The organism is Mammaliicoccus sp. P-M58, assembly GCF_022386165.1.
In the GTDB taxonomy this organism is placed as follows: Bacteria; Bacillota; Bacilli; order Staphylococcales; family Staphylococcaceae; genus Mammaliicoccus; species Mammaliicoccus sciuri.
The window spans coordinates 1-115,343 of sequence record NZ_JAJNJI010000005.1 but is presented as its reverse complement, the minus strand read 5'-3'; the positions used below and the strand labels follow the sequence as shown (position 1 = coordinate 115,343).

The following is a 115,343-nucleotide window of genomic DNA, read 5'->3' as shown; positions in this document are numbered from 1 at the left end:
ACAAATATTCATCTTGCGATTAAACTTACGTTGAGGTGAGCATTATGTGGGAAAAATTTAATAAACGTTTTTTACTCGGTATTGGATTTACGTTTTTAGTTGCTATTGTCAGTATACTTTTATCGTATTTACCGGTATTTAACAAAGTCGGGGCACTCGCAATCGCGATTATTACAGCTATTTTATATAGACATTTCAGGGGATACCCAACGCAAATCGAATCGGGAATTGCATTTTCATCAAAAAAATTATTAAGATTTGCGATTATTTTATACGGACTTAAGTTAAATTTATGGACAATTATACACCAAGGTAGCACATTATTATTACTAGATGTTGGTGTAGTCGCTTTTGCGATATTGTTTATTTTATTTTTAAATAAAATCATTAAAGGAGATAACAATTTAGTCTTGTTATTAGGTGTTGGAACTGGTGTTTGTGGTGCAGCTGCGATTGCCGCGATATCACCTATACTTAAATCTAAAGACAGTGATGTTGGAATTAGTGTAGGTTTAGTGGCCATAATGGGTACAATATTCTCTTTAGCTTACACATTATTATTCGCTATTTTTCCAATGAACGCTGAATTTTATGGTGTTTGGTCAGGTGCAAGCTTACATGAAATAGCACACGTTATTTTAGCAGCAGATGCTGGTGGACAGTCCTCACTAGGCATTGGTTTATTAACTAAGCTGGGTAGGGTATTTCTATTAATACCATTAAGCATTATTTTCTTAATTATCGTTAATAGAAAGAGATCACATAAAGTTTCACAAAAAATAGACTTTCCGTACTTTTTAATTGGATTTTTAATCATGAGCGCTGTGAATACGTTCATTCCTATTCCTGAATCAATAATAAATGTAATCAGTACATTTACAACACTCATATTAATTATGGCAATGGTCGGTATCGGTTTAAATGTATCTTTCAGTGACTTAAGAACAAAAGCATTCAAACCAATGATTGCAATGCTTATAACATCAATCGTGTTGTCAGTAATCACGTTTATTGTTGTTGGATTTTTATAATTGAAATATAAGGGTATAACATAGTTATGATTCAATTTTGAGAAAGATTGTGATTAAATGCTGTTATACCTTAAATTATATTTAATAATTATAATTTCGACGTTCAATTATTTATTTATACCACCTGATGTCCCTGCGTCTTATAAAGATACATTTACAAAAGCAACGCATCATGATTATCAAGAAGCTTTTAAATTAGGTTCACAAATTCCAAATGATCATCTTAAAATTAAACCATTTCATTCAAAAGATAAACGTATCAGTCAAGCAGTTGGTAAAGTCACATCTGATGAAACTGGCAAGTCAGGAAATGGCGCGACAGGATTTGTCATCGATGATCATACAGTTATCACAACTTCACATGTCGCAAGTGATGATGACGGAAACAAAGAAAAGAAACAATTTTATTTCTTTCCCGCTAAATCTAACCAATACACACCGATGAAATTCAAAATTAAGCAATTTTATAAATCAAACGAAAGAGACGTCGCAGTACTCATTACTGAAAAATCATTAACACCTAAAATTAAACCTTTAACCATAGCATCCGAACGTGAAATTCATCATTTGAAATCTAAATCAACACTATCTATGACAGGCTATCCAAATGAAGAACCATTTGATGGTCAATATATGTACCAATCAAAAGGATTCTATCTCAAACCAACTCAAGACTATATCGAATATATCGGACACATGCATCGAACAATAGGATTTTCGGGATCTCCTGTATTCAATCAAGACAACCATGTCATCGGTATACATGCACATGGCATTCAACCAGCAGAAAAAGTCAAAAACCCATCAACTAGAGATGTTTACACAGGTGGACCACTTATAACAGGTGAAACACGAAACTTTGTAAATAAATACCGTAAATAATTTATACACTACACAATTGTATCCGTTTTATAAATTAAATAAGTGGTATTCAATAAGTGTGTGTATATTATGAAAGGATGATGAAACATGCCATGGACTATGGACGACTATCCTCAAACTTGGAAAAACTTTGATCAACTTGAAAGAAAGAAAGCTATTGATATTGGCAACGCAATGTTAACCAACGGGTACAAAGAAGAAGATGCTATTCCAATTGCAACGAAACAAGCAGAAGATTGGTACAAGAACGCAACTAAAGAAGAATTAAATGAATTGAAAGATAAGAAAATTACACAACATAAACAAGACAAATCTGCCAATCCTCAGTTAAACGATAAAGATATACATGTCTATTATGAAGACAATCAATGGAAGATAAAAACTGATGGTGCTAAACAAGCTAGCGAAACCTTTGATAAAAAAGAAGATGCTATGAAGCGTGCTCGAAACATCGCTAGCAATCGTGACACAGAGATTATTGAACATAAGAAAAATGAATCGTAATGACAGAAGGCATAATCAGAAATGTACCCATAATAGAAAAAGAACAGTTCCCAAAATAATTTTAGGAACTGTTCTAAGTTTTTTATGATTGATTTGAAAACAATTGATCATCTTTAGGTTGGTTTTCTAAGTAGATAATTTTACCGTTCGCATCTAATCTTGCGATATCTTTGCCTTCTTGTGTATAGACACCTGTTTCATATCGGTTACCACAAATTGCCCAATCTGTTTCATAGCTACCGTCTTCGTTTTGTGTCCAACCGTTATGCATATGTTTTAAATCTTTATTTGTTGTATAAACACTTTTAACAAACTGCTTCCAAGCTTCTTTACCTTTAAAAGTCTTCTTATTTAATACAAATTCTATATCATCATGAAATAGTTCATTTAATTTATGAAAACTTTCTTCACTGTATCTTGCTTCATCAAATAAGATAAAGTATTCATCTAATATGTTCATTATATTCACCTTCTTTTCTTCAAGTGATTATACCGTTCACTTTACAAAAGAGATATCATAATGCTCATTAATTTATAAACCAGCCTGTTTGCACATTTGGTCCTAGTACATTGGCATCGACATTTTGATCAAGTTCTGATGAATAGTAACTATCTGTATATTGCCATAATACATGTTCTCTTTCAGGTTGTGTTTCTTGATATGAAGCTAACCAATAACCATCATAAGAGCCGACAGCATTCGCTGTATGATTAACCATAAAGTCTTCATAAGAGTATAGTAATACTTTCTTATCACCTGAATACTTCCTCATTTCATTCAACCAAGCGAGTGTACTTGCATTCGTATCTCCTGAAGCAACTGATTCTTCCTCATAATCATTGATATAGAAACTTGCATTAGGTGCTCTATTATATAGCGATTTCGCTTCTGTTCTTGCTTCACTTGCATTTTCATACATACTATATGTATAAACACCATACTTCATATTATTGGCAGAAAGTAATTTTGAATTTGTATCAAATGCTGCATCTTTATAGTCTGAACCATATTGTGCTCTTAAAATAATAAAATCATAATTGGCTTTAAGCTTTTTAACTTGTGCTGATGTTAATTCTCCTTGCCATTCTGATAAATCAAGTATTGAATCATCTTTAGCTACTGTCGAAGATTCCTCTATTTCTTGTTTGTTTCTAAAAGTATTTTGATTTTCATTTTCTATGTATTTCTTATAACCATGACCCATCGTCCCCTCTTCTTGGGCCGCTTCTACTTTTTCAGATGATACATTAATGATAAGCATCATCGTCACAACTGTTATCATCATTTTTAGAAATCTTCTAGACATTTAAATACTCCTTTGTCATTGATGCATATTTTATTAAACTTTATCTATTAAAGGTTTTCCATTCTCGTCTAACAATGGTGTTAAACCACTGCCTGTACCTACCCAAGCATTGATATAATTAACACCTGTTTCACGATCAACAAGAATCGAAATGCGACCTAATCCTTTAACATTATCTACCGATTTAACAAAAAATCGATTATTATCTTTTGAATCATTATCTTTGTTACCAAACATATTTTTTCCTCCTTTTCTCATACAATGGTATAATATTTGCCATTATAATTAAATGATAGGAGCTAAATTTCATGAAAATCATCACAACTTTTGATGAATTAAATAAACAGATTGATGCACATACATTCACACTAATCTACGTATCTAGCGAGAATTGTTCGGTATGTAAAGCGGATTATCCAATCGTACAAAAAATGGTGGAAGACTATGACATTCCAGCATACGAAATTGTTGCTAACCAAATGCCAGAAGCAGTCGGACAATTAAATTTGTTCACTTCACCTGTCGTATTACTTTATTACAACCAAAAAGAAGTTCACCGACAAGCCCGTATAATAGACTTTGATGAACTTCAATATCGTATAGAACAATTTAACAACCTATAACACTATTCAACAATCGTATAGAAATCAATTCTCGTCACAGTACCTGTTTCGTCAGAAGTAAAGGCAATTTTATAACCATTTAAACTCCAAGAATATTGACCTTCAACACTTCGTGGACTACCTGATTTACTGAAATCTGTACCGTAAGAATCAACAACATCATCTATCGATAAATTAAATTGATTTGCATTTGTCGGTTGTGCATTAGCATCTAAACCATAGTTACTATATACATTTAAATTTTGATCATATAAATTTATATTTTTAGCCTCATCTTGATGTTCTTTAGCATAATCTTCATGTGCAGGTGTTTCATATCCATTTAACGTGAAATTACCTGATTCAAATCCTTTTTTGAATGTATCCGTTATGAAAAATCCAGGATCATAACTCACATATCCATTGTAATAAGACGTATAAGGTTGAGAATCTTGGCTATCCATATTACTGTTGCTCGCCGCATCAACGGAATGACCGTTACCCGCCGCGCCTACCGTAAATACTGTCGCTACTGCTAAACCGGTTGAAACAAAAACTTTCGAAAATTTGTTCATTCGATTACTCTCCCTTTATATAGATTATGTATCATAAGATGATACACCTTCATCCTACACTTTTAAATTTCAATTACAAGGAATATTAAATAAAACATTTATTTATTTTTATTACTTTTGTTTAATAGTATTAATTTCTAGTTATAAACTTAAAGTAAGTTTGAATACTTGTAAAAATAATAATACCTATTAATAAAATCAACCAAACAACATTAAATTCTCCTGTTGAAAATTTTATATATAAACTATAAATAACTAAAGCTAATATAAAATATACTACCGTATATTTAGATGCGATTAAAATATGTTGTCTTTCCATTTCATCTTGCTTTTTCATTGCTATCACCTTCATGTTTAAGAAAATAATTCATCTACTGTTACATCAAATACCTTTGCTAATTTAAATGCTAAAGCTAAAGTTGGATCATACTTATCATTCTCAATAGCATTAATTGTTTGTCGTGTCACCTTTACATTCTTACTTAATGTATCTTGTGACATCCCCATTTGCTTACGATATTCTCTAATTTTATTTTTCACGACTTTCCTACTTTCAACTGTATTTCTTCTTAACGATTACAACATTAATTGTATATATAATAAATAATACAGCAACAAAAATTATCTCTGGATTGTTAGCAAACCAATTATGAGCATCTCCACTCAAACCTGCAAGTTTAATCGCTATATATGACATGACAATTAAAAACATATATCCAAATGTATTTGATAAGATTTCTAATCTTATCCTTAATTGCCTTTCATCAAGTCTTCTTTCTCTCTTAAACTCCTTAGTATTAATTGCTATATATTTAAAATAAAATGTCCACATCAATAATGTGATTACTATAAAGAATAACCATTTCAATAAGATCAATACTACACCTCCAAATGTCAAAAACTTTTTACATTTGCAATTGTAACATCTCACAAAATAATGTCAAAAACTTTTTACATTTTTGGATAATTTAAAAACCCCAACCCGATATTTTCGAGTTGGGGTTTAATATATATTTTATTCTAATACTTCTTTTGCTTTGTCAATAATGTATCAAATTACACCGTCATGTTTTTTGATAAATGTGTAAAGATATGCCAAGATAAAGCATAATATTGCTGTAATACTGAACGAAATAATATAGAATGTTGAATTAATGTCAAAGAGTATACCTGCTACTAAAATTCCAAAAGGCATCATTACTTGTGACATTGTTTGTGACAATGCTAAATATTTACCTTTTATTTGCTCTGGTACATTTTTTTGTACATAAATGTTTATCGGTACATTACTCAGTACAACACCGCTTCCGATAATAAATATGCTTATAAAATATATTACAAGTATCGATAGTTTATAAAAATCTGTTATAAACGGGATACATAATATGAGTATTCCCACAGCTAAAGTAATCATGGCAACTTGCATATTTGCAACAAGTGTTCCTTTATTCTTCAACTTAGGATAAATCAAACCAAACAATATACCTGCTATAGGAAATCCTGTTTCAATGATTCCTAACTGTTTAGAATTCATATTAAATATAGTGACAAAACTTCCTGGAATACCTACCGTAACGAAACCAAACATAAAATTAATGATAGATCCTGATAATAGAATTAAAAATATGTCTTTATTTGATTTCAAAAATTTAAATACGACTTTATAACTGTTAAAGAATGTATCCTTAACTTCTTCATAGACTTTATTTGCTGGAACTTTATTAAACGCAATATTAAGCACTATTATTAATGAAATGAGCTCAGTTACAAACATAATAATCATAAAAGTCTTAATATCGAAATAAGCGTATACTATTCCACCTAAAATTGGAGCACCTATTTGTAATACATTCTGAATGACGTTTCTATATGAAACTGTTTGATCAATGAAAAGTTCACTAACTAAACTTAACAAGCCACTGTTAAAAGTGAGTGAAACAGCCATATCTGTAACTGTCAAAATGATTACAATTATGTATATGTATAGAAGTTGGTTTAAACTGTTTGGTATTAAGTAAATACTTATAATTGATAAAATCGAAATGCACTGCATAGATATAATAAATGATTTTTTATTAATCTTATCTATATAATATCCGATAGACGTACTGCCCAATATAAATATGAGCGAATATATAATCATAATATTAGAAAAAGCTTGTACACTCCCTGTTATCTTTAAAACATGAAATGAAAGCGCAAATGTAAACAACTTACTGCCAATAATGCTAAAAAAGGTAAATAAAATAATAAATATATAGTTTTTCTTCATATTGCATACCACCATATCATGACTTACTTTAATTATATACAAATTATCCTATGTGTGGAATAAGTAAATATAAAGGAATTAAAAACCCCAACCCGATATTTTCGAGTTGGGGTTTAATATATACTTTATTCTAATACTTCTTTTGCTTTGTCGTCTTTGGAAATTAGGAATACTTTTCCTTCGTCCATTTTTTCTTCGTAATCTTCTGCTTGTTCTTTGGACAAACCTATTTCTATTAATTTAGCTCTTAGTTCGTCACCTTGTTTATCAAATGTTCGTCCTAAGTCTTTATTGTTGTAATCTATATTGTCATAGTCTGTATGCTCAACGATTCGTGCTGTTCTGTCATCGTCATGTGATAGTACAAAAATATCTGTTGGGTTAATATTTAGTTCTTTCAGCTTGTTAATGTCATTTTCCAATGTTTCATCATTGATATAACTTTTTACGACTGTCATGAATAAATCCCCCATTTCTATTTTATATTATTAATGTTCCCGTCTTATGTTTATTAAAACATCACTAGATTTTAAAAATAGCACTTGTTATTCTTAAATTATTTTGTATAATTGAGAAATGTTATCAATTAGAAAATGGGAGGCAATCATGAAAAAGTATATTACCATCATCGTTTGTGTACTTTTATTATTATCTGCGTGTAGTAATAGTAAAGATGAAGTCAGTCATAAAGATACTGTAACAATTAAGAAGACTTTTGAATATAAAGAAAAGAATAAAGATCATAATAGAGGCAAGAAAAAAACGGAAACTGTAACAATACCTAAGAATCCTAAAAAAGTTATTGTCATGGATTATGGGGCTTTAGATATTATGAAAGATTTGAAATTACAAAAACATATAACAGCTATTCCTAAAGGTCCAAATGGTGATTTCTTACCAAGTTATTTATCAGAGTTTAAAAATGATAAATATACCAATTTAGGAAATCCTGGTAGACCTAATTTTGAAAAAATTGCTGAAGAAAATCCGGATTTAATTTTAATATCATTTAGGCAAGCTTATACTAAAAACTTAAAAGAATTTAAAAAAGCTGCGCCAAATGCAAAAGTACTTTATGTGAGCCCAGATGATGATCGTTACATAGAATCTATTAAGGAAAACGCACAAAATATTGGAAAAATATTCGATAAAGAAAATGAAACTCAATCACTCATAAAGAAACTCGACCAAAAAGTTAAATCTGTAAAAAGTAAAGTGAATGATGATACCGTTATGTTTGCCAATGTTGATCAAAAAGGCATTAAGACATACGGTAAAACTGGTAGATATGGTGGCTTCTTAAGTGGTGATTTAGGTATCAAGCATATTGACCCTGACATGCCAGCGAACTCAAGCGGACAGTTAGTGTCATATGAATATATCGCTGAAAAGAATCCAGACAAAATCTTCTATATAAATAGAACAGATGATGATTCTAAAGGGTTACCACAAGAACTTAAAAATCCAGTCATAAAAAACGTCAGTGCAATCAAAAATAAAGATATACTGAAATTTGATTCCAATACATGGTTCTTCGGTTCTGGTGGTATTAGTTCAACAATTAAACAATTAGATAATATAGAAAAAGCTTATTGATGAGAAAAAGTCTAGGGTATGGCACCCTAGACTTTTTCTATACTTCTAACTGCTATCCAAATTTCACTGTAAGCTGTTTCTTCCTGGCTATTCATTTTTGTAAATGAGAAATTTGGTACATCTTCTAATTCATACCCAGAAGATGGTAGCCATTCTGCATAAATGCTTGCCATAGTATTTTGCATTGTAGATGGGAAATGTCCTTCATTAGGAAATACAGCCCAAGTATGTGCTTCAACTTCAAAAACATCTAATAACTCACGATTTATTTCTACTTTATCAGTAATTACACCAATCATATGAGTTAAGTATCCTTCTTCTTTTTCAAAATATGCATCAGCATCATAAGAAATATTTAATACTTCTTTTGGTTCAATATTATTAAGTGTATGAATATATGATTTTTGTTCGTTTGAAATACTATTTGCAAGCTCTACAATACTTTGATTTACACCTTCAAATTGCATAGGTATCTTTGTTGAAACACCGACAAATTTAATAGCAGGTTTATTTTCAATTCTGTATTCCATATCTATACCTCCTCTTATACTTAGCGTAAAAGTAAGTTTAGGGAATGATTTTATACTTGCAAGATGAATCGCATTTGATGGCAAAGAACCTGTCCAATTTTTAAATGCGCGACTAAATCCATCTACTGAATGATAACCATATTTAAAGGCTACTTCAGTAACAGATTCACCATTTTTTAAATCAACATTAGCTGATGACAATTTACGCTTTTTAATATATTCACTCAAGGGCATACCAGATATTGCCTGAAATATTTTCCGAAAGTGATAATCCGATATACCTACATATTTAGCAATATTTTCAATAGATAAGTCATTTGTTAAATTATCTTCAATATAATCTAATGCTTTATTTAAATCATCTATCATTCCATTCCCTCCTTACATGGTTAATCATAATTTATTACTATAATATTTACTCGACGTTATATAACCAAATTATATCGGATAGTATTCATTACCTCTAATAATCCATGAATAGCATGCATCGTTATTGTAAGCTTCCTCTATAAACCTAGGAAATTAAAGTATATAATATGATTAATTACACATATTTTTACAAAGGGGATTTTTAATGTATACAGATAAAGAATTAACTTTCCGTACGAATAGGTTGACGATTCGACCTTTAAACTATGATGACCACAAAGGTTGGATTGAAGGCTTTGAAAATCGATATCCTTCGCAATATAAACATGACAAAGGGAAAATCAATATGGAAGAATGCGACGAAACTTGGTTTATAGAACTTGTTGATAAACAACAAACGCTCATTAAACAAGACGATACGTTTATATTTGGAATATTTTTAGAAAATGACAAACATGTAGGCATGCTGGATATTAAAGTATTAAGCAGATCAGACTTCCAATGGGGAGAATGTGGCTATTTCTTGCACAACCAATTTTGGAATCAAGGTTATGCATTTGAAGCTATGAAAGAAGTCATCAGTCAATGTTATAAAACATTAAACCTTCATCGAATAGAAGCACATATTAATGTAGATAACGAACCTTCTAAAAAGCTCATTAAAAAATTAGGATTTGAATTTGAAGTATTGAGAAAGAACTTTATATATGAATTTGATGAATGGACAGATAACGAAGTATATTATATTAATTTACATAACGAAAAATTGATTGAATCTTAAAGATTGAGCGACCCGAAAACAATGTTTTCGGGTCGATAATTATTTTTATCGGCCTGGTAATCCTCATTTCTGGACCGGTAATTCCCACGTATCGGTCTAGAAATCTCCTCTTACATTTCCCGTCTCAATTTCTCACTCATTTTTAATATATTTTAATAATATTATTAATCAAATCACACTTACATAAATCCGATTTAACAAGCATGACATTCAATTTTTTATATCATCTTACAAATGTTCACAAATAGTACATTATTTTAATATTAATCCCTAATAAAATAGTCAGATTTTATTGACAATTGTTAAAATTAAGTGGTATTCTTTATATCTTATTAAAACTATCGGATTAAAATGTTTAGGAGGATATTATGACAACATATAAACATATAAAACTGGGTCTCTTTTTAGCGGGATATGGTCATCATGTGGCGAGTTGGCGCCATGAAAATGCTATTGAAAAGGGGCCTATGGATTTAACTCATTTAATAAATACTGCGCAATTAGCAGAGAAAGGTTTATTCGATTTAGTCTTTCTTGCTGATAGCTTATTCGTATCTGAAAGTTCACATCCAAATATATTAAGTAGATTTGAGCCGTTTACGCTTTTATCTGTTCTTTCTACAGCAACGACTAATATCGGATTAGCTGCTACTGCCTCTACTACATACTGTGAACCTTTCCATATTGCACGTCAATTTAGTTCTTTAGACCACTTAAGTCATGGAAGAGCTGCTTGGAATATTGTAACTTCTTCAATAACTTCTACTGCTGAAAATTTTAATGGTACTAAGTTAATGGAACATGAATTACGTTATGAACGCGCAAATGAATTCGTTGAAGTAACGAATAAATTGTGGCGCTCATGGGATAAAGGCGCTTTAGTACGTGACAAAGAAACTGGCGAATTTATTGATGCATCAAAATTACATACGATTGATCATGAAGGAAAACATTTCAAAGTTAGAGGTCCTTTAAATATTGAACGTTCTCCACAAGGAAGACCTTTATTAATACAAGCTGGTTCTTCTCCAACAGGAACGGATTTAGCTTCTAAAGTAGCAGATGTTATCTTTACAGCACAAACTCAAATTGAAGATGCTCAGAAGTTTTATAAACAGTTAAAAGAAAAAGTATCTAAACAAAATCGTAATCCTGAAGAAGTTTATATCATGCCAGGATTATTCCCTGTTTTAGGGGACACTGAGGAAGAAGCGCATCAAAATTATCAAGAAATTCAAGACTTAATCTTACCTGAAGTTGGATTAAGTATATTGGCACCTTATGTTGGAAATATCGATTTATCACAGTATGACTTAGATACTAAGTTTGCTGATTTAGATCTATCAACAGGTAACGGTGTTCAAAGTCGATTTGAAATTATTCTTAAAGAAGCGATTAAAAACGATTTAACTTTAGAAGAAGTTTATAAAAAAGTTGCTGGTTCTAGAGGTCACCATATCTTTGTCGGTACACCAGAACAATTAGCAGATAAGATGGAAGAATGGTTTAAATCTTCTGCTGCAGATGGTTTCAACATTATGCCACCTATTCTACCTTCACAATTTGAATTATTTATCAATAACGTTATACCAATTTTACAAGAAAGAAATTTATATAAAGAAACATATTCAGAAGGCACATTACGACAAAAATTAGGCTTAGAAAATGAATAGAGGTGCGCAATGGAAATAATCATTAGACGTGCAACTGAAGATGATATTTATAACTTAATCAATTTGATGTACGAAGCCTACGAGCCCATTCGAGCACTAGGTATTAACTTTCAGTCTGCTAACCCAACCGAAGCTTCAATACGTAAAAATTTAGAAGAAAATATTTGTTTCGTACTTGAATCTGGTGATGAAATTGTCAGTACACTTTCATTAAGGATGCCATGGAGTGACAATCCTGGACCATACTATTTCCCTCATATATGGTGGTTCGCAACATCACCTAAATATAAAAATAAAAAATTCGGGTCAAAACTTTTAAATTATGTAGAAAATGATTACTTACTGAATCATTTAAACGTTCCAGCCGTTTCACTCGGAACTGCTGATCATCATCCATGGTTAATAGATATGTACGTCAAAAAAGGCTACCAAAAATTCGGTAAGCAAGACTTAAAAAAAGGACATATCACGCAATATTTAGTGAAAGTCCTTAAGCAAGACAAATTTAAAGGCACTGAAGAACTTAAAGAAAAATTTAATCAAGTCATATTCGAAGAAGGTGAAACAATTGAAATTTGATCCAATATATTTTCTACAAACATTTCCAAAATTAATGCCCTATTTACCTATTACATTGTCACTAGCTGTAATTTCACTAGTCATTTCAATATTAGGTGGATTAGTTATTGCATTGATTTTACGTACTAAATTACCCGTACTTAAAGAACTCGCCCTACTATATATTTCGTTCTTTAGAGCCATTCCGAGTTTAGTACAACTGTTCTTAATTTATTACGGACTACCACAACTTATTCCAGGTATGAGAGTTGTTGATGCTTTAACAGCAGCTGTTATAGGTTTAAGTATTAAAAATGCAGCTTACTTAGCAGAAATTTTCAGAGCTGCTATTACATCAGTAGATAAAGGTCAATTTGAAGCAGCCCATTCTATCGGACTCAACAAATTCCAAACTTATCTTAAAATTATACTGCCACAAGCAACACGTAATGCCATACCAGCATCAGGTAATATTTTTATCGGGTTAATTAAAGAAACATCACTTGTATTTACATTAGGTGTTACTGAAATATTCGCTAAAAGTAAATTATTATCTGCCGCTTCATATAAATATTTAGAAACATTCTTAGCTGTCGCAATTGTATATTGGTTAATTACGATTATATATACATACTTGCAAAGTTTATTAGAGAAAAAACTCAACAAACCTTATGAAAGTTAGGTGACATTCATGATTTCAATACGAGGTATTAAAAAATCTTTCCACAAAACACCTGTATTAAAAGGTATAGATATAGAACTTAATAAAGGTGAAGTCCTTGCAATTATTGGACCGTCTGGATCAGGAAAGTCCACTTTGTTAAGATGCTTGAACTGGTTAGAAGTACCAGATGAAGGCATTATTTCAATAGATGATGTAACAGTAGATGCCGAAAATTATAAAAAGAGACAAGTTCAACAACTTATTCAAAAATCAACAATGGTATTTCAGCATTATAATCTTTTCAAAAATAAATCCGTTATAGAAAATGTAACACAAGGACTTATTACGACTAAAAAGTTACCTAAAGATGAGGCATATTCAATTGGCGAAAAATATTTAGACCAAGTCGGTTTACTAAAATTCAAAGATAAATATCCTGCAACTTTATCTGGAGGTCAACAACAACGCGTTGGTATAGCGAGAGCATTAGCTATGGACCCAGAATTATTACTTTTTGATGAGCCAACATCTGCGCTTGACCCTGAACTTGTTTCAGGTGTTCTAAAAATCATTAAAGACATTGCTTCAATGCAGAAAACAATGATTCTCGTAACGCATGAAATGTCATTTGCAAAAGATGTTGCAGATAAAATCATTTTTATGGAAGATGGAAACATTATTGAAAGTGGAACAACTGACGAAGTGTTTATTCAGTCTCACAATTCTAGAACACAATCATTCATCAATAAAATTGAAACTGAACAAGATGAAGAGGTTCTACAATGACAGATACAGAAGCATTAGTTGAAAGGATTTATCGTCAGTCGAAACATATTTCTACTATTGAAAGAGATAACGCCATCACTGGCATACTTGACTTTATAGCAACAACTTACAGTGCTAACAATCATCATAAAGTCAATGATTTAATAAGTTTCATTCAAGAAGAAGAAGGATCAGGCAATGCATCTATCATAGGATATGAAGCTCAATTGTCACCTTCAAATGCTGCTTTAGTGAACGGTTTTATTGCACATATATTAGACTTTGATGATGTTCACTCAAGTATGAGAGGTCATCCTACAGCTGTTATACTACCGAGTTTATTAGCAGTTGCAGAAAACGATACGCAAACTTTCAAACACTTTATTGATAGTTATATTATCGGTGTCGAAATGGCTACTCAAATTGGCGAAACAATTGGTGCTTGTCACTACGAACAAGGTTGGCACTCAACATCAACAATCGGCTTATTAAGTGCAACTGCTGCGTGTTGTTACTATTTAAATTTAGATGCTCCTTCATTTGCGAATGCTATTGGAATAGCTGTTACACAAGCAAGTGGTTTACGTAACCAATTCGGTTCTGACGTTAAACCATTCCATGTTGGACTTGCATCTCAAAAAGCCTATTTAGCAGCGCGTATTTCACAGAAACGTGTACTTGAAGGTAATAAAAATATGATGCCTGCTTTTTATGAATTGTTCGGTACATCAGATTGTTCATTTACGCAAATCATTGAAAATTTCGGCGATCAATGGTCAATTACACATCCAGGAATGTGGTACAAACTTTATCCATGTTGCTCAGCAAATTACCATTTAATCGATGCTATTAATACTATTAAACAAACACATCATATTTCCCCGGAAAAAGTAGATTCTGTCAAAATTACTTTTCCTACGAACGGTGATGCAGCATTAAAGTTTAAATCACCAGAAACTGGCTTAGAAGGTGCTTTTAGTGCTGAATATGTATCAGCACTTTTATTACTGAATCAAGAATTAACGGTGGATCAATTTTTGAATAAACCTATTAGTTATGACGTTAATCAACTTATGGAGAAAATCGTTAGACACTATGATGATGACATTCAACCAAGTCCATATGCCCTACCGAAAAATCGATTTACAATCGTTGAAATAACTTTAGTGACGGGTGAACAGTTTAAACAAAGAGTGGATGCACCTAAAGGTAGTCCATATAAACCATTAACGAAAGACGAACATCTTACTAAACTCAAACATGCATCTTATAAACATTGGGAAAATATTCATGATTTCTATGAAATTAAAGATACTAAAATGTTACAAAACTATATATTTAAAGGAGAAATATAAAATATGAAAAAAATATTAACATTTATACTAATTGGCCTCATCGTGTTGGCAGGCTGTTCAAACGATTCAGGCAAAAAAGATAAAGGTACAATTGTCGCTGGTACTACAGGACAAAGCTATCCAAATTCATATGAAAAAGATGGTAAATTAGTTGGTTACGACATCGAAGCATTTGAAAAAATCGCTCACGAAGCTGGTTATAAAGTTAAATGGGTAAAAGCTGACTTCTCAGGACTTATGGGACAATTAGAATCAGGAAGAATTGATACAATAGCAAATGCTGTGGCAACAACAGATGAGCGTAAAGAGAAATATCTCTTCACAGATGCATACTCATATATCGGTAGCCAAATCATTACATCATCTAAAAATAAAGATATTAATAGCTATAAAGATTTAAAAGGTAAAAAAGTTGCAGGCGTGTTAGGTTCAAATCACACAGAAGCATTAGAGAACTTTAATAAAGAAAATAATTACGGATTCAAAACTAAAACTTACGAAAACCGTGAAGGCGCCCTACTTGATTTAGAAAACCAAAGATTAGACGGCTATGTCAATTCAGACTCAGTATCAGCTGCAGATAAAAACAAACGCGGAAAAGAAATTAAATTTGTAGGTAAACCATTTAATGTAGTCGGAACAAGTTTCCCATTCACAAAAGAAAATAAAGATCTAAAAGAAGACATCGATAAAGGCGTTAAAAAACTTAAAAAAGACGGCACACTATCTGACCTATCAGATAAATACTTCGGTACAGATACAACGAAAGAAAAATAAAGAATATAGGTGAGGCTGAGACGAATTTTATCGTCCCAGCCTTTTTTCGGGTCTATAATTATTTTTATCGGCCTGTATTTCTCGTTTTCGGGTCGATAATTATTTTTATCGGCCTGCAAATCTCATTTTCGGACCGATAATTATTTTTATCGGTCCATATTTTCCGTTTCTGGACCGGTAAATTTTTTTATAGGTCCATATTCCTCACTTCTGGACCGGTAATTTTTTTATCGGTCCATATTTCTCGTTTCTGGACCGATAATTCCCACGCATCGGTCCAGAAACCTCCTCTTCTTCCTCCCTCTTCTTCTATTTCATTTTTATTTCCTAATTTTATATTCCATAACAGTATGAAGCGTCTCTTCAAAAGTGTATAATTACATTACAAGTGTGTATAGGCTATTTTAATCCCCCAAATAAATATTTATGACACGCATGTCAAAATGGATGTGACAAAGTTGCATTTACTAATCATTGTATATGTACATACATCTTCGTATGATTAAGTTACAAAATACTTTTTATATAAGGGAAGGTGTGTTCAATATGGCAGAACAATCTGAAAAGAAAAAAGGCATTGGTCCTAAGGTTCAAGCTTTTGGTTCATTTTTAAGTAGTATGATTATGCCAAACATTGGTGCTTTTATTGCTTGGGGGCTAATTACAGCACTGTTTATTAAAGATGGTTGGCTACCTAACGAAGAACTTTCTTCAATGGTTGATCCAATGATTAAATATTTAATTCCATTACTTATTGCATTTAGTGGTGGTCGTTTAGTTCACGGGTTACGTGGTGGTGTCGTTGGTGCGACAGCTACTATGGGTGTTATCGCGGCATTCCCAGATACGCCGATGTTAATCGGTGCAATGATTATGGGTCCATTACTTGGTTGGTTAATGAAAAAGGTTGACCAATTCTTAGTTCCTAGAACTCCACAAGGTTTTGAAATGTTATTCAATAACTTCTCAGCTGGTATTCTAGCTTTCATCATGGCGATTGTTGGTTTCAAAGGATTAGCGCCATTAGTTGAAGGACTTATGAAAGTCTTAGGTATGGGTGTTGACTTCTTAGTTTCTCATCACTTATTACCATTAGTAAGTATTATTATTGAACCAGCTAAAACAGTATTCTTGAACAATGCAATTAACCACGGTGTCTTAACACCTCTTGCATCTGAACAAGTAGCTCACGCTGGTAAATCTATTCTTTATACTTTAGAATCAAATCCTGGACCAGGTTTTGGTATTCTATTAGCTTATATGGTATTTGGTAAAGGTACTGCAAAAGCAACTTCATATGGTGCTGGTATCATCCACTTCTTAGGTGGTATTCACGAAATTTACTTCCCATATGTTTTAATGCGTCCTTTATTATTAGTTGCCGTTATTTTAGGTGGTATGACTGGTGTTGCAACATTTAGTATGTTCGACTTCGGTACTACTGGACCAGCATCTCCAGGTTCAATCTTAGCTTATATAGCTATTACACCTAAAGGAAGTTACTTAATTATGTTACTTGGTATCTTCTTAGCAACATTAGTTTCATTTGTAGTTGCATCTATCATCTTAAAATTCACTAAAGACCCTGAAGGCGACATTGAATCAGCTACTGCTGATATGGAAGCTCGTAAAGGTAAAAAATCTTCTGTTAGCGGTGCTTTAACTGGTTCTAAAGAACAAGAAAAAGGTGAACCTTCTGAAGAAACAGAAGAAAAAGATGAATCTGAAGAACTGTTAGATCAATATGACACAGAAAATATTGATGCACATGATTTCTCTAATGTTAAAAAAGTTATCTTTGCTTGTGATGCTGGTATGGGCTCAAGTGCTATGGGTGCTGGTATGTTAAGAAATAAATTCAAAAAAGCTGAATTAACTGATATTGAAGTTACAAATACAGCTATTAACCAATTACCAGACGATGCTGATGTTGTCATTACGCAAAAAACATTAACAGATAGAGCAATTAAGAAAAATCCTAAAGCCATTCATATTTCAGTAGATAACTTCTTAAATTCACCAAGATATGAAGAATTAATTAACGAACTGAAAAAATAATTTTACACAAAGGAGTGAAGAACGATGATGATCAGTAACCGGGAAAAGAGTATTCTCAAATTACTATCTGAGCGTCTTCACTCTTTTTTAACAATTCATGATATTGCACAAGCACTTGGTATTTCGTCTCGAACTGTTCATAGAGAGATGAAAAGCGTTGAAGATACACTGAATAAATATCACTTATCTCTGACAAGAGTTCCTAAATTAGGATTACGTATTGAAGGAGAACCAGAAGACATTGACAATTTTGTACAATCATTGACTGAACAAAATACAATTGATTTATCTGATGAAGAAAGAAAAGTTATTATTCTATACAACCTTATTCAATCTAAAGATCCAGTGAAATTATATAGTCTTGCGAATGAAATTGGTTCATCTACGCATACACTTAACAAAATCATTGAACAATTGGAACCTGAATTACACACATTTGAACTTTCATTAGAGCGAAGACGTGGTGAAGGTTTGATTCTGAATGGTGAAGAAGTCAACAAAAGACAGTTACTTGCTAGAATCATGTTAGAAAAATTAGATGGTGACAGCGTGTACTCTGTAGTAGAAGATCATTTCGTATATCATACGTTAAACGAAACACATCTTCGAGGAATCGTTGATATAGATAGATTGTTTAATGTTGAACGCTTGTTAATGGATGAACTCGGTACATTACCTTATACATTAACTGAAGCCAGTTACCTTACTTTAACGATTCATATCGTTTTAGCAATTGAACGTATTAAGCAAGATGGACATGTAGAAATTGAGGATGATATTTTAAATGAATTGATTTCCACTGATGAATTTAAAGTATCAGAGAGACTTACCAATGTATTAAGCGATATATATGATGTGACTTTTAATCATTCTGAAATTGCTTTTATTACAATGCATTTAAGAGGTGCAAGACGTCGCCATGAAACAACTTATGAAAACAATGATATTCATAAGCAGCGCGTTACCGAACTTATAGAATTTGTAAAAGATCAAGGATTTTCATTTAAAGATGAAGAAGCCCTATTCAAAGGATTAAATTTACATTTAGAACCTGCGATTAATAGACTTGAGGCAAACATTGAAACCTACAATCCGCTTACCGAAATGATAGAAACCTATGATCAAGAGTTATTTGAAGCCGTTTCATCAGGTTTAAAGATTGTATTCATGAATTATCATTTTCCAAAAAGCGAAGTTGCATATATTGCACTTCACTTTGGTGGTATGTTACAAGCAAAACAAAGACGTTCATTACATGTTCTCGTTGTATGTAGCAGTGGAATTGGTACAAGCCGTATTCTATCCAATCGTTTGAAACAGCATTTTTCTGAAATCACACAAACTACCGAAGTTTCTGTCAGTAGTTTAAAGTCGATTGATTTTTCAAAGTATGATGGGATGATTTCAACTGTAGCTGTAGATACAAAATACCCACACATTACAGTAAATCCTTTATTACCAAAGCAAGACGCTGAAAATGTGAAATACTTTTTGAAATTACAGCAATCTGTTGTCCATGATCCTCAAAATACGCAGAATCAGGAACAACCACTATCATATGAAGATTATGATCGCACTGTAACTTTTATAGAAGAAAGTTTGTCACTGATTCAAAATATGATCGTTGAAAAGAAAAAAGTAACACAGTTAGAACGATATCTCATTCAAACACTGTCGAAGCATCGTGTGATTGACAATACACATACGTTCAGTGAAAAGCTAAACATCCGTATGAATTTACAAGGATTTGCATTAACTGGTTATCCAGTTGCTATTCCTCATCTTTCAGATGAATCAATCAAAAAGCCACAATTGATTATTACGGAGTTAACAAAACCATTAAGGCTAAAAACGATAGAAAATGAAGAACAAGAAGTAAATTGGCTTGTATGCATGTTTATTCCGAGAAATTCGGAACAAGGACAACTTATGAGCGAAGTGTCATCCTTAATTACAGAACATTTGGATGATATTGATCAGTTGTTAAATGATAGAGTAAAGATAGAGAACACACTCAAATCATTTTTCTTAAATAAATTAAAACAAAAACTAACGAAAACGGAGTGAATTAAAATGACAAAATTATTTAATCCAGAAAACATTTTTATGAATCTTTCAGTAAATTCTCAAGAGGAAGCTATCGAAAAAGCTGGCCAAGCATTAGTTGAAGAAGGTGCTGTAACTGACAAATATATTACTGCAATGAAAGAACGCGAACAAATCGTTACTACATTTATGGGTAACTTCTTAGCTATTCCACATGGTACAGATGAAGCAAAAACTGAAGTATTAAAATCAGGTCTTGTATTACTTCATATTCCAGATGGCGTAGATTGGGATGGCAATGAAGCTAAAGTAGTCGTTGGTATTGCTGGTAAAGATGGCGAGCATTTAGATATTCTTTCTCAAATCGCTATTGTATTTAGTGAAGAAGAAAATGTTGAACGTGTTATCAATGCACAATCTAAAGATGAAATTCTTGCAATCTTTGAGGAGGTTGAACTTTAATGAAAGCCATTCACTTTGGTGCTGGTAACATCGGACGTGGCTTCATAGGTAAAGTATTAAATGATAATGACTATGAAGTAACATTCGTCGATGTTAACGAAACAATTATTAATCAAATTAATGAAGAAAAAGCTTATCAAGTTGTTATCGCAAATGAAGAAAATACTAAAGAACCTGTTTCAGATGTTAAAGGTATCAATAGCATTACTGAAACAGACAAATTAAAAGAAGCGATTTTAGAAGCAGATGTCATTACGACAGCTGTTGGTGTAAACATCTTACCTATTATCGCTAAATCATTTGCATCATTCTTAAAAGAGCGTGAAGCTCGTAAAACATTAAATATCGTTGCTTGTGAAAATGCTATTATGGCAACAGATCAACTGAAAAAAGCCATTTTAGATATTACAGGTCCTTTATCTGATGACATTAGCTTCCCTAACTCAGCAGTTGACCGTATCGTACCTCAAGGTCAAAAAGAAGGATCATTAGACGTATTAGTTGAACCTTTCTTTGAATGGGTTGTAGAAGCTTCAAAATGGCAAGGTACACAATTACAGGATGTACACTATGTTGATGATTTAACACCTTATATCGAAAGAAAATTATTAACAGTTAATACAGGTCATGCTTATTTAGCATACTTTGGTCAATACAAAGGTTACAATACAATTCTTGAAGCGATTCAAGATGAAGAAATTAATGCAGGTTTACGTGAAGTATTAAAAGAAACAAGTGAATATCTTGTTTCTAACTTCGATGAATTTACAAAAGAAGACCAATCTTACTATGTTGAAAAAATAATTGGTCGTTTCCAAAACCCATATTTATCTGATGATGTAACAAGAGTTGGTCGTGGCGTATTACGTAAAGTTGGACCAAACGATCGTATCGTTAAACCTCTAGTCGCATTATCTAAAACGAATAAAAAACATTCTGAACTCGTTAAAGCACTTTGCTATTTATTAGAATATCAAGATGAAAACGATAAAGAAACAGTTGAGAAAAACGACTATATCAAGGAACATAGCGTTGCTGAATTCTTAAGTAAATATGCAGAATTAGAATCAGATATTATCGAAGAAGTAATCATTCAATATACTTCAATCAATAAATAATTTTTAAGAAGTCGTATGTTAAATACGACTTCTTTATATGGTTAATTTTATAATATTCTCATTTAATATCGGCATATTTCGTAATTTTCAATTTATTTTATTGATAGAATTAATAATAACCATGCACTTTAATTTTTTAAGATTATATTATACCTACCTTTCGTTTGTGACAGTTATATTATTTATATTATTATTTAATTAAATCCTACTCTTATTAGTTTACATACAGTTATTTTTAGGCTAAAATAAGTAAATAATTGATAAACTGTAATTATGATTTAAAAATTTAAAACGCTTCCATGTTGATAATGCGAGGCTTTACCACCAAACTGTATTATTTCAATTACAGAAGCAAAATACTCACTTCTAGGGGGATTCAAAATGGCAATTTCTAAAATAGAAAATTGTTCCGATTTATTAGCACTTGTAACATATGTGGACAAATTAAAATCAATCATTAAAAAGGATTTTTCACTTAGCTTTGAAGAATTCGCAGTATTAACTTACATTAATGAAACAGACGATGAAGAATATCATCTTAAAAAAATCATTAGCAAGTTAAACTACAAACAACCACAAATTGTAAAAGCAGTTAAAAACTTATCACAACAAGACTACTTTACAAAAAGAAGAAATGAATATGACGAGCGTACAGTTTTAATTCTAGTTAATAAAAAACAACGTAAATCAATTTCAGAGGTGCTTGAAAAAATTGATAATGAAATCGCTAAGACTGAAATTAACGATTAATATGAACGAAGCGGAGACATTCTATGATGTCTCCGCTTTTTTGTGTGATATGGGGTGTGGGAGATTGATAAACTAGGTATTCTGAGAAAAGATGTGAGTTTACTTTCTCTTTAACTCACATCTCATCCTCCCAACCTCTTCTACCCCCACCTTCCACACTCTACCAATAAAAAAAGCTAAGACATCATCAAATGCCCTAGCTCGCTTTATTATATAACTTGTTTATCTCTTACTGGTTGGTTTAAAAAAGATGATACGACTTGTTTGAATTTTTCACTTTCTTCAATAAATGGTGCGTGCCCTGAATGTTCGAATATTTCTGTTTGGGCATTTTTTATATTTTCCGAATCATTATCAATATCAAAAGGATCATGTTTACCTTTCACTATAAGTGTTGGTATATCTATATGATCTATTTTGATATTTATACCATTTATAGATCTAACAGAAATTGCATCTTCTTCTGGTGTCATTCGATAATATTTTTTCACTTCTTGATACCATTTGAAAGTCGATTTAACATCATGAAATATTTCATTGAACAATATTAACATTGCTTCTTCTTTACTAAATCCTGCGACTTTATCTCTATGTTTAGCTATTAATTTAATAAGTGGTTGTTTACCTTGATTAGAAATTGAAGATACGAGTACCAACTTTTCTACTTTATCTGGATGTTGGTTTGTAAATTCTTGCGCAATGACGCCACCCATATCATGTCCTAATATATAAGCTGATTCTATGTCTTCAGCATCCATTAAATCTACAATGTCATCTATATGATTTTGGATAGAAATTTCTTGTTGTTTATCTGATTTACCATGTCCCCTAGAATCCATTGTATATATTGTAAATTGATCTTTCAGAAGCTGTACTGTTGAATTAAATGTTGCTAAATTCATATTTAATGCATGTAACATAATTAATGGTTTCCCTTTGCCGTGTTTTTCATACACTATATGAGTCCCATCCCTTGTTAATAATTCCCCCATAATGAGTACCTCCCTACTTTACAGTAATAATATACCCATTTAACAATTTTTCACACTTATAATATTAAGTTAATGTCATAAAAATAAATGCAAAAAATGATTGTAACCAATACATCATTTCCTGCATTTATGTTATACATATTTTCTTGTTGAATACATCATTACAAAATAAAGGATAATAACGAGTATAATCGTCCAACTCGCAAATGTAACAATCATGATGACTGTTTCGTTCAACGTTACAGATGCAATTGTTTTTTGAATAACAGCTAATCCCATTGCAGCGACTTCAAGCTTTTTCATAAATATTGCGAGTATGACGAGAATGATCCCGACGCCAAATATGGTTTGAAATACTTGTAAAGGTAATACATACATTCCTAACGTAACATTAAATATTTTAAGCATACATAGAACAATACCTATACTAAATAAGGAAATATTGGTCATCATCAATTTCTGATTAGGATAGAGATAACTATGTTTTTTTATAATTAAATATATAACAAGTGTAATCGATAGTATGATCACAAAATAAAATATATACAATCCCGTTACAGCATTAAACGGAATGAGCTTTTTATCAAATAAATATGCCAATAATAAGAAGTGTAGTGTATAAAAAATGATTGGATTATAATTTACAACCACAATATTTCTCTCTATGATTTGAAGTATTTCAGCGTGAGATTTGTGTCGATATTCTGCATAGTCTATATCTTTCTCATCTGACTTTTTCATATCCTTCTTTAATGAATGTTGAACTTTATCAATTTGTTTAGGTAATACACCGACATGCTGTAAATAGTCATTTACATTTTCCAGCAATACATTATTGTTCGGACGCAAATAAATACACCACCTTCATTATAATATTGTATAAATTAATCCCCTATTATGCAATATGTATATAACATAACAGGGGATTAAATTCGTTATTGATTTAGTATTTACCTATATCAATACGATATACTTTAAATTGTTTACTATCAGGTGTTGCTTTTGAAAGCTGGAAGTGTGCTTGTCCGTTATTTACGTAAGCATAACCGCCTGTATACTTATTATTTTGTACACGTTTAGTTGTATTGTCACCTAGAATTGAGACAAGCGAATCTAACTTCACATTTGTTAATTTGTCATAAATCATTGTAACACGTTTAACCGTTTCTTTATTACCGTTAACTTTGGCAGTAATAATCATATGTCCATTTTTAGTATCAAATTCGTAATAATTTTCTCTATCGTTACTATCATCAGAATATGAGAACATTAAATTAGGATACTTTGATTTAATTTTAGAAATCTTATCACCAATTTTAATACCTTCGATTGTTACTGTACCGTCTTTATAGGTCTGCACATTATTTTCGTTAATATTTAATTGATTTTTAGTTGCAGCATTTGCCTCAGCAAAAGTTGAAAATGGCAGAACCATAAGTACCATTGCAATTATTAAGAGACATTTTTTCATATGAGGTTCTCCTTCAGTCTGTGTCTTATATGTTATGCATTGAACTGCGTTAATTATAACATAAAGATTACAAAATGACCACTTTTATTACAATCATGTAACAAAACCGTGAAATATCGCTTGATTAACTTAAAAATTCTTCCAATACTCCAAAGAATTTTTCTTTTTCCTCAATAAAAGGCAGTTCTCCTGAACCTTCAAACAGTTTGAATTCAGCATTCGGTAACAGTTCACTTATTCTTTTACCTTCGCTATATAATATTTTGCCATCGTATTGACCAGAAATTACGAGCGTACGTGTTTCAATATCTGGAAGTAACGATATAATATCAAAGTCTTTAAAAGAACGCTTAACAGCAATTTCCTCTTCCATCGTTTGAAGATCATTTGAAGGAATATGTGACTTTACAAACTTTTTAGCTTGTTTAATATTTTTATACCTGAATCTTAATAAATATTTTTCTTTGTCTTCATCAGACATCGTTCTAATTTCATCAGCATGTCTATCATAAATACGATTATCTGGAAACGTTGAATGATTGTCTGTAGGATTAATTAACACCATGCCATTGATTAAGTCAGGATTCTTATATGTGAGACCTGTTGCAATTGTTGCGCCAAGTTCTAGGCCAATCACATATGCTGAATTAATGAATAATGCATTTAATAGTTGTTGAATATCTGAAATATAGTCATCTACTCTACTATCATGTGGTGTATCACTTAAACCATGACCTCTTAAGTCAATAGATATAACCTGATAATTTTTACTTAACTTTTTAATAAGTGGTTCAAAGACATCCATGTCTTGAAAAACACCATGCAACAAGATAATTGGATAGCCGCTACCTTTTGTTTTATAGTGTATGGCAACATTTTCTTTCGTTAAAAATAAATTCATCATGCTTCACCTCTTTCGATTTGTTTACAAACATCTATGAGATCACTTAAACTTTCGATTGTATAATCTAATTCGTGCTCCTCTGGTGTGCCAATGACTGAATTAGCCATCCATGCAGTCTTCATGCCCATAGCATGTGCTGCTGCTATATCATTTAAAGGACAATCACCAACATATAATGCATGATGTGCCGTTATGCCAAGATGTTTCAATATATCTTCAAATATGATTGGGTCTGGCTTCATAGCGCCCACCTCATCAGAAGTTGAAACATAATGAATGTATGGATAAATACCGATTGCATTCATTACGTGTGTAATTTCTTCACTCTTACCATTCGCTACAACACCTAATTTATAACCCATGCTGCGTAATTTATCCAATGCTACCAATGTATCATAGAAAGGAAAATGGTATCTGTAGTGATGCATTTTATAGTCGTTATAAAATGTCTTCCACGATATCCTTTCTATATTTAATCTCTTAACAAGTTCTTGATATACCCATTCAACATCTTCTATACCATAGGGATTTAACGTTAAATATACTTTTTCAAAATCACGTCTTTGGACTGTTACCATTAACTCATGAAATCTCTCAAATTGTTCTTCCAAAAACTTCATTCGCGATTTCTCACGATCTACAAGCGTATCTTCTAAGTCAAAAATAATCGCTTGAATATCACACGAACACATGTCATCATCCCTTTCATAGAAACATTTTAAACTATTCCATAAAGAAAGCAATACAATTTTTATATACAAAACACCAACCCTCTATCTTAATGTTTAAAGGATTGGTGTCCGTATGCTATTGATTGTGATTTAATACCGATATATACCTTAAATATTCAGTAAGTTCTTTCTTTTTTTCGTTGTTCTGTAATCATTAAATACATCATAATCGGTATGGCAATAATTGAGAGTATAATGCCAACCGGAATTTGTATTGGACTTATAATAATTCTGCCAACAGTATCTGCAATTAATAAAAGTGCACCGCCGATTAATAAATTCAATATCATTTGTACGTTAATAGGTACCTTGTACACCCTTCTAACAACTTGAGGTACAATCATACCAATAAATCCAATAATACCCGTGAAACTTATAATAACGGCTGTCATTATAGCAGCTAATAGCAAACATGTCCATGATATCAATCTAACATTCACGCCAAGTGTTGTCGCTTTATCTTCACCTAATTGAATCATTTTAATAAAATGACTCATCATAAACAAGATTAAGATACAGATTAAAGAAACAATACCAGTTATTTCTACAGTTATTTTTTCGGCAGATGAAACGCTACCAAACATATACGACACCATGCTATTTACTTTATCCGGTTTCAGCAATAAAAGTATATAGAGTGCCGAATTAAAAAACGCACCAATAAAAATACCTGAAAGTATCATCGTTGCTACATGAAATGTTTTGACCATCGTTTCTGTAATGAGTACAACAACGATAAGCGTTAACAAACTAAAGAATATAGAAAATAATGGCACAAACCAAATGGATACGCCGATAAATACGGCAAGTGCACTTCCGAATGTTGCCCCACTTGCTAATCCTAACGTAAAACTATCTGCAAGTGGATTATTTAATATCGTTTGATAGATTTGACCACTCATGACTAACCCCATACCAGCAATTAATGCTAAGAGTGTTCGGGGTACTCTTAACTTGTAAAAGATTGTCCATTCAAGTTGATTATCGAATTTCCATGTTATACCCGTAGATCCTACGAATAAAGAAATGCCAATTGCAAACAATAGAACGAGAAACCATATCACAACATGATGATAAACTTTATGATTTTTAGTCATAAACTTTTTCAGAAAGTTCTTTTAGACCTTTCGCTAATCTTGGTCCTGGTCTAGAAATCATATCTGCATTTAGCGCATGAACGTGTTTCTCTTTAACAGCATTAACTTGGTCAAAGCCATCTCTATTGTTATTTAATTTTTGATATTCTGCTTCAGACTGTCCACTAGTTGTAATCATCACATCAGGATTTCTTTTAAGAATGCTTTCTTTATCCGTTTTAATCCATCCTTCTTGATCATGATAAAGGTTCTTAGCTTTGATAGAAGTTAACAAATCATCATAAAACGTATTTGATCCTGAAGTGTAAATGTCAGGTTGAGAAGAAATTTCCATAAACACTTTTTTACCTTGTTGGTCTTTTGGTACGTCTTTTATAACATCTTCTATTTCTTTCTTCACTTTACTTACTAATTTATCTGCTTCTTTTTCTTTACCTGTTACTTTTCCAACTTGCTTGAATGTATCATACATTTCATTTATTGAATTTGCATCATCTATGTAGACGACTTTCACGCCTGCATCACTTAATTTTTTTAAATCTTTTTCTTGTGTAGATTTGTTCGACTCATGCGCCAAAATTAAATCAGGTTTTGCTTTTAATAATGCTTCTGTATCGAGTTTAAAGGCATCGAATTGTTTTTTTTCTTTCACATCTTTAGGATAATCATCAACAGTTGATACCCCAACGACTTTATCTCCAAGTCCTAACGCGTATAATATTTCTGTATTACTTGGAATAAGCGACACAATACGCTTATATTCTTTCTTATCAGTTGTTTCTTGTTTCGTTTCTTTTTTGTTATCTGTATTATCTCCGCTTTGGCAACCCGTCACTATGATCATAGCAGCAAAGATTAAATAAAATATTCTGTTTATTTTCATACTTAATCCCTCCATATATTTAATTAAAAAATGGTACACAAAAAGGCGCAACTCAAATAAGATTGAGCTGCACCTCAATTAAAATAATGATTATATTACATAGATTCTGGAGCTGACACACCTACTAATGCTAACGCATTACGAAGTGTAATACGTGCCGCTTCAATTAAAGCTAAATGCGCTTTAGTCTTCTCTGCATCATCTGTTAATACTTTCTCTGCATTATAGAACTTGTGGAACTGTGCAGCCAAATCTTGAATATAATTCGTAATACGATGTGGACTGCGTGATTCTGCAGCAGAAACAATTGTTGGTTCAAATTCAGCAATTTTCTTCAATAAATCAAATGCTTTTTCATGTGTAATTAAAGATAAATCGACGTTTTGATCAATCGTGATACCTTTTTCTTCTGCTTGGCGAATAATAGATGATATACGCGCATGTGCATATTGTGCATAATACACTGGGTTATCTTGTGATTCTTTCTTAGCTAATTCCATATCAAAGTCAAAGTGTGTATCAGGACTACGCATCGTTAAGAAGTAACGAGCAGCATCAATGCCTACTTCATCCATAATGTCACGTAATGTAATAGCATTACCTGTACGTTTACTCATTTTTACTTCAACGCCGTCTTGTAATAATCGTACCATTTGCATAATTTGTATTTCAAGACGTTTTGAATCTACGCCAAATGTTTCAAGAGATGCTTTTAAACGATTAATATAACCGTGGTGATCAGCACCAAATAAATTAATTAATTTGTCAAAACCACGTTCTACTTTATCGTAATGATAAGCGATATCTGGTAAGAAATACGTATACGTACCGTCTTGTTTAATTAACACACGGTCTTTATCGTCACCAAATTCTGTTGTTTTTAACCATGTTGCGCCATCTTGTTCATAAGTATAGCCTAATTCTGTCATTTTATCTAAAACAGCTGAAATTTTGTTTGTTTCATATAATGATGTTTCACTGAACCAATTATCAAAATGAATATTAAAATCTGCTAAGTCTTGTTTTAATTTTTCCATTTCATAATCTAAACCAAGTTTACGGAATGTTTTAATACGTTCTTCTTCAGCTTCATCTTTAATTTCAGGATGTTTTTCAGCTAAGTCTTTACCGATTGCGATAATATCTTTACCGTAATAACCATCTTCAGGTAATTCAGCATCTAAACCTAACGCTTGATTATAACGCGCTTCAATAGAGTGCGCCAAATTTTCAATTTGTTTACCTGCATCGTTAATATAATATTCACGTGTTACATCATAACCAGCTGCACTTAACACGTTTGATAACGTATCACCTACTGCTGCATTACGTGCATGTCCAATATGCAAATCTCCTGTTGGGTTTGCAGATACATACTCAACGATGATACTTTCGTTTTTACGTTCTTCTGTTTGACCAAATGTTTCACCTTTAGTTAAAGCTGTCTTAATAATTTCAGTTAAATATTGTTGATCTAAGTAGAAGTTAATAAATCCAGGACCTGCAATATCTACTTTTTTAACATTCGCTTTATTTGTGTCCAAATTTTCAACGATTTGATTCGCAATTTCGCGTGGATTTTTGCGCGCTAATTTTGTTAATACCATCGCAATATTTGAAGAATAATCTCCATTTGCAGGGTCTTTAGGTGTTTCGATTTTAATTTCTGGAACTGTTTCTACAAGTTCAGATTTAATGATACTTGCTTTAATTTCTTCAATTAACGTTTCTTTAACTTGGTTAATAATGTTCATTCATTTATCTCCTTATAATTAATTTGAAATTGGTATGTTCCAAGTAACCCAGTTTGATCACTTAGCTGATAATGTATCCTGAGTTTACCTTGTTGATCGTCTATAAAGTGTTTGATTGATAATGTATTAACGTGCATTGTCATGCGTCCTGCTTCAGTATCATAATAACTAATCGTTTCTTGTCCTTCAACAAAGTGAAAGACTGTTTTGACCGCGCCAGTACGGTGGATTTTCACGCCATCATCTTCTATTTTAAGCATATTTTTTACGATTTGTTCATCAATCGTTTCTTCATATCTAATTATATCGCTATTTCTTCTATGAAATGTACCTGATGTTTTTGTTTGAAATGTTTCTTTCTCGCCATTTTGTTTTACGACTTGTTTAATATTTATATTAATATTTTCTTTCATAATTGGCCACCTCACCGTTTAAGAACGTATATCATTATAGCATATTTGACTATTAAAATTAAAAAAAGCAGGGCGAAAAGCGCCTGCTTTTTTTAGTGTCCTAGCTATAGTAGCTATCAACTATTTTACTTATGATATTGTGAAAAGACAATAGCTATTTAGTTGAATTGTGATAATTCACAATTAAGTCACAAAATAGACATATTTAATTTATCTCTAAAGATGATTTTAGTTCATCACTGCTGTTATGCCACATTTCAGAATTATGTTCTTGAAGGAATTTTTTAAGAACTGCTCTATTTTCGTCACCAATTTGGTCAATTTTCACTTGATGTTTCATAGATTTATCCATCATATTCACATGTTCTGGCATACTTTTATATCCACGCTTCTTAGGTTTATTAACCATTAAATAGCAACCTGTTAGCCCTGCATAATATGGACCTTGTTCGCCACGTTCAGTTGTAACCCAGCAAAGCCAATATTCTTTTGCTTCTTCACCTTTGACTTCTTCTATATCTTTAACCCATTTCACACGCTTTTCTACTTCAGCTCTAGCATGCATGGCACCAATATCGATAAATGCAGTTTGTTCTGATACATCGATAAATACAGGCGCCACGTTGTCTAAACTTATAGAGCCTATATTTGTACCTTTATGCCCATCTAATGGATCATTTTTAATGATATTAAATTGAAATCCTTTCTTTTCAGCCACTTGTTTCACCTCATTTAATTCATGATTACATCATACTAGAGTATCAGACTGACATTCAAGTTTGTAATCTACACGAGTTCATTTAATATATTGATAATATCGCCTTTAATCGTTTCGTCTTCCATTTCTATAATTAATTCTTTAGGATAATACAGTTTATAGTCTAAACGTTTAATCCCTGTAATACTATGGATGATGACTGATTGGCTACTAATTTCTTTAATACGACCTGTCTTCTGTAATAGATGTATCGGCTGTCTATTTGATCCTGGTCGGTCATAATCATATGGTAAGTCTGAGAACGAGTCACAAACGAAATAATATTCTGGATCAATGCCACCTTTTTCAAATAGATCTGTCAGTTCACCAATCGTAATAATAGATCCATCAAATGGTAAGTATTTAAACAAATCACGATTAACAAATCTTTTACTTAAATCACTTAAGATTGGGTCATCTTCTTCAGTCCACTCTTCTAAATAATACATCACGACCGCTTCATCTAGACGAATATAATCAGCGATTGAAACATCTTCTTCAAAAAATGGAATTAAATATTTTGGTTGCTCTTTAAATGAATATCCTTGATCATAAAGTACTTTCGCACGCTTAAAGCAGCGATTAAGCAATACTTCTCCACCTCGACTCACCGGGTGAAAATAAATTTGCCAATACATTTGATAACGACTCATTAAGAAGTTTTCAACTGCATGCATACCACTTTCTTTAATCAACACTTCATCTTTAGACGGACGCATCAATCTCAGCACACGTTCCATATCAAATTGACCATAACTCACACCTGTAAAATATGCATCTCGCTGTAAATAATCCATGCGATCTGCATCTATTTGAGATGAAATCATCGAAATGACTAATTTATTTTCATGTGTCTTATTAATCACTTCTGCTACTTCAGCTGGAAAATCAGGCGAAACTCTACTCAACACTTCATTAACTTCTGTATCACCTTTAATAATCAGCTGTGTGAATTTTTCATGATCCGTTAGAAATATTTTTTCAAAACAATGTGAGAACGGACCGTGCCCTAAATCATGTAAAAGTGCTGCACATAATGCGAGTGGTCTATCCTTATTATCCCAATGTGCACGCCCTTCAAATACTTCATCTATCATACGTCGTACAATTTCATATACACCTAGAGAATGTCCAAAGCGACTATGCTCAGCTGTATGGAAAGATAAATAGAGTGTTCCAAGTTGTTTAATTCTTCTTAAGCGTTGAAATTCTTTCGTTTTGATAAGATCCCAAATTAATTGGTCCCTTACATGTATATAACGATGAACAGGGTCTTTAAAAACTTTCTCTTCAGGTAATTTTTTTGTTCCATAAGCTTCCTGTGTCACTTTGTTCCCTCCATTTCATCCAATTATTCTACAATAAATTCAATTTCACCGACATTTTCATATACGGCTTTGTACTCTCCTTGTGTTAAAGGTTTTGGCAAAATAAATGTTCCACTTGAAATAAACATGCCAGGTGTTAATGAACGATTATATTCTTTAATTTCATTAATCAACCACTTAACAGCTTTAGCAGGATGTCCTTCAACTTCTGTACTAAATCCAGAAGCTAATTCTTTACCGTCTAAATATAATGTCCCCTTAATGTTATCTATATCTTCATAACTTAATTTCTTAGGTTCACCGTATACAACGCCACCACTTACTGCGCTATCGGCAATAATTTCTGTTACAGATAAATTAGGGAACCAGTTACTAAAACGTGAATCCGGAATCTCTACCCCTGGTGCAATCAAGCATTTATTCATAATATCTTCAAGGCTATCTTCTTCTGTTAATTCTTCTTGTACAATAAAAACTAATTCTAACTCTGCTAAAGGTTCATTTAAATCATTCAAATAAATATGTTTGTCCAGAATAGTTGTTTCTCCCATCGCACCATATAATGGCGTTGTTGAAGAAAAGATATCTCTTGTTTCTTGACTCGTTAAACTAATTTTATAACCTTTATGAATTTCAGTTTCTTCCTTACGCTGCAACACACCTTCTTGAATATCATATGCAGCATGTTCAGTTATATTCGATGGTAAAACACCATTTGGAATAATTGATTGATTCTCATAAGCTTCATAAAATTGTGAAATCCATTTATTTAGTGATTGTTCCATTACAATCAACCTCCTAAAAAGTTTTTTTCATTAACGTCGTGCGCATCGTGTCACCAAAAAGTAATTCTTCATATTCACGTATCACTTCAAAACCTTCCTTTTTATAAAAGGCTATACCGATATCATTCTTGCCATCCACTTCTAAATAAACTTCATGATATAAATCTTTGTATTGATCTAAACCTGCTTGTAATAAAGCTTTACCATACCCTTCACGTTGCGCTTCAGGTAGAACATAATGAGAAGATAAATACAATTCAGTACCTTTGATAAAATTAGCAAAACCAACAATCTTATCTTCATCTTCTGCAACAAAGAAATCAGAATCATTAATGCGCTTTTGAAGCATCTCTTTAGAATAAGACGCATTTAAAAATGCCGTCACAGTGCTCGCAGTATAAATATTGGTATACGTATCATACCAAGCCTTAGACGCTACATTTTTAATGCCTGAATAATCTTCAATTGTTGCTTTTCTTACATTTGCCATAAATATCTCTCCTCTATCTACCTTACACATCAATCTTCAATTCATGATGTCTATTAATCTACGTTTGTAAATCACCGTTTAATAATGTTCAAATGTACACATTTTAAATAACTTTATATCTCACGTTATAAATAATTATATCATTTATATATTAAAAACTATAATATTCAGAATACTTAATTATACCCGAAAACCCTACAGAAATGTAATATTTGTTAAGTATGTTAACACAAATTTAAAATACAGAACGTCAAAATATAAAAAATGAAAAACCAACAATCATTTTTACCAAATAATAATCCCCTCACTATAAAAATAGATTGAGGGGGAGTTTAGTATTAAATATATTTATTTAATCGGATGCATACCATCTTTCCAAGTTGTATAAATAAGATTACCACCTTGGTCTTTAAATTTCTTATTTGTTACGCCGCGTTCAAATGGTGCTGCTGGCTCGATGTTTAGGGTTGGTGTGACGTTTAATTCGTTGGCATACCATTTAGCCCAATCGTCTCCTTTTACGGGCTCATCATCTGCTACGTTATAAATACCTGATTCAAAGTTTAATGCCTGAATGGCTGTTTCAACTGCATCATCTATATGAATAAATGATTGTACGCCGTCTGTCATCGTAACTTCTCCATTTATAAATTGTTCATAAATCATACCATCTTTACCATACCAAGTACTTGGTCCGTATAATAAACCATAACGTAAAATAACATATTTGTTTAATCTAGCTGATTCTTTTTCTAATCCTTCTACACCATCAACTGTTATTTTACGATCGCCACTAGCGTCATAGTCTAAACTTGTTTCTTCTGTTGCTAATGTATCTCCAGCTTCATAAACAAATGCAATACTTTGTGATTGAATATGTGGCACATCGTGTTTAATTGCCGCTTCCACAAGATTTCTTGTACCGTCTATTCTAACTTTCGTATTAGCTGACATATCAACTTGTTTTAAGTCCGTGATTTCGTTCATGATTATATCTGGTTTAAAATCACCGATACTTTTTTCTATTGTGTCATATTCCAGTATGTTACCTATATATGCTTTTACACCTGCATTATCAAGTTTTTCTTTACCTTTTTCAGAAGTTGTTAACCCAGCTACTTCATAACCTTCTTCAATTAAGCGTTTAGTTAATTTTGTACCTATTAAACCAGTAGCACCTGTAACAAAAATTTTAGTCATGGTAATCCACCTTTTTTATTTATATTTTCATTGAGATATATACCCATTTTCAGAGTATAAAAACCATCCTTAAAAATATCAAATTCTTCATTATGTAATTACATAATAATTTATAATGTCACTATTATTAGATATCTAGCCTAATTGACTTATCTAAGCGCGTTATTATATCATTATGTCAATACAAATAAGGAGTGTTTATTTGGATGAAATCTTATACAATTGATGACCTTTGCCGAATGATTGATCACACTAACTTACATGCAGATGCAAGCCCTGAAGATATAAGACAACTTTGTGAAGAAGCTAAGAAATACCATTTTAAGATGGTTGCCGTTAACCAAGTACAATCCAAATTATGTGCAGAAATATTAGCTGGAACTGATATAGGAATTGGCGCTGCGATTGCTTTTCCATTAGGTCAGACTTCTATTGAATCTAAGAAGTTCGAGACGCAAGATGCGATTCATAACGGTGCGACAGAAATTGATTATGTTATTGATGTTACTGAATTGAAAAATGGCAATTTAGACTATATCAAAGAAGAAATGTCTTCTATCGTCAACATATGTAAAGCACATAATGTTACTTCAAAAGTTATCTTTGAAAATGCATATTTAACTAAAGATGAAATCAAAACTTTATCCCTTATCGCAAAAGACGTTAAACCTGATTTTATTAAAACATCTACTGGCTTTGCGACATCAGGTGCAACTGTAGAAGATGTTAAATTAATGTCCGAGACTGTAGACGGCGAAGTTAAAGTTAAAGCAGCTGGTGGTATTCGTGATGCTGATACATTCATTAACATGATTAAAAATGGTGCAGAAAGAATTGGTGCTAGTTCAGGTATCCATATCATCAAAGCATTAGAAGAACGTCTTACAGAATCAGATCAGAAAACGATAGAAATTGGATGATAAATTATGATAAATAAACCTTTACACCAACAAATTAAAGAAGACTTACTGAATAAAATTGAATACGAAGACTATAAAGTTGGCGATAAAATTCCAAATGAAGTTGATTTGGCGACGCACTATAAAGTAAGTAGACCTACTGTTAGACAAGCAATTAATGCACTTGTTATCGATGGCTTTTTAGAACGTCGAAAAAAGCGAGGTACAATCGTTCGACAACGTAAAATCAATCAAGAATTTACACACGTCATCGAAAGCTATAATGATGAAATGACAAGAAAAGGACTTATCCCAAAGACAAAAGTTCTATCATTGAAATCAGAAGTTGCCAGCGAAGAAGTCATGCAACAATTAGAACTAAAACCAGGAGAATCTGTATATAAATTAGTCCGTTTAAGATATGCAGAAGAAGATCCAATCGTTCTTGTAACAACTTATATTCCTTTATCATTAGTACCTAATTTAAAAGAAATTGATTTTACAACGACACGATTTTACGAAGTGTTAGAAAAAAATCAAACACCTATCAAAGAAATTACGAGAAAGCTTGAATTAATCACAGCAGATGAAACCGTAAGTGATTTATTATCTGTAGAGATTGATGCCCCACTCTTCTACTTCCATAGTGTGGGTTATATAGAGGATCATGTACCAATTGAATACTCTGTCTCTAAATACAGAGGCGATTTAAACTCATTTATCTTTAATATCTCTTCATAATTTATAAGCTCAACGATAGCAATAATGCAGTCCAATCATGAATACAAAGGTGATATGATATGACAAATATATTAGAGCACTTCAAATTACAAGGTAAAGTTGCAATCATTAGCGGTGGCACAATAGGAATAGGTCAATCAATGGCATTAGCATTAGCACAAGCAGGCGTGCAAATTATCATAGCAGATCATAACGTCTCATCAATAAACAAAACACTCTCAAGAATTAAACAAAGCGAAGACATTGAAACAGTTGCATTAAAAGTAGACATAACCGATCCAACATCGGTAAATCAAATGCTCAATAGCGTCATAGAACAATTTGGCAAAATTGATATGTTAGTCAATAAAGTAGGGATGACATACAACGTAACAGCAGAAGAACTCACATTTGAAGATTGGAATAGAGTTATGAATCTAAACTTGAATGGAATATTTTGAGTGAGCTGATGTTTGAAGGCTGTGTTGGCAGGGCTGTGCGCACGAAGATTCCCAGATATCGTGCGTTATAGGGTCAAAATGAGGCTTGGTGCACGAAGACTTCTAGATATCGTGCGTTATAGGGTCAAAATGAGGCTTGGCGCACGAAGACTTCAAGCAAAGCACCTCACTCCAACAGATATTTTATGAATTTATAATTTGTAGGCTGTGTTTTGACGAACACAGCCTTTTTATATTAAATTCTTTTAAGTTCTATTTATTTCATACTTTAAATACGTTAAAATTATATATAACTCGAAATATAATTGGAGTTTTTCATATGAAATATAAAGGTTTCGAACAAAATAAGATATTTATGATTTTAAACTGTATTATTTTCTTGATAGCTTGTTTACTACTCAAAAGATTCCCTATATTTAATTATTCAGGCTTTTTAGGAACGATTCTTTTTATTGTTGTAATACTCATATTAAGTGTTGTCATATATCAAGTTAACTTCTTTATCTATAGAAAAATCAAAAACTATACAAGAGAAAATAAATATAATTAGAAGTATGTAAAATATTTAGAATGAAGAATCAAAATGGAGGTGTTATTAAATGTCTATTAAACAAGTGATCGATAAGTTATTAAATAAAAAATGGCATTCGGAAGACTTAATATGGATAATTCTTATAATTGTTGTAATGAGTACAATCACAACACCATTATTAGGTGTTCCTATTGGAATCATAGTTTACTTTTTATTATTTGATAATAGTGATGAAAGTGACGAAGAAGAAAACGAGTATGAGTTAGATAACAAGAAGTAAAACATTCTTTAATCTAATACATAAAAAAAGAACCCCAAAATCCAATGGACAAAAGGATTTTGGGGATTTTGGGGATTCTAATTATTTAATTAATACTTGTATAAATATTATTTATTATTAATATTTTTTCACTTTTTTTATAATTCCTATAACTAAAGCAATCAGAGCTATTACTACAATTAAAGACACTGGTCCTGCCATTCCTAATATCATTTTATGTTCTCCTTTAATATCTTTTACTTTTGTAATTGTGAATACACTTATTAATTATGTTAAAAGCTTACTTTATTAATATATCTTAATATCAGTAAAAATGAAGGATTTTTATTATTATTTTTCAGTAATGATAGTATTTATCGTATTCGAAAGTATACTTCAACGAGAATTAGAGATATCAAGAATCCTCATAGTCCCTTTAATTTCAAGTATTATTATGATTGCATTTAATAAACAAGAATGAAGAAATTTTCAATTCCATAATAAACCAAGCTAAAATCAATGTTCTTATACTTTAATACATACGTATACATTCATATACAAGATCGAAGAATTCGTCGACTTTGACGTTTTTGGCTACTTTAACGTTATGTTCTTTTTTGAGTACGTCGGATTCGTCACATACTGTTCGTCCGTAACTTGGTCCGCGATTAATGTCGATTTCTACGTACATATCTTGAACTTCAAATAAGTCTTTATTTACGAGGTAGCCTATTGTTGTTGCATCGTGTAATGGACCTGCTTCTAATCCAAATTCTTGGAATTGTGTTTTTAAAGTAAAGTTCATTAAATCACTAAACAATTGCCCAGCTTTATTATTTGTTGATTCCATACGTTTGATAATTTCAGGTGTACATAGTGTCTTGTTTGTTACATCTAGACCCATCATGACGATTGGTACACCTGATTTAAAAACGATATGTGCCGCTTCTGGATCAGCAAAAATATTAAATTCTGCTGATGGCGTGAAATTCCCATTACCGTATGCACCACCCATTAATACAATTTCTTTAATTTTAGATGTGATGGATGGTTCTAATTTCATTGCTAAAGCAATATTTGTTAATGGTCCAGTTGGTACTAGCGTAATATCTCCTTCGCTATCTAATAAAGTATCAATGATAAATTGTACCGCTCTTTTATCTTCGGGTTCTCTATTTAACGCATCAAATACAGGACCATCCATGCCTGTTTCTCCATGGACATTGTCAGCAACTACACGTTCTCTCATTAAAGGTTCAGATGCCCCACTATATATTTTAACGTCCATATTCAAGTGTTGTGCGACACTCAAACCATTCTTAACAGTTTTCTCAAGCGTTTGATTTCCTGAAACAATTGTTATACCCAATAAATCAATATTAGGATGAATATATGCCATTAACATCGTTATTGCATCATCATGACCTGGGTCGCAATCTAAAATTATTTTTTGTTTTTCCATTATAATTCCTCTCCTCTTTGTAAGCCTTTTCTTTATTCTTGTATTATACTTCTGCAAAGATTAAAGTAAGTATGAGAAATATCATATAAGAGGTGTGAAATATTGAGAGAAATTCATAACGACAAACTTAAACAAGATTTAATAGACCAATTCAATTATCTCGATCTCTTTGGATTCGATGTTCAACAATACGTAAAACTCTTTTTCATTCCTCAAAAAGATCATATTATTCAAGACACTCAAAAACCCGAATATTTATTTTATCTTGTTAAAGGAAAGACAAAATTATACGAATACATGGAAAATGGCCAAGTTTCTTTAATCGATTTTTTTGCACCTTCTTCTTTTATAGGAGAAATGGAACTGATAGATGAACACGCCGCACCCCTTAATGTCCAAGCAATAGAAGATTGTTGGTGTTTAGCATTACCATTTATTGAACTTAAAGACACTTTATTAACGGATCCCGTATTATTAAAAAATTTATTATCTTATATCGCACATAAGAACATGAAAAACATTCGAACTTCAACACGTAATCAATCATATCCATTGTCTAAAAGACTCGCTTCTTTTATTTTAGTTACAGAACAAAATGGTAAATATGAAGAAAAACATACACAAGTCGCACAATACTTAGGCGTATCTTATCGACATTTATTATTTGTTATCGCAGATTTTGTACAAAAAGGATATTTAGCAAAAGAGAACAATAGCTATAACATATTAAATATGGATGAACTAAAAAAGTTAGCAAACATATAATATGGTAGAAAAAAGCCCCCACTACATGTTGTAGTGAGGGGATTATAGCTAATATTTATATTATGACTGTGTCTTTTTCAACTTCTTATTTAACTTCTCGTCTAATTCTTTTTGTCGACGTTTTCGTTCTTCATTTCTAAGTCGCAATCTTTCTTCTTCTTCTGGATCGCGTTTCTTTTGAAGTTGTTTTTGGATTTTTTCCATTAGTTCGTCTTCTGTTAAAGCGGCACATGGGCGGTTATTTACGAATGCGAATGTCTTTCTTCTACCTGGTCCACAATATGATTGGCATGCTACTTCTATTTCAGCTTCTGGGTCTAATTTTTTAATTTTTTTCAAAAGTGATGGCAAGTTAACGGCTTGGCAATCATCGCAGACTTGAAATTTATTTCGCATTTGTTTCCCCACCTTTCTTAATTGTTAATTTTGCAATAAATTATTATACCACCTTAACAGTTGTTTGAGAATGTCATTTTATCGTTTTTCCATATTTCGAATCATTTTATCATTGCGTTCTATCATTCTTTCGAAATATTTATCGTACAATGTCCATTCTTCTGTTGTGACAGGATCCATATTCAAAGTTGCACCTAAATTTTTCAAACTTCCTAATAATTTAAATAATATGTCGTTAGTTGTATACTCAGTGCCTAATAATTCGTTCAATGAAGCCATGCTTTCAGGTATGATAGTCGGATAAATGAATTTTGTCTTTTCGTTTTTCAGTGCATGTTCATAGAATGCTTTCATCATTTCGGCACGTTCAGCGCCTGATCCTTCCACACATAAATAGATTTGAACTGCTATACCGCCTCTTACTCTTCGTTGTGATATACCAGCAAATTTTTGATTATGAATACTTAAGTCATAACTACCAGGGCAGTATGATGCGGTAATTTCTTTATTCTCAATTTCATTAGTATCTTCTTTAAACATTTCACGAATAAGACGTAACATCACTTCATATCCTGTATCAATGGATACATCATGCTTACCTTTAAAAATTAAAGATATATTAAGCACACCTTTATCTAGCACAACACCTAATCCGCCAGAATTTCTTACGATTGCACTATAACCTCTAACATCATTTAAATATGCAATACCATCTTTTAAATAAGGTAATCTAGAATCATGTATGCCTAATATCACGACGTGATTGTGTATCCATGTCCTAACAACACTTGGACTTTTATCATTTCCTACTTGATCACAAAATGTATCATCGAAACTAAAGGACTGCATTGGCTGCAGTCCTGAAGTGTGGTCAATGTATCGCCATTCTTGTGTAAAATAATCTTGCAAATTAGCCATGATTATAATGTTTGAGCAGCTGTAATGATTGAAAGACTATATACGTCTTCAGCTGAACAGCCACGAGATAAATCGTTAACAGGTGCGTTTAAGCCTTGTAATACAGGACCAACTGCATCAAATCCGCCTAAACGTTGTGCAATTTTGTATCCAATATTACCCGCTTCTAAGCTAGGGAAGATAAATACATTTGCATCACCTTGAATTTCAGAATTTGGTGCTTTCTTAGCAGCAACTTCTGGTACGATTGCTGCATCAAATTGGAATTCACCATCTAATACAACATCTTTTAAATCTGTTTCTTTTAAGTTCTCTTGAGCAATAGAAACTGCTTCAGATACTTTTTCAGTATCAGGTGATTTAGCTGAACCTTTAGTTGAGAAGCTTAACATTGCTACTCTTGGAGACATACCAAATGCTTGAGCAGTCTTAGCACTTTCGATTGCAATCTCAGCTAAGTCTTGTGCATTAAGTTCTGGGTTAATTGCACAATCACCGAATACATATTGTTCTTCACCTTTAGTCATGAAGAATACGCCAGATGTTTTTGTAACGCCTGGTTTTGTTTTGATAATTTGTAATGCTGGACGTACAGTATCTGCAGTTGAATGCGCTGCACCACTTACTAATCCATCAGCTTGATTTGTGTAAACTAACATCGTACCGAAGTAGTTAACGTTATTTAACAATTCTTCAGCTTGTTCTTGAGTTGCTTTACCTTTACGACGTTCAACAAATTTTTCTACTAAATCTGCTTTTAGTTCACTTGTTTCTGGGTTGATGATTGTAAGACCATCGATTGATAAGTCTGCACCCGCTGCAGTTTCTTTAATTTTTTCTTCATTACCAAGTACGATTGGTGCAACCAAATCTGTAGCTTGTAATTTAACTGCTGCTGTTAATACGCGCGCATCTTCACCTTCTGGTAATACGATACGTACATTTTTACCTGTTAGTTTGTCGCTTAGAACATTAAGTAAATTAGACATAATTGCCTCCTATATATGATTGCTATTATTTTTCCATTCACAATTATAACATTTTTTCATAAATTTTCACGTATCTAAACTGTGAATTTATGTTGGATATTTTTAAAATATTATCATTTATATTCTGAAAGCAACATTTTCCATTTTTTATTTAAAATTTTATCCTTTGAAACTGTAAATTTTTCGTTTGGTTTTAAGTTTGGATCTTTACCATTGTAATCTTTAGTTGCAAATCCTGTAGATAGTGATGGTTCACTATTTGGCTTGAATTGATATTCGTATACTTTACCGTTATCTGCAAACAAATATTTCGTAATCGGTTGATCCATTTTAGCGACACTACTGTATCCTTGAATATTAGTTAGATCTTGTGCACGTTCATCATAACCACCTTGATTATGCTTGCTTTGATACATCGTTAATCCAACAACGTTATGGATATTAAAATGTTTCCTCCCTGGTTTATCATGATCTGCTATTTGTATTTCACCATCGTCACTAATCGCATAGCCATCACCTTCCATTTGTTCGTTTCGACTAAAATAACGATTAGATACTGCTTTATGTTGATCTTGGCCATATTCGTCAGCAATTTTTAGTAACTCTTGTTTCAATGTATCTCTGTCTTGCTCTGAAAGTTTAATCTGCTTAGTTTCTGCATGTTTCGTTTCACTATGCTGCTTTGTCTCTTCTTGTGAACCATTCTGACAACCACTTAATATCAATATCATCACAATGGCCATACTTAAATAATTGAATACTCGTCGCAAAGTAACCGCTCCTTCTATTAACAAATAGGCGCCTCCATATCATCATATTTGAAGGAGACGCCTTATGGATATTTATTTAACTTTAAAATCTATGCTTAGTCTTTTTTAATACCGAATTCATCAACTAATTTAACTGTTCTTTGTTCACCTTTACTAATATCGCCATGTAATTGATAAATTTTAACGACTAATTTACCTTCAGATACATCATAAACTGAGAAGTTCTGATCAGATGAATCACGATTATTTTCATGACTATCATTAAAAGCATCTGTCTTATGAGGTTGCTCGCCTATCGCAAATAAACTATTATAATGATCTAATTGTTCTTGAGTTAAATCTTCTAGCTCTGGTCTAACTTTCTTAATATGTTCTAAAGGACGGTCGTATATACTGTCATACGCTTTTGTACCACCTGTATTAGGCAGTACGTAGACTGAACCTTCTGGGTTGTCATAATATGTGATGTTATCTTGACCTCTAATTTGTTTGGCATCTTCTTTCTTAGCATTTACAAAGCTATTTTTAGTCGATGTATGTTCTAGTGGTTTCGTACGAGAAAGCACATGGTCATGACCTTGTAATACTAAATCCACATCTAAATCATCAATTTGTTGAGTCAGTTCGTCACGTATTTTAGCAACATCTTCATCTGATAATGCATGATACGATTTAGAATACATTGGTTTATGCAGGTTTAAGATAACCCATTTAGAGCCATTCTTTCTGGCATCTTTAATATCTTGTTTAATCCATTCCATTTGTTCTTTGCCAATTGCTTTTTCTTCAGGATTATCTTTAGATTTCTTATTATCATTCGTATTAGCGACAACCATATGTGCACCATTATAATCAAACGAATAATAAGATCCACCATTGACCGCATTGTTTTCTTTAGGTACATTGACATGTTCGTTATACTTTGTCAGTAATTTTTCATCATCTTCACTTAACGCATATTCGTCATGGTTACCAGGTGCAGAAGCTACAGGTAGTGACATAAATGATGGACGTGATTGATCATATAAATCTAACCACTCATCTTCAATTTCTGCAGTTTCTACAAAGTCTCCTGTGTGTAATGCGAAGTTTGGATTACCTGCTGTTTGAATAGCATTGCTTAACGTATCTGCTCCAAATTGTGCTTCATTTCTTACGTGTTCATTCCAATAAGCATTTTGTGTATCTGTATACTGTACAAATTGGAAAGGATCGCCGTTGTTTCCAGAAGTCTTAAATTGTCCAACTTCACTTTGAGGACCACTTGCACTACCTACGCGATAATAATATGTAGTATTCGGCTTTAATCCCGTTGCTTTCGCTTTATAATTATATTCAGGAACTGTCATTAGTTCAGACTTCCCATGTTTATCACCACGTGTCCATTCAGCACCTTGTGCATGTTCATCTGTATAATATCCATTTATTTTCTCTTTACCTTGAGCATCTTTTACAGGTTCACCTTCATCATCTTTTTCTACATCCGCAAAGATGAAATTGCCGTTCTTATCTCGTTCAACATATTTAGAATCCACTTTTTTAGAAGTTGCATCAAACGATTGTGCATCATCAAATTGACCCGACTCTGACACCCAAACTTTAGCATCATTAAATTGATCTGTCGTATACCAATTAAAAGCCATTTCTGTTTTCGTATCACCATTAAAATTCGTAATAATACGATTCGGCTGATTTTTCTTAGGTACAGGCGCTACTTCCGGTTTCTGTGACATCACTTTAATATTCGAATGAGATTGTTGATTCACAACAGACGAATCAGATCCCGAACCACCAGCACCACTCGCCTCAACCGTACCAGAAGTAGAAATCCCTAACAATAACATCATACATGCCGTACCACTAATGAATCTCTTTGCTATTGACTGATTATACATGTACACTTCCTCCTAATTAACCCTATAGTGATTTAAAAAGCAATCTATTAAGAAGTGTATCAATCATATTTTAACCCTATGTAAAGATAGTATGAGTATTGTATGAATGTAATATGAAGAGAGATAGAATAATAAAATAACAAAAAAGAAGCTCAACTCGAGCTTCTTTTTTGTATATTACTTTATTTTTTTAATAGTTCTTTTTTAAATGTTTCTGCTTGTTTCTCTACTGAGATTAAATCTCCGTATAATGCTTCATTACTTGTGTAGTAAATGACGTTATTGTTTTTCACTGCTTTATTATTTTTCCATATAGTTGAATTTGTAAATTCATTATTTGGTTTTTTACCGTCTTGTGTTGGTATAAATAAGTAGTCTCCTGAATAATCGTTAAATTTTTCTTGAGGTACTTTCATGAATTTTTCTTTTGGCATTGCTTTTTTAGCTTCTGGATCTTCTTTTAATTTGAAACCATCGAATAATGCGTCACTACCTCGACCGAATCTTGCGCCGAACTGATAAATATCTTTTGCTTGTACGTCCATAATTGAAGCTGTTTTATCTGCTCCGATATGTTTTTTAATTTCTTTACCGTCTTTTAAAAGTTTATCTGATAGTTCGTCTGCTTGTTTTTTAGCTTTTTCTTCTTTGTTCACTAATTTACCGTATTCGATATGCGTTTGTTTATAATCTGTGTCTTGTACTTTTAGTGATACAGTTGGTGCTATTTTTGAAAGTTTATTATTATTTTTATTTTCTTTATACGTTACGATTAAATCTGGTTTAAGCTTCGCTGCCGCTTCAACATCTTCTGGATCTATTTTCTTAACATCTTTCATATCTAAATATTTAGAATCTGGGAATACACTTGTGATCGCTACTGGTTCTACACCTAATTTTTTCAAGTTACCATAGTTAGCTGTCAGTAATAGAATACGCTTTGGATTTTTAGGAATTTTTACTTTATCTCCGCTTTCAGTCGTAAATGTTCGTTCTTTACTGTCACTTTTACTACTTGATGCTTCGTTCTTATTACCACATGCTGCTAACAATAACGCTAAACATAATACAAAACTTAATATTTTTTTCATTTCTACACCTCTTATTTTATTTTAAAATGATGGAATTAGCGTATCTTCATGTTTTTCTTTTAGATATTTTTTAACTGCATCACTTTTCATAACTTTATGTAATTCTTTAATCTTTTCTGAGTCTTTATTATCTTCTCTTGCAACGAGTTGAATTGAGAATCGTGAATCAATGTTTTTCTCTAAGAACAGTGCGTCAGCTGGTTTTAAGCCAATTTTAGAAATATAAGTTGGATAGTTATAGACAAGTGATACATCTTTTTCACTATACGTTTCTGCTAAGTTCAGTAAGTCTACTTTCAACCATTTGAAATCTTTAGGATTTTCGACGATATCTTTCGTAGTGCCATTTACACCAACGCCGTCTTTCAATTTAATAAGACCTTGTTCTTCAAGAATCGCTAATGCTCTACCTTCATTTGAAATATCATTTGGTATCGCTACTTTTGTACCTTTTGGAATGTCATTGATGTCTTTATATTTTTTAGAATAAAAACCAACTTTTGCATCATAAATCGGTTGAATCGCTACTAAATTTGCTTTACGTTCTGAGTTGTATTTTTCCATAAATGGTTTATGCTGTGCGAAGCTTGCATCCGCTTCTTTACTACTTACCATATCGTTATAAGCAACGTTGTCATTCACTTGGACAAGTTTAATTTCCCAGCCGTCCTTTTTAGCTTCTTTTGCTGCTTCTTTAACGACGTCTGTCATTGGTGGTGCTTGAGAAGCTACTTTAATGACTTTGTCTTCATTATCTTTTTTATTCGCGCCACAGCCTGCGATGATAATGCTTAACATTAATAACATAACAAATAAACTTTTTTTCATTTCTACACTACTTTCTTTTATCTATTTTTCGAGCTATAAAGTTTCCTAACATTTGTGTGATAAACACACTGATAATGATGATGATGATTGAGAAATACATGATTTCATTTTCATAACTTTGGTAACCGTATCTGATTGCGAAATCACCTATTCCACCACCGCCAACAATACCCATGACTGTTGAATAAGACACCATGCTTACTGTCGTCGTTGTATATGCCAATATAATGCCGCTACGTGATTCAACTAATATGAAATTCCAAATATATTTAAATGTTGTTGCACCTAGAGATTCTGCCAAGACTTTAATATCACCAGGAATATCTAATAATACTTGCTCAACCAATCTTGAAAATATCGCGATACCTACAATACTTAAAGGGATAATCGATGGGTATGGACCGAACGCACTCCCTAAAATCATACGTGTAAGCGGAATTAAACTGATTACAAATAGTAAGTACGGGAATGAACGTATAAATGTAATTAAGAAATTAAATGACCAATAATAATTGATATTTAAAGCTTTAATACTCGGGTTTGATAAAAATAATGCGATGCCTAGAGGTAGTCCAACTAGCAAAGTGATGAGCATGGAATAACCTAACATGATGCACGTTTCTTGTAAGGACTGAATCAATTCTGGTAAGTAGTAATTTATCTTCTCTAAAAATGTCATTCTTCTAAACTCTGCCTAACATTCTCTAAATAAGAATTCGTATTTCTTTCTACACTTACTACTTTATTATCCATAACCTCTAACAATTGACCGTCCTCCATAACACATACTTCTTCACATAATTGTTTAACAACGCTCAATTCATGCGTCACAAAAATAATCGTAATATTATATGCTTTATTTACTTTCTTCAACATCTTAATGATGATTTCCGTGTTATGTTCATCTAAACTACTTGTTGCCTCATCACACAATAAAATATCCGGGTTTCTCACGAGGGCTCTTGCTAATGCAACACGTTGTTTCTCTCCACCGGATAATTGTGCTGGATAATAATCCCTTTTATCATTTAACCCAACAAACCCTATTAATTCATCTACTTTTGCTTTATCTTGCTGATTAATAATTTTTAAAGGCAAAGCGATATTTTGCTGAACGTTAAGGTTATTCAACAAATTATAATTTTGAAATACCATGCCTATTTTTTCTTTATACTTCCTTACAACACGCTTTGATAATGCTTCTGTGTCTTTCCCGTCAAAAACAATGCGCCCTTCTGTTGGTTGTTCTATTAAATTCAATAATCTCAGTAACGTCGACTTTCCCGAACCGCTTTTGCCGACAATACCTGTAACAGATCCTGGTTCTATCGTTAAAGAAAAATCTTTTAAAGCAAAATTGTCATTATATTTTTTTGAAACATTTTCTAATTTATACAACTTTATACTCCTGTAAAATTATTTTAAAAAGGAATCTATTTTCATTATCTAATAATTGAAATCGATAATCAATATCAATTAATACATTTAAGTATTCTTTCTTTCACAACAATGTAAAAAGTTGAGTCCTTTCAACCTTATCTAGTATGATAGACTTGTAATGAAGATATCTTTTCTAAAAGGAGCGAAAGTAAAATGAACGAAGCAGCAAAAACATTAGATGGTTGGTACAGCTTACATTTATTTTATGCAATTGATTGGGCAAGCTTAAAAACTGTACCTGAAGAAGATCGAAACACAATGATCAGCGAATTCAAGACTTTCCTTGAAGCGTTGGAAACAGTTCATAATAATAAAGAAGGTTCTCATGCTTTCTATAACATAACAGGCCAAAAAGCAGATTTAATGTTATGGTTCTTAAGACCAGACGTTAAACAATTAAACGCCTTAGAAAATGAATTTAACAAGTTAGATATCAGTGACTTCCTAATTCCAACATATTCATACGTATCAATCGTAGAACTTTCAAACTATCTTGCAGGTGACTCTAACGAAGATCCATACGAAAACCCACATGTAAAAGCAAGATTATATCCAGAAGTACCACGTTCAGAATACGTATGTTTCTACCCAATGGATAAAAGACGTGACGGCGAAGACAACTGGTATATGTTAGATATGGATCATAGACGTAGCTTAATGCGCTCACACGGTTTAATCGGACGTAGTTATGCAGGTAAAGTAAAACAATTTATTACAGGTTCAGTAGGACTAGACGATTACGAATGGGGCGTAACATTATTCAGTGATGACATGTTACAATTCAAGAAATTAATCTATGAAATGCGTTTTGACGAAGTATCAGCTAGATATGGAGACTTCGGAGCATTCTATGTAGGTAATATATTAAGTATTGATGAATTAGATACATTCTTTAAATTGAAATAATATAGAAAGAGCCTGGAACTGAGTGAAGTTCCAGGCTCTTCATATTTTAAGTGCTAAAGATGTTCATTTACAGGCCGATAATTTATTTTATCGGCCTGTAAATACCGTTTTCGGGTCGATATTTTATTTTATCGGTCCATATTATTGATTGAGGCTGGGACATAATATAATATCCAAACCTCTCTTTCATTGTCACCTATATTTAACTAAATATATTGATGAATAGTGTAACAATTGGGACGCCTAGTAAATCTATTAGGAAGGCGCCAACTACTGGGACTACTAAATAAGCTTTTGGTGATGCACCGAATTTTTTAGTTATAACATCTAAGTTAGCCATGGCATTTGGTGTTGCGCCTAGTCCATGTCCGATAAATCCGCCTATCATAACTGCTGCATCATAATTTTTACCTAGTCCTCTAAACACGACAAATACTGAGAATAATACAATAAATACAATTTGTACTAATACAATAATTGTTAACGGTAGCGCCAATTGATAAATTTCTGTTAATTTAATACTCATTAACGCGATTGATAAGAATAAACTTAATGAAACATCACTTACTTGGTTAGTAATTTTCATATCAATGATGTTTAAGTTTCCGTAATCAGAGATGTTTCTTATGATAACTGCTACAAACATTGCGCCAACGTAAACCGGAATATTTATTCCTGTTAAATTCGTAAATCCATCTCCAATATATGTACCAATCGCCATACATACTGCAATAATTGTAAATTGAACAATAAATACTGTTGTAGGGTTCATTCTACTATGTAAGTTCTCGTTATATTCCACTTCGCTAAAATCTATACCTGTATCTTTAGCATCTCCTGGTTTCAAATCAAACTTTTTAATTAAATATCGAACCACAGGACCGCCTATTAATCCACCAGCAACAAGTCCTAGTGTCGCTGCTGCAAGTGCCGCTGTTACCGCAGAGTCTACGCCTAATGATTCTAAAGTCTTACCGTATGCCGCTGCATTACCATGACCACCTTCCATGGACATTGATCCAGCAGTTAAGCCAAGTAGTGGTGGAATATTTAATACTTTAGATAATGAAACACCGATTACATTTTGACAAAATGCTAAAATTCCACAAAAAACAAAATATAAAATCAGTACTTTTCCACCAAGTTTCAATAATTTTAATGAAGCACCTAAACCTATTGTTGTAAAGAATGCCAACATAAAGAAGTCCTGTAGAAAATCAGAATCTAATTTAATTGTAATGACATTTAATGATTGTAAAATAGCAACTACAATAGCAAATAACAAGCCACCTATTACTGGCGCAGGAATACATAAGCGTCTCAATATAGAAACTTTATTTACAATACCCTCACCTAATAAAAGTAAGACACATGCTATAGCTAAAGTTGTGACAGCATCAAACTGTAACATCATCGTTCCCCCTAAAACCTTATATTTTTCATTAGAAATCGTTTTCAAACACTGATGAACATTATACCTATCTCAAATACAGAATGCTACCTTCTATAAAACAAAAATAAAATATTTTCACAAAAAGCTTAGTACAAAATTTTTTTATAACAAAATATCACCAACAAAAAACCAGACTAACGTCTCTCGCTAGTCTGGTTTACTATCTATTTATTTTTTCACTTCTGTTTTGGCTTCTAGGTCTATCATTTCTTCTTTTGTCTTATCTAATACTAAATAGTTTAATTCATCGTTCGTCATTTTCTTAAGTGATGGGTATCTTATCATAAAGAATACAATACCAAGCACTAACCAAATGAACAACGCGATATAAGAAGGTAATGATAAACTTGCTGGTGATCCTGGGATAAGTAATAAACCTAAGAATATACCAGCAATAATCGCACCGATAATCGCAAATGTTTTGTATTTTGGATGATACATCATGCTTCGTTTATCGTATGAAAATAGTTTGAATGCTGATAAACAAGTTATGAAATAAGCGATTGAAACACCTGTTGATGACATATCTACAATCCATGTTAACGCTGTTCTACCTAACCATGGTGCTGCAAGTGCCAATACTAAAATAAATATAATACTGATATACGGTGTATTATATTTTGGGTGTAACTTTTTAAAGACGCTTGGCATAACAGATGCTCTACCCATAGAGAATAACAATCTACTTGAACTCATAAAGAATCCGTTCAATCCTGTGAATATCCCCATCAATATTGCGACGATTAATACTGCTAAACCAACAAACGAGAAAGCTTCTTGAACGACTGAACCTGTCACCCATAAATCTCCACCTACAGATGATGCATCTTTAAATAACCAACTTGTTAAGAGTATCATCATCACATAAGTTAGCGCTGAGGCAATCAAACTAAATACGATTAACTTAAACGTCTTACTTGGTGAGAAGTTAAATTCTTCTGCCGTTTGCGGAATATTATCAAAGCCTACATATGCCCATGGTGCAACTGCCAGAATTACAACGATTGAGGCAAGCCATCCCATGTCATTATTGACAACAGGCTTAAGATTTGAGAATGAAAAATCATGCGTGAAAAATGATCCTGCAAATAAAAGTATAACAACAACTGCTAATACCACACAGAATATATATTGCAGACTTCCTGAAAAACTAGAACCTTTTATACTTATCCAAGCAAATATTAACAATATAAGTGACGATAGTATAATTTCAGTTATGTACACATCCCAACCTGCTACTGTATATAATTTACCTTGTTCTAAAAATCCCGGCATAATAAATTTAAAAAGCAAACTAAATGCAGAGGCGTTTAAAGCAACGATACAAATATATCCAAAAGTTAAAAACCATGAAGAGAAGAATGATACATATTTACCGAATCCTAAGTATCCGAATGCAAAAGCACCACCTGATACTGGGAACTTTTCAACTAATGCACCGTAACTAACTGCAATAACTATCATCAATAATGCACCGATAAAAATACCGATTGAAGCACCTAATGGTCCAGCCTGACTAATCCAGTCACCTGGTAGTATAAATGCACCCCAACCTATGCTTGAGCCGTAAGCGATAGCCCATACGAATTTTTCTGATAAGTTCTGATCTAAATTTCCTCTTGATAAATCTTTCTTTTTCCTAGCCATACATGTTCCACCCTTATCTATAAATTTCGTGAAACGTAATTAACCTTTAATTAAATTTTCCAAACAGCAATTACGAGTAATAACCAACTTGCTATAAACAATACGCCACCTATTGGTGTAATAGCGCCAAGTATTTTAATTTGTGTTACAGCAAGTATATATAATGAACCACTAAAGAATACTATACCAAATGTCATCAACCATCCAGCTACGTTTAAACTAATAGATGTTGTGCCCATAATGATACCAATTAAAATTAAACCGAGTGCATGATACATTTGGTATGTTGTTGCTTTACCCCATATATCTAAGTATTTAGCCGATAATTTATTTTCTAAACCATGTGCCCCAAATGCACCTGCTGCTACAGCGATCATTGCATTAATTGCACCTATTATAATAAATAATTTCATTTGTTATCTCCCTTTCTTATTTAAAAATCAAATATTGAATCTCCGTTACCTATGCCATCATCTGTTGTTAATTGATTTTCTGCTTTATTTACAGATGGTTCGTTACGCACTTTACCACCCATTTTTCTAATTTCTTCATCTGAAATTTGTGGTTTTGCTTTTGGTGTTGGTTTAGGTGTTGAAGAAATATTTTGTTCTACTTTAATATCGTGCGTTAAATCGTCTTCTTTATCTACCAATCCACTTAACGTATGAATGGCGTGCATGTGGCGATTAAAGACTTCATTTGTGGAAGCATTGTCAGCAGCAACGAGTTCTTCTTCTATTGCAGCAATTAATTGTGATCTACTTATCATTAAATGTCACCTCCACACCAATTAATGGACTCTTTACCACTCGCAATAAGATATTCATTCGTCTTACTAAATGGTTTAGACCCAAAGAATCCTCTATAAGCCGATAATGGACTCGGATGTACAGATTGTATAATATGATGGCGCTCTGTATCAATAAGCTTGATCTTAGATTGTGCAGGTTTACCCCAAAGTATAAACACAACATCTTCTAATGCACTGGAAACATGTTTAATAATTTCATCCGTGAATATTTCCCAGCCAATATTTTTATGTGAATGTGCTTGATGTGCTTCTACTGTTAAGACGGTGTTTAAAAGTAATACACCTTCCTTAGCCCAATCTTGCAAGTGAGGTGTCGTTCTCTTACAACCTATATCGTCTTCTAATTCTTTATAAATATTTCTTAATGAAGGTGGGAATTTTGCGTCTGGTTGTACTGAAAAAGCTAAGCCATGTGCTTGATTAGGACCATGATAAGGATCTTGCCCGAGAATAACCACTTTCACATGCTCTAAAGGTGTTAAATCAAATGCTTGATAAATATTTTCTCTATCAGGATAAATCGTCTTACTACTATATGCTTCTTCTAAAAATGACTCCATTTCAGAAAAATCATGTTCGGATTTTATTTTATGAAATATTTGTTGCCAATCCATATTATTCACCTCAATAAAAATGATAACATAGCACTCAAGAAAAGGTCATAACTATTTTTTACAATTAAAAAACGTGATATGATAAAATATATGAATTATTGGGAGGAATCATCAATGGCATTAAAAAAAGTCTTAACAATAGCAGGATCAGACACAAGTGCTGGAGCTGGAATGCAAGCAGATTTAAAGACATTCCAAGAGCATGACACATATGGAATGGTTGCATTAACAGCAGTCGTTACAATGGACCCACAAACATGGTCACACGACGTAACACCATTACCTCTTGATTTACTAGATAAACAATTAAACACAGCTATTTCAATTGGACCAGATGCAATTAAAACAGGTATGCTTGGTTCTGAAGAAATTATTAAACGTGCACGTCAAACATATGACGAAGCAGACGCTGAAATTTTCGTAGTTGACCCTGTAATGGTATGTAAAGGTGAAGACGAAGTACTTAACCCGGGAAATACTGATGCAATGATTAAAGAACTATTACCAAAAGCAACAGTCGTTACACCAAATTTATTTGAAGCAGGACAACTATCAGGTTTAGGTAAACTAACTTCAATTGATGATATGAAAAAAGCAGCAGAAAAAATCCACGAACTAGGTGCTCAATATGTTGTCATTAAAGGTGGAAAAGCTTTAGAATCAGATAAAGCTTATGACTTATATTACGACGGACAAAAGCACGTCTTATTATCAACAGATAAATTCCAATCAAGTTATAACCACGGTGCTGGTTGTACATTCGCAGCAGCAACAACAGCTAACTTAGCAAACGGCGAATCACCAGAAGATGCAATCATACATGCAAAAGCATTCGTAGCATCAGCTATTAAAAACGGTTGGAAAATGAACGACTTCGTAGGTCCAGTAGATCACGGCGCTTCAAACCGTATCGAAAAAATAGAAGTATATACTGAAGAAGTATAATAAAAGCTGTACGCGTGTGCGTACAACTTCATAATGTCGACAAGGTCTTAGACTTTGTTGGCATTTTTTTGTGAGAATGATAGGAGGCGGTTAATTATGCGAGTAACGAGGATAGCGGGAGCGTTGTGAACACTTCTCGCCAAACTTGTTCATAACGAGGGTGTTGTGAACACTTCTGCCTAAACTTGTTCATAACAGCCTCCATAGTTACAAAACTCGGTTGAAGTGTCACTATGGACCTCCTTAATTACAAAACTCGTAACAACTGTAAACATGGACACCACTATTTACACCTTCAGCCAAAACTGCTAATAACGACAAGAGTCCACCACATGAATTTCTCACAACCAATGCCTAAATATAAGCAAAAGCCGAGACAACATTTCATGTCTCGGCTTCATTCAATACGATACGCACATGCGTACAGCTTTTATATTATGATTTCATGATACTAAATTCTGCTGTGACTTTCGCCACTTCTTTACGGTTCTTAAATAATGTCATTTGATATTGATAAAATGCATTATCTCCCTCTTTAGTTTCATTTAAACATTTTAATTCTGCGATGTAATTTTCCAATGTCATAATACGTTCTATCTGTTCAAACTCACTTTTAATTTGTTTAAGTTTTGTATCATTTCTCATAAATGGCTTAAAACTATTAAACTCTCGAAGTATGCTTAATAAGTATTGAACTGGTACTTCTTCATAGTACTGATATCCCATTATATTACAATAATCTAAAACCGCTTCATCGTTAAATGAAATGCGCATTGTTTCCAATAATTCCACCCGCCATTTCTTGAGGCTAATCTCAGTTGTAATTGTACTTTAAAGAGTATCATCATTCAAGTGAATTTTTACTACGACTTATTACTCTAAATGTCGTCTTCTTCACTTAAATACGCATTATTATCTAGTATAACTTCTACATTAGGATGATTATACAAAACAGATGCTGGTAAGTCTGTTGTAATGTCACCTGTTAATAATCGCTTAATCGCTTCTGCTTTCTTCGGTCCATAAGCTAATAGAATAATACGTTTAGCTTTCATAATAGATTGAATCCCCATAGAAATGGCTTGCTCTGGGACTTCTTCAATCGTTTCAAAGTATCTACTATTCGCTTCTATTGTAGACTCTGTTAAATCAACAATACTTGTCAAACTATCAAATGAAGTTCCTGGTTCATTGAAACCAATATGACCATTTTCTCCAATACCAAGAATTTGAACATCTATTGGTCCTTCTTGATCTAATAATGCTTCATAACGTTTTGTTTCTGCTTCTAAATCTTCTGCCGAACCGTTTGGTAAATGTATATGTGATTCGTTCCAAGATGGTAAATGATTAAATAGCACGTCATGCATATATGTGTAGTAACTTTCTGGATGATCATAATCGATACCAATATATTCATCTAAATTAAATGTCGTGATTTCACTCAAATCAATTTCATTAATTCTAATCAGATTCACAAGTTGTTCGTATACACGAACCATCGTTCCACCAGTTGCTAATCCAAGTACACTTTTTTTATTTGAAATAATTTGCTTTAATAACTCATTCGCAACATAGTGACATGCTTCCTCTTTAGATCCTAAATTTATGATTTGCATAATTATCCCTCTATTTCTTTTATAAATCTTTTCGCTATTTCTAAAGGTCTCGTAATAGCTCCACCTACGACTGTACAATGTACACCTAATTCTGTTACACGTTTAAACATTTCAGGAGTAATAACGTTTCCTTCTGCGATTACTTTTGCGTTAACATTGTCTAATACATCTTTTAAAAATTGAAAATCATTTTCGTATAATACATGACCTTTTGTATATTCTGTGTAGCCTCTTAAAGTTGTACCAACATAGTCGAAACCTAATTTATCTGCCTGAATGGCTTCTTCTAAATCAGAGACATCTGCCATAATTTCAACATTTGGCGCTTTCTCTCTAATATATGATACAAGTTCTTCAAGTGATTCTTTTGGTCTTTCTTGTTTAGTCGCATCTAACGCAATGACTTCACAACCACTTTCAATTAATTCATCGACTTCTTTTGAAGTTGCTGTGATAAATACCTTTGAACCTTCATAATCACGTTTTACAATTCCGATTACAGGTAAATCAATTTCTTCTTTAATAGCGATAATATCTTCTTTAGTATTCGCTCTAATACCTTTAGCACCTGCTTGAGATGCAGCTAATGCCATCTTACTCATGATAAAAGATGAATGTAATGGTTCATCCGGTAAAGCCTGACATGACACGATTAATCCTTGTGGTAACATTTATAAAAACACTCCTTATTGATTTTCTAATGCTTCTTCTACTTCATTTTTTATAGTCGTAACATGCGGACCATAAATGATTTGAATACCCGTTCCTTTTTTAACGATCCCTCTAGATTCTGTCGTCTTAATGAGATCTTCGTTAAACAAATGTTCATCATTAATCGTTACACGTAATCTTGTTGCGCAACAATCAACTGTATCTATGTTTTCTTTTCCACCTAAACCTTTAATAATTGTTTCGGCACGTTCACTTGCTTCAACAGTTTGCACAGCTTCACTATCTTCACGTCCTGGTGTCTTAAAGTTAAATTTCGTAATTAAAAATCTAAATGTTACATAGTATAAGAAGAACCAAACTATACCGATAGGAATGACTAATAAATAGTTCGTCTTACTATTCCCTTGTAACACACCGAAGAGGATATAATCAATGAATCCGCCACTAAAGGTTTGACCGACCGTGATGTTTAATATGTCAGCCATCATAAATGCTAAACCATCAAATATTGCATGGATAACATATAATACTGGTGCTATGAATAAGAAACTAAATTCAAGTGGTTCTGTAATACCTGTTAAGAATGATGTTAATGCTGCAGAAAGCATTAAGCCCCCTACTACTTTTTTCTTCTCTGGTTTAGCTGTGTGGTAAATTGCTAAAGCTGCACCAAGCAACCCGAACATCATTGTAATAAAACGACCAGACATGTATCTAGAAATACCTGAATAATAATGTGTTAAATCTGCATCTCCTAATTGTGCAAAGAAGATATTTTGAGTCCCTTGAATGATTTTCCCATTAATTTCCATCGTACCACCAAGTGCAGTTTGCCAGAATGGTAAGTAGAATATATGGTGTAAGCCAAATGGCCCAAGCATACGTAATATAAATCCATAAATAAACGTCCCGATTACACCCGTTTTATTAACAAGACCACCCGCATTGAATATCCAACTTTGAATCGTTGGCCAAACAAAGAACAAAATAACACCTAGTACGATTGACGCAATTGACGTTACAATCGGTACGAATCTCGATCCACCAAAGAATCCTAAGAACGGTGGCAATGTGATTTTGTTATATTTATTGTGTAGCATGGCAGTCATAATACCTACGATAATCCCACCGAACACACCTGTTTCAACAGTTTGAATACCTAGTACCATACCTTGTCCTGCTTTAGCTAACTCTTCTGGTGCTGCAACATTATCCGTAATCGTTAATAATGCGTTCATCGTCGCATTCATAATTAAGAATCCTAACATTGCTGCTAAACCTGCTGTACCTTTATCACTTCTTGCTAAGCCTATCGCAACCCCGATTGCGAATAATACTGGTAAATTCGCAAAAACGATATTCCCCGCTGATGACATTAAAATAAATATATACTGTAATAAATCTACGTCTAAAATCGGATATGCTTTAATTGTATTTGGATTACTTAAAGCACCCCCGATACCTAATAACAACCCTGCTGCCGGTAAAATTGCTATAGGTAACATAAATGATTTCCCGAATTGCTGTGCTTTATCAAAAATTTTACTCATTCGAACACCTACCTCCCTATTTACCCTAAATATAACACCATGAAAATTATAGTCAACTTTATTATTTGTTTTGAAAAATATTTTCAATTATAATGTTATTTATTCTATAAATTGAGGTGTCCTTCATGAATTTTGAAAATCGTATTCAACAATTTTCATACCTTTTCACAAAGTCTGATGAAAAGATTGCTAGATTCATACTCGATCATCCAGTTGGCGATCATTTTTCAACAATTACTTCTTTAGCTTATGCAATTGGTGTATCAACTTCTAGCATTACAAGATTTAGTCATAAATTGAACTATCAACATTTTCAAGATATGAAGTTCAATATTCAACAAACTTATGAGAAGACGGATATTCAAAACGTTCCACTCATTAAAAGAATCCACGAATATCATCAAACGCTTATACAACAAACTGGTGAATTTATATCTAACGATAAAATTAATCAACTGATTGATATTTTAACTAATAGTCGTCAAACGCTTTTTGCAGGTTTAGGGAGTTCTGGTTTAACAGCAACTGAATTCTATTATCGAACGATGAGAATGGGCATAGCTGGAAGTTCTGTAACTGATGCGCATCAAATGAAAATTGGTGCTTCGCTATTAAATCGAAATGATGCGTTAATTGCTTTTTCTAATAGTGGCAAGACAGAAGAACTGATTAATGCTGCTAAAATTGCTAAATCTCAAGGGGCAACTGTTATTGCGATTACAAACTATGCTGGCAGTGAACTAACTGCTTATTCTGACATTGTCATTATGACGATTGATCAAACGAGAGTAAACGATAAACAATTCATTAACACACAAATTTCAGCACATTTCTTGATTGATGTTGTCAGTTATATATTGTTAGAGCGACAAGATAATATGAATCTTTATCAGCATACAAGAGACGTCATACTTAAAGACAATAAATCATAACTTGTGAGCAGAATGTATATAAATTTACGCAAGAATTTAGTAGAATAGTAAAGTATATACTATGAGGAGTGAAAGGCATGGAATTAATTCAAATAGATCAAGTACAATCACTAATATCGGAATATGAAAATAAGCTAGTTTATCTCCATGTAGAAACAACAAATGGTGCTTATGCAAACCATTTTGATAGCAAAGTATTTAATGCTGGTACATTTTTAAGAAATATTCAAGTTACTTTTACACATGCACATTTAACGGGCGGTAATAAAGAACCTTATCGTGTTGGTTTAAAATTAGACAACAACGGTTGGGTTTATGTTCAAGGATTAACACATTATGAAGTAACTGAAAATAACGAACTATTAATAGCGGGACTAAATTATGAAGGACAACTTGCTGCAACTTTAGAAATTAGTAGCAATCCTTTCAAGGATTAAGAGGTGAATACAATGAATGACGAAAGACAAGTATTAGTTATTTTTCCACATCCAGACGACGAAGCATTTGGAACATCTGGTACATTAAGTAAGTTCGTGGACAATGGTACACCAGTAACTTACGCATGTTTAACGTTAGGACAGATGGGCCGTAACCTAGGTAACCCACCTTTTGCTACACGTGAATCTTTACCATTTATAAGAGAACGTGAATTAGATGCAGCAGCTGAAGCGATCGGTATCACGGATTTAAGAAAAATGGGCTATAGAGATAAAACAATCGAATTTGAACCTAAAGATGAATTAGATAATATGGTAAAATCATTAATAGATGAACTTAACCCATCATTGATTATTTCATTCTATCCTGGTTATTCCGTTCACCCTGACCATGAAGCAACTGCAGAATCAGTTGTAAGAACAGTCAGTCGTATGGAAGCATCAGCAAGACCTAAATTACACCTTGTGGCATTTAGTAATGACACATACAGCGATTTAGGAGAACCGGATATTAATATAGATATTACTGGATACGAAGAACGCAAGATGAAGGTCCTTAAAGCTCATGCGTCTCAAACAGGTCCAATGTTACAAAACCTTGCTTCAAATACTCAAGAAGGTGAAGCGGCTAAAGATATGTGGATGAAGACAGAACATTTCTGGACATATCATATTGAATAGATAGTGGAGGCAATGTGAATGACACAATTAGATTTATCAACACGTGAAGCGCGCTGGAAATATTTCGGTTCAGTTGACCCTATTAAAGGTACGAAACCAACTGAAAAAGAAAAGATGCCTGATTTACAAAGCTCTAAGAAAGATTTCCTGTTCGAAATTGAACATGTTGGTATCAAGAACTTAATTTACCCTGTAAGAATTGATGATTTTCAAACAGTTGGAAACTTCGAATTTTCAACTAGTTTAAATCAAGACGAAAAAGGTATTAATATGAGCCGTATTATCGAAAGTGTTGAAAAACATTATGATAACGGTGTGAAACTAGATTTCGATCATCTAACAACATTATTAAATACACTACAAACTGCAATGATTCAAAATACTGCATCAGTAGATGTAACAGCAAAATGGTTCTTTAACCGCTATAGCCCAGTTACAAACCAAAAGGCAGTCGGTCATGCAGATATTAGATATATCTTATCCGTTTCAGAAGATAAAATAACAAAGAAATCTTTAGGTATAGAAGTACCTGTAACAACGTTATGCCCATGTTCTAAAGAAATTAGTGAATACTCCGCTCATAATCAGCGTGGTATCATCACAGTCCTAATTGATTTAGATCCCGAAGTAAGCCTACCAGATAACTACAAAGATATTGTATTAGACGGTATGGAGGCTAACGCAAGTTCAATGTTATACCCAATCTTGAAACGAACTGACGAAAAAGCCGTAACAGAAAGAGCATATGAGAATCCAAGATTTGTAGAAGATTTAATTAGATTGGTAGCAGCTGATTTAGTAGAATTAGAATGGATACAAGGATTTGAAATCGAATGCCGAAACGAAGAATCTATACATCAACACGACGCATTCGCAAGATTAAAATATACTAAGTAATTTAAATAGAGAACGGACCGACGTAGAAAAGTCGGTCCGTTTTTTGGTTGTGGATGCGGGAGGGCTATTGGTTGATCTTCATAAAAGCAGTACAGTCATATTTATCTAATGACAGTAACTCATTCTTTTCATAAAAATTGATAGTTTTTTCTGATGTGTCCGTCATTAATACAACTTGTCTGACATGATTAAATCGTTCTTTAATCATATTTAAAAGTTTGCTACCTATTCCATTACCTTGATAACCAGAATCTATAAGTATATCTTGTACATATGCAATTGAATGGTCATCACTTATAATTCTAGTCAATCCAACTAATTGAGTATTATCCCATACAGTTACAAAGTAACCTGCATTTTTTAATAGCGCAGTCATATCTTCATTATTCTTTACATATACATCCCAACCGACACTTAAATATAACTTTTGTAAGTCCTCATTGCTAGGTATTCTCTTTATTGAATATTCCATGGTTATACCCCCTATTATTGCTTAATCATCCAGTTATCAAAAGTCCATATTATTATAATAAGGTAATTATACATTATTAAGAGGAGTTGTGATGTTATATAACTTGGTATTCCGTTTTCGGGTCGATAAATTATTTTATCGACCCGGTAATCTCGTTTCTGGACCGGTAATTTTTCGTATCGGTCCGTATTTCCCACTCCCATCCCTACAATTCCACTATTCTCTATAAAGAAAAGAGCAACAGCCTAAGCTGTTACTCTCCTCTTATTATGAATTTACTTCTTCTGTTTCAATCCATGGGTTATTTTGTATTAATTTTGTGATTTGTTCTGTAAATAATTTTACGCGTAATTTAATATCATCTACATCTACATAATATGTGCCGTCTTCTGTTTTACCATAGTCTGCGTCTTGTGTTGAGATTTGGACTGGCACTGCGATACCTAATAAGTTTCTCATAATAATACGTAAATGTGATAATGGTTCTGTACTGCGCATACCACCACTGTTACATATTAAGCCTACAGGTTTCATTTTAAATTGATCCATCGTTAAATGATCTAATGCATTTTTCAGTATACCTGAATAAGAACCGTGATAATTTGGTGTACCGATAATAATTGCATCGGCTTCTTCAGCTTTCTCACGTAATTCATTTACATTCTCTTTAACGCGTTCGTCATTTAAATGCTTGCCTGATACATCTAAAAACGGTATTTGTTTATCATATAAATCAAACAATGTTACTTCAGCACCTTGTTCTTCTAAATTACCTCGAACAAATTGTGCGAGTGCATGTGTATGTGAATATTGTTTTGCGCTACCTACAATAAGTAATACTTTCAATGTTGTCACCTCAAAATTTTAATGATTATCATTACCGACCATTATAACATACAAAAAAACTATGAATTCAAATTTATAGAAAAATCATTCTTTTGGACGATGTTTTAGCGGTCATAATCTTTGAGTGCATGTATAATCGCTTTACCTACACCACTATGTTCATTAGTGTCTGTAACATAATCTGCTATCTCTTTAACTTCGGGTGCACCATTTTCCATGGCAACTGCATATCCTGCTTTTTCTAACATAGAAACGTCATTTAAATTATCACCAATTGCCATTACATCTGACATTGGAATGTTTAATTGATTTGCTATTTCTTCTAAAGCAATACCTTTTTGAGCATCTGAATGCGTAATTTCGATATTCCCTCTTGATGAAGAAGATACAGCTAAACTTTTTGATTCTGAAATTTCAGCTTTAGCTCTATCAATTTTAGTTAAGTCACTCGCGAAGGCCAATATTTTCAAAATGATTTCGCCTGGTCTATTTTCGATTTCATCGTAACTATCGACAGTTTTTAAAGTACCGTTGTCAATTCTACTTTGAATGTTGGCACGAATTTTTTTAACATCTGCTTTTTGACCTGCTTTTTCAGCGATATCAACGTATATTTCTAAATCTTTTTCTGGGTCTTCTGTATATATACCGAAGTTTGTATATACTTGATAATAAATATCTTCTTTATTTAAGACGCCTGTAATTTTATTGATTAATGGACGCGTTAATTTAGATGTATGAACGATGTTGAATTCTTCATCTCTTACTTCTGCACCATTTAAACAAATATATGGTAATGTTAAATCTGTTTTTTCAATTGGACTGTTTGCTTCATAAAATGCTCTACCCGTAGCTATAACGACAGTTATCCCTTTAGATTGTGCATACTTTATTGCTTCATAATTTTCATTAGAAACTTCATGTGCAGCGTTTAATAAAGTACCATCCATATCTGTTGCGATTAACTTAATCATGAAAGTAACCTCTTTTCTTTATATTCAACATAAATTTTAACAAATAACAGTAATAATCTCTATGAATCTGTATTATTCTGCTTAATTTGTTTTTTTAAAATCCTTTTTTCCTTAAAAAATGTTCGTAACATGTCACCACATTCTTGTTCGAGTATCCCTCTTTCAACTGTAGCTCGATGATTGAAGCGTGTATCTTCTATTAAATTCATTAAGCTACCACTACAACCGCCTTTTAAATCTGTCGCGCCGTATACGACATGAGGAATTCTACTCATAACAATAGCGCCTGAACACATAACACAAGGCTCTAACGTAGCATATAATGTTGTCTCTTCAAGACGCCATGAATTAAGGTACTTGGCCGCTTCTTGTATCGCAATCATTTCAGCGTGCGCTACAGGGCTTTGATCATGTTCTCTTAAATTATGTCCTCTGCCAATTACTTCATCTTTATAAACAATTATTGCGCCAATCGGTACTTCATCCATTGCCCAAGCTTTTTTTGCTTCTTCAATTGCAAGTTTCATATATTTTTCATGCACGCTACATTTCACTCCGTTTAATTTGTGATAGAATAAGTATGTCTATTTTAACATCTGGAGAGATATATATGAAAAAAACCTTTATCGCAATTGAAGGACCAATCGGCGTCGGGAAAAGCTCTTTAACGAAAAAGCTTGCTGAAGCGCTCCATTACACTGAAGAATTTGAAATTGTTGATGAGAATCCATATTTAAGTGATTTTTATGACGATATTTCTAAATGGAGCTTTCAAACCGAAATGTTCTTCTTGTGTCATCGTTACAAACAGTTAACCGATTTAGAAAATATTAACGGTATTGTGAGCGACTATCATATCTTTAAAAATAAGATTTTCGCTAAAAACACATTAAATGAAACTGAATTTGATAAATTTAGTAGAATTTATGATATCTTAACTGAAGATATTCGCATGCCTGACCAAATTATCTTTCTCGATGCATCCCTCGAAGTACTTCAACAACGAATTGCCCATCGAAATAGATCATACGAAACTCAAATTGAAAATGATTATTTAGCTCAACTTAAACGTGACTATAATCAATTTTATGAAGAAGTAAAAAATGAAATTGATGCGATTCAAATCGATACTTCTCATTTAGATTTCGTGAATAACACCGCAGATTATCAACAAGTCTTAAACTTATTACAACCTTTGATTGGAGAGATTATACATGACAAGTAAAGTCATACCAAATGATGCTATCATCACAATTGCTGGTACTGTTGGTGTTGGAAAATCATCTTTAACACAAGCACTTAGCGAACGACTAAACTTCAAGACTTCTTTTGAGAAAGTCGATAACAACCCTTATTTAGAAAAATTTTATCACGACTTTGAACGTTGGAGCTTTCATCTACAAATTTACTTTTTAGCAGAACGCTTTAAAGAACAAAAAAGAATGTTCGAATATGGTGGCGGATTTATTCAAGACCGTTCAATATATGAAGACGTTGATATATTTGCTAAAATGCACGAAGAACAAGGCACAATGACTGAAGAAGATTATGCGACGTATAGAGAATTATTTGAAGCAATGGTTATGACGCCTTACTTTCCTAAACCAGACGCATTAATCTATTTAGAATGTGACTATAATGACGTCATTCAACGTATCCAAAGACGTGGACGTCAAATGGAAATCGAAACAGATGAAGCATACTGGAAAAAATTATTCTCACGTTATGATAATTGGATTAATAATTTTACAGAATGTCCAGTTGTACGTGTAAATATTAACGACTATGACTTATACGAAGATCCAGATTCCATTAACCATATTATAGATAAAATTGCGCATGTCATTGAGACACACCGTTCAATCGATACACGCGTAAAATAATAAAAAGGCCATAAACATGCTGATATAAGCATATATATGGCCTTTTAAAGTATTTTTATTTTAATTTTAGAGTAAACGCATTAATTGCTACAATCACTGTACTTAGAGACATTAATATTGCCCCAACTGCTGGTGATAATATAATACCAATTGAAGCTAAAATACCAGCAGCTAAAGGAACAGCAAGTATATTATATCCTGCTCCCCACCATAAATTCTGTATCATTTTTCTCATTGTATTTTTAGATAGAGAAAGAAAATTAATAATATCTAGTGGATTACTTTTAACTAATATTATATCACCAGATTCAATAGCGACATCTGTTCCAGCACCAATCGCTACCCCTATATCTGCTCTAATAAGACTAGGTGCATCATTAATTCCATCTCCAACCATCATAACTTTACGTCCTTTACTTTGATAATCTTGGATAATTTTTTCTTTATCTTCTGGCATCAACTGAGCATGTATGTGATTTATTCCTAATTCTTTAGCTACAGATTGTGCAACTTCATTATTATCCCCTGTCAACATGACAGGTATTATATTTTTGTTCACTAATTGCGTTACCATTTTTTTAGAACTTTCTTTAATTCTATCACCTTGCGCGATAATGCCAATAACGTCATTTTCATCAATTAAATAACTGATAGAATTGCCTTCTTTAGCTAATTTGATAAATAGTTCTTTATCATATTTATAATTGTATTTATCAAGATAAGTGACATTAGTTATTTTAAAGTTTTTATTACCAATTTGACCTTCTAATCCGACTCCTGGAATATTATTAACATTAAATGCTTGAGGTAATTTTAAATCTTTACTGTTTGCAAACTCAGTAATACCTACAGCTAAAGGATGGTTAGATGAATTCTCTAAAGCAGCAAATAGGCTTAAAATTTCATTACCATTATAATGATCTACAAAACTTTCATAATGATTTACTGTAAAGACACCTTCAGTTAATGTACCAGTTTTATCCATCATCACATAATCTAGATTTTGAGCTATTTCTACAGCTTCTCTATTTTTGATAATAAGACCATTATGTGCTCCAATTGATGTTGATCGAGCAGTAACTAATGGTATAGCTAAACCAAGAGCATGAGGACAAGCTATAACTAAAACCGTAACTAATCTTTCTAAAGCGAAATCAATATCATTTCCTAAAATCATCCACACTATAAATGCTATTAAACCAACTGTTATTGCAAAATAGAATAAATAACCAGCAACTTTGTCAGATAACAACTCTGCTCTTGATTTGTCTTGTTGTGCTTGACTAACAAGGTTCATTACCTGAGAAAGGTACCCATCCTTTCCTGTAGCAGTTACTTTAATTTGTATTGTTCCAGAACCATTTATAGAACCACCAATTACTAAATCATCATTTGATTTTTGAACTTTTTTTGATTCACCTGTAACTAAAGATTCATCAACAGATGTTTCACCTTTAATAAGTACCCCATCGGTCGGTATACTCTCACCAGCTTTTACTTCAACGATATCTTCAATATTAATTTCAGATATTTTAACTTTTTGACGCTCACCATCACTAGTTATTTTCATTGCATTGTTAGGTAATAACTCTGCCATTTTTTTGAGTGCATTACCTGCATTACCTACTGCATTCATTTCAATCCAATGTCCTAGTAACATAATTAAAATAAGTGTTGCTAATTCCCAAAAGAAATCCATTGTATGCATTTCTGTATGCGTAAAATGATTTAAATAGAAAGCATACAAGCTATATACATATGCAACTGTAATCCCTAAAGCAACTAATGTCATCATTCCAGGTTTTTTGATTTTTATTTCATCTTTTGCTCCTGCTAAGAATGGTTGTCCACCATAAAAGAATAATATTGTTGCTAATATAAGAACAATCCAATCTGAACCAGTAAAAGTAAATTGAAAAGGTAACTTAAACCCCATCATAGGTGATAGAATTATAATCGGTATTGCAAAAATAAGAGATATAAAGAATTTTTGCTTAAAGTTACCATGATGATCATGACCTTCGTGACTATGATGTTCATTATGATTCATATGATTTTTATGTTCTTCATGACCTTTATGATTATGATGTTCATAGTGATTCATATGACTTTTCTTATTTGTATCCATTTAAAGAGCTCCTTTCTTTATACTATCCTTTATCTAATTCATCGCTAGTCATCCACTTATGATTTTTAACTTTTTTTCCATCTTCTGTAGATTTATAATCAACAACATATACATCAGTTTGATAAACTTTTTCAATTTTTGCTTTTGAGCCTTTCATCCCTGCCATATGATTAGCATTTAATTTGACGCTATCACCTTTTTTATAACCATTTTTAGGTGCTTTATCAACTTCCTCATTAACAACCCATTTATGGTTTTTAATTCGTTTATCACCATTTGTAGGCTCATAACTCACAACATAAGCATAGGTATCATATACGCCTTTAACAGTACCTTTAGCATTTTTCATACCCGGCATGTGATCACTTTTAATAGTTATATTGTCACCTTTTTTAAATTTACTACTTTTTGAAACATTCATACCTTTAGGAATTTTATTGTCTTCACTATCATGTGTCATATGTTCATTGTGTTCATTATTATCACCATTGGAACATGCTCCTAAAACAAGACTAGAAGATAACAAAATAAATCCGGCTTGTTTAATCATCCGTTCTCCCTCCAAATTCAGTATCTTGTATTTTTATAATTTTGTTTGAGTGCTAATGAATTTTAAATCATATTTTTACCTATATTTTTAATTGAAGGCACATCAATCGATGCGCCTTTTCTATTTACATTTCAACTTCATAACCTTGATTTTCGATTGCTTCTTTAAATCCATTAAAATTTACTTTATTTTCATCAAAATTTATTTCAACTTCTCCTTTAGATAAGTTCACTACTGAAGAATTAACACCATCTAATTCATTAAGCGCATTTTCTATAGATTGTTTACAATGTCCACAACTCATGCCATATACTTTAATAAATTCTTTATACATTGATTTCACCTCCTTTTATTAATACCTCTATTTAAATATTATGAAAAAATTTTCAGTTCATTATACCCTATGGGGGTATAAAATTTTTAAAAAAATAAAATCAAATATGATTCATTGTTATAATATACCCCCTACAGGTATATGTCAAATGTTATTACTCTTAAATTTTAAATGTTCTTTGTTAATCCTTTTTATACGCGCGTGAAATAATAAAAAGGCCATAAACAGCCTGTTATAAGCATATTTATGGCCTTTTATTTACTCCATTCCACTTCTTGTGCGTAAAATTCATTAATATCTTGATAAATAAAGTCTGCATCTGATAAATCTTCTTTATTACCCGTACCACTCAGAACGCCAATAACTTTCTTGAAGTGAGCGTTCTTACCCATTTGTATGTCAGTTGGTGTATCACCTATAATCACAATTTCATCTGGTGATACGTTCCATTTTTCATAAAATTCTTCTACCATTTTAGGATTTGGCTTTTGATAACCGTTAATAGACGCAGTTATTTTTTCATCTATTAAATGACCTACACCTGCATCTTGAATAAATCGATTTGTCCCGTCGATATCATCACTTGTTATAATTGCGATTTGGTATAATTTCTCTTTAAATCCTGTTAATGTTTCTACCATTCCTTCTATAACGATGGTTTCTGGCTCGTACTCTTCGATTAAATCTTTGCTTAGTTGTACTGTCCAGTCTTCAATTTCTTTTGGATCAGCATTTTCTGCAAATTGTGTAAATACACGTACGATATCAGCTAATGTTCCAGATGCTAATATACCACTTGAAAGAAATTGTCCATCTACATATCCTAACGCTTCTTGTAATGCTTGTTGTTGCTCTATATGATATTTCTCAACAAAGCAATCAATCATCACAAGGGATATTTCAGACCATGTTTCATCAAACTTAAGCAATGTCCCGTCTTTATCAAATAATAACCATTTAATCATCACTTTACTCCTTTAAAAAAGAGCCTGCTACAGATACTGTCTCAGACTCTCTTCTTATTATTGAATTTATTTACACAATTTCAATGTGGCTTTCTTGTCCTACAACAACTCTCCAACCATATTTATCTTCTTTCTTACCTGTTTGGATTGCTGTATATTCATCAAATAACGTTTGAGTAACCGGACCGATTTCATTATTATTAATTGTTATTTCAGCTTCTTCGTATTTTAGGAATCCTACTGGAGAAATAACTGCTGCAGTTCCTGTCCCGAAAATTTCTGTTAAACGACCGTCATGATGGGCATTTATAATATCATCAATAGATAATCGTTTCTCTTCAGTTTCATAACCTAACTCTCTAGCAAGTTCGAGAACTGTTTTACGCGTAATACCTGGTAAAATACTACCATTCAACTCAGGTGTTACAACTTTACCATCGATGACGAAGAATATATTCATACTTCCGACTTCTTCGATGTATTTTTGTTCAACGCCGTCTAACCATAATACTTGATCAAATCCAAGTTCATTAGCACGTGTTTGCGCAATTAAACTTGCTGCGTAATTACCACCACATTTAGCAAATCCAACGCCACCTCTTACAGCACGTACATATTCATCTTCAACATATATACTTGTTGGTTTCATTTGATCATCACCGTAATAAGCGCCTACTGGAGAAAGTATTACTAAAAATTCGTAGTCCGTAGAAGAACGCACACCTAAGTATGGTTCAGTTGCATATACAAATGGTCTAACATATAAAGATTGTCCTTCTCCACTAGGGATCCAATCGCGCTCTAAATCAATAAGTTGAATTAAACCGTTCAATACTTTTTCTTCATCGATTTGAGGCATTTCAAGTCTTTTTAAAGATAAATTAATTCGCTTGAAATTTTGGTCAGGTCTGAATAACGTAACTTCATCACCATCTTTATATGCTTTCATTCCTTCGAACACTGTTTGTCCATAATGAAGACCTTGTGCACTTGGTGACAACGTAATCGGCCCATATGGAATTATTTTAGGCTCTGACCAGCCTTCACCCTGTTTATATGACATAGATAGCATATAATCAGTAAAGATTTCGCCAAAGACCAAATTTGAAAAATCCGGTTTCTCTTTAAGCTGTTCACGCTTTTCTACGTAAAATGTTTCTGTCATAATGATTCCTCCTAGGCTAATTAATAATTAATGTTATCAAGTATATCAGTCATAGAGGCGTTATTCAATGAATTTTTGGAAAATTTAAAAAATATACACAATAAAATTACTGTTTAGCTAAATTATCTTTTCCTTCAATGGCTTTAAGCATTAATGATGTCATTTTTTCTAAATCATAAGCTGGTGAGAAATCCCACTCTTCTTTAGCACAAGTTGAATCAATTGAATTTGGCCAGCTATCAGCAATTGCTTGTCTTTCTGGATCCACATCATAACCTAATTCGAAATCAGGCATATGTTTTTGGATAGCAGCTTTAATCGTCTCAGGATCAACACTCATTGCGCTCACATTGTATGCATTACGGTTAATTAATCGTGAACTATCCGCTTCCATCAATTTAATAATTGCATCAATAGCATCATCCATGAACATCATATCCATAAATGTACCTTTATCTATATAGCTATCGTATCTTCCTTCTCTGATAGCTTTGAAATAAATTTCCACTGCATAATCAGTTGTACCGCCACCTGGTTCTTTAACGTAAGAGATTAACCCAGGAAATCTCATACTTCTAGTATCTACACCAAATTTCGTGTAGTAATAGTCACATAATAATTCCCCGGCTACTTTGTTTACACCATACATTGAAGTTGGTCTTTGAATTGTAACTTGAGGTGTCATATCTTTAGGTGTATTTGGTCCAAACGCACCGATTGAACTTGGTGTGAAGAATTGCATATCGAATTCACGTGCTATTTCAAGTGCATTTACTAATCCACCCATATTTAAATTCCAAGCGAATAGTGGATTCTTTTCAGCAGTTGCTGAAAGTAATGCTGCCATATGCATTAAAGTATCTGCATTGAAATTTTTAACTAATTCATGAAATCTTTCTTGATCTGTAACATCTAAAATTTCAAATGGTCCATTATTAATTTCGCTGTCACTTTCTGGTTCTCTAATATCAGTCGCTAATACATTTTCATTACCATATTTATTTCTTAGCTTTATAACTAATTCTGTCCCTATTTGTCCTAACGCCCCAGTGATTATTATCTTTTTCATTTTAAATCCTCCTGTATTGTTGAAATGTTCATTTGTATGCTCAAGAAAGACAAAAGCGCTTTCTTCAATGATATTTTACTATATTTTTACCGTTTTGTATACTTCAGAAGTACATACTATAGATAAATAAAGTTACCTTATACAAAAAACAATCGTATTGTAATACATAAGTCGAGAATAAAATGTTAGTTTCGGTACATTTCGTTACAAAAATATGGAGATTTGTTACTAACTGCATCCTTAATTACAAAAGTACGAAGATTTGTTACTAACAGCACCCTTAATTACAAAAGTACGGAGATTTGTTACTAACGGCACCTTTAATTACAAAACCCGCAAGTTCTGTTACAAACAGTCGCCTCAATCGTTATAAATTAAAAGCGCATGGGACGTATTCATTTGTCCCATGCGCTTGATGAAATATTAATTATAGTAATCCTAATTCTTTACCGATTTTTTCATAAATATCAATTGCTTGATCTAGTTGCTCTTTAGTATGAGCGGCTGTTGGCATATTTCTTACACGGCCAGTGCCTCTTGGAACTGTTGGGAATACGATTGCTTTCGCATACACACCTTCGTCCATTAATCTCTTACTAAATGTTTGAGCTTTTTTCTCTTCACCGATAATTACAGGTGTAATTGGTGTTTCTGAATGACCGATATCAAAGCCTTTTGCTTTTAAGCCTTCTTTTAAGTAATTAGCATTATCCCATAATTTATCATGTAATTCTGTAGAAGCCATTAATTTTTTCACTGATTCTGTAATAGCTTTAGTATCTCCAGGTGCTAATGAAGTTGAGAATAAGAATGGTCTTGAAGCAACTTTTAACCAGTCTATTAAATCTTTAGTACCAGCTACATAACCACCTACAACACCAATTGCTTTTGAAAGTGTTCCGATTTGGAAATCAATTTTGTCTTGAAGTCCGAAATGTTTAACTGTTCCTGCACCTTTACCCATTACACCAGAACCATGCGCGTCATCAACATATGTGATTAAACCAAATTCTTCAGCAATTTCTACAATTTCAGGTAATTTCGCTACGTCTCCATCCATTGAGAATACGCCATCTGTAATGTACATAACTTTATTATATTGACCTGATTCAACCGCTTCTTTAGCTTTCGCTCTTAAATCATCCATATCTGAATGATTAACACGAATAATTTTCGCTTTAGATAAACGACAACCATCAATAATTGAAGCATGGTTTAATTCATCAGATAAGATTGCATCATTTTTATTCATAACAGCTGAGATGGCAGCCATGTTACAGTTAAAGCCTGATTGATATGCGATTGCACTTTCAGTACCTTTGAACTGAGCTAAAGTTTCTTCAAGTTCTCTATGCAAGTCTAACGTACCATTAATTGTACGTACTGCCCCCGCACCTACACCGTGAGAATCTATCGCATCTTTAGCAGCTTTCTTTAAATCTTCATCTGTTGCTAATCCAAGATAGTTATTTGAAGATAAGTTAATGTAACTTTTACCTCCAATTGTGATCTCAGCACCATTTGCACCTTCAACGACATCAATCTCGTTATATAGGCCATTGTCTTTTAATTCATTTAGATTTGTTTGTAAGAATGAATCTAATGTTTGTACCATTTAAACCTTCTCCTTTAGCACTTTTTCTCAATCATAACACATCAAAATCAAAGAATTAAGCGTTATCATCTTAAATTGAATTGTTTAAATTTTCTATAAATTTTGCTACAATTATCATATTATATTTTTAAAGAACTGAAAGAAGGTTTATTAATGGTTAATTGGAAAGAAGAAGTAGATAAAAAATTCGATCGACTTGTAGACATCAGAAGACATATGCACAAAAATCCTGAACTATCCTATCATGAGGAGAAAACTCATGATTTTATTTTATCTGAATTAAAGAAATTAGATAAATTAGAGATTAAAGCGCCAGTCGGGGAACGTGGCATTGTCGCTAAATTAAAAGGGAACGAACCTGGTCAAACGATCGCATTTCGCGCAGACTTTGATGCTTTACCTATTCAAGATGAAAAAGACGTACCTTATAAATCGACTGTGGATGGTGTTATGCATGCATGTGGTCATGACGGTCATACCGCTACACTCTTAACATTCTGTGAAATACTGCATGAACATCAACATTTGCTTAAAGGGGATGTTGTTTTTATTTTTCAATATGCAGAAGAATTAAGTCCTGGCGGTGCTAGCCCAATGGTTGATGATGGTGCATTAGAAGGTGTCGATAAAGTTTATGGAAACCATTTTTGGAGCGGTCATGAAACATCTTCAATTAAGACACGTCCTAATGAAATGATGGCATCACCTGACTACTTTGAAGTAACCATTCAAGGTAAAGGTGGTCACGGCGCTAAACCTCATACATCAATCGATCCAATTGTAATCGTTGCAGAATATATTTCTAGCATCCAAAAAATTATTTCTCGAAATATAGATCCAATTGATAGAGGCGTTATTACAGTTGGGAAAGTAGATGCGGGTACTGCTTTTAATGTTATAAGTGATACAGCTACTTTAGCGGGTACAGTTAGAACGTTTAAACCAGAAGTTAAAGATACAATAGAAGCTGAGCTTGAACGTATTTTAAAAGGGATTTGTTTAGCAAATAACGCGACTTATGACTTTGAATACCGTAGAGGTTATCCTACAGTCGTCAACCACAAAGAACAATATGAAGTGGTTAAAGAAGCTGCTGAGCGCTTAGATTTAACTTATGAAGACATCCCTCCTATGATGATTGGTGAAGATTTCTCATACTACTTACTTAATCGTCCAGGTTGTTTCTTCCTAACAGGTAGCGGTAATGAAGATAAAGGCTCAACTGCCCCTCATCATCATCCTATGTTTGATTTAGACGAAGAAGCGATGAAGACGACGACACAAATGTTTATTCAAGTACTTGAGATAGAAGGTGTTCTATAAGAATGAAAAATATTTTATTACAAAAAGTTGAAGACTATTATGATGAAATGATTGAAATCAGAAGATATTTACATATGAATCCGGAATTATCTTTTGAAGAAGTGAAGACACCTGCTTATATTGCACATTACTTAAGAGAATTAGGTATTGACGTTCGTGAAGGAGTCGGAGGACGTGGTGTTGTAGGTACATTAAATAAAGATAAAGAAGGTCCTACATTAGCGATTAGAGCTGATTTTGATGCATTACCTATCCAAGATGAAAAGGAAGTACCTTACAAGTCAACTGTTGATGGCGTCATGCATGCTTGTGGTCACGATGCCCATACGGCTGTATTGCTAATGACTGCGAAAATTTTATCCGAACATAAAGATGAAATTAATGGCCGTGTCGTCTTTATTCATCAACATGCTGAAGAAGTCGATCCTGGTGGTGCCATTCAAATGATTGCTGATGGGTGTTTAACAGGTGTTGATGCGATTATCGGACAACATGTATCTAGTCATTTAGATGTTGGTAAAATCGGCTATAAATACGGTACAACGACAGGTATCCCAGATGATTTTTGGATTACTTTGAAAGGTAGAGGTGGACATGCTGCACATCCTGATCAATTGATTGATCCACTCGCTGCAGGTATACAACTATGTAACGATTTACAATACATTGTTTCACGTAAAACAAGTGCACTCTCTCCTGCCGTTTTGTCCATTACAATGTTTAATGCTGGAGAAACGAATAATGTCATACCAGATACATGTAAAATTGGTGGAACGATTAGAACTTTCGATTCAGACACGCAGACAAGTGTCATAGAAGGCTTTAAAAAAGTATTAGAAGGCATTGCGACTTCTACTGACGTTACTTACGACTTGAAATATAGTAAAGGGTATCCTCCTGTAATAAACACAGAACGTGAAACTGATCTTATATTAGAAGCGACTAAAGAGATTGATAGCGTTGAAGAACTCGTAGAATTAGAAGCAAGTCTAGGTGGAGAAGATTTTTCTTATTACCAACAGCGTGTTCCTGGTGCATTTTTCTATACAGGCACGAGAAACGAGTATTTCAAAGCTGACTTTCCTCATCACCATCCAAAGTTTGATATTGATGAGCAAGGCTTAATAAACGCTGTACGCATCTTCTTACTCACAACATTTAAGTTTATGGAAAGGAATGATATTCATGACATTAACGACTGAAGTTAATCAATATATGGATGAATTAATAGAAATTAGAAGACATTTACATCAGCATCCCGAACTTTCATTTCAAGAAGAAAATACAAAGAAATACATAGCTGATTATCTTGAAGACCTTGGAATTGAAGTTAAAAAAGATGTCGGTGGTAATGGCTTATTAGGTTATATATACGGCGGACACGATGGCCCAACGATTGCATTAAGAGCTGACTTTGATGCATTGCCTATTCAAGACGAGAAAGATGTACCTTATAAGTCTAAAGTCGATGGTGTGATGCATGCTTGTGGTCATGATGCGCATACAGCAAGTTTACTCATCACTGCAAAAATACTTAAAAAGCACGAGCAAGATATTCATGGGAATGTCGTATTAATCCATCAACATGCTGAAGAGTCACTGCCTGGTGGCGCTAAATCTATGGTAGAAGCCGGTGCACTCGATGGTGTGGATTATGTCTTCGGAACACATACAGCAAGTCATATTAACGCGAATAAAGTTGGATTTTGTTCAGGACCAGCATATGCTGCAGCTGATTCATTTGAAATTGATATACAAGGGTTAGGTGGACATGGTGCTATGCCACAACTAGCTAAAGATCCTATCGTTGCTGCATCTTCATTGATTGTCCAAGCACAAAGTATCGTTTCAAGAACAGTTGATCCTTTAGAATCGGCTGTCGTAACGTTCGGCACATTTAAAGGTGGTAATGCGTTCAATGTTATCGCGGATAAAGTTCAATTATCTGGAACAATTAGAACATATTTACCATACGTTAAAGATCAAATTAAAGAACGTTTGAACGGCATATTAAACGGTATCGAATCAAGCTATGGTGTTAAATGCCACTTGAAATATCACGACGGTTATCCGCCTGTAGTAAATCATGAGAAAGAAACAGAATGGGCTAAAAAACTTGCATCAGAAATTGATTCAGTTGATGAAGCATTCGATTTCCCTCCTTCTTTAGGTGGCGAAGATGTTGGTTATTTCTTACAACATGTTCCAGGAACATATTTCTTTACTGATGTAGGTAACGAAGCACTTAAAGCGACTTATCCGCATCACCATCCAAAATTCGATTTAGATGAACAAGCATTACAAAATAGCGTCAAATTATTCTTATCTATTATTGAACATAGTGATGAATTAGAAAAATAAACCATAAAAAAAGCCGAGACAACTTAATGTCTCGGCTTTAAATTTGTTTAATCAAGTTTGTTCAATATCGAATTAAGCTTCGATGATTGTAACAACGCCTGATCCAACTGTACGTCCACCTTCACGGATTGAGAAACGAGTACCGTCTTCAATAGCGATTGGTGAAATTAATTCAACGTCCATTTCAACGTTGTCGCCAGGCATAACCATTTCAGTACCTTCTGGTAAGTTAACTACACCAGTTACGTCAGTAGTACGGAAATAGAATTGTGGGCGGTAGTTTGTGAAGAATGGAGTATGACGTCCACCTTCGTCTTTAGATAATACATAAACTTCAGCTTTGAATTTAGTGTGAGGTGTGATTGAACCTGGTTTAGCTAATACTTGACCACGGTTAACGTCTTCACGAGCAACACCACGTAATAATGCACCGATGTTATCTCCAGCTTCAGCGAAGTCTAATAATTTACGGAACATTTCAACACCAGTTACAGTTGTTTTAGAAGATTCTTCAGTTAAACCGATGATTTCAACTTCTTCACCAACAGTGATTTGACCACGTTCAACACGGCCTGTAGCAACAGTACCACGACCAGTGATTGAGAATACGTCCTCAACTGGCATCATGAATGGTTTGTCAGAGTCACGTTCTGGAGTTGGGATGAATGTATCAACAGCATCCATTAATTCCATGATTTTGTCTTCGTAAGCTTCGTCGCCTTCTAATGCTTTTAATGCTGAACCAGCAATTACAGGAACGTCGTCGCCTGGGAAGTCATATTCAGATAATAAGTCACGAACTTCCATTTCAACTAATTCTAATAATTCTTCATCGTCAACCATGTCAACTTTGTTTAAGAATACTACTAATGCAGGAACACCTACGTTACGTGATAAAAGAATGTGCTCACGAGTTTGAGGCATTGGACCGTCAGCAGCAGATACTACTAAGATACCGCCGTCCATTTGAGCAGCACCAGTGATCATGTTTTTAACATAGTCAGCGTGTCCTGGGCAGTCAACGTGCGCATAGTGACGTTTTTCAGTTTCGTATTCGATATGTGAAGTATTGATTGTAATACCACGTTCTTTTTCTTCTGGAGCGTTATCGATTTGGTCGTAAGAACGAGCTTCTCCGTCACCAGAACGTTTTGCTAATACAGTTGCGATAGCAGCTGTTAAAGTAGTTTTACCATGGTCAACGTGACCGATAGTACCAATATTGGCATGTGTTTTTGAGCGATCAAATTTTTCTTTAGCCATTATGAAATCTCTCCTATTCATATTAAAAATTATTTTTTATTTAAGCCTCATGATGGTTACTCACCATCATGAGGATAACCTATAGTTAATTTATAAATCATTTTGATGAAAAAATCAATTTATTAAAGCGAATGTATTATTCACCTTTGTTTTTCTTGATAATTTCTTCAGAAATTGATTTAGGAACTTCTTCGTAGTGGTCAAATACCATAGTATAAGTACCACGACCTTGAGTGTTAGAACGTAAGTTTGTAGCGTAACCGAACATTTCTGAAAGTGGAACAAATGCACGAACAACTTGAGCGTTACCGCGTGCTTCCATACCTTCAACACGTCCACGACGACTTGTTACGTCACCCATGATGTCTCCCATGTATTCTTCAGGCATAACGATTTCAACTTTCATCATTGGCTCTAAGATTACAGGGTTACATTTTTTAGCTGCTTCTTTAAGTGCTAATGATGCAGCAACTTTGAAGGCCATTTCAGATGAATCGACATCATGATATGAACCATCATATAGTTTAGCTTTAACATCAACTAATGGATATCCAGCTAATACACCATTTTCCATAGCATCTTTAAGACCAGCTTCAACTGATGGAATGTATTCACGAGGAACTACACCACCGACGATAGCGTTTTCGAATTCGAAGCCGCCACCTTGTTCGTTAGGTGTGAATTCAATATGAACATCACCATATTGTCCACGTCCACCTGATTGACGAGAGAATTTACCTTGAACTTGTGCAGATTCTTTGAACGTTTCACGGTAAGATACCATTGGAGCACCAACAGTACATTCTACTTTGAATTCACGTTTCATACGGTCTACTAAGATATCAAGATGTAATTCACCCATACCACCGATGATAACTTGTCCAGTTTCATGGTCAGTGTGTGCATGGAATGTTGGATCTTCTTCTTGTAATTTAACTAATGCGTTAGTCATTTTATCTTGGTCAGCTTTTGATTTAGGCTCAACAGATAAGTGAATAACTGGCTCTGGGAATTCCATTGATTCTAAGATAATGTTATCTTTTTCATCACATAAAGTATCACCAGTAGCAGTGTCTTTAAGACCAACAGCACCTGCAATGTCACCAGAATATACAGTTGAAATCTCTTCACGAGAGTTAGCGTGCATTTGTAGGATACGACCTACACGTTCACGTTTACCTTTAGTAGAGTTTTTAACGTATGAACCAGATTCCATTGTACCAGAATAAACACGGAAGAATGTTAATTTACCTACGAATGGGTCAGTCATAACTTTAAACGCTAATGCAGCGAATGGCGCTGAGTCATCAGGTCTAGCAATTACTTCTTCATCTTCGTTATCAACTCTATGTCCGATAATAGGTTTAACATCTAATGGTGATGGTAAGTAGTCAATAACAGCGTTCAACATTAATTGAACACCTTTGTTTTTGAATGCCGTACCACATAATACTGGGTAGAATTCAACGTCACAAGTAGCTTGACGGATAGCCGCTTTAAGCTCATCAATTGTGATTTCTTCTCCACCTAAGTATTTTTCCATTAAATCGTCGTTTGATTCAGCAACAGCTTCAATTAAAGCTTCACGAGCATCTTCAGCTTGTTGCTTATGAGATTCTGGAATCTCAATTTCATCAATTTCAGTACCTAAGTCATTAGTGTATTGGAAACATTTCATTTCTACTAAATCAATAATAGCGTTGAAATCGTCTTCCGCACCAATTGGTAACTGAATTGGGTGAGCATTTGCTTGTAAACGCTCATGTAGTGTACCAACTGAATATTCAAAGTTAGCACCCATTTTGTCCATTTTATTAATGAATACAATACGAGGTACTCCGTAAGTTGTAGCTTGACGCCAAACTGTTTCAGTTTGAGGTTCAACACCTGATTGCGCATCAAGAACAGTTACAGCACCATCAAGTACACGTAATGAACGTTCAACTTCAACTGTGAAGTCTACGTGTCCTGGTGTATCGATGATGTTTACACGGTGACCATCCCATTGTGCAGTAGTCGCAGCAGAAGTGATTGTAATACCACGCTCTTGCTCTTGTTCCATCCAGTCCATTTGTGAAGCACCTTCATGTGTTTCACCAATTTTATGGATACGGCCTGTGTAATAAAGAATACGTTCAGTAGTAGTAGTTTTACCAGCATCGATGTGAGCCATGATACCGATATTACGAGTGTTTTTCAAAGAAAAATCTCTTGCCATAGTATTCTTACTCCTTCCAAAACATTGGATATTTGGTTGTTGTTTATATAGATACTTTGATACCCTAAGTGTTTAAAAAACTATAGATGACCTATAAATAAGCCTCTTTATAATTTTAACGCTTAGGGTTCTAAGTTCTATCTTACCAACGGTAATGAGCAAACGCTTTGTTAGCTTCTGCCATTTTGTGAGTGTCTTCACGTTTCTTAACAGCACCACCAGTGTTATTGGCAGCATCTAAGATTTCATTAGCTAAACGCTCTTCCATAGTTTTTTCACCACGAAGACGCGCGTAGTTAACTAACCAACGTAAACCTAAAGTAGTACGACGTTCTGGACGTACTTCTACAGGTACTTGATAGTTTGAACCACCTACACGGCGAGCTTTAACTTCAAGTACAGGCATGATGTTGTTGATAGCTTCATCGAATACTTCCATAGCATCTTTACCTGAACGTTCTTGAACAAGTTCGAATGCAGAATAAAGAATTCTTTGAGCAGTACCACGTTTACCATCAAGCATGATTTTGTTGATTAATTTTGTTACTAATTTAGAGTTGTGAATTGGATCTGGTAAAACATCTCTTTTTGCAACTGGACCTTTACGAGGCATAATCGTAATCCTCCTTCCTCATTATAAAGTTTAATTGTTTTATCGTCATTTAAAAAACTGTTATTTACAGAAATTTAATGTCAAATTATTTTTTAGCAGCTTTAGGTTTTTTAGCACCATAAAGTGAACGGCTTTGCATACGACCGTCAACACCAGAAGTGTCTAAAGCACCACGTACGATATGGTAACGCACACCAGGTAAGTCTTTTACACGTCCACCACGAATAAGTACAACACTGTGTTCTTGTAAGTTGTGGCCAATACCAGGGATATACGCGTTTACTTCGATGTTGTTTGATAAACGAACACGAGCATATTTACGTAACGCTGAGTTAGGTTTTTTAGGTGTCATAGTTCCTACACGAGTACATACACCACGTTTTTGAGGAGAGTATACAGTAGTCATTTTTTTCTTCATGCTATTGTAACCTCTGTTTAATGCTGGTGCAGTTGATTTTTGTGATTTACTAGTACGAGGTTTACGTACTAATTGGTTAATAGTAGGCATCTTTAATGTCCTCCTCTCTTCATTTCTTAATTCCACACATCCAGGTGGTTCATTTTAAGTCAAATAAAAATAGTAAGCAAAGCTTACACATTTATTTAAGCAATGCAACAACTGTCGCATTAACTTCTATTCCATAGCGTGATCCAAGTTCTTGTCGACTAGGACTATAACTTATCGGAACGCCTGTCTCAAATGCTATTGTTAACACTTTCGACAAAATATGAATATTGACATCTTGAGCAATGATTACTTGACGTACATCATGCTTCAATAATGCTTTAGTGGTCTGTTTTAAACCAATGACATAACTGTCTTGATTTAAGCTTAAGGCTTTTTCATTAGACATTTCATATCCTCCAAAGCGTCTGCTTTCATCAACCTTAACAATAATAACATTGCACAGTTATAAAGTCAATCATTTTTAAGGTGTTTTTATAATAAAATACAAGCTGTTCTAGGAACCTAGAACAGCCCATATATATTAGTCAGTCACAACTTGTTCTTCAGGTACTACTTCTTTTTCAACTTTTTCAAAGTCAACACCAGTATATCTTCTCATGCCTGTTCCGGCAGGAATCAATTTACCGATGATAACATTTTCTTTAAGTCCAAGTAAGTCATCACGCTTACCTTTAATAGCAGCATCTGTAAGTACTCTTGTTGTTTCTTGGAATGAAGCAGCTGATAAGAAACTTTCAGTCTCAAGAGATGCTTTCGTAATACCAAGTAATACAGGTTTAGCAGTTGCTGGACGTTTACGCGTCGCAAATACTTCTCTGTTTGCATCAGTAAATGTATGAATATCAACTAATGCACCTGGTAATAATTTAGTATCTCCTGCTTCAATAATTCTTACTTTACGAAGCATTTGTCTAACCATAACTTCAACGTGTTTATCTGAAATTTCAACACCTTGCATACGGTAAACTTTTTGTACTTCTTTAAGTAAGTATTTTTGAGTAGCATTTAAGCCTGCAACAGCTAGTAATCCTTTAGGTTCGATTGAACCTTCAGTCATAACTTCACCACGTTCTACGTATTGACCTTCTTCAACTTTAAGTCGAGCAGTACCTGGCGCGTTATAAGTACGGATTTCATTTTCGCCTTTAACTTTAATTTCTTGTTGACGATCTTTAACGATCGTAATTTCAGTTACTTCACCATTAATTTCAGAAATAACAGCTTGCCCTTTAGGGTTACGTGCTTCAAATAGCTCTTGAATACGAGGTAAACCTTGAGTGATATCGGCACCTGCTACACCACCTGTATGGAATGTACGCATTGTAAGCTGAGTACCTGGTTCACCGATTGATTGTGCAGCAATTGTACCAACTGCTTCACCAACTTCAACTTGTTCACCAGTTGCTAAGTTCTTACCATAACATTTTTCACATACACCATGACGAGTGTTACATGTAAATGCAGAGCGAATATGCATTTCAGTAATACCTGCATCAACTATTTGTTTAGCAATATCAGCAGTTATTAATTCATTAACTTTAATAATTACTTCATCTGTTTCAGGATGACGTAATGTTTCTTTAGAGTAACGACCTTCAATACGTTCAATGAATGGTTCGATTAACTCTGATCCTTCTCTAATATCTGAAACAAGTAATCCACGGTCAGTTCCACAGTCTTCTTCTCTAACGATAACATCTTGTGCTACGTCAACTAGACGACGTGTTAAGTAACCTGAATCGGCAGTTTTCAGTGCTGTATCGGCAAGACCTTTACGCGCACCATGAGTAGAGATGAAGTATTCAAGTACTGTTAAACCTTCACGGAATGAAGATTTAATAGGTAACTCGATAATTCGACCAGATGGGTTAGCCATCAGACCACGCATACCAGCTAATTGAGTGAAGTTTGATGCGTTACCACGGGCACCAGAGTCACTCATCATGAAGATTGGGTTTAAGCTGTCTAATGACATCATTAATTTAGCTTGAATATCATCTTTAGCTTTTGTCCAAATTTCAATTACAGCAGCATAACGTTCGCTTTCAGTAATTAAACCACGGGTAAATTGTTTTTGTACTTTATCTACTTTGATTTCTGCTTCTCCAATAATTTCTTGTTTATCAGGAAGTACCACGATGTCAGAAACCCCAACTGTAATACCAGCTTTAGATGAGTATTTAAATCCTAAATCTTTCATCTTATCAAGCATTACTGATGTATCTGTAATGTGGAATTTATTAAAGATTTCCGCAATGATTTGGCCTAAGAATTTCTTGTTAAATGGTTTAACAAGTTCAACATCTTGTAAGTACTCGATTAATCCACCTTCTGGAATATCAGTAGGTGCAATAAAGTATTTGTCAGGTGTTGATTTTTCTAAGTTGAAATTCGTTGGTTCATTAATGTACGGGAATGAATCCGGCATAATTTCATTGAATATAATCTTACCAACAGATGTGATAAGTAATTTATTGTTTTGTTCTTCTGTAAATGTTGGGTTCTTTAATGATCTTGCATGAACAGCTATACGTGAGTGTAAATGAACATAGCCATTTACATACGCTTTAATAACTTCATCTGTTTCACTAAAGATTTCACCAGCTCCTGTAGCGCCTTTACGTTCAAGTGTTAAGTAATAGTTACCTAATACCATATCTTGAGAAGGTGTTACGACTGGTTTACCATCTTTAGGGTTCAAGATGTTTTGAGCTGCAAGCATTAACATACGTGCTTCTGCTTGTGCTTCTTTTGATAATGGAACATGGACAGCCATTTGGTCACCATCAAAGTCAGCGTTATAAGCAGTTGTTACAAGTGGATGAAGTCTGATTGCACGACCTTCAACTAGTGTAGGTTCAAATGCTTGAATACCTAAACGGTGAAGCGTTGGTGCACGGTTTAATAGTACTGGATGTTCTTTAATAACATCTTCTAGTACATCCCAAACTTCTTCTTCCATTCTTTCTATTTTACCTTTTGCATTCTTGATGTTTGTAGCAATTTCACGTTCAACAAGTTCTTTCATAATGAAAGGTTTGAACAATTCTAACGCCATTTCTTTCGGTAAACCACATTGATACATTTTAAGGTTTGGTCCAACTACGATAACTGAACGACCTGAATAGTCAACACGTTTACCAAGTAAGTTTTGACGGAAACGACCTTGTTTACCTTTTAACATATGTGACAATGATTTTAATGGACGGTTACCTGGTCCAGTAACTGGACGACCACGACGACCATTATCAATTAAAGCATCTACAGCTTCTTGTAACATACGTTTTTCATTTTGAACGATAATACCAGGTGCACCTAAGTCTAATAAACGTTTCAAACGATTATTACGGTTGATAACACGACGGTATAAATCATTTAAATCACTTGTTGCGAAACGTCCACCATCTAATTGAACCATTGGACGAATTTCAGGTGGAATAATTGGTAATACATCTAAGATCATCCAAGATGGGTCATTACCTGAGTGACGGAATGATTCAACAACTTCTAGACGTTTAATTGCTCTTGTCAATCTTTGTCCTGTTGCTGATTCTAATTCTTCACGTAATTCTTTTAATTCTTTATCTAAGTCGATATCGCTTAATAAGTCACGGATTGCTTCTGCACCCATTTTTGCTGTGAATTTACCTGGATATTTATCATAATACTCACGGAATTCACCTTCAGTTAATAATTGTTTCTTCTCTAATCCAGTTGGACCTGGATCAATTACAGTGTAAGAAGCAAAGTATATAACTTCTTCAAGTGAACGTGGTGACATATCAAGTAAAAGTCCCATACGACTTGGGATACCTTTGAAGTACCAAATGTGTGAAACTGGTGCTGCTAATTCAATATGCCCCATTCTTTCACGACGCACTTTTGATTTAGTAACCTCTACACCACAACGGTCACAGACCATGCCTTTATAGCGTACTCTTTTATATTTACCACAACTACATTCCCAGTCCTTAGTTGGACCAAAAATTTTCTCACAGAATAAACCATCTCTTTCAGGTTTTAACGTACGGTAGTTAATTGTTTCTGGTTTTTTCACTTCACCAAATGACCAAGAACGGATCTTTTCAGGTGAAGCAAGTCCTATTTTCATGTAATGGAAATTATTTACATCAATCAAGGAGCCTACCTCCTTCAATTTAAATTAGTTGTGCCGGTTGATTGATAATGTATAACAAATGTAAAGCGCAAATGTTTAATCAAATGCGCTTTATTAACTTTTAGTCAGTTACTTGTTGCCCTTCTATTGATGCATCTTGTGAAACACCTAAATCAACTTTCTTGTCCATCATATCTTCATCTTCTAAATCACGCATTTCGATTTCGTTATCGTGTTCGTCCATAACTTTAACGTCTAGACCTAAACTTTGTAACTCTTTCATTAATACGCGGAATGATTCAGGAACTCCCGGTTTAGGGATGTTTTCTCCTTTTACGATAGATTCGTAAGTTTTAACACGACCTACTGTGTCATCAGATTTATAAGTTAAAATCTCTTGTAAAGTATATGCTGCACCGTAAGCTTCAAGTGCCCATACTTCCATCTCACCGAAACGTTGTCCACCAAACTGAGCTTTACCGCCAAGTGGTTGTTGTGTAACAAGTGAGTATGGTCCAGTAGAACGCGCATGTAATTTATCGTCTACCATGTGTGCAAGTTTAAGCATGTACATTACACCTACAGATACACGGTTATCAAACGGTTCACCAGTACGACCATCGTATAGTACAGTTTTACCATCACGAGCCATACCTGCTTCTTCAATAGTTGACCAAACATCATCATCGTTTGCACCATCAAATACTGGTGAAGCAACATGAATACCTAAATTCTTAGCTGCCATTCCAAGATGAAGTTCTAATACTTGTCCGATATTCATACGAGAAGGTACACCTAATGGGTTTAACATGATGTCAATTGGTGTTCCATCTGGTAAGTAAGGCATATCTTCTTCAGGTAAGATACGTGAGATAACACCTTTGTTACCGTGACGACCACACATTTTATCTCCGACATGTATTTTACGTTTTTGAACGATGTATACACGTACTAATTGGTTTACACCTGGAGATAATGAATCATCGCCTTCTTCTCTGTTAAATACTTTAACATCTAATACAATACCACCTGCACCATGAGGTACACGTAATGATGTATCACGAACTTCACGAGCTTTTTCACCAAAGATTGCATGTAATAATCTTTCTTCAGCTGTTAATTCAGTTACACCTTTAGGCGTTACTTTACCAACTAGGATATCTCCGTCTTTAACTTCAGCACCAACATAAACGATACCACGATCATCTAAGTTCTTAAGTGCATTGTCAGAAACGTTAGGAATATCACGTGTGATTTCTTCAGGTCCTAATTTAGTGTCACGAGCTTCTGATTCATATTCTTCAACGTGAATTGAAGTATAAACATCATCTTTAACAAGACGTTCACTCATGATTACAGCATCCTCATAGTTATAACCGTCCCAAGTCATGAAACCAACTACTACGTTACGTCCAAGTGCCATTTCACCAAGTTCCATTGAAGGACCATCAGCTAAAATTTCACCTTTAGAAACAATATCTCCGCTCGCAATGATTGGACGTTGGTTGTAACAAGTACCTGAGTTACTACGTTTGAATTTAGATAATGGGTAACGATCTAATTCAGTTTCGATCTCTTTACCATTCTCTTCAACAATACGTCTAACAAGGATTTCTTTTGCTTCTACGTGCTCAACTCTACCTTTGTACTTAGCAACAACAGCTGCACCTGAATCACGTGCAGTTACGTGTTCCATACCAGTACCAACAAATGGTGCTTCTGGGTTCATTAAAGGTACCGCTTGACGTTGCATGTTTGCACCCATAAGCGCACGGTTAGAGTCATCGTTTTCTAAGAATGGAATACATGCTGTCGCTGCAGAAACAACTTGTTTAGGAGATACATCCATGTAGTCCATGCGTTCTTTAGGTTTCGTAGTGTTGTCCCCACGGAAACGACAAAGAACTTCATCATCAACGAATTTACCTGTTTCATCAAGTACAGAGTTTGCTTGTGCAACTACATAGCTATCTTCTTCGTCAGCTGTTAAGTAGTCGATTCTGTCAGTAACTTGGTTTGTCTCGATATTTACCTTACGATAAGGTGTTTCAATGAAACCAAATTCATTAACTCTTGCATAACTTGATAATGAGTTGATTAAACCAATGTTTGGTCCCTCAGGCGTTTCAATTGGACACATACGACCATAGTGAGAGTAGTGAACGTCACGTACTTCCATACCAGCACGCTCACGAGTTAAACCACCCGGTCCTAATGCTGATAGACGACGTTTATGCGTCAACTCTGCTAATGGGTTTGCTTGGTCCATGAATTGAGATAATTGAGAGCTACCAAAGAATTCTTTAATAGATGCAATTACTGGACGAATATTAATTAATTGTTGAGGTGTGATTGAATCAGTGTCTTGAATTGACATACGTTCACGCACAACACGTTCCATACGTGATAAACCAATTCTGAATTGGTTCTGTAGTAATTCTCCTACTGAACGTAGACGACGATTACCTAAATGGTCGATATCATCTGTGTAACCTACACCATGTAACAAGTTAAAGAAATATGATAGTGAAGAAATAATATCTGCTGGTGTAATACATTTCACTGCTTCATCAGGGAATGCATTACCAATCACTGTTGTCGTACGTTTTTCTTCATCACCAGGAATATAAATTTTAACTGTTTGAACTTCTACTGGTTCATCTAAGACACCACTATTAAGTTCATAAACATGAATATTAGCATTTGATTCTAAAACATCGATGATTTTATCTAAATTACGACGGTCTAAAACAGTACCTTCTTCAGCCGCAATTTCACCTGTTTCAACGTCAACGATAGGCTCAGCTAAAGTTTGGTTGAACAAACGATGTTTAAGATGTAATTTTTTATTCATTTTGTAACGACCTACTGCCGCTAAATCATAACGTTTTGGGTCAAAGAAACGTGAATATAATAGACTTTTAGCGTTCTCTACTGTTGGTGGTTCTCCCGGACGTAAACGCTCATAAATTTCAAGCAATGCTTGGTCTGTTGTTTCAGTATTATCTTTGTCTAACGCATTTCTTAAATACTCATTGTCACCAAGTAAATCAATGATTTCTTGATCTGATGAGAATCCTAAAGCACGGATTAATACTGTAATTGGTAATTTACGTGTTCTGTCTATTCTTACGTAAGGAACATCTTTAGCATCTGTTTCATACTCTAACCATGCACCACGGTTAGGAATTACAGTAGTTCCAAAACTCACTTTACCGTTTTTATCAACTTTTTCGTTGAAGTAAACGGATGGTGAACGTACAAGTTGAGATACAATAACACGTTCTGCACCGTTTATTACAAAAGTACCAGTGTCAGTCATTAATGGGAAATCACCCATGAATACTTCTTGATCTTTCACTTCGCCTGTTTCTTTGTTAATTAAACGGACTTTAACGCGTAATGGTGCTGCATATGTTGCATCACGGTTTTTAGATTCTTCTAAATCATACTTTGGTTCACCTAGACGGTAATCTACGAACTCTAAAGAAAGGTTACCTGTAAAATCATCAATTGGAGAAATGTCGCGGAACATTTCTAGTAAACCTTCTTTTAGAAACCATTCATATGATTTCGTTTGAATCTCTATTAAGTTAGGTAGTTCTAAAATCTCGGAAATTCTCGCATAACTTCTACGAACACGATGTCTTCCATACTGGATAAGTTGACCTGTCAACAGATTCACCCCTCAAATATTGTGAATATAACTTTGCGCCTTACAAAATAAATATAATAAGACAAAAAGAAAACGGAAAGTCAATGATTCCATTTTCTATTTCGTACGACTTATTCCTAACATTCAATTAAGGGCGACGCAAAAGTACACACTTATTGAATATAATTTTTAACATTCTATTACTATATCAGAACAAAACACCAAAATCAAGCTTTTACACTTTTTAAAATGTAATAACCCTTGCTTTTTTCGATTATTTCTGCATTACCAAAAATATCTTGCATTTTTTTCTTTGCAGAAGGCATACCTTGCTTCTTCTGAATAACAACTAAAAGCTGTCCGCCACTCGATAATACTTTGATGCTTTGCTCAAGAATTTTATGAACAATTTCCTTCCCTGCTCTTATTGGAGGGTTTGTTAATACAAAATCAAACTCTAAATCTAATACATCATCTAAACAGTTACTTACTTTCAACTGAGCATTTTGAATGTTGTTAGATCGTTGATTATCTTTTGCCAAATCCAATGCGCGTTCGTTCACATCTACCATAGTCACTTCACTATGCGGAAGTACTTTCGCACACATTAAACCTATTGGACCATAACCACAGCCCACATCCAATATTCTCTTTTTAGGACCAGGGGGATTTGCATTTAAGAAAGTTGTTACGAGTAAATCAGACCCAAAGTCTATTTTCCCTTTTGAGAAAACACCATGATCTGTCTGAAGAGAGAGTTTGTTATCGCGATAAAAATAATCGAAACTTTCTCGTTCCGACTTCACGTTTGGATCGTTATCAAAATAATGACTCATTACGCCACCTCTTTATTGATTAAATGAGTAAATAAAAACCCGTTATCATGATAATAACGGGTTTTTTGATTTAATACAGAGATTATTTTAATTCTACAGATGCGCCAACTTCTTCTAATTTTTCTTTTAAAGCTTCAGCGTCTTCTTTAGATAAACCTTCTTTAACAACTTTAGGAGCGTTGTCTACGATTTCTTTAGCTTCTTTTAAGCCTAAGCCAGTTGCTTCTTTAACCGCTTTAACAACTTTAATTTTTGAATCTCCAGCTGAAGTTAATTCAACGTCGAATTCAGTTTTTTCAGCTGCTGCGTCTCCACCAGCTGCGCCAGCTGCTGCTACAGGAGCTGCTGCTGTTACACCAAATTCTTCTTCGATAGCTTTTACTAAGTCATTTAATTCTAATACTGACATTTCTTTAATTGCTTCAATAATTTTTTCATTAGACATGATATATATCCTCCATTAAATAGTTTTATTTGTTGCTGAATTATTCAGCACTTTCTTCTTTTTGTTCTCCAACAGCTTTAACTGCATAAGCAAAGTTACGAACTGGAGCTTGTAATACAGATAGTAACATTGATACAAGACCGTCTTTTGATGGTAATGAACCGATAGTGTTAACTTCTTCTGCAGATACAACTTGTCCTTCAATAACACCTGCTTTGATTTCTAACGCTTCGTTTTCTTTAGCGAAGTCAGCAAGAATTTTAGCTGGTTCAACAACTTCTTCGTTTGAAAAAGCAATTGCGTTAGGACCAGTTAATGTTTCTTCTAAACCTTCGATACCAGCAGCTTCAGCAGCACGACGAACTAAAGTGTTTTTGTAAACTTTATATTCGATACCTGCTTCACGTAATTGTTTACGTAATTCAGTAACTTGCGCAACTGTTAAACCACGGTAGTCAACAATAATTGTTGAAACAGAATTTTTAAGTTGTTCAGTAATTAAATCAACTTTTTGTTGTTTAGCTTCAACGATTTTTGAATTAGACATCTCTACACCTCCATATTAATTGTCCGTGCTTTTATGATGAGGTTTCTCAACAAAAAAGCACTTTTTACCCACGGCAAAAAGTGCTTGAATTTTATACGTTCAAGTCAATTTAAGCCTCGGTAGGATCGCTTTTTAAGTTCAAAATTGAACTCCTACTGTCTTAGGTTAAATATTACACATCCAAAACTATAACGCGTTTTGGAATTGAAGTCAATATTTTTATATTATAATTTAAAGCTTGAAGTATCAACTTTGATACCAGGACCCATTGTTGTTGTAACAGCAACAGATTTGAAATAAGTACCTTTAGATGATGCTGGTTTTGCTTTAGTTAATGTATCTTGAATTGTTTTGAAGTTATCAACTAATTGTTGCTCGTCAAATGATACTTTACCAATAGATGCATGAACAATACCAGATTTTTCAGCACGGTATTCTACTTTACCTGCTTTAATTTCTTCTACTGCTTTTTTGATATCCATTGTTACTGTACCAGTTTTAGGGTTTGGCATTAAACCTTTAGGTCCTAATACACGACCAAGTTTACCAACTTCACCCATCATGTCAGGTGTTGCAACGATTACATCAAAGTCGAACCAACCTTGGTTGATTTTGTTAATGTATTCTTCACCTACATAATCTGCTCCAGCTTCTTCTGCTTCTTTGATTTTATCGCCTTTAGCGAATACTAATACACGTTGTGTTTTACCAGTACCGTGTGGTAATACTACAGCGCCACGGATTTGTTGGTCATTCTTACGTGTATCAATGCCTAAACGAAATGCAACTTCTACAGATGCATCAAAGTTAACAGTACTTGTTTCTTTTGCTAATTTAATCGCTTCTTCAACAGCGTATGTTGCAGTACGATCGATTTTAGCAACTGCTTCTTGATACTTTTTACCTTTTTTAGCCATTTTGTTTTCCTCCTTTAGTGGTTTTAGCGGAATGTTACCTCCCACGTGCATTATCATAAAGACAATGCAATAGCAGACAGCGAAATAGCCGCCTGCTTAAACTTTAAAACTCAATTATTCTACGACAATACCCATGCTGCGTGCAGTACCTTCAACGATACGCATAGCTGCTTCTTCAGATGCCGCGTTTAAGTCAGGCATTTTAGTGTTAGCAATTTCACGTACTTGGTCTTGAGTTACTGTAGCAACTTTAGTTTTGTTAGGTTCACCAGAACCTTTTTCTACTTTAGCTGCTTTTTTAAGTAATACTGCTGCAGGTGGTGTCTTAGTGATGAAAGTAAATGAACGATCTTCAAATACTGTAATTTCAACTGGAATGATTAAACCTGCTTGCTCTTGTGTACGAGCGTTGAATTCTTTACAGAATCCCATAATATTCACACCGGCTTGACCTAATGCAGGACCAACTGGTGGTGCTGGGTTTGCTTTACCTGCAGGAATTTGCAATTTAACAACTTTAACTACTTTTTTAGCCACGATGTGCACCTCCTTGATATCGTGATGTGGTCATGGGGTAATGATATTTTACCCTCCCACTCTTCATTTCGTGACGAAATGGTTGCGCATAGTCCGAGCGCGACCTTTAAATAATAACATTGAAATCATGAAATTTCAAGTGTTTTTTTACAACTTTTCAATTTGATCGAATTCAACTTCGACTGGTGTTTCTCTACCGAACATGTCAACAAGAACTGTTAATTTATACTTCTCAACATCGATTTCTTTGATTTCACCAACTTGGTTACTAAATGGTCCACTTGTTACGCGAACTTGTTCACCTAATTCAACTTCTACGTCGACTGTTTTTTCTGCCATACCCATTTGTTTAAGGATAAATTTCGCTTCATCTGGTAATAATGGATTTGGTTTAGATCCTGCACCAGCAGAACCAACGAAACCTGTAACACCAGGTGTATTTCTTACGACATACCATGATTCATCAGTCATAATTAACTCAACTAATACGTATCCAGGGAAAGTCTTCTTGATTTGTGTCTTCGCTTTACCATCTTTAATAGATGTTTCTTCCTCTTCTGGAATCACAACTCTAAAAATTTGTTCTTGCATGTTCATTGTATCAACACGCTTTTCTAGGTTTGTTTTGACTTTATTTTCATAACCTGAATAAGTGTGCACTGCATACCATCGTTTAGCGCCTATCTCTTCTGACATTTTGCCACTCCTTACTATCTAATCAAATTAATTAATTCTGTAATTCCTAAATCTAATGCATAGAAAAAGATTAAGAAAAAGATTACTGTACACACTACTATTGTTGTATATTTAACAAGTTCTTTGCCAGTTGGCCAACTTGTTTTCTGCATTTCTGATTTTACGCCTTGAAAGAAGTTTTCTTTTTTAGCCATTGATTTTCCTCCTTTTAGATGGATTCTTTATGCAATGTATGCGTATTACAAGTTTTACAAAACTTTTTTAGCTCTAATCGTTGATCTGTATCTTTTTTAGGGACTGTATAATTTCTAGCTCCGCATTTCTCGCAATTTAAAGGGACTTTTCTCATCTTATCACCTAATTCATTCTAATCCTAGATTAATATACAAAACAAAACACCTAATTGTCAAACAAAGCTGAAGTAATTTCAGCCTTGTTCAGTTTCTTTTTTAATCTGTATTGTGCGTTATATACATGTTTCACTGGTACATCTAGTTCATTTGATATTTCTTTTTTTGTTTTTCCTTGTACTGTTAATTTTAGAATGTCCGATTCAATAGGTGATAGCTTATTAGAATCCATCAAATAGGATAGCGAACATTCTGTTAACATTTGATCTTCAAAATCCTGGCCATGACCATCTCTTAGACACTCTATTAAATTAACCGAATCACTATTTGTTTCATCAATACTTAATGACGCTTTTAATATTTGATACTTTGTACTTTTAACTTTTCTTATATAATCAATTTTAGCATTTTTAATAATGACATTCACACAATGTATAAACGAATCATGCTTGTCACAATCAAATGTGAGTGCTTGCTTATACAACTTATATCTTATAATTTGCGTGATGTCCTCTTTATCATTATAAGGTAGTCTCAATGTGCTTACCCGCTTCTGAATGTCACTTTCGAAAACATTTAATAATTGATTAAACGCTTCTTTGTCACCACGCTGAATATCAGCAATCCATTTTAACAACTGCTTGTCCATATTCAAATCATTCATCATGCTCATCCCTTGTTATCGTTTTGAGCATATTTTACAGAGCGCGTTCCTTATAAATCAAACTCCAAAAAATCATATTTATCGATTATTTCTTCTCCATTTTTCAAATTGCTGTAATACTTCATCTGGCAAGTTCAATCTATTTCTAGGTGTCTTAGTTTTAATTTCTGATAGGTGCTTTGTCACAACAGATTCTTGATTTGCAATTGTTGACCACATTTCTCTAGATGAGATTCTATACGCACCAGAACCAAAAATAGCATGTTGTTCACTCATATCACTTGTGACTACTGTAATATGTGTAATATGCTTACGATATAATTCATACGTTAATCTTTCGATATAACTATCTGCTGTTTCTTTTCCCTTCGTATAAACAACTTTCACACCGTGCTTAAATTCTACTGATTCAGTACCTTCTACACCATAAGCATCAAAAACAACAATCATTTCGCCATCATGTTGGGTATTATAATTGATAAGTGTGATTAACAATTTATCTCTCGCTTCTTCTAAAGAAACTTGAGCAATGGAAGACAATTCGTTTGATTGTCCTATTAAGTTATAGCCATCAATAATTAAATAGATATCTTTCATTATGATTGTCCTATTGGATGCCTTTTTCTATATACTTCATACATAAGCAGACTCGCTGCAACAGAAGCATTTAAGCTATTAACGTGTCCAACCATTGGTAATTTAATATAAAAATCACACTTATCTTTCACTAGTCGACTCATACCTTCGCCTTCGCTGCCTATAACGATAACAAGTGGCATTCCAGCATCCATTTGTCTATAATCAGTCGCATTCTTTGCATCTGTACCCGCGACCCAATACCCTACTTCTTGAAGCCTTTCAATTGTTTGCGGTAAATTCGTCACACGAATAACTGGAACATGTTGAATGGCACCGGTTGAAGCTTTTGCTACTGTTGCATTTAACTGTACAGACCTTCTCTTCGGAATAATAATGCCATCAATACCTATTGCATCAGCTGTTCTCATAATAGAACCTAAATTATGTGGATCTTCTAAACCATCTAACATCAATAAACAAGGTACATGGTCAATATCTTTAGTTTCTGAAATGAAATCTTCTAATTCTTTATATGGATATGGCGCAATTTGAGCAGCGATACCTTGATGTGGAACATCTGTTAAATAGTCAATTTTTGATTTAGGTACAGTTTGGACGACTATTTTTTCAGATTTTGCAATTTTTAAAATTTCACCAATTTGTTTCTTGTTGATACCTTCTTGAATTAATACTTTATTAATCGTATGACCTGAAGTTATCGCTTCTTTGACCGCATGTCTACCAACTATAATCGATTCATCCATTGGCTCCCACCCTTTCTTCTGTTATTTCAATCATTTTATTAACGAGTTCTTCTAAGCGTTCTGTTTCATCTATTAAGAATAAATAACCGATGACCGCTTCAATCGCTGAGCTTTTTCTATACGTTTGTATATCCGTATTCTTCGCTTTCGTATAACTTTTTGCGTTACGACCTCGTCGTATAATTTCTAATTCTTCTTCTGTAAAAAATTCATTTTCCATCAAAATATTAAGTGCATAAGCTTGTCCCTTTGCAGAAACATATTGTTTAGACAATTGATGTAATCGATTAGGTTTCCCTTTAATTTTAAGGATAATATGTTTTCTGACATACGTATCTAATATCGAATCACCCATATAAGCTAAGGATAACGGATTTAACATTTTAATTGTTAATTTATCCACGTCTAAACCTCACACCTTGAGCTGTGTCTTCAAGAATAATATTTTGTTCTTTTAGTGCATCTCTAATTTCGTCCGCTCTCTGGAAGTTCTTAGCTTTTCTTGCTTCATTACGTTCTTCAATTAATGCTTCAATTTCTTCATCAAGTAATTCATTTTGTTGTTTACCTACTAATGGTACACCGAGAACTTCACTAAAAATTTCATACACTTCTTTGAAACGATTAATTGTTTTTGTAGAAGTTGTATTTTCAAGTAAATATTTATTAGCTAATTTATTCAAGTCATACCATGCAGTCATTGCATTAGCTGTATTGAAATCATCATCCATAGATGTTTCAAAGTCATTTAATATTTCATTAATACGTTCGATATGTTGTTCTGTTTCATCTTCTTCTAATACAGCATGTTGTGATCTATCAACTAATGATTGATAACTGTTTCTAATTCTTTCTAAACCTCTATTAGCTGCTTGTACAAGTTCTAAATCATAGTTTATTGGATTTCTATAGTGCGCACCAACCATAAAGAATCTTAATACATCCGGGTCAATTTCTTTTATGATGTCATGAACTAAAATAAAGTTACCTAATGATTTACTCATTTTTTCATTGTTAATATTTACAAAACCATTGTGCATCCAATAATTCGCGAATGTCTTATCATTGTGTGCTTCTGATTGAGCAATTTCATTTTCGTGGTGAGGGAATTGTAAATCTGTTCCACCAGCATGGATATCAATCGTATCGCCTAAATGTACTTGTGCCATTACAGAACACTCGATGTGCCAACCTGGTCTACCTTCTCCCCATGGGCTATCCCACTTAATTTCACCTGGTTTAGCTTTTTTCCATAAAGTGAAGTCTAGTGCATCTTCTTTTTGTTCACCTGATTCTATTCTAGCGCCAACTTTTAAGTCATCTAATGATTGGTGGCTCAACTTACCGTAATCATCAAAACGTCTTGTACGATAATAAACGTCACCACAACTTTCATATGCATAGCCTTTTTCGACTAATACAGCTATAAAAGCAATAATATCATCCATGTGATCCATTACTCTTGGGTTCGCTGTTCCACGTTTACAATTTAAAGCACCTGTATCTTCGTAGAATGCTTCAATAAAACGATCCGCAATTTCCGGAACTGTTTCACCTAATTCATTTGCAGCTTTGATCAATTTGTCATCAACATCTGTAAAGTTAGATACATATTGTACATCGTAGCCACGGTATTCTAAATATCTTCTTACGACATCAAATGCTACTGTTGCTCTTGCATTACCAATATGAATGTAGTTGTACACTGTCGGTCCACATACATACATTTTTACTTTTCCTTCTTCGATAGGAATAAATTCTTCTTTTTGTCTTGTTAACGTATTATATAACGTAATCATCAACAATCTCTCCATTCTTCGTCTTTTCAAGTTGACGTTCTAATTCTTTTAATTGTTCATATATTGGGTCTGGTAAATTTGTATGATTAAAGTTCTTACCAATTTTCAAGCCATCTTGTTTAACAATTCTACCTGGAATACCAACTACTGTAGAATAATCTGGTACATCTTTGAGTACGACTGAGTTCGCGCCAATATTTACATTGTTGCCGACTTCAATATTACCTAATACTTTGGCACCAGCAGCTATCAGTACATTATCACCTATGTCTGGATGTCTTTTGCCTCGTTCTTTACCTGTCCCACCAAGTGTTACACCTTGGTAGATCGTTACATTATTGCCGATGCGACATGTTTCACCTATTACAATACCCATGCCATGGTCGATGAATAGCCTCTTGCCGATTGTAGCACCTGGATGAATTTCAACTCCTGTGAAAAATCGTGCAATTTGGGATATAGATCTTGCTATAAAGTACATTTTTTTCTTAAAGAACCAATTAGCAATCAAATAACTCCATATAGCATGTAGTCCTGAGTAAGTCATAACGACTTCAAATGAAGATCTTGCTGCAGGGTCTTGATCGAATACCATTTGAATATCATCTTTGACTCGTTTAAACATTTAAATCCCCCCTCAGATAACAAAAAGGCGCCCCTAACAATAATTGCTAGAGGTGCCTTTTTGCACGGTTCCACTCTTTTTAGCATTTAAAAAATGCTCACTCTTTTAAATATTAACATCATCATATTTGTAATAAAGGTGCATTCGCTTAAGTAATGTGGCACATTTTCAGCAACCATGTACTCTCTAATTTCACATTATCTAATCTACTTGTCCTTTAAGTCATTTATATAATAATTTCTCGTTCTAAAAAAATCAAACAAAACGTTTTAATCTGTTAAGTACTTTATCTCGACCTAACAACGCAATTGTATTCGGTAATTCAGGGCCATGAGTTTGACCTGAAACAGCAACACGGATAGGCATAAACAATTGTTTACCTTTGATGCCTGTTTCTTTTTGTACAGCTTTAATTGATTTTTTAATTTCTGCTGGTTCAAACGGCTCTAAAGTTTCAAGTTGTTTAACAAGTTCAGCCATAACAGTTGGAACTTGTTCGCCATCTAAGACTTCTTGTGCTTCATCACTGAAATCAAGATGTTCTCTGAAGAATAACTCAGATAAAGGAACAATTTCTCCTGCGTAACTCATTTGTTGTTGATATAAACCTACTAAGTCTCTTGCCCAAGATAATTCAGCTTCAGATGGACTTTCAGGTAATAGACCTGCTTTAACCATATGTGGAATTGTCATTTCAAAGACTGTTTCAGAATCTTTTTCTTTCATATATTGGTTATTAATCCATTCTAATTTTTTCTTATCAAAGAATGCTGGTGATTTAGAAAGACGTTTTTCATCGAAGATTTTAATAAATTCTTCTTTAGAGAAGATTTCTTCTTCGCCTTCAGGGGACCAGCCTAATAAACCAATAAAGTTAAAGATTGCTTCAGGTAAATAACCTAAATCTTTATATTGTTCTATAAACTGCAGAATTTGACCATCACGTTTACTTAATTTTTTACGCTCTTCATTAACGATTAATGTCATATGCGCAAACTGTGGAGGCTCAAACCCAAATGCTTCATAAATCATAAGTTGCTTAGGTGTGTTTGAAATATGATCATCACCACGAATAACGTGTGAAATTTCCATGTAGTAATCATCAATCGCAACTGCAAAGTTATAAGTTGGGATGCCATCTTTTTTAACGATTACCCAGTCACCGATACCATTTGAATCAAATGATACTTCACCTTTAACGATATCATCGAATTTATATTCTTTATTTTGTGGCACTCTAAAGCGAATACTTGGTTGTCTACCTTCTGCTTCAAATGCTTCTTGTTCTTCTTTTGTTAAGTGTGCGTGTTTACCACCATAACGAGGCATTTCACCTCTTGCAATTTGCTCTTCGCGTTCTGCTTCTAATTCTTCTGAAGTCATATAACATTTATAAGCTTTATCTTCAGCTAATAATTTTTCAATTAATGGCTTATAAATGTCGCCACGTTCAGATTGACGATATGGACCGTATCCTCCGTCTTTATTAACAGACTCATCCCAATCTAAGCCTAACCATTCAAGGTTAGAGAATTGTGATGCTTCTCCGTCTTCTAAATTTCTGGCTATATCTGTATCTTCAATACGTATAACAAAGTCCCCATTATAATGTTTCGCAAATAAATAGTTAAATAATGCGGTTCTTGCGTTACCGATGTGTAAGTAACCAGTCGGACTTGGCGCGTATCTTACTCTTACTTTGTTACTCATCGTCTCACTCCTGTTTTATTCTTTACTTGTTAATAATACCACAGCTTGTGCTTGTATGCCTTCTTCTCTTCCTAGAAATCCTAATTTTTCATTCGTTGTTGCTTTTACGTTTATATCTTCAATAGACACTTCTAATACTGAAGCAATTACACTTCTCATTTGATCTATATAAGGTCTGAATTTAGGTTGTTCCGCTACAATTGTAGCATCTACATTCCCAAGTTTATATCCTTTTTTCAAAACTTGTTCATAAGCTTCTTTAAGCAATAATTTTGAATCTTCATCTTTAAAAGCTGGGTCTGTATCTGGGAATAGTTTCCCTATATCTCCTAGACTTGCAGCACCTAGAATAGCATCCGTAATTGCATGGAGCAACACATCTGCATCACTGTGACCTTTTAAACCATGTGTATGTTCAATCTCAAGACCACCAATGATCAATGGTCTTGTCGGATCAAATTCATGCACATCATAACCGTAACCTATTCTAAACATCGCAAATACCTCGCTTCTCTAGTATAGAATGTGCAATTATTAAATCTTCGTGGGTTGTAATTTTGATATTGTCGTAATCACCATTTGATATGTGTACTTTATACCCTGCTCTCTCTACTAACGAAGCATCATCCGTACCTAAGTAATTTTGTGCTTCTGCTTGTTCATAAGCTTTTAAGATAATGTCTCTTTTAAACGCTTGAGGTGTTTGAACTTGCCACATCGTTGAGCGATCGTAAGTGTGTTCAACAACACCATTTATAACTTGCTTTATTGTATCCTTAGCTTGAACTGCTAAAATCACAGCATCTTTTGTTAAGGCATCTTGATATAATTGGTCGATTTTTTCTTGTGTAATAAATGGTCTCGCACCATCATGAACCATCACAACTTCAGTATCAATCAATACTTTCAAGACTTCATTAATGCTATGTTGTCTTTCTTGACCACCTGGAATGATACCAGCAACTTTACTAAAATCTTTTAAATGTTCTTCCATTAATTCAACTTCGTCTGGATGCGCAGCAATAAAAATCTGTTCACATGAATCTATTTCTTGAAACACAGCAACAGTTTGACGAATAATTGTTTCACCATTAATTTCTAGAAATAATTTGTTAATTTCAGTTCCCATCCTTTTACCTTGTCCAGCTGCAGGAATGATTGTCGTAAACCCCAATTTATGACACCTTCTTCGCAAATATAATTCTACCAGATGAAGTTTGTAGCAAACTCATCACTTCAACAGGAATTGTCTTTCCTATATATTCTCGTCCTTTTTCAATGACAACCATTGTACCATCATCAAGATAACCAACACCTTGATCATCTTCTTTACCTATTTTCGTAATTAATAAATCGAAAATATCCCCTTGGTGTAGTACTGGTTTAATCGCTTCAGATAAATCATTTACATTTAGAACTTTTATGCCTTGTACAGCACATACTTTATTCAAATTATAATCTGTTGTAATGATACTTGCTTGATATCGTTTAGCCAATTTGATTAAAAGCGCATCTACATCTTTATGTGCAGACGTTGGTTCAATGATTGAAATCGAGAAATCTGTTTTCTTCAATTCATTTAATATATCTAACCCACGTTGTCCTTTATCACGTTTAACACTGTCTTTAGCATCCGCAATGACTTGTAACTCTTCAATAACACCTTGAGGTACAAGGATTTCTCCATCTATAAAATGACACTTCACGACGTCTAATATTCTCCCGTCAATAATAGCACTTGTATCTAAAATTTTGGCGTATTTCGAAGTTGTTTGTCTCGTTAAAGAATTTGATATACTTTCTGGAAATAATCGTAATATTTCTTCTCGTTTTTGCAAACCAATCTGAAAGCCTAAATAACATAAAAAAGCAGCAATAATAATAGGTAAAATATGTTTCAGAACTGGTGCACCGATCATTTCTAATATAAACGAAACCATAACCGCGATCATTAAGCCTATCATGACACCAATAGTAGCGAAGAATATTTCAAGAATACTCCTTTTTAATAAGTATTTTTCTCCTTGATCAGCCATGTCTACAATTTTATCAATCAAAAACCCAAACAATAGGAAAATAACAACCGCACCTATAAGACCATCGATATATGGATTTGTGAGTACTTGTTCGGGTTGGATACTAAACGCATTAATCAGTTCTGGAATCACCATAATGCCTAGTGAGGAACCTATGACTAAATAACACAGTATGATTAGTCCTTTTAAAATTTTCATACGTTAACCTCCTAACGGTTAATTATGCATTAAAAGCAATTTTCAATGCTTCTCTTGTTGTTGATACGCCAATAACTTCTGTACCATCTGGGAATTCTAAACCTTTAATATTATTTTTAGGTATGATAATACGTTTAAATCCTAATTTAGCCGCTTCTTGTACACGTTGATCAATTCTAGCAACCCTTCTTACTTCACCTGTTAAGCCAACCTCACCCACGAAACAATCATCACCTTTAGTAGGTTTATCTTGGAAACTTGAAGCTATCGCGATAACAATGCTTAAATCTACAGCGGGTTCACTTAATTTTACACCACCGGCAATTTTGATATATGCGTCTTGTTGTTGTAATAAGAAATTCTCTTTCTTCTCTAATACAGCCATCAATAAGCTTAATCTATTGTGATCAATACCTGTTGCCATTCTTCGTGGATTATGAAAAGTTGTTGGCGTTACTAAAGCTTGCACTTCAACTAAAATAGGTCTCGTACCTTCCATAGTTGCCACAATAGTCGAACCCGATACATGTTTCGTTCTTTCTTCTAAGAACATTTCAGACGGATTTTTAACTTCGTTAAGACCTGTTTGCTTCATTTCAAAAATACCCATTTCATTTGTCGAACCAAAACGGTTTTTAACTGCTCTTAATATTCTGTATGCATGATGTGTATCGCCTTCAAAATATAATACTGTATCTACCATATGTTCTAACAAACGTGGACCAGCAATTTGTCCATCCTTCGTTACATGTCCAACAATAAATGTAGCAATATTCATTTGTTTTGCGATATGCATTAAATTTTGTGTACATTCTCTAACTTGAGAAACAGAACCTGGAGCAGAAGTAACTTCAGGGTGGAAGACAGTTTGAATGGAATCTATAACTAATACATCTGGTTTTTCTTTTTGAACCATACTATGTATAATCTCTAAATTCGTTTCAGCATAAACATTTAATTCTCCTGAATCTTCAACTAATCTTTCAGCTCTTAATTTCGTTTGTCTTACAGATTCTTCACCTGAAACATATAAGACATTTTTTTGTTGAGATAAAGCCGCACAAATTTGTAATAATAATGTGGATTTACCAATACCAGGGTCACCACCAATAAGTACAAGCGAACCTTCTACAACACCGCCACCTAATACGCGATTAAATTCATTGATTTTAGTCTTAATTCTAGGTGTATCTTCTTCTTTAACGTCTTTTAATTTTTCTATTTTTTGTGCGGGTACATCTGACTTGAATGTATTTTTAGGACCTTTAGTTTCTTTATGTTCTATTGATTCTTCCATTTGGTTCCATGCACCACAATTAGGGCATTTCCCCATCCATTTTGGAGATTGATATCCGCAGGCTAAACACTCAAATATTACTTTCTTTTTGGCCATTCATGTTACCTCCGTATTAATTGAATAGTTATATTTTAAACTTGACTGACATTAAAAACAAATTAATATACTTTAAAATCAATATAAAAGCCCGCAAACTATTATGATAAATAGCTTGCGGACTTATTATAATATTAAATTAACATTGTTGATTTTTAAGCTTTTGAAGTTTCTTCTGCTTCTTTATCTTCTTTATGATCTGATAAATCAAATTTAAATTCATCATCTCTATAATCTACAATGACATCTTTACCTACTAAATCTTGTCCAGATAAGATTAATTCACTTAAATTATCTTCGACATGTTTTTGAATAGCACGTGTTAATGGTCTTGCACCATATTCTGGATCGAATCCTTCATCAGCAATTTTTTCTTGTGCTGAATCTGAGAGCGTAATGTGAATACCTTGTTCTGATAATCGTTTCGTTAAGTTACCAGCCATTTTATTCACAATTTCTTTAAGATGTGTTTTTTCAAGTTTGTGGAAGACGATAATATCATCTACACGGTTTAAGAATTCTGGTCTAAATTGTTGTTTTAATTCATCCATCATTGTTTTTCTGATAGTTTCATAATCCGGTCCACTTTCTTTAGCACCGAATCCAACAAATTTAGCATTTTGTAATTCTTGTGCACCAACGTTTGATGTCATGATAATAACAGTGTTTCTAAAGTCTACTTTACGACCTTTAGAATCTGTTAAGTGACCATCATCTAACACTTGTAACAAGATATTAAATACATCTGGATGTGCTTTTTCAATTTCGTCAAATAGGATAACTGAATATGGTTTACGTCTTACATTTTCAGTTAATTGTCCACCATCATCATGACCTACATAACCTGGAGGAGAACCTACTAAACGACTGACAGAGTGTTTCTCCATAAACTCACTCATGTCCACTCTTATCATTGCATCTTCTTCACCGAACATCGCATCAGCTAATGTACGTGCAAGTTCAGTTTTACCAACACCTGTTGGTCCTAAGAATATAAAGCTACCAATTGGTCTCTTAGGATCTTTAAGACCAGCACGAGCACGTCTTACCGCTTTAGAAATAGATTTAACTGCATCGTTTTGACCGATTACACGTTCATGTAAGATAGTTTCTAAGTTTAGTAATCGTTCTGACTCAGTTTCGTTTAATTTCGTAATTGGAATACCTGTCCAATTTGCGACAACGACTGCGATATCTTCAGCAGTTACACATGTGTTTTTCTCACCTTGAGCTTTTTTCCATTCGTTTTTAGTATCTTCTAATTGTTTTTCAAGTTTAGTTTGTTTATCTCTTAAATTAGCTGCATTTTCAAACTCTTGAGAATGTACGGCAGCATCTTTTTCTTTCTTAACTGTTTCTAATTCTGATTCAAGTTCTTTAAGACTTGGAGGTGTTGTATAGTTTCTAAGTCTTACTTTAGAACTTGCTTCATCGATTAAGTCGATTGCTTTATCAGGTAAGAATCTATCTGAAATGTAACGGTCACTCATATTAACTGCCGCTTCAATCGCTTCATCTGAAATATTAATACGGTGATGCGCTTCGTAACGATCTCTCAAACCTTTTAAAATTGAAATTGAATCTTCAGTATTTGGTTCATCAACTGTTACAGGTTGGAAACGACGTTCTAATGCTGCATCTTTTTCAATATATTTACGGTATTCATCTAATGTAGTTGCACCGATACATTGTAGTTCACCACGAGCCAATGCTGGTTTCAAGATGTTTGATGCATCGATAGCACCTTCTGCTCCACCCGCACCAATAAGTGTGTGTAACTCATCGATGAATAACACGATATTGCCTGCTTGATGAATTTCTTCCATTACTTTTTTAAGTCTTTCTTCAAATTCACCACGATATTTAGTACCTGCTACAACAGTACCCATGTCTAATGACATAACGCGTTTACCTTTTAATGTTTCTGGTACTTCGTTTTGTACGATTGCTTGTGCTAATCCTTCAACGATAGCCGTTTTACCAACACCTGGTTCACCGATTAATACTGGATTGTTTTTAGTTCTTCTACTTAACACTTCAATGACACGCGTAATTTCATCTGAACGACCAACTACTGGATCTAACGTACCATCTTGCGCAATGACTGTTAAGTCTCTTGCTAATCCATCTAAAGTTGGTGTTGCTTGATTTTTAGTCGTTTGAGCATTTTTTGAACCTTGCTCTGGACTGCCTAATGATTTAACGACTTGTGCTCTTGCTTTAGTGATATTCAAATCTAAATTGGCAAATACACGTGCTGCCACACCTTCGTTCTCACGAATTAATCCTAATAATAGATGTTCTGTTCCAACAAATGTATGGTTTAACTTTCTCGCTTCATCCATTGAAAGTTCAATCACTTTTTTAGCTCTTGGTGTGTAATGAATCGCACCAACTTGTTCTTGACCTTGGCCAATTAAATTTTCAACTTCTTTTGTTACTTTTTCTTCAGTAATACCGAACGCATCTAGCACTTTAGCTGCTATGCCTTCAGGTTCTTTCATTAAACCTAATAATAAATGTTCCGTACCTATATTTGAATGATTCAATCTCATTGCTTCTTCTTGTGCATGCGCTAATACGCGTTGCGCACGTTCTGTTAATCTACCAAATAGCATAAACTAACCTCCTATTTTATATATGTTCTCTTAAAAAGGTTGCTCTTTGTTCATCTACAGATTGTTCCGAGTCATTACCTTCAAAGAATGGTGTTTGTATTGTAACCATTAAATTATCAAAATTAAAGTTATTACTCTCGATATGCCCTAAATCTATACCCAGTTTCATTTCACTTAATCTTAATGAAGCTTCTTCAACAGATATCAATTGTGCAGATTTCAATATACCTTTCGCACGATGAACTCTGTCTTTTGTTTCCATATGATTAAAACGATCAAGTCTTTGTCTGATTTGTTCTTCTTCACTAATGATTTGTTCAACAATTTGCGTTAAATCTTCGATTATTTCTTCTTCAGTCTTACCAAGTGTTAATTGATTGGATATTTGATATACATGACCAAGTGCGCCTGTACCTTCACCATAAATACCTCGAATAGTATATCCGAATCTATTAATAGCTTGTCCAATTCTCTTCATACGTTTCATAATGCTTAATCCTGGTAAGTGCAACATAACACTCGCTCTTAATCCTGTTCCAATGTTTGTTGGACAAGTCGTTAAAAATCCGTGTTGTTCATCATATGAAATTGTTAGATGTTTATCAAGCTCATCATCTAATTTAGATGCCGTTTCATACAACTCGTTTAGCACGAGATTGTGGCCCATAACTTGTATTCTAACGTGATCTTCTTCGTTGATCATAACACTTGTTGATTCATCATCATTTAATAATACTGCACCAAATTTCTGTTTCGTCAGTGCTGGGCTAATGAGATGTTTGAACACGAGTTTATTCTGATCTAGTTCACTTAAATCTGATAACTTCGTCAATTTCAATTCTGATAATGCTTTACTCACTTTTTCTATTACTTTGTTGCCTGTTTCGTCATCTTCTTCATATTTGAGCGGATGAACTTCGTCTTGAAGGTTACGTGCAAGTCTTATTCTAGAACTCATGACAATTGGCGTGTCTTCTGTTTCTTTCATCCAATCGCTAATATGTTCATTCATATGCTCTTCCATTTACTCGACCTCACCTTCTGCTTTCAATGCTTTAATTTCATCTCTTACAACTGCTGCATCTTCAAAGGCTTGCTCTTCAATTAAGCCTTGTAGTATTTTTTCTTTCTCAGCAATTTGTTGTTTGAGTTGTATTTTACTTCTTGAAGATACAGGTATTTTACCTGTATGCTCCCCACTGCCCGCTTGAACTCTTCTAATAATTTGCGGTACATCATCTTTAAAAGTTTCATAGCAGTCATGACAACCAAACTTACCAACTTTAGCAATATCTGTTAAAGTCATGCCACAAGTAGGACAGTGCTTTTCTTCTTGTGGTTGAACTTGTTTAAAGTTAATACCATGTTTACCTACTAAATATTGTAGAAATTGGTTCACAACAAATTCTTGGTCCAGATTTTGATCACTCATTTGATCATCTTGGAAATAAAAATGTTCTGAAGCACAGTTTTTACATATCCATTGTTCAGTTTTATGTTTCTTACCTGTTGATGTTAATTGAATTGTTGCTTCTTCTTTACCACAAATTTCACAAAGCATACTGTCACTCCTTTTTAACTATAATGTATGACGGCAAGTATACGTTTCAATATATTTGCTCGAATAATATCTCTATATGGTATTTCTATTTGCAATGTATCTCTATGAAGCGTTTGAACAATCATTTTTTTCTCTCTATCTGTAATTAAGTCATTTTCATACAAACCATCCACAATTCTAAATGCATTTGCTTGTGAGATTTGATCACCTGTCAATTCAATTAGATGTCTAATGAATGCTGATTGACTATTCGTTTCAACTTTTGAAATACGAATGTAACCGCCGCCGCCTCTTTTACTTTCAATAGCGTATCCGTGCTCATTTGTAAATCTTGTTTTTATAACATAGTTTAATTGGGAAGGTACACAATCAAACTTTTCAGCAATATGTGCACGTTTAATTTCAACGACATCTCCTTGAGCCTCCTCTAGCAATTGCTTTAAGTATTGCTCAATGATATCCGACATGTTGTGCATTAATTCATCACCTCTTTTGACCTTCTTTGACTATATTATATGTTCTGTTGTTTATTATTTCAATTAATTTGTTTCTTTAAAAATTTTTAAAATTTTATACCGCTTTCAAAAGAAATAAGTTATCATATAAGGTAGGTTATGATTGAGTATAAACGAAGGGAAAGGTGTGTCAATTATGCATTATATTATCGGGATTATCGGTATCTTATTATTCCTATTTCTAGCATGGTTAGTAAGCTCTGATAAAATGCGTGTTAGATGGCAGTATATAGGGTTAATGATCGTAATCCAGTTTATATTTGCTTTCTTATTATTAAAAACAACAGGTGGATTAACTATCATAGGTGGTATTTCAAGTGGTTTTGGCTACATCATAGCAAAAGCTATGGAAGGGATAAACTTCGTATTTGCGGGTATTGCAAATATCGATCCTAAGACAGATAAGCCTGTTTCAGTTTATTTCCTTAACGTATTAATGCCAATTGTGTTTGTATCAGCACTTATCGGTATTTTACAATATCTTAAAATCTTACCTCTTATCATTAAATATTTAGGTTTAGTCATTTCTAAAGTTAATGGTATGGGGAAATTAGAATCATATAATGCGGTCGCATCTGCAATTTTAGGTCAATCAGAAGTGTTTATTTCTATCAAAAAACAACTTCCATTAATTCCTAAACATCGTATGTATACATTAACAGCTTCAGCTATGTCTACTATATCTGCATCAATCGTTGGTGCATATTTTACGATGGTTGAACCGAGATACGTTGTAACAGCTATCGTATTAAACTTATTTGGTGGATTTATTATGGCATCCATTATTAATCCATATACAGTAGATCCAAAAGAAGACGACATCATGATTCAAGAATCGGAAGAAAAACAATCATTCTTCGAAATGTTAGGTGAATATATTTTAGATGGTTTCAAAGTTGCCGTTATCGTAGCAGCAATGTTAATCGGTTATGTTGCATTAATCGGACTATTAAATGGTGTTACGTCTAACATTCTAAGTTTCGTTTCTGGCGGTTCAGTATCATGGGACTTCCAAACATTAATCGGTTTTGTATTTGCACCATTTGCCTTCTTAACAGGGGTTCCTTGGGCAGATGCAGTACAATCAGGTAGTATTATGGCTACTAAAGTTCTTTCAAATGAATTTGTTGCGATGGGTATCTTACCAGATGCAGATATTTCAGAAAGAGCAAATGGTATCATTTCAGTATTCTTAGTTTCATTCGCAAACTTTGGTTCTATTGGTATCATCGCGGGTGCTGTTAAATCATTAAATGATAAACAAGGGGATAATGTCGCACGCTTCGGTATTAAATTATTATACGGTGCAACATTAGTATCATTCTTATCAGCTACAATCGCAGGATTTTTCTTATAATAAATAGAAGCAGTCTACAGAACAATAATCGTTCTGTAGACTGCTTTTTTGTTTGTTATACTTGTTCTGTTTGATATTGTTTTACGATTTCTTCAATGAAATACGCCATAATTTTGTAGTCTTCAGTAAGTTCCGGATGGAATGAAATACCTAAGTATTGATTTTGTCTTACAGCTACAATTCTATCTTCAACCTTAGATAATACCTCAACACCTTCATGAGCTGATTGTATATGAGGTGCACGTATAAATACTGCATTAACCGCTTCTTCAATACCTTTAACATTTAAATCTTGTTCAAAGCTATCTACTTGTCTACCAAATGAATTTCTCTCAACAACAACATTCAATTTATTTAAATGACTTTCTTGACCTACTACTTCTTTTGCTAAAAGTATCAACCCAGCACAAGTTCCATATATAGGTAATGAACTATTTCTAAGTGCTTCAGTAAAGCCGTATAAATCCATTAAACGACGCATAGTCGTTGATTCTCCACCAGGTAAGACTAAACCATCAATTTCATCTAATTGCTCTACATGCTTAATTGTAATACCTTCATGGCCAGCTTTTTCAATATGCTTAATATGTTCTCTTACAGCACCTTGTAAACCTAGGACACCTATCTTCATATTACCATCCACGCTCTTGCATACGTTCTTCTAATGATAATTGATTGATGTCTAAACCTTTCATAGCTGGTCCTAATTCTTTAGACAATTCAGCAATTAATTTATAATCTTGATAATGTGTAGTTGCTTGAACAATTGCTTTAGCAAATTTTTCTGGTGCTTCAGATTTAAAGATACCAGATCCAACGAATACACCATCAGCGCCTAATTCCATCATTAATGCAGCATCAGCTGGCGTTGCAACCCCACCTGCTGCAAAGTTTACAACTGGTAAACGACCTAAATCTTTAATTTCTTTCAATATTTCATATGGTGCACCAATATTTTTAGCTTCAGTCATAATTTCGTCGTCACTCATCACAACTAATTTACGCACTTCTGCGTTTACTTGTCTCATATGACGAACTGCTTCAACTATATTACCAGTTCCTGGTTCACCTTTCGTACGTAACATTGCAGCACCTTCGCCAATTCTACGTGCAGCCTCACCTAAATTACGGCAACCACAAACAAATGGCACTGTAAATTCATCTTTTTTCAAATGATATTCTTCATCAGCTGGTGTTAACACTTCTGACTCATCAATATAATCTACGCCCATTGATTCCAATACACGTGCTTCTGTGATATGACCAATTCTACCTTTAGCCATTACAGGAATAGATACAGCATTCATAACTTCTTCAACAATACGTGGGTCAGCCATTCTTGCTACCCCACCTGCTGCTCTAATATCAGATGGTACGCGTTCTAACGCCATTACAGCAACAGCACCTGCTTCTTCAGCTAATTTAGCTTGTTCGGCATTAACCACATCCATGATTACGCCGCCTTTTTGCATTTCTGCCATACCTCTTTTAACTTTATCTGAACCAGTAATTTTTGACATCGAAAAACTTCCTCCTTTTAAATCGCTTACTAGTAGGTTATACTAAATTCTGAACTGGTAAAAGAGTCAGATTTATCAAATAATTAGTGGTCAGTTTTCGAGGTGAATAAAATGGAAATGCTCATGTTCGACATCAATAGAAAGATTAATACGCCTATATACATACAACTATATGAAAATATAAAAAAAAATATTATTAACGACGTTATGAGATATAACGAGAAATTACCTTCAAAAAGGCAATTAAGTCATTATTTATCGGTTAGTCAAACAACGATAGAACACGCTTATCAGCTACTTTGCGATGAAGGTTATATATATAGTAAAAATCGTTCTGGCTTTTATATTAATGACATCGTTAATCTACCGGTAACCTATAAATCTAAGATTCCTGAAGCTCACTACATAGAAGAACAAAAGTATCAATATAGCTTTAAACTAGGTGCAATAGACAAAACACATTTCCCGAATGATCTTTTTAGAAAATACGCTAAAGAAGCATTTGATGAACAACAAATAGATTTATTAGATAGTGGCCATAAGCAAGGTGATTTTAATTTAAGAAAAGAAATCAGCTATTATGTCTTTCATAGTCGTGGCGTAAATTGTTCTCCAGATCAAATTGTCGTTGGGTCGTCAACAGAGCAGCTATTATCCATTATTACGGATATCATTTCAGAGTCTAAATATATGATAGAAGACCCTCTATATAAACAAGTGAGAGATTTATTAAAAAGAAAACATATCCCATTTGACTTTATTCCAGTTACGCAAAACGGGATTGACATAGAACAAATTATCAAGACGGATAGTGATGTTGTGTATATTACACCTAGTCATCAATTTCCAACTGGTGTCATTATGGACTTAAAACGACGAACACAACTCATTAAATGGGCTTCAGAACAAGACAATCGTTTTATTATTGAAGATGACTATGATTCAGAGTTTAGATATAGTGGAAGACCGATACCAGCACTACAAAGTTTAGATCATTCAGATAGCGTCATCTATGTCAGTACTTTCTCTAAATCTATTTCACCTTCGTTGCGTGTAGCATATGCTGTACTTCCGAAAAATTTAATTGCTTTATACCATAAAAAAACAAACATAGAAGGTGGTACCGTACCAAGACATACACAATATATGTTAGCTAGGTTTATGAATGAAGGACATTTCGAAAGACATTTGAATCGCATGAGAAAAATTTATCGAACTAAAAGAGATATTATACTCGAACAACTCAAAAAATATCCTGAAACCTTTTCGATTTCAGGGGAATTAACGGGAATGCATTTTATATTAAATGTTCATAATGGTCTATCTTTAGAAGAATGTATAAGAATAATTGAAGCATGCAATATCGATATTAAACCCCTCTCTCATTATCGCTTTAAACAAACTGACGAGAAACCCCACTTTGTTCTTGGATTTGGTGGTATTAATATTGAAGATGCTGAAGCACATATTAATAGTTTAATAGAATGTTTAACCAAATAAAAAAAGACTTCGTGATGAAGTCTTTTTTTATTTGGTATGACTTAAACTTTGTAATTTCATTAATTCATTTCTAATGCTTGTATATTCTTTTAATTCTGGTAAATCAATTTTTTCATAGTCTGCATTAAAGACCACTTTTTTACAAATATTCTCGTATGTCGTTAAATAAAGTCCTAAGTCATGGTCTGATAGCGTCGTAATCTTACCTTGTGCATAAGCTCTTTCTAACGTAAATGCTAATTGTTCAACTGTAAATATAATCGGATAAACATATTCAACCTTTTTAACTTTGTTATCCATTTCATTCAATGCAGCTTGGTACATTGCTTTCGTATTCATGATCTCAGTGTGTAAATCTGTAATAATTTTTGATTTTGCTATATTATGATGATACTTATTAGAAGAAAATATTGCATGTAATAAACTTGATTGTAGTTTTAACGTATTATTAATTGTCTTAGGTAATTTTTTAGACGCTTGATTTCTTCCTACTATCAGTACACCAATTAAACCTATTACTGAACCTATTACTACATCAACAATTCTTGGCATCACTAAATATGTATCGAAATGTTGTGTGATTGCTGCTGACATTAAAAGAACATTAGGCGTGATAAATGTGACTGCAATTGTATAATTAAATGCGATTAATAACTCAGCTGTTCCCATCAAAATCGCCATTAATATGACAATCGTCCATGTATTAGGCTCAAATGCTAAAATTAAAATTGCGACTAACATACCAGTAATTGTACCTACTGTTCTTTGCAGTGCTCTTTGTATTGTAGATAGTGATGATGAACCTAATAATACAGAACAACAAGATATTGGTATCCAATAAGCTCTTTCAAACCCCATACCAAATGCAATGATAACTGAAGTAAATAATATAATTCCATATTGCATAGAAGACATTAAAACTAAAGAATCTCTTGATAAATTTTCTTTAATAATTCTGGAGTACATCGGTTTTCTATAAATAATTTGTTTATCAAATTGTAAATTCTTATCGTTAAGTATCATGACTGTATCATTAATTAATTCTGCTAATGACTTTATGTAAGAGCTCTCTCCATCATATTCAATCGGTACATAATGAGTCGATTCATTTTCTGCAATTCTAAGCTGAATATAATTCAGTGCTTCACTTATTTCTTTTGGTAACACTTCATAACCTTGTGAAGATAATTCTAAACAAGCAGACCATATAGCTTCAGCACGTCCTTTTAACTGCAACATTCTATTATAACCATGCGTTTTATTCCAAAAAGCATTAGCTGTAGTCAAAGTATTTGTTGCATGATGTATCGCATTTAAAGTATTACTACGTGCATCATCAAATTTTTCCCCACTAAAATTTTCAGTTAAAATTGCTAAATTCTTATAAATATTTGATACACTTTCAGCTTCCGGCTTTTTATGATTAAACATTGCATCAACTATTACAACAATTGTACTAACAATACCACCACATAAAACAAGTAATCCTCTATTCAGGAAATCCTCAGGCATAATTGGCATAATAGAAGCTACACTATATGTAAGTACAAAGAATAAAGAAGAAGGTCCAGGTATTTGAAAAGCTTTTAAAACAAAATGACCTACCATCCCTATGAGTCCTAAAACTAATGCATATAAAAATGGAATGGTGATTGTAATCGTTCCTAACATGATACAAATACTTAATACTATAGACACAGTTATAACTTTTCTAATTCGTGAAGGATATGCTCCATTAATAATGTAGATATTACTAAATGATCCCAATAACGCAGTTAGTCCTAAATCGAATCTTCCAAGTAATACGCTTCCAGCTAAAATGATAAAAACAATAATAGCTTGCATAAATGCTTTTTTAGTTGCAAGATTATTTTTATTCACTTTAAACATCACATCAAAATATTTTTTCATGTTATATCTCCTCTCACAATTTTCAAGCAAAAAAAAGAGACCTAACAGGTCTCGAGTGCGGCTCATCGCATCCATTTATAAATATTTGCCCGGCAACGTCCTACTCTCGCGGAACGTAAGCCCAACTACCATCGGCGCTAAAGAGCTTAACTTCTGTGTTCGGCATGGGAACAGGT

Annotated in this window: 123 protein-coding genes, 1 rRNA gene and 1 other annotated feature; of the genes, 36 read left to right on the top strand and 88 right to left on the bottom strand. The window is 33.5% G+C overall.

What is annotated here, in order from left to right:
* Window positions 1-44: 44 nt before the first annotated feature.
* From LQ694_RS07090 to LQ694_RS07080, 3 genes are all read left to right on the top strand, one after another.
* Window positions 45-1,031 carry a YeiH family protein gene (locus LQ694_RS07090; protein ID WP_218696952.1) on the top strand — a complete coding sequence of 329 codons (987 nt, stop codon included), beginning with the start codon at window positions 45-47 and terminating at the stop codon, window positions 1,029-1,031.
* Between the two features lie 57 nt (window positions 1,032-1,088).
* Window positions 1,089-1,913 (top strand): trypsin-like serine peptidase, encoded by an 825-nt coding sequence (locus LQ694_RS07085; protein ID WP_239771942.1) that lies wholly within the window; start codon window positions 1,089-1,091, stop codon window positions 1,911-1,913.
* An 87-nt stretch (window positions 1,914-2,000) separates the two neighbouring features.
* Window positions 2,001-2,417, top strand: coding sequence for a DUF2188 domain-containing protein (locus LQ694_RS07080; protein ID WP_058610946.1), 417 nt, complete (start codon window positions 2,001-2,003; stop codon window positions 2,415-2,417).
* A gap of 82 nt (window positions 2,418-2,499) precedes the next feature.
* On the opposite strand, the gene LQ694_RS07075 is transcribed toward LQ694_RS07080, so the two are convergent.
* From LQ694_RS07075 to LQ694_RS07065, 3 genes are all read right to left on the bottom strand, one after another.
* A complete protein-coding gene (locus LQ694_RS07075; protein WP_025904774.1) occupies window positions 2,500-2,877 on the bottom strand; it encodes a polyketide cyclase in 378 nt (125 codons plus the stop codon).
* A gap of 67 nt (window positions 2,878-2,944) precedes the next feature.
* Window positions 2,945-3,724, bottom strand: a complete 780-nt coding sequence (locus LQ694_RS07070) for a GH25 family lysozyme (protein ID WP_065380859.1) — start codon at window positions 3,722-3,724, stop codon at window positions 2,945-2,947.
* A gap of 33 nt (window positions 3,725-3,757) precedes the next feature.
* Window positions 3,758-3,961 (bottom strand): DUF6440 family protein, encoded by a 204-nt coding sequence (locus LQ694_RS07065; protein WP_218696953.1) that lies wholly within the window; start codon window positions 3,959-3,961, stop codon window positions 3,758-3,760.
* Window positions 3,962-4,032: 71 nt separating this feature from the next.
* Here LQ694_RS07065 and LQ694_RS07060 point away from each other — a divergent pair, with 71 nt between their 5' ends.
* Window positions 4,033-4,347, top strand: coding sequence for a thioredoxin family protein (locus LQ694_RS07060; RefSeq protein WP_058610941.1), 315 nt, complete (start codon window positions 4,033-4,035; stop codon window positions 4,345-4,347).
* Window positions 4,348-4,349: 2 nt separating this feature from the next.
* On the opposite strand, the gene isaB is transcribed toward LQ694_RS07060, so the two are convergent.
* The 6 genes from isaB to LQ694_RS07030 all read right to left on the bottom strand — a co-directional run bounded on the left by isaB (window position 4,350) and on the right by LQ694_RS07030 (window position 7,631).
* A complete protein-coding gene (gene isaB, locus LQ694_RS07055) occupies window positions 4,350-4,901 on the bottom strand; it encodes an immunodominant staphylococcal antigen IsaB family protein (protein WP_218696954.1) in 552 nt (183 codons plus the stop codon).
* A gap of 130 nt (window positions 4,902-5,031) precedes the next feature.
* The gene (locus LQ694_RS07050) at window positions 5,032-5,238 is read right to left on the bottom strand and encodes a hypothetical protein (protein WP_107617997.1); all 207 of its coding nucleotides are present in this window, start codon (window positions 5,236-5,238) and stop codon (window positions 5,032-5,034) included.
* Window positions 5,239-5,255: 17 nt separating this feature from the next.
* The gene (locus tag LQ694_RS07045) at window positions 5,256-5,441 is read right to left on the bottom strand and encodes a helix-turn-helix transcriptional regulator (RefSeq protein ID WP_078358596.1); all 186 of its coding nucleotides are present in this window, start codon (window positions 5,439-5,441) and stop codon (window positions 5,256-5,258) included.
* A gap of 13 nt (window positions 5,442-5,454) precedes the next feature.
* On the bottom strand, window positions 5,455-5,778 hold the full coding sequence (locus LQ694_RS07040; protein ID WP_167811661.1) for a hypothetical protein: 324 nt from the start codon (window positions 5,776-5,778) through the stop codon (window positions 5,455-5,457).
* A 174-nt stretch (window positions 5,779-5,952) separates the two neighbouring features.
* On the bottom strand, window positions 5,953-7,173 hold the full coding sequence (locus LQ694_RS07035; protein ID WP_159314769.1) for an MFS transporter: 1,221 nt from the start codon (window positions 7,171-7,173) through the stop codon (window positions 5,953-5,955).
* A gap of 125 nt (window positions 7,174-7,298) precedes the next feature.
* Window positions 7,299-7,631 carry a YflT domain-containing protein gene (locus tag LQ694_RS07030; protein WP_048541491.1) on the bottom strand — a complete coding sequence of 111 codons (333 nt, stop codon included), beginning with the start codon at window positions 7,629-7,631 and terminating at the stop codon, window positions 7,299-7,301.
* Window positions 7,632-7,779: 148 nt separating this feature from the next.
* On the opposite strand from LQ694_RS07030, the gene LQ694_RS07025 reads away from it, so the two are divergent.
* Complete coding sequence (locus LQ694_RS07025; RefSeq protein WP_070369107.1) at window positions 7,780-8,769, top strand: siderophore ABC transporter substrate-binding protein; 990 nt, start codon at window positions 7,780-7,782, stop codon at window positions 8,767-8,769.
* 26 nt (window positions 8,770-8,795) lie between these two features.
* Here the strand turns inward: LQ694_RS07025 and LQ694_RS07020 are convergent, their stop codons facing one another.
* The gene (locus LQ694_RS07020; protein ID WP_196967968.1) at window positions 8,796-9,668 is read right to left on the bottom strand and encodes an AraC family transcriptional regulator; all 873 of its coding nucleotides are present in this window, start codon (window positions 9,666-9,668) and stop codon (window positions 8,796-8,798) included.
* A gap of 205 nt (window positions 9,669-9,873) precedes the next feature.
* Here LQ694_RS07020 and LQ694_RS07015 point away from each other — a divergent pair, with 205 nt between their 5' ends.
* From LQ694_RS07015 to sarA, 12 genes are all read left to right on the top strand, one after another.
* Window positions 9,874-10,449: a GNAT family N-acetyltransferase gene (locus LQ694_RS07015; protein ID WP_218696956.1), complete on the top strand. Its 576-nt coding sequence runs from the start codon at window positions 9,874-9,876 to the stop codon at window positions 10,447-10,449.
* 365 nt (window positions 10,450-10,814) lie between these two features.
* Window positions 10,815-12,122 (top strand): LLM class flavin-dependent oxidoreductase, encoded by a 1,308-nt coding sequence (locus LQ694_RS07010; RefSeq protein WP_239771966.1) that lies wholly within the window; start codon window positions 10,815-10,817, stop codon window positions 12,120-12,122.
* A 9-nt stretch (window positions 12,123-12,131) separates the two neighbouring features.
* A complete protein-coding gene (locus LQ694_RS07005) occupies window positions 12,132-12,701 on the top strand; it encodes a GNAT family N-acetyltransferase (protein WP_218696958.1) in 570 nt (189 codons plus the stop codon).
* Window positions 12,702-12,735: 34 nt separating this feature from the next.
* Window positions 12,736-13,362, top strand: a complete 627-nt coding sequence (locus tag LQ694_RS07000) for an amino acid ABC transporter permease (protein ID WP_048541896.1) — start codon at window positions 12,736-12,738, stop codon at window positions 13,360-13,362.
* 9 nt (window positions 13,363-13,371) lie between these two features.
* Window positions 13,372-14,130, top strand: a complete 759-nt coding sequence (locus tag LQ694_RS06995) for an amino acid ABC transporter ATP-binding protein (RefSeq protein ID WP_049319488.1) — start codon at window positions 13,372-13,374, stop codon at window positions 14,128-14,130.
* Window positions 14,127-15,464 carry an MmgE/PrpD family protein gene (locus tag LQ694_RS06990; protein WP_218696959.1) on the top strand — a complete coding sequence of 446 codons (1,338 nt, stop codon included), beginning with the start codon at window positions 14,127-14,129 and terminating at the stop codon, window positions 15,462-15,464. The genes LQ694_RS06995 and LQ694_RS06990 overlap by 4 nt, the downstream gene beginning before the upstream one ends.
* 3 nt (window positions 15,465-15,467) lie before the next feature.
* Window positions 15,468-16,241: a transporter substrate-binding domain-containing protein gene (locus tag LQ694_RS06985; protein ID WP_065380855.1), complete on the top strand. Its 774-nt coding sequence runs from the start codon at window positions 15,468-15,470 to the stop codon at window positions 16,239-16,241.
* Window positions 16,242-16,787: 546 nt separating this feature from the next.
* Window positions 16,788-18,299, top strand: a complete 1,512-nt coding sequence (locus tag LQ694_RS06980) for a PTS mannitol transporter subunit IIBC (RefSeq protein WP_218696960.1) — start codon at window positions 16,788-16,790, stop codon at window positions 18,297-18,299.
* A gap of 24 nt (window positions 18,300-18,323) precedes the next feature.
* Entirely contained in the window at window positions 18,324-20,366 is a 2,043-nt protein-coding gene (locus LQ694_RS06975; protein ID WP_058610932.1) for a BglG family transcription antiterminator, read from the top strand.
* Between the two features lie 6 nt (window positions 20,367-20,372).
* Window positions 20,373-20,807, top strand: a complete 435-nt coding sequence (locus tag LQ694_RS06970; protein WP_058610931.1) for a PTS mannitol transporter subunit IIA — start codon at window positions 20,373-20,375, stop codon at window positions 20,805-20,807.
* Window positions 20,807-21,925, top strand: coding sequence for a mannitol-1-phosphate 5-dehydrogenase (locus LQ694_RS06965; protein WP_058610930.1), 1,119 nt, complete (start codon window positions 20,807-20,809; stop codon window positions 21,923-21,925). The genes LQ694_RS06970 and LQ694_RS06965 overlap by 1 nt, the downstream gene beginning before the upstream one ends.
* Before the next feature lie 381 nt (window positions 21,926-22,306).
* Window positions 22,307-22,675, top strand: a complete 369-nt coding sequence (gene sarA, locus LQ694_RS06960; RefSeq protein ID WP_048541463.1) for a global transcriptional regulator SarA — start codon at window positions 22,307-22,309, stop codon at window positions 22,673-22,675.
* A gap of 209 nt (window positions 22,676-22,884) precedes the next feature.
* Here the strand turns inward: sarA and LQ694_RS06955 are convergent, their stop codons facing one another.
* The 14 genes from LQ694_RS06955 to LQ694_RS06890 all read right to left on the bottom strand — a co-directional run bounded on the left by LQ694_RS06955 (window position 22,885) and on the right by LQ694_RS06890 (window position 35,480).
* On the bottom strand, window positions 22,885-23,667 hold the full coding sequence (locus tag LQ694_RS06955) for an alpha/beta fold hydrolase (protein WP_058590846.1): 783 nt from the start codon (window positions 23,665-23,667) through the stop codon (window positions 22,885-22,887).
* Window positions 23,668-23,799: 132 nt separating this feature from the next.
* Window positions 23,800-24,516 (bottom strand): hypothetical protein, encoded by a 717-nt coding sequence (locus LQ694_RS06950; RefSeq protein ID WP_048541459.1) that lies wholly within the window; start codon window positions 24,514-24,516, stop codon window positions 23,800-23,802.
* Between the two features lie 94 nt (window positions 24,517-24,610).
* Window positions 24,611-25,138 carry an SA0570 family protein gene (locus LQ694_RS06945; RefSeq protein ID WP_058610928.1) on the bottom strand — a complete coding sequence of 176 codons (528 nt, stop codon included), beginning with the start codon at window positions 25,136-25,138 and terminating at the stop codon, window positions 24,611-24,613.
* 124 nt (window positions 25,139-25,262) lie between these two features.
* The gene (locus LQ694_RS06940) at window positions 25,263-26,042 is read right to left on the bottom strand and encodes an alpha/beta fold hydrolase (RefSeq protein WP_058610927.1); all 780 of its coding nucleotides are present in this window, start codon (window positions 26,040-26,042) and stop codon (window positions 25,263-25,265) included.
* Window positions 26,039-26,803: an HAD family hydrolase gene (locus LQ694_RS06935; RefSeq protein ID WP_231401426.1), complete on the bottom strand. Its 765-nt coding sequence runs from the start codon at window positions 26,801-26,803 to the stop codon at window positions 26,039-26,041. The genes LQ694_RS06940 and LQ694_RS06935 overlap by 4 nt, the downstream gene beginning before the upstream one ends.
* A gap of 86 nt (window positions 26,804-26,889) precedes the next feature.
* Window positions 26,890-27,870, bottom strand: coding sequence for a FecCD family ABC transporter permease (locus tag LQ694_RS06930; RefSeq protein ID WP_096790981.1), 981 nt, complete (start codon window positions 27,868-27,870; stop codon window positions 26,890-26,892).
* On the bottom strand, window positions 27,863-28,753 hold the full coding sequence (locus LQ694_RS06925; protein ID WP_096790980.1) for an ABC transporter substrate-binding protein: 891 nt from the start codon (window positions 28,751-28,753) through the stop codon (window positions 27,863-27,865). The genes LQ694_RS06930 and LQ694_RS06925 overlap by 8 nt, the downstream gene beginning before the upstream one ends.
* Before the next feature lie 95 nt (window positions 28,754-28,848).
* The gene (gene argS, locus LQ694_RS06920) at window positions 28,849-30,507 is read right to left on the bottom strand and encodes an arginine--tRNA ligase (protein ID WP_058610923.1); all 1,659 of its coding nucleotides are present in this window, start codon (window positions 30,505-30,507) and stop codon (window positions 28,849-28,851) included.
* On the bottom strand, window positions 30,504-30,920 hold the full coding sequence (locus LQ694_RS06915; RefSeq protein ID WP_058590853.1) for a YwiB family protein: 417 nt from the start codon (window positions 30,918-30,920) through the stop codon (window positions 30,504-30,506). Before LQ694_RS06915 ends, argS begins: the two co-directional genes overlap by 4 nt.
* A 205-nt stretch (window positions 30,921-31,125) precedes the next feature.
* Window positions 31,126-31,638 (bottom strand): YwhD family protein, encoded by a 513-nt coding sequence (locus LQ694_RS06910; RefSeq protein ID WP_058610922.1) that lies wholly within the window; start codon window positions 31,636-31,638, stop codon window positions 31,126-31,128.
* A gap of 68 nt (window positions 31,639-31,706) precedes the next feature.
* Complete coding sequence (locus LQ694_RS06905) at window positions 31,707-33,005, bottom strand: HD domain-containing protein (protein WP_048541443.1); 1,299 nt, start codon at window positions 33,003-33,005, stop codon at window positions 31,707-31,709.
* A gap of 23 nt (window positions 33,006-33,028) precedes the next feature.
* Window positions 33,029-33,790: a 2-keto-4-pentenoate hydratase gene (locus LQ694_RS06900; RefSeq protein ID WP_025904912.1), complete on the bottom strand. Its 762-nt coding sequence runs from the start codon at window positions 33,788-33,790 to the stop codon at window positions 33,029-33,031.
* A 13-nt stretch (window positions 33,791-33,803) separates the two neighbouring features.
* Window positions 33,804-34,280, bottom strand: coding sequence for a GNAT family N-acetyltransferase (locus LQ694_RS06895; protein ID WP_025904911.1), 477 nt, complete (start codon window positions 34,278-34,280; stop codon window positions 33,804-33,806).
* 348 nt (window positions 34,281-34,628) lie between these two features.
* Window positions 34,629-35,480 (bottom strand): NAD-dependent epimerase/dehydratase family protein, encoded by an 852-nt coding sequence (locus LQ694_RS06890; RefSeq protein WP_218696962.1) that lies wholly within the window; start codon window positions 35,478-35,480, stop codon window positions 34,629-34,631.
* Window positions 35,481-35,686: 206 nt separating this feature from the next.
* On the opposite strand from LQ694_RS06890, the gene deoC reads away from it, so the two are divergent.
* The 5 genes from deoC to LQ694_RS06865 all read left to right on the top strand — a co-directional run bounded on the left by deoC (window position 35,687) and on the right by LQ694_RS06865 (window position 38,372).
* Window positions 35,687-36,400, top strand: coding sequence for a deoxyribose-phosphate aldolase (gene deoC, locus LQ694_RS06885; protein ID WP_204187637.1), 714 nt, complete (start codon window positions 35,687-35,689; stop codon window positions 36,398-36,400).
* A 6-nt stretch (window positions 36,401-36,406) separates the two neighbouring features.
* Complete coding sequence (locus LQ694_RS06880) at window positions 36,407-37,120, top strand: GntR family transcriptional regulator (protein WP_135015373.1); 714 nt, start codon at window positions 36,407-36,409, stop codon at window positions 37,118-37,120.
* Window positions 37,121-37,179: 59 nt separating this feature from the next.
* On the top strand, window positions 37,180-37,560 hold the full coding sequence (locus LQ694_RS06875) for an SDR family NAD(P)-dependent oxidoreductase (RefSeq protein ID WP_070369115.1): 381 nt from the start codon (window positions 37,180-37,182) through the stop codon (window positions 37,558-37,560).
* Between the two features lie 319 nt (window positions 37,561-37,879).
* Window positions 37,880-38,110, top strand: a complete 231-nt coding sequence (locus LQ694_RS06870) for a hypothetical protein (RefSeq protein WP_218696963.1) — start codon at window positions 37,880-37,882, stop codon at window positions 38,108-38,110.
* Between the two features lie 49 nt (window positions 38,111-38,159).
* A complete protein-coding gene (locus LQ694_RS06865) occupies window positions 38,160-38,372 on the top strand; it encodes a VraH family peptide resistance protein (protein ID WP_218696964.1) in 213 nt (70 codons plus the stop codon).
* Window positions 38,373-38,883: 511 nt separating this feature from the next.
* Here LQ694_RS06865 and rihB read toward each other — a convergent pair.
* Entirely contained in the window at window positions 38,884-39,813 is a 930-nt protein-coding gene (gene rihB / locus LQ694_RS06860; protein ID WP_096790976.1) for a ribosylpyrimidine nucleosidase, read from the bottom strand.
* Window positions 39,814-39,915: 102 nt separating this feature from the next.
* Here rihB and yeiL point away from each other — a divergent pair, with 102 nt between their 5' ends.
* The gene (gene yeiL / locus LQ694_RS06855; protein ID WP_096790975.1) at window positions 39,916-40,578 is read left to right on the top strand and encodes a transcriptional regulator YeiL; all 663 of its coding nucleotides are present in this window, start codon (window positions 39,916-39,918) and stop codon (window positions 40,576-40,578) included.
* 60 nt (window positions 40,579-40,638) lie between these two features.
* Here yeiL and LQ694_RS06850 read toward each other — a convergent pair whose 3' ends face one another.
* From LQ694_RS06850 to LQ694_RS06810, 9 genes are all read right to left on the bottom strand, one after another.
* Window positions 40,639-40,974 (bottom strand): YuzB family protein, encoded by a 336-nt coding sequence (locus tag LQ694_RS06850; RefSeq protein WP_025904905.1) that lies wholly within the window; start codon window positions 40,972-40,974, stop codon window positions 40,639-40,641.
* Window positions 40,975-41,052: 78 nt separating this feature from the next.
* Window positions 41,053-41,892, bottom strand: coding sequence for a lipoate--protein ligase family protein (locus LQ694_RS06845; protein WP_037589955.1), 840 nt, complete (start codon window positions 41,890-41,892; stop codon window positions 41,053-41,055).
* Window positions 41,893-41,894: 2 nt separating this feature from the next.
* Window positions 41,895-42,881, bottom strand: coding sequence for a phosphate acetyltransferase (gene pta, locus LQ694_RS06840; RefSeq protein ID WP_025904903.1), 987 nt, complete (start codon window positions 42,879-42,881; stop codon window positions 41,895-41,897).
* A 113-nt stretch (window positions 42,882-42,994) separates the two neighbouring features.
* Window positions 42,995-43,675, bottom strand: a complete 681-nt coding sequence (locus LQ694_RS06835) for a hypothetical protein (protein ID WP_204190472.1) — start codon at window positions 43,673-43,675, stop codon at window positions 42,995-42,997.
* A gap of 71 nt (window positions 43,676-43,746) precedes the next feature.
* The gene (locus tag LQ694_RS06830; RefSeq protein ID WP_096790974.1) at window positions 43,747-45,546 is read right to left on the bottom strand and encodes a purple acid phosphatase family protein; all 1,800 of its coding nucleotides are present in this window, start codon (window positions 45,544-45,546) and stop codon (window positions 43,747-43,749) included.
* A 182-nt stretch (window positions 45,547-45,728) separates the two neighbouring features.
* Window positions 45,729-46,637: an ABC transporter substrate-binding protein gene (locus LQ694_RS06825; RefSeq protein WP_070369121.1), complete on the bottom strand. Its 909-nt coding sequence runs from the start codon at window positions 46,635-46,637 to the stop codon at window positions 45,729-45,731.
* A gap of 21 nt (window positions 46,638-46,658) precedes the next feature.
* A complete protein-coding gene (locus LQ694_RS06820) occupies window positions 46,659-47,465 on the bottom strand; it encodes a MetQ/NlpA family ABC transporter substrate-binding protein (RefSeq protein ID WP_025904899.1) in 807 nt (268 codons plus the stop codon).
* Window positions 47,466-47,472: 7 nt separating this feature from the next.
* Window positions 47,473-48,144 carry a metal ABC transporter permease EmtB gene (emtB, locus tag LQ694_RS06815; RefSeq protein WP_070372912.1) on the bottom strand — a complete coding sequence of 224 codons (672 nt, stop codon included), beginning with the start codon at window positions 48,142-48,144 and terminating at the stop codon, window positions 47,473-47,475.
* Window positions 48,141-48,863 carry an ATP-binding cassette domain-containing protein gene (locus LQ694_RS06810; protein WP_065380846.1) on the bottom strand — a complete coding sequence of 241 codons (723 nt, stop codon included), beginning with the start codon at window positions 48,861-48,863 and terminating at the stop codon, window positions 48,141-48,143. The genes emtB and LQ694_RS06810 overlap by 4 nt, the downstream gene beginning before the upstream one ends.
* 195 nt (window positions 48,864-49,058) lie before the next feature.
* On the opposite strand from LQ694_RS06810, the gene hemQ reads away from it, so the two are divergent.
* Window positions 49,059-49,811 carry a hydrogen peroxide-dependent heme synthase gene (hemQ, locus tag LQ694_RS06805; protein WP_025904896.1) on the top strand — a complete coding sequence of 251 codons (753 nt, stop codon included), beginning with the start codon at window positions 49,059-49,061 and terminating at the stop codon, window positions 49,809-49,811.
* Window positions 49,812-50,013: 202 nt separating this feature from the next.
* Here hemQ and gltS read toward each other — a convergent pair whose 3' ends face one another.
* The 5 genes from gltS to LQ694_RS06780 all read right to left on the bottom strand — a co-directional run bounded on the left by gltS (window position 50,014) and on the right by LQ694_RS06780 (window position 54,336).
* A complete protein-coding gene (gene gltS, locus LQ694_RS06800) occupies window positions 50,014-51,222 on the bottom strand; it encodes a sodium/glutamate symporter (RefSeq protein ID WP_065380845.1) in 1,209 nt (402 codons plus the stop codon).
* 210 nt (window positions 51,223-51,432) lie between these two features.
* Window positions 51,433-52,911 carry an APC family permease gene (locus LQ694_RS06795; protein ID WP_048541410.1) on the bottom strand — a complete coding sequence of 493 codons (1,479 nt, stop codon included), beginning with the start codon at window positions 52,909-52,911 and terminating at the stop codon, window positions 51,433-51,435.
* 50 nt (window positions 52,912-52,961) lie between these two features.
* A complete protein-coding gene (locus LQ694_RS06790) occupies window positions 52,962-53,324 on the bottom strand; it encodes a DUF423 domain-containing protein (protein ID WP_048541408.1) in 363 nt (120 codons plus the stop codon).
* Between the two features lie 20 nt (window positions 53,325-53,344).
* Window positions 53,345-53,680, bottom strand: coding sequence for a DUF5327 family protein (locus LQ694_RS06785; RefSeq protein WP_048541406.1), 336 nt, complete (start codon window positions 53,678-53,680; stop codon window positions 53,345-53,347).
* Window positions 53,680-54,336, bottom strand: coding sequence for a uracil-DNA glycosylase (locus tag LQ694_RS06780; protein ID WP_065380844.1), 657 nt, complete (start codon window positions 54,334-54,336; stop codon window positions 53,680-53,682). The genes LQ694_RS06785 and LQ694_RS06780 overlap by 1 nt, the downstream gene beginning before the upstream one ends.
* A gap of 114 nt (window positions 54,337-54,450) precedes the next feature.
* Here LQ694_RS06780 and thiD point away from each other — a divergent pair, with 114 nt between their 5' ends.
* Window positions 54,451-55,281: a bifunctional hydroxymethylpyrimidine kinase/phosphomethylpyrimidine kinase gene (gene thiD / locus LQ694_RS06775; protein WP_025904890.1), complete on the top strand. Its 831-nt coding sequence runs from the start codon at window positions 54,451-54,453 to the stop codon at window positions 55,279-55,281.
* 435 nt (window positions 55,282-55,716) lie between these two features.
* Here thiD and LQ694_RS06770 read toward each other — a convergent pair whose 3' ends face one another.
* The 4 genes from LQ694_RS06770 to ptsG form a co-directional block, all read right to left on the bottom strand.
* Entirely contained in the window at window positions 55,717-56,055 is a 339-nt protein-coding gene (locus tag LQ694_RS06770; RefSeq protein ID WP_227532035.1) for a hypothetical protein, read from the bottom strand.
* Window positions 56,056-56,159: 104 nt separating this feature from the next.
* Window positions 56,160-56,900 (bottom strand): glucosamine-6-phosphate deaminase, encoded by a 741-nt coding sequence (gene nagB, locus LQ694_RS06765; RefSeq protein ID WP_135015363.1) that lies wholly within the window; start codon window positions 56,898-56,900, stop codon window positions 56,160-56,162.
* Window positions 56,901-56,902: 2 nt separating this feature from the next.
* Complete coding sequence (locus LQ694_RS06760) at window positions 56,903-57,571, bottom strand: N-acetylmannosamine-6-phosphate 2-epimerase (RefSeq protein ID WP_048541398.1); 669 nt, start codon at window positions 57,569-57,571, stop codon at window positions 56,903-56,905.
* Between the two features lie 15 nt (window positions 57,572-57,586).
* Window positions 57,587-59,122, bottom strand: a complete 1,536-nt coding sequence (ptsG, locus tag LQ694_RS06755; RefSeq protein WP_070372909.1) for a glucose-specific PTS transporter subunit IIBC — start codon at window positions 59,120-59,122, stop codon at window positions 57,587-57,589.
* Window positions 59,123-59,247: 125 nt separating this feature from the next.
* Between ptsG and LQ694_RS06750 the strand changes: the two genes are divergently transcribed.
* The 4 genes from LQ694_RS06750 to folE2 all read left to right on the top strand — a co-directional run bounded on the left by LQ694_RS06750 (window position 59,248) and on the right by folE2 (window position 62,069).
* Window positions 59,248-60,054, top strand: a complete 807-nt coding sequence (locus LQ694_RS06750) for a MurR/RpiR family transcriptional regulator (RefSeq protein WP_070372908.1) — start codon at window positions 59,248-59,250, stop codon at window positions 60,052-60,054.
* A 77-nt stretch (window positions 60,055-60,131) separates the two neighbouring features.
* Window positions 60,132-60,491, top strand: coding sequence for a YojF family protein (locus LQ694_RS06745; RefSeq protein WP_218696966.1), 360 nt, complete (start codon window positions 60,132-60,134; stop codon window positions 60,489-60,491).
* 12 nt (window positions 60,492-60,503) lie between these two features.
* Window positions 60,504-61,172 (top strand): bacillithiol biosynthesis deacetylase BshB2, encoded by a 669-nt coding sequence (gene bshB2 / locus LQ694_RS06740; protein WP_037589936.1) that lies wholly within the window; start codon window positions 60,504-60,506, stop codon window positions 61,170-61,172.
* 18 nt (window positions 61,173-61,190) lie between these two features.
* Window positions 61,191-62,069, top strand: a complete 879-nt coding sequence (gene folE2, locus LQ694_RS06735) for a GTP cyclohydrolase FolE2 (protein ID WP_196967960.1) — start codon at window positions 61,191-61,193, stop codon at window positions 62,067-62,069.
* A 64-nt stretch (window positions 62,070-62,133) separates the two neighbouring features.
* On the opposite strand, the gene LQ694_RS06730 is transcribed toward folE2, so the two are convergent.
* The 4 genes from LQ694_RS06730 to tadA form a co-directional block, all read right to left on the bottom strand.
* Window positions 62,134-62,541 (bottom strand): GNAT family N-acetyltransferase, encoded by a 408-nt coding sequence (locus LQ694_RS06730; protein WP_070369124.1) that lies wholly within the window; start codon window positions 62,539-62,541, stop codon window positions 62,134-62,136.
* A 267-nt stretch (window positions 62,542-62,808) separates the two neighbouring features.
* Window positions 62,809-63,387, bottom strand: coding sequence for an NADPH-dependent FMN reductase (locus LQ694_RS06725; RefSeq protein WP_058610911.1), 579 nt, complete (start codon window positions 63,385-63,387; stop codon window positions 62,809-62,811).
* A gap of 104 nt (window positions 63,388-63,491) precedes the next feature.
* Window positions 63,492-64,361: a Cof-type HAD-IIB family hydrolase gene (locus tag LQ694_RS06720; protein WP_048541384.1), complete on the bottom strand. Its 870-nt coding sequence runs from the start codon at window positions 64,359-64,361 to the stop codon at window positions 63,492-63,494.
* Between the two features lie 59 nt (window positions 64,362-64,420).
* On the bottom strand, window positions 64,421-64,903 hold the full coding sequence (tadA, locus tag LQ694_RS06715; RefSeq protein ID WP_255307816.1) for a tRNA adenosine(34) deaminase TadA: 483 nt from the start codon (window positions 64,901-64,903) through the stop codon (window positions 64,421-64,423).
* A 68-nt stretch (window positions 64,904-64,971) separates the two neighbouring features.
* Here tadA and LQ694_RS06710 point away from each other — a divergent pair, with 68 nt between their 5' ends.
* Both LQ694_RS06710 and LQ694_RS06705 read left to right on the top strand, forming a co-directional pair.
* Window positions 64,972-65,586: a deoxynucleoside kinase gene (locus LQ694_RS06710; RefSeq protein WP_037589930.1), complete on the top strand. Its 615-nt coding sequence runs from the start codon at window positions 64,972-64,974 to the stop codon at window positions 65,584-65,586.
* The gene (locus tag LQ694_RS06705) at window positions 65,576-66,244 is read left to right on the top strand and encodes a deoxynucleoside kinase (protein WP_058610910.1); all 669 of its coding nucleotides are present in this window, start codon (window positions 65,576-65,578) and stop codon (window positions 66,242-66,244) included. Before LQ694_RS06710 ends, LQ694_RS06705 begins: the two co-directional genes overlap by 11 nt.
* Window positions 66,245-66,299: 55 nt before the next feature.
* Here LQ694_RS06705 and LQ694_RS06700 read toward each other — a convergent pair whose 3' ends face one another.
* The 7 genes from LQ694_RS06700 to LQ694_RS06670 all read right to left on the bottom strand — a co-directional run bounded on the left by LQ694_RS06700 (window position 66,300) and on the right by LQ694_RS06670 (window position 74,070).
* On the bottom strand, window positions 66,300-68,372 hold the full coding sequence (locus tag LQ694_RS06700; RefSeq protein WP_239771938.1) for a heavy metal translocating P-type ATPase: 2,073 nt from the start codon (window positions 68,370-68,372) through the stop codon (window positions 66,300-66,302).
* 22 nt (window positions 68,373-68,394) lie between these two features.
* Window positions 68,395-68,922 (bottom strand): YdhK family protein, encoded by a 528-nt coding sequence (locus tag LQ694_RS06695; protein ID WP_196967957.1) that lies wholly within the window; start codon window positions 68,920-68,922, stop codon window positions 68,395-68,397.
* A 124-nt stretch (window positions 68,923-69,046) separates the two neighbouring features.
* Complete coding sequence (gene copZ, locus LQ694_RS06690; protein ID WP_218696968.1) at window positions 69,047-69,256, bottom strand: copper chaperone CopZ; 210 nt, start codon at window positions 69,254-69,256, stop codon at window positions 69,047-69,049.
* Window positions 69,257-69,510: 254 nt separating this feature from the next.
* A complete protein-coding gene (locus LQ694_RS06685) occupies window positions 69,511-70,221 on the bottom strand; it encodes an HAD family hydrolase (RefSeq protein WP_218696970.1) in 711 nt (236 codons plus the stop codon).
* 70 nt (window positions 70,222-70,291) lie between these two features.
* On the bottom strand, window positions 70,292-71,386 hold the full coding sequence (locus tag LQ694_RS06680; protein ID WP_058610905.1) for a branched-chain amino acid aminotransferase: 1,095 nt from the start codon (window positions 71,384-71,386) through the stop codon (window positions 70,292-70,294).
* 106 nt (window positions 71,387-71,492) lie between these two features.
* On the bottom strand, window positions 71,493-72,455 hold the full coding sequence (locus tag LQ694_RS06675; RefSeq protein WP_218696972.1) for an L-threonine 3-dehydrogenase: 963 nt from the start codon (window positions 72,453-72,455) through the stop codon (window positions 71,493-71,495).
* Between the two features lie 427 nt (window positions 72,456-72,882).
* Window positions 72,883-74,070: a glycine C-acetyltransferase gene (locus tag LQ694_RS06670; protein ID WP_048541367.1), complete on the bottom strand. Its 1,188-nt coding sequence runs from the start codon at window positions 74,068-74,070 to the stop codon at window positions 72,883-72,885.
* A gap of 153 nt (window positions 74,071-74,223) precedes the next feature.
* Here LQ694_RS06670 and LQ694_RS06665 point away from each other — a divergent pair, with 153 nt between their 5' ends.
* Genes LQ694_RS06665 through LQ694_RS06655 form a run of 3 tightly spaced genes read left to right on the top strand, consistent with a single transcriptional unit; the run spans window position 74,224 to window position 77,754 of the window.
* Window positions 74,224-75,393 (top strand): amidohydrolase, encoded by a 1,170-nt coding sequence (locus LQ694_RS06665; protein WP_058610904.1) that lies wholly within the window; start codon window positions 74,224-74,226, stop codon window positions 75,391-75,393.
* 2 nt (window positions 75,394-75,395) lie between these two features.
* Window positions 75,396-76,595, top strand: coding sequence for an amidohydrolase (locus tag LQ694_RS06660; RefSeq protein WP_239771933.1), 1,200 nt, complete (start codon window positions 75,396-75,398; stop codon window positions 76,593-76,595).
* Complete coding sequence (locus LQ694_RS06655) at window positions 76,579-77,754, top strand: amidohydrolase (RefSeq protein WP_239771930.1); 1,176 nt, start codon at window positions 76,579-76,581, stop codon at window positions 77,752-77,754. The genes LQ694_RS06660 and LQ694_RS06655 overlap by 17 nt, the downstream gene beginning before the upstream one ends.
* Before the next feature lie 72 nt (window positions 77,755-77,826).
* On the opposite strand, the gene tuf is transcribed toward LQ694_RS06655, so the two are convergent.
* The 30 genes from tuf to LQ694_RS06505 all read right to left on the bottom strand — a co-directional run bounded on the left by tuf (window position 77,827) and on the right by LQ694_RS06505 (window position 108,840).
* Complete coding sequence (tuf, locus tag LQ694_RS06650) at window positions 77,827-79,017, bottom strand: elongation factor Tu (protein ID WP_048541361.1); 1,191 nt, start codon at window positions 79,015-79,017, stop codon at window positions 77,827-77,829.
* 136 nt (window positions 79,018-79,153) lie between these two features.
* Entirely contained in the window at window positions 79,154-81,235 is a 2,082-nt protein-coding gene (gene fusA / locus LQ694_RS06645; protein WP_048541359.1) for an elongation factor G, read from the bottom strand.
* 142 nt (window positions 81,236-81,377) lie between these two features.
* Window positions 81,378-81,848 carry a 30S ribosomal protein S7 gene (gene rpsG / locus LQ694_RS06640; protein WP_025904867.1) on the bottom strand — a complete coding sequence of 157 codons (471 nt, stop codon included), beginning with the start codon at window positions 81,846-81,848 and terminating at the stop codon, window positions 81,378-81,380.
* 85 nt (window positions 81,849-81,933) lie between these two features.
* Window positions 81,934-82,356: a 30S ribosomal protein S12 gene (gene rpsL / locus LQ694_RS06635; protein WP_025904866.1), complete on the bottom strand. Its 423-nt coding sequence runs from the start codon at window positions 82,354-82,356 to the stop codon at window positions 81,934-81,936.
* 91 nt (window positions 82,357-82,447) lie between these two features.
* Window positions 82,448-82,702, bottom strand: coding sequence for a ribosomal L7Ae/L30e/S12e/Gadd45 family protein (locus tag LQ694_RS06630; RefSeq protein ID WP_048541356.1), 255 nt, complete (start codon window positions 82,700-82,702; stop codon window positions 82,448-82,450).
* Window positions 82,703-82,837: 135 nt separating this feature from the next.
* Complete coding sequence (gene rpoC / locus LQ694_RS06625) at window positions 82,838-86,455, bottom strand: DNA-directed RNA polymerase subunit beta' (RefSeq protein WP_048541354.1); 3,618 nt, start codon at window positions 86,453-86,455, stop codon at window positions 82,838-82,840.
* Window positions 86,456-86,555: 100 nt separating this feature from the next.
* Window positions 86,556-90,110 (bottom strand): DNA-directed RNA polymerase subunit beta, encoded by a 3,555-nt coding sequence (rpoB, locus tag LQ694_RS06620; protein ID WP_037589920.1) that lies wholly within the window; start codon window positions 90,108-90,110, stop codon window positions 86,556-86,558.
* A 206-nt stretch (window positions 90,111-90,316) separates the two neighbouring features.
* Complete coding sequence (locus LQ694_RS06615) at window positions 90,317-90,925, bottom strand: class I SAM-dependent methyltransferase (RefSeq protein WP_096790965.1); 609 nt, start codon at window positions 90,923-90,925, stop codon at window positions 90,317-90,319.
* An 82-nt stretch (window positions 90,926-91,007) separates the two neighbouring features.
* Window positions 91,008-91,370: a 50S ribosomal protein L7/L12 gene (gene rplL / locus LQ694_RS06610; RefSeq protein ID WP_153653597.1), complete on the bottom strand. Its 363-nt coding sequence runs from the start codon at window positions 91,368-91,370 to the stop codon at window positions 91,008-91,010.
* Window positions 91,371-91,410: 40 nt separating this feature from the next.
* Window positions 91,411-91,917, bottom strand: a complete 507-nt coding sequence (rplJ, locus tag LQ694_RS06605) for a 50S ribosomal protein L10 (RefSeq protein ID WP_025904860.1) — start codon at window positions 91,915-91,917, stop codon at window positions 91,411-91,413.
* A gap of 42 nt (window positions 91,918-91,959) precedes the next feature.
* Window positions 91,960-92,100: a sequence feature (ribosomal protein L10 leader region), on the bottom strand.
* A gap of 41 nt (window positions 92,101-92,141) precedes the next feature.
* Entirely contained in the window at window positions 92,142-92,834 is a 693-nt protein-coding gene (gene rplA / locus LQ694_RS06600) for a 50S ribosomal protein L1 (protein ID WP_037589918.1), read from the bottom strand.
* A 114-nt stretch (window positions 92,835-92,948) separates the two neighbouring features.
* Window positions 92,949-93,371 carry a 50S ribosomal protein L11 gene (rplK, locus tag LQ694_RS06595; RefSeq protein ID WP_025904858.1) on the bottom strand — a complete coding sequence of 141 codons (423 nt, stop codon included), beginning with the start codon at window positions 93,369-93,371 and terminating at the stop codon, window positions 92,949-92,951.
* Window positions 93,372-93,518: 147 nt separating this feature from the next.
* Window positions 93,519-94,067 (bottom strand): transcription termination/antitermination protein NusG, encoded by a 549-nt coding sequence (gene nusG, locus LQ694_RS06590; RefSeq protein ID WP_058590878.1) that lies wholly within the window; start codon window positions 94,065-94,067, stop codon window positions 93,519-93,521.
* A 14-nt stretch (window positions 94,068-94,081) separates the two neighbouring features.
* Window positions 94,082-94,261 (bottom strand): preprotein translocase subunit SecE, encoded by a 180-nt coding sequence (secE, locus tag LQ694_RS06585; RefSeq protein ID WP_025904856.1) that lies wholly within the window; start codon window positions 94,259-94,261, stop codon window positions 94,082-94,084.
* Between the two features lie 14 nt (window positions 94,262-94,275).
* Window positions 94,276-94,416, bottom strand: a complete 141-nt coding sequence (gene rpmG / locus LQ694_RS06580; protein WP_075577615.1) for a 50S ribosomal protein L33 — start codon at window positions 94,414-94,416, stop codon at window positions 94,276-94,278.
* Between the two features lie 50 nt (window positions 94,417-94,466).
* The gene (locus tag LQ694_RS06575; protein WP_070372905.1) at window positions 94,467-95,081 is read right to left on the bottom strand and encodes a sigma-70 family RNA polymerase sigma factor; all 615 of its coding nucleotides are present in this window, start codon (window positions 95,079-95,081) and stop codon (window positions 94,467-94,469) included.
* A gap of 78 nt (window positions 95,082-95,159) precedes the next feature.
* Entirely contained in the window at window positions 95,160-95,678 is a 519-nt protein-coding gene (locus tag LQ694_RS06570; RefSeq protein WP_025904854.1) for an NYN domain-containing protein, read from the bottom strand.
* Window positions 95,678-96,424, bottom strand: coding sequence for a 23S rRNA (guanosine(2251)-2'-O)-methyltransferase RlmB (gene rlmB / locus LQ694_RS06565; RefSeq protein WP_048541344.1), 747 nt, complete (start codon window positions 96,422-96,424; stop codon window positions 95,678-95,680). The genes LQ694_RS06570 and rlmB overlap by 1 nt, the downstream gene beginning before the upstream one ends.
* Window positions 96,417-96,806, bottom strand: coding sequence for a Mini-ribonuclease 3 (locus LQ694_RS06560; RefSeq protein WP_049319905.1), 390 nt, complete (start codon window positions 96,804-96,806; stop codon window positions 96,417-96,419). The genes rlmB and LQ694_RS06560 overlap by 8 nt, the downstream gene beginning before the upstream one ends.
* A 13-nt stretch (window positions 96,807-96,819) precedes the next feature.
* Window positions 96,820-98,223 carry a cysteine--tRNA ligase gene (gene cysS / locus LQ694_RS06555; protein WP_218696973.1) on the bottom strand — a complete coding sequence of 468 codons (1,404 nt, stop codon included), beginning with the start codon at window positions 98,221-98,223 and terminating at the stop codon, window positions 96,820-96,822.
* Window positions 98,207-98,848, bottom strand: coding sequence for a serine O-acetyltransferase (gene cysE / locus LQ694_RS06550; RefSeq protein WP_025904850.1), 642 nt, complete (start codon window positions 98,846-98,848; stop codon window positions 98,207-98,209). Before cysE ends, cysS begins: the two co-directional genes overlap by 17 nt.
* A gap of 255 nt (window positions 98,849-99,103) precedes the next feature.
* On the bottom strand, window positions 99,104-100,558 hold the full coding sequence (gltX, locus tag LQ694_RS06545; protein ID WP_048541341.1) for a glutamate--tRNA ligase: 1,455 nt from the start codon (window positions 100,556-100,558) through the stop codon (window positions 99,104-99,106).
* Window positions 100,559-100,573: 15 nt separating this feature from the next.
* Window positions 100,574-101,053, bottom strand: a complete 480-nt coding sequence (ispF, locus tag LQ694_RS06540) for a 2-C-methyl-D-erythritol 2,4-cyclodiphosphate synthase (protein WP_049319442.1) — start codon at window positions 101,051-101,053, stop codon at window positions 100,574-100,576.
* The gene (gene ispD, locus LQ694_RS06535) at window positions 101,046-101,732 is read right to left on the bottom strand and encodes a 2-C-methyl-D-erythritol 4-phosphate cytidylyltransferase (protein WP_048541338.1); all 687 of its coding nucleotides are present in this window, start codon (window positions 101,730-101,732) and stop codon (window positions 101,046-101,048) included. Before ispD ends, ispF begins: the two co-directional genes overlap by 8 nt.
* 1 nt (window position 101,733) lies before the next feature.
* Window positions 101,734-102,792 (bottom strand): PIN/TRAM domain-containing protein, encoded by a 1,059-nt coding sequence (locus tag LQ694_RS06530; RefSeq protein WP_239771927.1) that lies wholly within the window; start codon window positions 102,790-102,792, stop codon window positions 101,734-101,736.
* A 22-nt stretch (window positions 102,793-102,814) separates the two neighbouring features.
* Window positions 102,815-104,185 carry a DNA repair protein RadA gene (gene radA / locus LQ694_RS06525; protein ID WP_049319440.1) on the bottom strand — a complete coding sequence of 457 codons (1,371 nt, stop codon included), beginning with the start codon at window positions 104,183-104,185 and terminating at the stop codon, window positions 102,815-102,817.
* A gap of 155 nt (window positions 104,186-104,340) precedes the next feature.
* Window positions 104,341-106,803, bottom strand: a complete 2,463-nt coding sequence (locus LQ694_RS06520; protein WP_058590882.1) for an ATP-dependent Clp protease ATP-binding subunit — start codon at window positions 106,801-106,803, stop codon at window positions 104,341-104,343.
* A gap of 16 nt (window positions 106,804-106,819) precedes the next feature.
* Window positions 106,820-107,827: a protein arginine kinase gene (locus LQ694_RS06515; RefSeq protein ID WP_049319439.1), complete on the bottom strand. Its 1,008-nt coding sequence runs from the start codon at window positions 107,825-107,827 to the stop codon at window positions 106,820-106,822.
* On the bottom strand, window positions 107,828-108,364 hold the full coding sequence (locus LQ694_RS06510; RefSeq protein WP_049319438.1) for a UvrB/UvrC motif-containing protein: 537 nt from the start codon (window positions 108,362-108,364) through the stop codon (window positions 107,828-107,830).
* Between the two features lie 14 nt (window positions 108,365-108,378).
* A complete protein-coding gene (locus LQ694_RS06505; protein ID WP_025904841.1) occupies window positions 108,379-108,840 on the bottom strand; it encodes a CtsR family transcriptional regulator in 462 nt (153 codons plus the stop codon).
* A 175-nt stretch (window positions 108,841-109,015) separates the two neighbouring features.
* On the opposite strand from LQ694_RS06505, the gene LQ694_RS06500 reads away from it, so the two are divergent.
* Window positions 109,016-110,236, top strand: coding sequence for a NupC/NupG family nucleoside CNT transporter (locus LQ694_RS06500; protein ID WP_025904840.1), 1,221 nt, complete (start codon window positions 109,016-109,018; stop codon window positions 110,234-110,236).
* A 55-nt stretch (window positions 110,237-110,291) separates the two neighbouring features.
* Here LQ694_RS06500 and pdxT read toward each other — a convergent pair whose 3' ends face one another.
* Window positions 110,292-110,867, bottom strand: a complete 576-nt coding sequence (gene pdxT / locus LQ694_RS06495) for a pyridoxal 5'-phosphate synthase glutaminase subunit PdxT (protein WP_058610897.1) — start codon at window positions 110,865-110,867, stop codon at window positions 110,292-110,294.
* Window position 110,868: 1 nt separating this feature from the next.
* Window positions 110,869-111,756 (bottom strand): pyridoxal 5'-phosphate synthase lyase subunit PdxS, encoded by an 888-nt coding sequence (gene pdxS / locus LQ694_RS06490; RefSeq protein WP_058590885.1) that lies wholly within the window; start codon window positions 111,754-111,756, stop codon window positions 110,869-110,871.
* A 111-nt stretch (window positions 111,757-111,867) separates the two neighbouring features.
* On the opposite strand from pdxS, the gene pdxR reads away from it, so the two are divergent.
* Window positions 111,868-113,256: a MocR-like pyridoxine biosynthesis transcription factor PdxR gene (gene pdxR / locus LQ694_RS06485; RefSeq protein ID WP_204253658.1), complete on the top strand. Its 1,389-nt coding sequence runs from the start codon at window positions 111,868-111,870 to the stop codon at window positions 113,254-113,256.
* Window positions 113,257-113,283: 27 nt separating this feature from the next.
* Here the strand turns inward: pdxR and LQ694_RS06480 are convergent, their stop codons facing one another.
* Window positions 113,284-115,167 carry an FUSC family protein gene (locus LQ694_RS06480; RefSeq protein WP_218696974.1) on the bottom strand — a complete coding sequence of 628 codons (1,884 nt, stop codon included), beginning with the start codon at window positions 115,165-115,167 and terminating at the stop codon, window positions 113,284-113,286.
* Between the two features lie 87 nt (window positions 115,168-115,254).
* Window positions 115,255-115,343: ribosomal RNA gene (gene rrf / locus LQ694_RS06475) — 5S ribosomal RNA — on the bottom strand; the annotation flags it as partial.

Coding starts and splice junctions, on each gene's coding strand:
- LQ694_RS07090 (WP_218696952.1), top strand. CDS start 45: ATGTGGGAAAAATTTAATAAACGTTTTTTACTCGGTATTGGATTTACG.
- LQ694_RS07085 (WP_239771942.1), top strand. CDS start 1,089: ATGCTGTTATACCTTAAATTATATTTAATAATTATAATTTCGACGTTC.
- LQ694_RS07080 (WP_058610946.1), top strand. CDS start 2,001: ATGCCATGGACTATGGACGACTATCCTCAAACTTGGAAAAACTTTGAT.
- LQ694_RS07075 (WP_025904774.1), bottom strand. CDS start 2,877: ATGAACATATTAGATGAATACTTTATCTTATTTGATGAAGCAAGATAC.
- LQ694_RS07070 (WP_065380859.1), bottom strand. CDS start 3,724: ATGTCTAGAAGATTTCTAAAAATGATGATAACAGTTGTGACGATGATG.
- LQ694_RS07065 (WP_218696953.1), bottom strand. CDS start 3,961: ATGTTTGGTAACAAAGATAATGATTCAAAAGATAATAATCGATTTTTT.
- LQ694_RS07060 (WP_058610941.1), top strand. CDS start 4,033: ATGAAAATCATCACAACTTTTGATGAATTAAATAAACAGATTGATGCA.
- isaB (WP_218696954.1), bottom strand. CDS start 4,901: ATGAACAAATTTTCGAAAGTTTTTGTTTCAACCGGTTTAGCAGTAGCG.
- LQ694_RS07050 (WP_107617997.1), bottom strand. CDS start 5,238: ATGAAAAAGCAAGATGAAATGGAAAGACAACATATTTTAATCGCATCT.
- LQ694_RS07035 (WP_159314769.1), bottom strand. CDS start 7,173: ATGAAGAAAAACTATATATTTATTATTTTATTTACCTTTTTTAGCATT.
- LQ694_RS07030 (WP_048541491.1), bottom strand. CDS start 7,631: ATGACAGTCGTAAAAAGTTATATCAATGATGAAACATTGGAAAATGAC.
- LQ694_RS07025 (WP_070369107.1), top strand. CDS start 7,780: ATGAAAAAGTATATTACCATCATCGTTTGTGTACTTTTATTATTATCT.
- LQ694_RS07020 (WP_196967968.1), bottom strand. CDS start 9,668: ATGATAGATGATTTAAATAAAGCATTAGATTATATTGAAGATAATTTA.
- LQ694_RS07015 (WP_218696956.1), top strand. CDS start 9,874: ATGTATACAGATAAAGAATTAACTTTCCGTACGAATAGGTTGACGATT.
- LQ694_RS07005 (WP_218696958.1), top strand. CDS start 12,132: ATGGAAATAATCATTAGACGTGCAACTGAAGATGATATTTATAACTTA.
- LQ694_RS07000 (WP_048541896.1), top strand. CDS start 12,736: ATGCCCTATTTACCTATTACATTGTCACTAGCTGTAATTTCACTAGTC.
- LQ694_RS06995 (WP_049319488.1), top strand. CDS start 13,372: ATGATTTCAATACGAGGTATTAAAAAATCTTTCCACAAAACACCTGTA.
- LQ694_RS06990 (WP_218696959.1), top strand. CDS start 14,127: ATGACAGATACAGAAGCATTAGTTGAAAGGATTTATCGTCAGTCGAAA.
- LQ694_RS06985 (WP_065380855.1), top strand. CDS start 15,468: ATGAAAAAAATATTAACATTTATACTAATTGGCCTCATCGTGTTGGCA.
- LQ694_RS06980 (WP_218696960.1), top strand. CDS start 16,788: ATGGCAGAACAATCTGAAAAGAAAAAAGGCATTGGTCCTAAGGTTCAA.
- LQ694_RS06975 (WP_058610932.1), top strand. CDS start 18,324: ATGATGATCAGTAACCGGGAAAAGAGTATTCTCAAATTACTATCTGAG.
- LQ694_RS06970 (WP_058610931.1), top strand. CDS start 20,373: ATGACAAAATTATTTAATCCAGAAAACATTTTTATGAATCTTTCAGTA.
- LQ694_RS06965 (WP_058610930.1), top strand. CDS start 20,807: ATGAAAGCCATTCACTTTGGTGCTGGTAACATCGGACGTGGCTTCATA.
- sarA (WP_048541463.1), top strand. CDS start 22,307: ATGGCAATTTCTAAAATAGAAAATTGTTCCGATTTATTAGCACTTGTA.
- LQ694_RS06955 (WP_058590846.1), bottom strand. CDS start 23,667: ATGGGGGAATTATTAACAAGGGATGGGACTCATATAGTGTATGAAAAA.
- LQ694_RS06945 (WP_058610928.1), bottom strand. CDS start 25,138: ATGAAAAAATGTCTCTTAATAATTGCAATGGTACTTATGGTTCTGCCA.
- LQ694_RS06940 (WP_058610927.1), bottom strand. CDS start 26,042: ATGATGAATTTATTTTTAACGAAAGAAAATGTTGCCATACACTATAAA.
- LQ694_RS06930 (WP_096790981.1), bottom strand. CDS start 27,870: ATGACTAAAAATCATAAAGTTTATCATCATGTTGTGATATGGTTTCTC.
- LQ694_RS06925 (WP_096790980.1), bottom strand. CDS start 28,753: ATGAAAATAAACAGAATATTTTATTTAATCTTTGCTGCTATGATCATA.
- argS (WP_058610923.1), bottom strand. CDS start 30,507: ATGAACATTATTAACCAAGTTAAAGAAACGTTAATTGAAGAAATTAAA.
- LQ694_RS06915 (WP_058590853.1), bottom strand. CDS start 30,920: ATGAAAGAAAATATTAATATAAATATTAAACAAGTCGTAAAACAAAAT.
- LQ694_RS06900 (WP_025904912.1), bottom strand. CDS start 33,790: ATGGAACAATCACTAAATAAATGGATTTCACAATTTTATGAAGCTTAT.
- LQ694_RS06895 (WP_025904911.1), bottom strand. CDS start 34,280: ATGGCAAATGTAAGAAAAGCAACAATTGAAGATTATTCAGGCATTAAA.
- LQ694_RS06890 (WP_218696962.1), bottom strand. CDS start 35,480: ATGACTAAAATTTTTGTTACAGGTGCTACTGGTTTAATAGGTACAAAA.
- deoC (WP_204187637.1), top strand. CDS start 35,687: ATGAAATCTTATACAATTGATGACCTTTGCCGAATGATTGATCACACT.
- LQ694_RS06880 (WP_135015373.1), top strand. CDS start 36,407: ATGATAAATAAACCTTTACACCAACAAATTAAAGAAGACTTACTGAAT.
- LQ694_RS06875 (WP_070369115.1), top strand. CDS start 37,180: ATGACAAATATATTAGAGCACTTCAAATTACAAGGTAAAGTTGCAATC.
- LQ694_RS06870 (WP_218696963.1), top strand. CDS start 37,880: ATGAAATATAAAGGTTTCGAACAAAATAAGATATTTATGATTTTAAAC.
- LQ694_RS06865 (WP_218696964.1), top strand. CDS start 38,160: ATGTCTATTAAACAAGTGATCGATAAGTTATTAAATAAAAAATGGCAT.
- rihB (WP_096790976.1), bottom strand. CDS start 39,813: ATGGAAAAACAAAAAATAATTTTAGATTGCGACCCAGGTCATGATGAT.
- LQ694_RS06850 (WP_025904905.1), bottom strand. CDS start 40,974: ATGCGAAATAAATTTCAAGTCTGCGATGATTGCCAAGCCGTTAACTTG.
- LQ694_RS06845 (WP_037589955.1), bottom strand. CDS start 41,892: ATGGCTAATTTGCAAGATTATTTTACACAAGAATGGCGATACATTGAC.
- pta (WP_025904903.1), bottom strand. CDS start 42,881: ATGTCTAATTTACTTAATGTTCTAAGCGACAAACTAACAGGTAAAAAT.
- LQ694_RS06830 (WP_096790974.1), bottom strand. CDS start 45,546: ATGTATAATCAGTCAATAGCAAAGAGATTCATTAGTGGTACGGCATGT.
- LQ694_RS06825 (WP_070369121.1), bottom strand. CDS start 46,637: ATGAAAAAAATATTAAGTTTTGTATTATGTTTAGCGTTATTGTTAGCA.
- LQ694_RS06820 (WP_025904899.1), bottom strand. CDS start 47,465: ATGAAAAAAAGTTTATTTGTTATGTTATTAATGTTAAGCATTATCATC.
- emtB (WP_070372912.1), bottom strand. CDS start 48,144: ATGACATTTTTAGAGAAGATAAATTACTACTTACCAGAATTGATTCAG.
- hemQ (WP_025904896.1), top strand. CDS start 49,059: ATGAACGAAGCAGCAAAAACATTAGATGGTTGGTACAGCTTACATTTA.
- gltS (WP_065380845.1), bottom strand. CDS start 51,222: ATGTTACAGTTTGATGCTGTCACAACTTTAGCTATAGCATGTGTCTTA.
- LQ694_RS06795 (WP_048541410.1), bottom strand. CDS start 52,911: ATGGCTAGGAAAAAGAAAGATTTATCAAGAGGAAATTTAGATCAGAAC.
- LQ694_RS06790 (WP_048541408.1), bottom strand. CDS start 53,324: ATGAAATTATTTATTATAATAGGTGCAATTAATGCAATGATCGCTGTA.
- LQ694_RS06785 (WP_048541406.1), bottom strand. CDS start 53,680: ATGATAAGTAGATCACAATTAATTGCTGCAATAGAAGAAGAACTCGTT.
- LQ694_RS06780 (WP_065380844.1), bottom strand. CDS start 54,336: ATGGATTGGCAACAAATATTTCATAAAATAAAATCCGAACATGATTTT.
- thiD (WP_025904890.1), top strand. CDS start 54,451: ATGGCATTAAAAAAAGTCTTAACAATAGCAGGATCAGACACAAGTGCT.
- LQ694_RS06770 (WP_227532035.1), bottom strand. CDS start 56,055: ATGCGCATTTCATTTAACGATGAAGCGGTTTTAGATTATTGTAATATA.
- nagB (WP_135015363.1), bottom strand. CDS start 56,900: ATGCAAATCATAAATTTAGGATCTAAAGAGGAAGCATGTCACTATGTT.
- LQ694_RS06760 (WP_048541398.1), bottom strand. CDS start 57,571: ATGTTACCACAAGGATTAATCGTGTCATGTCAGGCTTTACCGGATGAA.
- ptsG (WP_070372909.1), bottom strand. CDS start 59,122: ATGAGTAAAATTTTTGATAAAGCACAGCAATTCGGGAAATCATTTATG.
- LQ694_RS06750 (WP_070372908.1), top strand. CDS start 59,248: ATGAATTTTGAAAATCGTATTCAACAATTTTCATACCTTTTCACAAAG.
- LQ694_RS06745 (WP_218696966.1), top strand. CDS start 60,132: ATGGAATTAATTCAAATAGATCAAGTACAATCACTAATATCGGAATAT.
- bshB2 (WP_037589936.1), top strand. CDS start 60,504: ATGAATGACGAAAGACAAGTATTAGTTATTTTTCCACATCCAGACGAC.
- folE2 (WP_196967960.1), top strand. CDS start 61,191: ATGACACAATTAGATTTATCAACACGTGAAGCGCGCTGGAAATATTTC.
- LQ694_RS06730 (WP_070369124.1), bottom strand. CDS start 62,541: ATGGAATATTCAATAAAGAGAATACCTAGCAATGAGGACTTACAAAAG.
- LQ694_RS06720 (WP_048541384.1), bottom strand. CDS start 64,361: ATGATTAAGTTAATCGCAACAGATATGGATGGTACTTTATTAAACGCT.
- LQ694_RS06710 (WP_037589930.1), top strand. CDS start 64,972: ATGAAAAAAACCTTTATCGCAATTGAAGGACCAATCGGCGTCGGGAAA.
- LQ694_RS06705 (WP_058610910.1), top strand. CDS start 65,576: ATGACAAGTAAAGTCATACCAAATGATGCTATCATCACAATTGCTGGT.
- LQ694_RS06700 (WP_239771938.1), bottom strand. CDS start 68,372: ATGGATACAAATAAGAAAAGTCATATGAATCACTATGAACATCATAAT.
- LQ694_RS06695 (WP_196967957.1), bottom strand. CDS start 68,922: ATGATTAAACAAGCCGGATTTATTTTGTTATCTTCTAGTCTTGTTTTA.
- copZ (WP_218696968.1), bottom strand. CDS start 69,256: ATGTATAAAGAATTTATTAAAGTATATGGCATGAGTTGTGGACATTGT.
- LQ694_RS06685 (WP_218696970.1), bottom strand. CDS start 70,221: ATGATTAAATGGTTATTATTTGATAAAGACGGGACATTGCTTAAGTTT.
- LQ694_RS06680 (WP_058610905.1), bottom strand. CDS start 71,386: ATGACAGAAACATTTTACGTAGAAAAGCGTGAACAGCTTAAAGAGAAA.
- LQ694_RS06675 (WP_218696972.1), bottom strand. CDS start 72,455: ATGAAAAAGATAATAATCACTGGGGCGTTAGGACAAATAGGGACAGAA.
- LQ694_RS06670 (WP_048541367.1), bottom strand. CDS start 74,070: ATGGTACAAACATTAGATTCATTCTTACAAACAAATCTAAATGAATTA.
- LQ694_RS06665 (WP_058610904.1), top strand. CDS start 74,224: ATGGTTAATTGGAAAGAAGAAGTAGATAAAAAATTCGATCGACTTGTA.
- LQ694_RS06660 (WP_239771933.1), top strand. CDS start 75,396: ATGAAAAATATTTTATTACAAAAAGTTGAAGACTATTATGATGAAATG.
- LQ694_RS06655 (WP_239771930.1), top strand. CDS start 76,579: ATGACATTAACGACTGAAGTTAATCAATATATGGATGAATTAATAGAA.
- tuf (WP_048541361.1), bottom strand. CDS start 79,017: ATGGCTAAAGAAAAATTTGATCGCTCAAAAACACATGCCAATATTGGT.
- fusA (WP_048541359.1), bottom strand. CDS start 81,235: ATGGCAAGAGATTTTTCTTTGAAAAACACTCGTAATATCGGTATCATG.
- rpsG (WP_025904867.1), bottom strand. CDS start 81,848: ATGCCTCGTAAAGGTCCAGTTGCAAAAAGAGATGTTTTACCAGATCCA.
- rpsL (WP_025904866.1), bottom strand. CDS start 82,356: ATGCCTACTATTAACCAATTAGTACGTAAACCTCGTACTAGTAAATCA.
- LQ694_RS06630 (WP_048541356.1), bottom strand. CDS start 82,702: ATGTCTAATGAAAAAGCCTTAAGCTTAAATCAAGACAGTTATGTCATT.
- LQ694_RS06615 (WP_096790965.1), bottom strand. CDS start 90,925: ATGAGTCATTATTTTGATAACGATCCAAACGTGAAGTCGGAACGAGAA.
- rplL (WP_153653597.1), bottom strand. CDS start 91,370: ATGTCTAATGAAAAAATTATTGAAGCAATTAAAGAAATGTCAGTATTA.
- rplJ (WP_025904860.1), bottom strand. CDS start 91,917: ATGTCTAATTCAAAAATCGTTGAAGCTAAACAACAAAAAGTTGATTTA.
- rplA (WP_037589918.1), bottom strand. CDS start 92,834: ATGGCTAAAAAAGGTAAAAAGTATCAAGAAGCAGTTGCTAAAATCGAT.
- nusG (WP_058590878.1), bottom strand. CDS start 94,067: ATGTCAGAAGAGATAGGCGCTAAACGATGGTATGCAGTGCACACTTAT.
- secE (WP_025904856.1), bottom strand. CDS start 94,261: ATGGCTAAAAAAGAAAACTTCTTTCAAGGCGTAAAATCAGAAATGCAG.
- rpmG (WP_075577615.1), bottom strand. CDS start 94,416: ATGAGAAAAGTCCCTTTAAATTGCGAGAAATGCGGAGCTAGAAATTAT.
- LQ694_RS06575 (WP_070372905.1), bottom strand. CDS start 95,081: ATGAATGATTTGAATATGGACAAGCAGTTGTTAAAATGGATTGCTGAT.
- LQ694_RS06570 (WP_025904854.1), bottom strand. CDS start 95,678: ATGAAAGATATCTATTTAATTATTGATGGCTATAACTTAATAGGACAA.
- rlmB (WP_048541344.1), bottom strand. CDS start 96,424: ATGGATGAATCGATTATAGTTGGTAGACATGCGGTCAAAGAAGCGATA.
- LQ694_RS06560 (WP_049319905.1), bottom strand. CDS start 96,806: ATGTTAAATCCGTTATCCTTAGCTTATATGGGTGATTCGATATTAGAT.
- cysS (WP_218696973.1), bottom strand. CDS start 98,223: ATGATTACGTTATATAATACGTTAACAAGACAAAAAGAAGAATTTATT.
- cysE (WP_025904850.1), bottom strand. CDS start 98,848: ATGTTTAAACGAGTCAAAGATGATATTCAAATGGTATTCGATCAAGAC.
- gltX (WP_048541341.1), bottom strand. CDS start 100,558: ATGAGTAACAAAGTAAGAGTAAGATACGCGCCAAGTCCGACTGGTTAC.
- ispF (WP_049319442.1), bottom strand. CDS start 101,053: ATGTTTAGAATAGGTTACGGTTATGATGTGCATGAATTTGATCCGACA.
- LQ694_RS06530 (WP_239771927.1), bottom strand. CDS start 102,792: ATGAAAATTTTAAAAGGACTAATCATACTGTGTTATTTAGTCATAGGT.
- radA (WP_049319440.1), bottom strand. CDS start 104,185: ATGGCCAAAAAGAAAGTAATATTTGAGTGTTTAGCCTGCGGATATCAA.
- LQ694_RS06520 (WP_058590882.1), bottom strand. CDS start 106,803: ATGCTATTTGGTAGATTAACAGAACGTGCGCAACGCGTATTAGCGCAT.
- LQ694_RS06515 (WP_049319439.1), bottom strand. CDS start 107,827: ATGGAAGAGCATATGAATGAACATATTAGCGATTGGATGAAAGAAACA.
- LQ694_RS06510 (WP_049319438.1), bottom strand. CDS start 108,364: ATGCTTTGTGAAATTTGTGGTAAAGAAGAAGCAACAATTCAATTAACA.
- LQ694_RS06505 (WP_025904841.1), bottom strand. CDS start 108,840: ATGCACAACATGTCGGATATCATTGAGCAATACTTAAAGCAATTGCTA.
- LQ694_RS06500 (WP_025904840.1), top strand. CDS start 109,016: ATGCATTATATTATCGGGATTATCGGTATCTTATTATTCCTATTTCTA.
- pdxT (WP_058610897.1), bottom strand. CDS start 110,867: ATGAAGATAGGTGTCCTAGGTTTACAAGGTGCTGTAAGAGAACATATT.
- pdxS (WP_058590885.1), bottom strand. CDS start 111,756: ATGTCAAAAATTACTGGTTCAGATAAAGTTAAAAGAGGTATGGCAGAA.
- pdxR (WP_204253658.1), top strand. CDS start 111,868: ATGGAAATGCTCATGTTCGACATCAATAGAAAGATTAATACGCCTATA.
- LQ694_RS06480 (WP_218696974.1), bottom strand. CDS start 115,167: ATGAAAAAATATTTTGATGTGATGTTTAAAGTGAATAAAAATAATCTT.